Here is a 115,343-nt window from a genome sequence, read left to right on the forward strand (position 1 = left end):
CATGGTTTTAGAAGAATGACCATTTCTGCTATTATCGGTGTTCTTATTGCGGTAATCATACTTAGAATAGCCTAATTCCTCATTGAGTTCTTCATCTAGAACTCCTTCCAGCAATACGGACATCATATCTCTCATAACAGAGTTGACATCCGCCCCATCCTTTACTTTGACATCATTATTTTTCAGATAGTCTTTCATCATTTCCCGCATTGCTTGTTTCTGTGGTGATTCGTTTCTTGTTCTCTTTGGCATAAAAGTACCTCCAAACTGTTGTAATTATCTTACATCAGTTTGGAGGTTTACACAATCTTTGGGATTCTCCCGCAAGTTTTTGTCTTACCGCTTTAATATAGCTTTATTGGTTAGAAATATTCCCGCTCTTATAAAATTCTTCAATGGCGCAAGCAAAAAATTCTGCCGTACCTTCGCCATATTTCTGGTCTATCATCTGCTTTGCCTGGTCATCCCTGTAATTAGATGCAACAGACAGCATAATGCCGGCCTCGTGCTTGACCTGAGATAATTGCTTCATAACAAAGCCATATTCGCCAATCAACTGCTTGATTTCAAATGAATCTAACGGATATTCCCTTTTCTCATTCAACTTTTTTTCGATTGCTTCTATCCGTTTACTAAATGCGGCGCCGACTTCCTTACTTGGAGGATTATTCATAGCTTTTAATGCATTGCCTTTATCCCCGTACCATTCTACCATTTTCTGATAGCCTTTTTGCATATCTTCTTTTGAACAGCGTTCCACATAATGTTTGCGCCATTGCTCAATACTGCCAAATTCTTGAATAATACTCTGCTGCATAAGTTCTGGCATATGGTTAAGCGTTGTCCGGCAGAGTTCTTCAATTTCTGTTTTTGTAAATACTTCAAAGTTCATCTGGTTCTCTCCTTTTAGAATGTCATCTAGGCTGACAATCAAACGTTCCATCCGTTCCTTTTTTGCCACCAGCATCTTTTTCTGCATTTGTAGTATCTGGTTTTTATCAAGACTTGAATTGTCCATAACAGTTTTGATTTCCTTCAAAGAAATATCAAATTCGCGAAAAAACAATATCTGTTGCAATGTCTCCAGCGCTTTATCGTCATAAAGCCGGTATCCCGCTTCACTTTTGGCTGTAGGCTTCAAAAGCCCGATTTCATCATAATAATGAAGCGTGCGTACGCTGATACCTGTTAATCTTGATATTTCTTTTACTGTCCTCATTTTTGTATGACCTCCTTGCTCTTGATGAGATTATTTTAACCTATGACGCTCCGTAAGGGTCAAGAGCTTTTTTGAATGAAGCTGAAAAAGTCACGTTAGAGAGAATTAAACCGTTCACAAATGCGTAAGCAGGGAGTGCAAACAATGGAGAAGTTACTTCTGTATAAAAATATACATGGATGACAATTTATGTATATATTTTGGCAATTCGGTGAAGTGACAATGTTGATAGTAAAAGCTATGATAATTGTACTAGTGTACAAAGTGCATATATATAAAAGGGAAAAACATGACAAATATTAAAAAATGCACAATAAATAAGGAAGGGGAAAAAGATGTGAATAAAAAAAACAATGATTGCTGAAAAATGCAAACAAAAAATGAAACTAGAAACCTACAAAAAAGGAGAAGAATTATGAAAAAGCGATTATTAGGATTTATCTTGGCAGCTATAATGTGTTTGGGAATGAGTGGATGTGATTCTGAAGAGACAACAGAAACTGCGCAAAACAATGATAGTGCGGTTACTGATCCTTCTGACGTGGAAGTAGCCGTTATTTTCAAAAGTCTTTCAGCAGAATATTGGAAAACAATGAAGGCAGGAGCAGAAGCGGCGGCGAGTGATCTTGGTATTAGTGTAACCGTACTGGGACCTTCCGATGAGAGTGAAATTGCACAGCAGGTAACGATGATTGAAGAACAGATTGCAGCTAATGTAAGCGCAATCGTAGTTGCACCATGTGAAGAAAATGCGGTAATCGGTGCGCTGGAACCGTATGTGAATCAATTACCGGTGCTAATGGTAGATACGGATGCAGCATTGGAAGGAAAGAAAGCATTTATCGGAACCGGAAATAAAAATGCGGCCAAGCTGGGCGGTGAATATGCAGCAGAACTCCTGGGAGAAGGCAAGAAGGCTGTTTTGATTGGCGGACAGCAGGGCGAGATGACCAGCACCCAGAGATTAGAAGGCTTCCGGGAAGGGCTGGAAGAAGGGGGTATAGAAATCCTCGAAGAGCAATATGGAAAGAATACAGCAGATCAGGCGGTTGCAGTTATGGAAGATTTGATTACCAAATATCCGGGTGAAATTGATGTAGTGCTTTGCCAGAATGATGATATGGCGATTGGCTGCCAGACAGCAATTGAACAGTCTGGTGAGAATATTAAAATTATCGGTTTTAATGGTGACGAGGCCTGCGTTCAGTTGATTCTGGAAGATAAAATTGAAGCCACAGTAGCACAGCAGCCGTATCTGATGGGATACCAGGCAGTAGAACAGGCATTTAAAGCAGCAACTGGTGAAACAATCGAAGAGCACCAGGAAGTTGCAGCAAATCTGATTAATAAGGATAACGGAGAAGCCTATTTGAAGGGCGAGCAATAGATCATTACTTCGCAGCATGGACGTAACATACGATAATAGCAAGAAAGGAATGATCAGGTTAATGGAACATATAGTGGAATTGAAAAATGTTACGAAATACTTTCCAGGTGTGGTTGCCCTGAATAATATGTCGCTTCAGATAAGGCCGGGTGAAATTCACGGCCTGATTGGCGAAAACGGGGCGGGGAAATCAACTCTGATTAAAGTTTTGACTGGAGTATATACACCCGATGAAGGTGAGATATATGTCAGCGGTGAAAAGCAGGAGTTAAAAAATCCGAATGATGCCCGTAAAGCTGGGGTTGCCTGTGTGTATCAAGAACTAAACATTGTAAAACTGTTATCAGTTACTGATAACATCTTTATGGGCAGAAGTATAAAAAATAAGTTTGGTTTTTTAGATTACAAACAAATGAACCGTGAGGCGCATGATGCAATGCTGAAATTGGGGCATGATATAGACCCGGGTAAAACGTGCGGGGCCTTGGGAATGGGGCTGCAGCAGATGGTGGAGATTGCCAAAGCGATTCAGGTAAACTCAAAACTAATCATCATGGATGAACCGACCTCATCGCTGGGACAAAAGGAAGTTGACCAGTTAATGGAAACGGTGCGGAAATTGAAAGATCAGGGGATTGCCATACTGTTTGTATCCCATAAGTTAGAAGAACTATTCGAACTGTGTGACCGGGTTACGGTAATGCGGGATGGAGAACATGTCTGCACAGAAAATATTACCGATATGACCAACGAATCGCTGATTAATGCGATGGTTGGACGAACGCTTGATAATTTATTTCCGAAGGAAACTGCAGAAAAGGGTGAGGTCATGCTGAAGGTTTCCGGTTTGAGTTCGACAGGCGTATTGGATGATGTATCCTTTGAAGCCTATGGCGGAGAAATCCTTGGCTTTGCCGGACTGGTGGGAGCCGGAAGGACCGAAACAATGCGGGCGATATTCGGAGCTGACCCAAAAGATGATGGAGATATTTTTATCAAGGGTAAGAAAGTGGATATTCGAAGCCCGAAAGATGCCATACGTGAAGGCATTGCATTCTTAACCGAAGACCGGAAAGCACAGGGGTTGATATTAACTCAGACGATAAGGAATAATCTGATTCTGGCCAGTATGAAAAAATTTACGGCAAATGGATTCCTGGATGAAAAGCGTATGATTACGACGGGCGAAGATTTGATTAAATCATTGAAGATAAAAACTCCTTCAGTTGATGAAGTGGCCGGACAACTGTCCGGCGGCAATCAGCAGAAGGTTATCATCGGCAAGTGGTCTAATGTAGATGCAGATATCTATATTTTTGATGAGCCAACCCGGGGTATTGATGTTGGCGCCAAGATAGAGGTATATAAAGTTATGAACAATCTGGTAAAACAGGGCAAATGTGTTATCATGGTGTCCTCGGAGCTGCCAGAAATACTGGGAATGAGCGATCGGATAATTATTATGCGGGAGGGACGGATTATGGGTGAGATAGACCGTGATACGGAACACTTCGGTCAAAATAGCGTCATGAAAGCAGCCTGGGGAGGAGAACTACAATGAAAGAACAAACAACCATGAAAAATTTGGTTTCAAAAATGGGAACCTTATTAGCACTCATTATCTTATGTGTAATCTTAACGTTAGCGTCAGATAAATTCCTGACCTACAGTAACTTTGTAAATATTATCAAACAGGCATCGGTAAATTGCCTGATTGCATCGGGAATGCTGATGGTACTAATCACAGCGGGAATTGACTTGTCGGTTGGGTTTAACTGTACATTGGCAGCTTGTACGATGGGTGTACTGATGCAAAGAGGGCTTACCAATTCATTTCTTTTATTGCTGTCGGCATTACTGGTCAGTTCTGCAATTGGATATATCAACGGTACGCTGCTAACACGGTTGGAGCTGCCGCATCCATTTGTTTCCACTCTGGGAATGAAATTTGTGACTTGGGGCCTGGCCTTGTATATTACTGAAGCGACACCCATTGGGTTTAAGAATCAGGGTGTTGATGGAATCCTTTTCCTGGGATCGAGAACCATCAAAGGGTTTCCCATTAGTTTTATCGCAGTACTGGTCGTTTTTACCATCATACATATCTTTTTGACCAAGACAGCGCTGGGAAGACAGATATACTGTGTGGGCGGCAATCTGGAAGCAACCCGGCTGTCCGGGATTGATTCTAAAAAGGTACTGAGGATTGTATATACCTTATCTGGTTTACTCTGTGGAATCGCTGGTATCATCCTTGCCGGACGGGTTTCTACAGCCAATGGAAATGCCGGTATGACCTTTGATACAGATGCCATTGCAGCATGTATTATCGGCGGGGCGTCCTTTACAGGCGGTAAGGGAACTATATGGGGAACCCTGATTGGTGCTTTGCTGATAGCGGTAATCCGCAATGGGCTAAACCTATTGGGAGCGCAAACCGATATTCAGTATATCATCATTGGCCTGGTAATCATTATCGCAGTCTTAATCGATGTAACCAGAAGCAAGGCGGAAGCAAAAGCCAGAAAAATGGCAATGGCTAATAGATAAAGTAAATTGAGAAGAGGATAATCTTCTAAGTAAAGAATATAGAAACAGGAGCCGATTCAGATAATCAGAATCGGCTCCTGTTTCTATATACGTGTCTTATTGCCAGGGGCTGATTAATTTGGTGAGGGCTTGATTTCAAAAGCGCATATTACGGAACTCGGAAGGTGAGATAGTTTCTTTAGCCCGAAAAGCCCGGGCATAATGAGAGGCACTGTTAAACCCACATTTTTCGGCAATTTCTTCAATGGACATAGAAGTAGTAACGAGCAGCAGCTTTGACTGCCGAAGGCGGTAACCAAGCAAATAGTTGTGTGGCGTGCAATTAAGATATTTCTTGAAATTACGGATTAGCTGTGAGGGGCTGACATTACAGGCTGCCGCTAATTCAGCAAGTTCAATTGATTCTTCATAATGAGCATTGATGTATTGCACAGCCGGATTGATAAAATGGTTAGAGACAAATATATGTTGAGCCGGGGCTGCCAGTTTGGCTAATATCTGTGAAATATTCATGGCAACCCGGTGTTCGTTGACCGGTGAAATCATTGCATATGACAGAACGGCATCGAAGTGTTCCTTTAGCTGGTCAATATGATTACCGGAATAAATCATGTCATTTTGTTTGTTTAAGAACTCGACATATTGAATGCTGTTATTACCCGTGAAATGGAACCATAGGAATTCCACTGAATCATTACAGTAATAATAATGTGGCTGGCGGCAGTCCAACAATAAAATCTGGTTGCTGCCAGCTGCGTAATGCCGGTCATCAACTTCCAGATGAAGAGTTCCCTTGCATACATATAGCAGCAAGAAAAGATCCAGATAATTCCGCTTGATGTGATAATACTGATTACAGTAAAAGTGACCGAATTGCGGGGTGCAATAAAGGTTTTGTCTGGCAAAATCCGAAGGTGTTGTAAAATCCATAAACGATGGATCCAGAACACCGTTGTCAACAATTTTCATTGTATTCCTTCATGCTTGTTTTTGTTGTATTTGGTTTCTATAATTTAATAATATTTCAAAGTTTATTATGACATAAGAGAGGGGTGGAATCAAGGAAATAAAAGGATTTTGAGAAAGTGTACAATAGATGTTCTGAAAAAAGGCGGAGCTATTTTTTGAATGTAAATTTTTGTATAGAAAACATAAATCTGTTGAAATGACACTGACATGGACGAGGGCTATAATATAGAAAAGTCAGCAATATGCTGAATAAAAAACGCAAACCGGAGAAAAAATCATGCACGAGCTCCGGAGCTGATCAAGAAGATGAAGGAGGAAGAAAAAATGAAAGAAATTCGTATTGGCCTGGTAGGAGCTGGGTGGATGGGGAAGGCACATAGCAGCGCCCTGTTGGATGCACAGATGCTTTTTGGCCCGGATTATGGGGTGGCAGTATTTGAAATGGTTGCCGATTCAAATGAGGCAAGTGCAAAAGAAGCACAGCACAAGATCGGCTTTAAGCGAATGACAACTGACTGGAAGGAAGTGGTTAGTGATCCGGATGTAGATCTGGTTGATATTGCCACACCAAATTCTTTTCACTATGAAGTGGCAAAAGAAGCTTTAAATAATGGGAAACATGTATATTGTGAAAAACCATTATCCATATCTGCAGAACAATCGGCAGAGTTGGCAGAGCTGGCCGCGGAAAAGAACGTTGTCAATTATGTTGGCTACAACAACACGATGAATCCGGCAAACGCATATGTTAAGGACCTGGTGGAGACCGGGAAACTCGGAAAGATTATGAAATTTACAGGTACATACGATCAGGATCAGCTTCTCGATGAAAGCCTTCCGATTACATGGAGACACGTTAATAAACTGGCAGGATGCGGTGCTTTAGGTGATTTGGGCTGTCATTTGCTCAGCGTTTCTCAGTTTATTATGGGGGATATTCAGCAGGTCAATGCAATGACTTCCACCATTTTTCCAAAGCGCCCGAAGGCAGCAGGTTCCAGTGAAATGGCTGATGTGGAAAATGAAGACATTGTAACCTTTATGGCTAAATATGCAAACGGTGCTGCGGGTACTATTTCAGCGAGCCGTGTTGCCACTGGACGTAAGAACCGTCTGGCCTATGAGATTCAGGGAACACAGGGGACTGTGTGCTATGATCTTGAACGCATGGGTGAAGTGCAGGTATATTTCCATAATGATAATGAAGCGGACCGTGGATTCCGTACTGTTTTACTCAACCCCCATCATAAAGGCTATTCAGCATTCCAGCCGGCGGGCGGTATCTCAATTGCGTATAATGATATGAAGATTTTGGAGGTTCATGAGCTGTTTGCGGCGATTACCCAAGGCGCGGAATATGCTTGTAACTTTGAATTTGGCTATAAAATCGACCGTACAGTTGATGCGGTTTTGGAATCTGCAAAAACGAATACATGGGTTCATATTGAATAAGAAGAAGGAGGTATGAGATATGTCAATAAAAGTAGGAATTGCCCCAGACTCATGGGGTGTGTGGTTTCCCAATCATGAAAAACAGACACCGTGGAACCGCTGTATGGACGAAATGAAAGAAGCAGGGTATGAAGGCGTGGAATTAGGTCCCTGGGGCTATTTTCCTAACACCAATCCAGAGCTGAAAGATGCGTTGGCGGAGCGTTCCCTTGCACTGGTTGCAGGAACAGTGGGAGGAGATTTTCTGGACGATGCATCAATTGATCAGATGTGTAAGACGATTGATGAGATGGCATCTGTACTGAAAGACTTTCCGGAGGCAAAATATATTGTGTTACTGCCCAGTATGTATACAGATCTTGAGACTGGTGAACAAGTGATGAATCCGGAGCTGACGAAAGAGCAGTGGGCTGCCTATACAAAGAATGTGCAGCGCGCAGCTGACAGGGCAGCACAGCATGGATTAATCGGTACTTTTCATCCCCATGTGGATTGCCATGTTGAAACTGAAGAAGAGATTGAAAGACTTCTGGAGGATACGGATGTGCAGTTGTGCTTTGATACAGGGCATCATGTATATGGCGGCGGGGAACCAATCTCATTTTATGAGAAGCATGCCGATCGGATTCCTTACATCCACTTAAAGGACTGTGATCTTTCGGTTAAGCGCAAAATGGAAGAGAATAAGTGGTCGTTTGCCAAGGCGGTAACGGAGGATATCATGGTTGAGCCAGGGAAAGGAAGCATTGATTTTGCAAAGCTTCATGATGTTATGACGAAAAAACAGTATGACGGATGGGTAGTTGTGGAACAGGATTTGTTTCCAGTGAAATCCTTTGATGTACCGTTGCCGATTGCTAAACGGGGGCGGGAGAATCTTGCCAAGGCAGGGTTTTAGAGACGTTTATTTATTGAAAAGATGAGAGGCTGCTGCACTGCCTGATGAACAATCAGGGAGTGAGCAGCCTTTTTTTGTGTAAGTTATTTACTAAGTTCTTCCAATATCTGCCGTGCAATTTCCATACTTCCCCCTGCGGACTGGGATTTTGCCTGAAATTCTTTTAATGTATTTATGAAGGTATTTTTTTCTAATATCTCTATAGATGTTTTCTGTAATAATGCTGCATTTATAGTTTTGCGTTCCAGGTATTTGCCTAAATGCAAGGCTTCAACTTGCCGGGCAACGGTGGGCTGATCGTTTCCAACCGGTATTACTAACATGGGCACACCATAGAACAAGGCTTCATTTACGCTATTCATTCCTCCGTGAGTAATAAAAAGAGAAGCTTTCTGCAGTACTTTTAACTGTGGGACAAAGGAATGGACAAAAAAGTTATCTGGTATATCACCAAGCTGCTCAATTTTTACAACATTTCCAATGGACATAATGACAGAAACGGGCTGCTCTCGAAATGCATCGATACAGTTTTTGAAAAATTTCGTGGTATTAGAACAAGTATTTAGCAATGTTCCAAGAGAAATATAAATGATGGGGTTTTCCATTTTGGAGAAGTCAAAATCACTTTCATTCCGCCCTTCTAATGCTGGGCCTACATATTTATAATGTCTGTCGTCAAACTCGTTGGAGTGAATTTGAAAATCTTTAATTGTGTAAGTAAAATTCAGTTTTGGAGCGTTTTTAACCATTTCGTCCACTATGCTTCCATACCTCAGGTTAAACTTTCTTTTTAAAACTTTAGATATTATACGGCAGAGGCGGGGAAAGCGAAATATGCATGTCATATACCAGCCTCCGGTAGTTCCAAAATCATTTAGCACTTTTTCATTGAGGGTAAAGGTAGAAAACAGACGAAAAGCAGGAATCCCTAACTGGTCGGCTAATGCTTTTCCTGGTAAAAAAAGCATCTCATATATTAAACAGTCATGCTCTTTGCCAATTCGTTGTACCGTTTGATACGCCGCCCCCCAGCTTTTTCTTTCTTTTTGGGAGCTTGTTAAGGTTGCAGGATAATTGTCATATGGTATAAAGTTTGCCCCTGTTTTTTCTACTTTTTCTTTCCAGTCAGGGGAATGAACATAGGAAACTTCATGACCTAACGATATAAACGTTTTTGCCAATTCTAATGTTGGATTTGTATGCCCTGAAAATGGAAGGTTTACCATAAGTATTTTTACTTGCTTAATCATAATAGCACCGTAACCTTTCCTTAATTTTCTTTCCATTTTTATCACTGAAAACAGGAGTGTCAAATTTTTTCAAAAGGAGAATGATAAAGTCAACTTTATTGCACATTTCTTCGTAGCTGGAATCAACAATGACAGGGTCAAGCCATATATCAATTAAAAGCACCAGTATTTCAGATATTTCCTTTGGATAAGCACAGTTAAACTCCTTCTTAATATTTCCTTGCCGCAGAATTTCTGCAATATACCCTGACAGCACATTTAATGAATTCCTTAGAGTATCTAATAATGCAAACGGAATTTTTTCAGCCCACCCATTTCCGGTCAGTTCAAGCAATGATTCATTTAAACACAAATAATCAATAATATTTTCAAATTTCTGTTTAGCAGTCAAAGCAGGATTTTCCACCAAGCTTTTTAGATAGTTTGTAACCAATTCTTTTTGATAATTTATGTGATAGTCTAAAATCTCCTGCTTGCTCTTGAAATAGTGGTATATAGCCCCTTTCGATAGTCCGCTTAACAGCATAATATCTTGCATAGTAGTTTCCTCATAACCCTTTTCTGAGAATAACTTTGCTGCTGCATTTATTATTTTATTTTTTGTAATTGAAGCTTTTTCTCCTTGTTTCAAATATACTCACCTCGCATCTCTAGAAAATAAACCGACCAACGGTTTGTTTTTATGATAACGAACTTTTATTGATTTGTCAATAAAATATATTTCTTGAACTACTGATGGTCAAGAATGTATAAAAAACATATATTATGTATTGATGACAAGGGGAATAAAAGGAACATATCTCTACGTATGTGACCAGGCGCTGAAGGAATATCTGGAACAATACATTGAGACATATCATAACTGATTATCAAATATCATAGCTGTTGCCCTTTTGAAATCCAAAAAAGGCACTGAAAGCCGGGAAGCCGTATAAAGCAGCGGACTTTCCCGGCTTTGCTATGAAGACTCAGAATAGAAAATGCTTTGAAATTAACGTTTTCAGCTATTTTGTTCTTATGCTTGCGATTATAAACAATAGAGCAGATAAACCTAAAATGGCTCCAATATAAGAAAGTGCCGGAATCAGACTGTTTTGGTATTGGATGATTTCTATACTCCTGGTAATCCATCTTTGTGGAAATAGAGATCCAACATTCTGCATCCATGACGGCATATTCCCATAAGGAAATAGTGCACCAGAAAATAATGCCATGGGAAAAAATATAAAAGTGGATATACTCCATAATGCTGCCTCTTGATTTAGTACAGAGGACAGGAAGGTGAATGCTCCTACTGAAAATATGTTAGTTACAAGAACCATAAGCAGGAAATAGATACTATGCTGCATACCAAAATCAAAGTTGAAGATGAAGCAGAATAAGTAGTATATTAAAGCGGTTGCACCCATAACTCCAAAATGAACAAGGGCCCGGCCGGCAAGATAGGAACTTGATTTAACGCCGCTCATAAAAATCCTTCCTTTCATTCCTTTATTACGGTCCATGATCAGCAAAGCGGCTAAGGAACTGCTTGCTGTAATGAATTTAAACAGCATTAATCCCAAAGAATATGTCATTGTGAGTCCCTTCTTTCTTACATGATTCACTTCCGCTGTAAAAGTTTTTTCTGTTTCTGCTGAAGATGCATTAATCACTGTTTTTACAGCTTCTGCAATCTCTGATCCATTTGATAACTGAATCATTTCAGTCTTGCCGGAGTCACGAAGAATCACACCTAATTCAATGTTTCCTGCTAATATTTTTTGGGGAATTTCATTTTCTTTCACATCTATCACGTCCAGGCCATCTGTTGCTGCAATATTTTTTTGAATAGTCTCTCCAGAACCATCTGTTGATAAATCAAGTACAGTAATTTTATGACTTGTGGAATATGCCAAAGTAAATGTTACAAGCAAGAGCATTATAATAGGCCATACTGTTATAGATGGAATAAAGCCTTTGGTATTTCTTAGTATCAACCATGTATTTCTTGCGATTGCTTTCATATATGCCATCCTTTCTGTAAGATTTTAAGAAATTGATAATTTTGATTTCTTAGTCTGTATTTTATAGATAATCAAAAATAATAAGGTTAATCCCAGGGATACACCAATGCTTGCGTATGTGTTTGAATCGACTATATTAACATATAAATTGGTAAGTGAACGGCCGGTCCAGTATAATGGGCTTATTTTCACTATCTGATTTAGGATAGTTGCATTCTCCAGCAGATATACCGGAGACAGAGCTCCGCCAATATAACCGGATAACATCACAGTCATTAGAATGGTATTATCAGCAATTGCTTTATTTTTGCTTATCATACCGACAACGACACCAAAAATGGAACTCATTATTGTTAAGCAGAAAAGAACACCAAACATAGCCGGCATCTGCTCACCCCAATTTACTTTTAATACAAATTCTGAAAAGACCCAAACTACAGCAATTTGTAATATACCAATAAAAACACCCAATACGATCTTACTTAATAACAGCGCATTCAGGCCAGCTTTTGAAATCTTAATTCTTTCAATGGTTCCATAGATACGTTCATCATTTACGCTGTGACCTGTCATTAAAGCAATAAACATAATAACAAATGCAAGGTATGTAAACGTAGCGTAAGATGTGGAATCCACAGGCGTTGTTTCCAGTTCCACAACATGGACCTGATTTGCCAGAGTAGATAAGTCTTTTTCCATTGCCTGTTTAAACAGGCTGTGAACTATTTTGCCGCCCTCTGTTTCATTGTAAGGAGAGCGGTAATAATCCATGCTGTCAGCTGTAATTCTGATAATTCCAAAAGCTTCGCTGCTGTTTACACCATCTACACCTTTTTCATAATCCGATATCTCATTTAAAGCAACACCTGTAGATTGTTTCAATAATGTTTCAAATTCATTTAATTTTTGAATATTTGCATCCGTTTTTTCTTTATAGTAGTAATACACTTTTCCATCATCGAAAGTATGGAAGTCTGTACTCATATAACCATCAAGAGCTGAACTCATTAAAAGTATGAGTAAAATAGGAAGTGCAAAGACAAAAATCCAATTTCCAACACCGCGGAAATAACTTTTGACTTCCTTTCTTAATATTATTCCAAACATATATGCCCTCCTCGTTAGTCTCTTAGATCTTTGCCAGTAAGTTCAAGGAAGATTTCTTCTAAACTGGGCTCGTTATGTGCTATATTTTTGACAACTAACCCAGACTGTGTTGCTGCAGTTATAATCGAGTTAATTACATCAGGCTCTGAACTTTTTATGAAACAAGATTTTTGGTTGATGGTCTGCTCTCCATCGGTATACTCTTGTACCTCTCGAACATGATCCGAAATTTCCATAGTATGTAAAAAATCTTCCCATTTCCCCTGGGCAGCATCTACACTAACCAGGTATACAATACCTTTACCCATCATTCCCATGATTTCTTCTTTGTTGCCATTGGCAATAACATTTCCCTTATCTATAACTGTAATAGAGTTACAGATTGCTTCGACTTCTTCCATATAATGTGTTGTATAAATAATAGTTACACCTTGTTCATTCAGCAGTTTTACATTTTCTAAAATTCTGTTTCGGGATTGGGGGTCAATGCCAACAGTAGGTTCATCCATGATAATTAATTTTGGAGAATGGGTGATTGCGCATGCAAGATTTAAACGCCGCTTCATACCACCTGAAAACTCAGATGATTTTTTGGTTTTAACATCTGCCAGGCCGGCAAAATCTAACGATTCCTGGACTCTTTTTTCCAGATCCGGCCCCTTCAATCCATAGAGTGACGCAAAGAACTTAATATTGTCATAGGCGCTTAATTCAGGATAAATAGCCAGTTCCTGTGGTACATAACCTATGTTTTTACTCCATTTTTTGATTTTTGATTCGTTTTCATAAGTGATTGATCCACTGTTAGGTTCGTTCAAACCAACAATACAGCTTATAAGTGTACTTTTGCCTGCTCCATTCGGCCCTAAAATGCCATGAACATCTCCTTTCTTGATAGACAGATTTAAAGAATTAACTGCAGTTAAATCTTTATAACATTTTGTGAGATTCGATATTTTAATAATTTCCATTTTCTGTGTGAAGAACTCTTCTTATTGTTCTTCTATCCTCCCTTCAACAAAAACTAATAAACATACTAAAAATTATAATATAGTATGTTTATTTTGTTATAGAATACATCTAAAGATATGCAAAGTCAAGAAGAAGTTAGTTTTTACTAACCTAAAGTTTGAATTTTATTACATGGCTATGCCATTGCAGTGGAAAGACTTGATATTTATATTTAATCATGTTATTTTTAATAAAACAGTATTAAGCGTAAAAATTAGTATGTAATTCTGTATAATAAATATATTGACAAGAATGGAGGGGACAGCAGTTCGAACATATGAACTGCACAATAAAGTATGCCGGCAATTTTTAATGAACAAAACAAGACTATATATGAGGAACGCCTTTTAGAAGCAGGATTAGATTTAATTAAACGGAATGGCTTAAAAGGATTAAAAATTGATGTAATCACCCGTAAAGCAGGATTTGCAAAAAGTACTTTTTATACCTTTTTTTCTTCAAAGGAAGAATTTATAAATAAGATTGCTTTATATGAAAGAAAGAAAACACAAGAAGCATTACAAGAGGCATTCAGAGAAAAAGAAAAGTTAGACAGAGCTGCCGCAAGGCACTTTTTTCGAATACAATTTTTGAGTGAGCAAAATATTTACTCCTATTTAAGCTCTGAAGATTATGAGTATTTAAAAGCCAGATGTCCAGAATTATTCCAGATAAATCCAGTTTCAGATGAAAAAAATACGAAATGGCTTTTAGATAAAATCGAATCCACCAAAGAATGTAATTGGAAATTGTTCTCTAATTATGTAAAAGCAATTGTAACGGTTACCATTAATGCAGAGAATTTATATCAGGATATATATAAAGAAACAATAGAGCTAATGATTGAAGGGTTATTAGATTATTTATTTGACTGATTACTTTTTAACGTGATAATATCAAAGTGCAAAGATAAAAACACAACGTATATTTTATATAGAACTGGTTGGTAGTCCAGTCGTGCTCTAAATAAGAGTATAAGTAACCCTCCTCCTTGGTCGTCCGTTCTTTGTGCATTTTATTTTTAAGGAGGATTTGTCATGGACAAAGCAGCGGAAATACTGACAGTTTATTTTGAGGAACCATTTTGGGTAGGTGTTTTTGAACGGATATGGGAAGGCAGGCTATCAGTTTGTAAAGTCACGTTTGGCGCGGAACCAAAAGATTATGAGGTACATGATTTTGTTCTGAAGAGTTACTATCAGTTACGTTTTAGTCCGGCTGTGGCAGCTGATGTAAAAGAAACAAAGCGTAATCCCAAGCGGATACAGCGGGAAGTGCACAAGCAGGTACAGGATTGTGGGATTGGCACTAAATCTCAGCAGGCTTTGAAATTACAGCAGGAGCAGATGAAAACTGAGCGGAAATCCGCAAGCCGGGAACGGCGGGAAATGGAAAAACAGCGGCAGTTTGAACTGAAACAGCAGAAAAAGAAAGAGAAGCACAGAGGCAGGTAATACCTGCCTCTGTGCTGTTATCTTATATCAATTAAATTCATTTACAATTTTTTTCGCGCCCGAAAGAAGAATTCCGGTTTCTGAATTGCAGCTAAATATGGTCATTCCTTTTTGTCTGCATTCTTTCAGGAATGAAATGTTGCTTGCAATAATTCCGCTTGGTTTGTTTAACTCTTTGGCGGCATTAATGACAGCCGAAATATTATCTCGCATGAGTGGAGTATAGAAATCTCCTGGAGTACCGCAGTCACACGCCATATCGTTGGGACCGATAAGAGCAGCATCTACACCTTCCACGGACAAGATGTCCCGTACATTTCGTATGCCCTCATTGGTTTCAATCTGAGCGAGGATAATTGTACGGCTGTTTGCCAGCTTCATATAGTCGGCAAGGGCCGGGGGATTATATTCTGTATGTGCCCGCTGTGTGGAAATGCCTCTTTGTCCAACAGGAGCATATTTGGCGTATTGCACGACCTTTTCAATGTCTTCTTTCGTGTTAGTCATCGGAACTAAAAGACCGTCCGCACCCATATCCATATATTTTGTAATGACTTCCCGGCGGATTTCAGGAATACGCACAATAACCGGAAGCTGTATTCCATTTGCAATTCCGATAAGCGCCGCCGCCTGGGAATAATCAAAGTAGCCATGCTCGCAATCTAAAATTATATAAGAAAACCCTCCGCCTTTTAGCATCCGTATGACATTTGGCGTTGTGATTTCACTGAGCATAGTACCTAAGATAAATTGCTTGTTATTCAAGCGTTCTTTTAAGAGATGCATCTGGCAATCCTCCTTTATGTTCAATAGCAAGAGAAAGACGGTAAAGTCCGTTGAAAGTTTCATCTGGTATTGGGGAGCGCTTGTAAGGGAGTTCTATACGCTGTGCCGCAGTTTCAATAAGCTGCATATTTTTCCAACTGACTCCGCCGGAAAAAATCAGCCTTTTAATTCTGGAATTCCCCTCCAGCAGGGGAAGATTTTTTGCATATTCTTCTGCTATGTGCTCATAAGCTGCCTGAAATAAATTAGAAATATGAAAATTATTGGGCATGATATGGCTAATCTTTCCTCCCGAAAGATGTTCATTTGTCGGATAGAAATACATTTCTGCCTTCAGGCTCCCGGAGTCAGGCTCAAGGGTTTTGTTTATAATATCCCACATATCACTTTCTTCTAACTGCTTTCCTGTAAATAGCTGGACGGTCTCCTTGAGAAATTGAATAAGTACGGATAAATTGCGTCCTCCCGGCATATTAGAAATGGTATTAATATAAGTCTGTTCAAAGTAGGGACGTATCTCATAGCTGCCTGGAATAAAGATTTGGGTATTGCGTGACAGCTGGCAGGCAGTAGCTATATTGATAACGGCATCATCCGGTGTGGCGCATGCTCCGGCTATGGACACCTGCTGGTCACCATAATCGGGATAAACAGGAATCTTCTGCCCTCCTGCAAAGCAATAGCCTGCAGGATTAAATTCCTCTGAAGCAATATCCGGAAAGGTTATTTTAGAAAAGCCTAAAGCGTCTATGACAGGTTTGTTCCAATTTTTTTCGGGAATGTTGACCAGTCCCAAAGGAGCAGCATTTGTTATATGGCAGATATTGTTTCCGGTCAGGCGCCAGATAAGATAGGAGCCAAGGGTAAATAAAGTCCCATCATCAGATGGTGCATCTTCTTCCTGAAGCAGTGCATATAAGTTGCACATACCAAGGCTTGGTTTTAGCTGAACTCCGGAAACCCACATTTCTTCTTTTGAAATAAAGGCTTTTAGCTTATCTAATACAGATATTCCATTCTTTTGCGGACTTGTACAGCGGGAATCCTGCCAGGAAATATAGTGGTCCGGGCGGGATTTTGTCCGGTAGACAAAACCATGCATCTGGGTGGAAAACAAAATACCGTCCAGGGGAACAGAAGCTGCTGTCGTATGAATAATATTGTGAATTGTGTTGTACAACTCTTCGGCATCCAGCTCATATACCAGCGGATTGGCAGAAGGCAATTTGGGGAGAGCAGGAAAATTTGTCTGCTGAATCAGAGCTTCTCTGCCCGTTGAAATTACCCCCGCCTTTATGTATGAGGAGCCGATATCTATTCCAAGTGTGTTCATAGCGGTTTATCTTCGGCGCAGATGGACAGCGAAGCCGCCGAATTCTTCGGCAAAATAAATGGATACCATCTGTCCTTTCTCGTTCACCGCTCTGGTTGACATATTAAATGCCACATTATTCCGCTGGAAATAAGTGACAGCACGTTCGATATCGTTGGTATTTATTGCAATGTGTCCGTGGGTTCCAAGAAAACTGCCTTTGATGACTTCTATCATATCTCCGGCAAAAAAGGCACCTTCAAATTCCTTTTTTTCCTTTGAGAACATATTGCAGAATACATCGGCAAGCCTGCTGGATTCCTCTGTATCCTTTGTATTAATACCCACATGGGCGATTTCAAAACCAAGATGGTCTGCTAAGGTTTTTTGGCATAAGGCGCTGACTGCATCCCATGATTTTTCCCTCATCAGACTGTCAGGAGCCATAAAGCTTCCTCCTACTGCAGCTACGTTAGGAAGTGAAAGATAATCATTCATATTGTTTGCATTGACGCCTCCGGTAGGCATAAAAGAGATGTCTTTATAGGGGCCGGCCAGGGCTTTTAAGGTCTGGATCCCTCCGTAGGCTTCTGCCGGAAAAAACTTGCAGACAGTCAGACCAAAAGAGAGAGCCTGCTCCAGGTCAGCGGTGGAAACGGTACCGGGAATAATATCCACCTGGTGTTCGAGGCACCATTTTACCACATCGGGATTAAAGCCGGGGGTAACGATAAAAGAGGCTCCTGCCTCTACGGCTGATTGGGCCTGCTCGATATTGTGTACTGTTCCGGCGCCGACAATAATTTCAGGAACCTCTGAGACCATTTGCTGTATGGCTTCCTTTGCAGCGCCGGTGCGATAGGTTACTTCAGCAACAGGGATTCCACCCTTTACCAGGGCATGGGCCAGAGGAACGGCATCCGCGGCATTATCAATTACGATTAAAGGTACAAAGCCTATGTCAAAAATCTGTTTCATATTTTCACTTATCATTTATAAAGTCCCTTCTTCCATAAATCTCATTAAAGTATCCCGGTTGGGAAGCCCGTCGTTATCTCCCCTGCTCATTACCTGGATCGCGCCGATTGCATTACCCCGTAATACCGCATCAGACAGTGTGCAGCCCTCTATCAGAGCGCTGATAACACCTGCAGCAAAGCCGTCTCCGGCCCCTACTGTGTCTACCACCTTCTTCACAGGAAAGCCGGGAATCACAGTTTCGGTATTTTCATCTGAAATATAAGCTCCGCTGCTGCCCAGTTTGGTTACAACAGCTTTTACTCCCAGATTGTGGTAAAATTTACTGATTATTTTGGGATCCTTACTGCCGCAGAGAATTTCTCCTTCATTTTCTCCGGGAAAAACAATATCTGACAGAGCTGCCAGCTTGTTAATCGTTGTTATCATCATATCTCTGCTTTCCCATAGCTGAGGCCGCAGATTAGGGTCAAATGAAATTAATAAACTATGTTTCTTTGCTTTTTCGATTAAATAAAATACAGCCTCCCTTGTGGAAGTACTGAGCGCAGGAGGAATACCGGTCAGATGCAGAAAACCATAGCTTTTAAGATCAATCTGGTCGATATCCTCTTTGGAAAGGGTAGAAGCAGCAGAATTTTTTCTGTAATAGAATATTTCAGGATCCCCGCTGCTTACCATGCTTTTCAGCATGAACCCGGTTGTTCTCTCGTCGGAATATTGAATGAATTCAGTTCCAATCTGATTTTGTTTTATCACGTTAGTCACTAATTTACCAAAGGGGTCATTTCCCAGCTTGGTAAAATAGGTAACTTTATGTTCTAGCCTGGCAAGTCCTACAGCCACGTTGAATTCTGCGCCTGCCACAGCCAGGGAATAACCGGATACATTTTCCAGAGGACCTTCGCTTTGAGCGATAAGAAGCCCCAGAGGCTCGCCGATTAATATTACACTTTTAGACATTATAGTAGATCCTTTCTTGCATAAATTAAGTTAATAACATCAAGTTTGGAGGTCTTGATTTTATGCTGTATAAGGTAAGATTACTTATTTAGTGGAAAAACAGGTTTTCCGCCATGTAATGTACTGGGTCTGATAACTAAGGGGGCTTCGACGCCCTGTGTGACTTTGGGTTCATCCGGCTTCTCAAGGCGCCTGAGCAGCAATTCAGCGATAGAGTCTCCCAGTATATAAGTAGAGCACTCCAGAGTAGTCAGCCCAACGTCGATAAGTCCAGCCCAGCCAAGATTTGTTTCCCATCCCCACTCGTCATATCCGCAAAGGCCCACTTCATGGGGCATCTCAATACCTAAGGAGCGGATGGCCTTCGCCATATGCAGGAGAGTCACACCATTGCTGGCAATAATTGCAGGAGGGCCCTCAGCCTTCAGGCTTGCCTGCATCAGTGTATCTAACTGGCGTTTTAAATCCTCCGTATCCATGGAATCAATTTGATGGACATAGGAAGCAGGGTTTTCAACTCCCAGAGAAGTCAGTTTTTTAACAAAAGCATCCCGTCGCAGAAAACGGGGAGAAATTTGTTCATACGGCTGTACGAAAAAGTGAAGTGTACCATATCCCTGCTCCGCCAGATGCTCCATTGCGTTGTTAATAGGATGCTCGTTCTGAAAATAGACAATATCTAAGGTGTAATTATCAATAAACCTGTCCAGCAGTACAATCGGCATCCCTTTATTGGCTAAATCAATCAGCATGGGGTTGTTCCTGCTTGTAGTATTCACAATCAAACCGTCAATCTGCTGATTTACCAGGGAATTAAGATAGTGAACTTCCCGTTTGTAGCTGTTGTCACAATTAGCAGTAATAATGTTGTAGTCCATATTTAGAAAACAATCACCAATTCTTTTGATAACCGCAGAAGAAAAAGGTGACTCTATATCTGCGATCACCAGACCGATCAAAGTGCTTTTGTGGCTTTTTAAACTCCGCGCAATATTATTAGGCTGGTAGTTAGCAAGCTCAATAATGGAGCGGATGCGCTCCTTTGTCTGGGGTGACATATATTCAAATTTTCCGTTAAGATAGCGGGAAACTGTAGTTTTAGATACCTGGGCAGAGCGGGCAATATCTGCAATGGTAATATTTTTATCTGGCATATTGTTACCTCTTTTTCAATGAATTGTTAATGTTACATGTAGAGTTTTGTTATAATTACGAAACCGATAACTATATTTATACAATAAATTATAACTTTGTCAATTTATTTTTTCAAGCGATTTTAGCAAAATTAGAATTTAAAATAAAATAATTGGTGAAATAGATGAAATAGAAACCGATAAACTATGCAATTTATCTAAAATAGTTTTTGTTTATATTAAATATTGCACAAAAATATAATTCAAAAATTTGATAAAATGAATAAAAAATAAATTTTTTATAAAAAAGTATTGAGATTATTAAATAATGATTATATAATTCTGCTTAACAAGTGCAAGATAAATATTGATTTTGACGGAAATAAAGCGACAATATTTTATTGAAAATCAAATTAGACTTGTTTTTTTTGGAGGTCTTGTTAACCGGTACACATAAAGCGGACCGGATTAGGAGAGGGGGCATTTAAAGAACATATCTCATGAAAAACAAACTGGGAATCTATGGAGTATTTCAGGAAAGGAGGAGTGTGAACCGAACATTACATATTTAGTTATCTATATTACCAAATATCACCAAGATACATTATATCAACTATGATACAAGGAGGAATAAGAAATGAATACAATTATAGGTATCTTATTGCTTATAACATTTTTAATTTTTGCCGTATATGCAGCAAAAGGCGGAAACCTTATGATGGGGTTTTTTGTAATGGCTGTTCTCTGGGCAGGGCTTGGAGCAATTGCAGGGGTGACAGCCTGGAATGCAACCGAGGCTCAGGTAGCAGAAGGTATGATTGATATTAACAATGGTATTTTTGAGCAGGGACCTGAGCTTTGGGGTGCAACAGCGGCCGTGATTATTTTTGGTTCCTGGTTCGGCCGTATTCTTGTGGATACAGGCATTGCGCGTACTATTATCCGGACGGCCGTAGAACTTGGCGGAGATAAAACGTCGATTACCTGTATTTTACTTTCTATTGTAACTGCTTTAATCTTTACTTCCGCATATGGAGCTGGCTCCGTCGTTGCTATCGGTGTTATCGTATTCCCGATTCTTTTATCTCTGGGAATATCCAAGCACTTAGCTACTGCATCCTTCCTTATGAGTGTAGGTGCAGGACTTTACCTGAATAATGGCTGGCTGTCACAGGTAAATGCATTGATTCCTGACTTTGACATTTCCTCTACAACATGGAAAACGTTTGGCTTTATCGGCTTCGGTGTTCAGATGGTAATGCTGTTAATTATGATTCTTGTGAATTCCAAAGCAGATAAAAAACACGCATGGGCAGCAACAAGCGGAGAATTAAACGATGGGAAGAAAATAAACCCGCTGGCTATGATTACACCGCTTATTCCTGTTATTTTGTCTATTTTCTTTGGCTTTAAACCAATTCCGGCAATTTTGGTTGCGGTCCTCTGGGCGCTGGTATTTACAGGAAACATTAAAAAATGGAATGAAACAGGTTCTCTCGTGCAGAAAACCTTCCATGATGGTGTTGCTGACGTAGCTTTAGTATTTGCATTTCTCTTTTTCCTGCAAATGTTCCTGCGTGCGGCGAAAGTTTGTGCACCTTTGATTTCCCCAATTTTGGAACCTGTAATGCCTTCTAACCTGTTACTGTTGTTTATTATATTTGGAGTGTTCTCTGTACTTGCATTATTCCGCGGCCCGCTGACTGTATGGGGAGCCGGAGCGGCAACTTTAGCAATGTTTCAGTCACTGGGCGGAAATTACACATCACAGGTTTTATTCCCGCTGTTTATGGTTCCTACTACAACGGTCAATGGTTCTATCTGTCCGACACAGTCATGGTGTTTGTGGGCGATAGGTTACACAAAAACCGGATTGAAGGAATACTTTAAGTGCTGCCTGGTATGGTGCTTGATTACGGCGTTTATTCTTGAGATAATCGCATACTTTATGTTTGTATAGTCCTGGAAATAAGTTATTCTTGTAATTCAATGCCCTCGTTTGCAGAACGGCAGAGCAAGCAGGGGCTGCCATATAAGTAAATCAGAAGTTTAGCTATAAACGAAAGCAACTGGTGAGGATGCTGCATGCTGCAGCATCCCCGCTAAGATGAAAGAGGGAAGTGGAAACATGGGAAAAGAAATTAGAGTAGGAATTGATGTAGGAGGAACACATACAAAAGCAGTAGCAATCGATAATGCTACTCATGAAATTGTAGGGCAAAGCGTCGTTATGACGAGTCATGATCATCCATTAGGTGTAGCTGCTGGTGTTATTGAGTGTTTTGAGAATTGTTTGACTAAGAATAATATCGCACCGGAGGATGTTGTTTTTATTGCGCATTCCACAACACAGGCTACAAATGCCTTGCTGGAAGGTGACGTTGCAAAGATTGGGATTCTTGGAATCGGTCCTGGGGGATTATCGGGTTTAATGTCCAAGAGACAATCTAATATATCCAATATAGATTTGGGAACCGGCAGAGAAATTGAAACCTGCCACACTTATTTAAAACAGAAAAGATTAGATAAAGCTTTGGTAGGGCAGGGAATCTCTCAGCTCGTGAATGAGGGGGCCCAGGTTATCGTTGCTTCCCAGGCATTTGGGGTAGATTCTAACCGGGAGGAAGAAATGGTCAGGGAAGAAGCAGAGGAAAAGGGAATGATGGTATCGGTTGCCTCTGATATTTCAAAGCTGTACGGACTTACAAGCCGCACCAGAACTGCTGCAATCAATGGTTCCATTCTTCCTAAAATGATGAACACAGCTAATTCCACCGAAAATGCAGTAAACCAGGCCGGAATCAAAGTTCCTCTTATGATTATGAGAGGAGACGGCGGTGTTATGGACATCTCAGAAATGAAGAAGCGTCCGGTACTGACCATGCTTTCCGGCCCTGCGGCTTCGGTTATAGGTGCTTTGATGTATCTGAGGGCGTCAAACGGTATTTACTTTGAGGTGGGAGGTACTTCTACGAATATAGGTGTCATCAAAAACGGGCGTCCTGCTGTTGAGTATTCTGTAGTAGGCGGCCACAGGACTTATGTTAACTCCCTGGATGTTACCGTATTAGGTGTGGCCGGAGGTTCTATGGTTCGGGCTGCGGAACACAAGCTGGTGGATGTGGGACCAAGAAGTGCTCATATCGGAGGTATGGAGTATGCAGTTTACACTCCCCTGGAAGAAATCGAGGATCCTCAGCTTGAGTTTTTCTCACCCAAAAAGGGCGATGTTTCTGATTATGTATGCATACGCCTGAAAAGTGGAAAACGTGTTACGATTACAAACTCCTGTGCCGCAAATATTCTTGGTTATGTAAAAGAAACAGACTACAGCTATGGTAATGTAGAGTCTGCAAAAAAATGTATGAAGCCTCTGGCGGACTATCTTAATGTATCTGTGGAGGAGTGCGCCCGTCAGATACTGCAGAAGGCATTTGAGAAAATTGAGCCTGTGATTACCGGATTTGCGGAGAAATATAAAATCGAGCATGACCAGATTTCTCTGGTTGGCGTAGGCGGAGGTGCATCCTCACTCCTGCCGTTCACAGCCGAAAAGATGGATTTGAATTATTCTATTCCTCAGTATGCGGAAGTCATTTCTTCTATTGGAGTAGCACTGGCTATGGTTCGTGATGTGGTGGAACGTGTGGTTCCTAATCCAACAAGTGAGGATATTTCGGATATCAAAAAGGAAGCAAAAACTTTAGCGATTAAGAATGGAGCTACCCCGGAATCCATAGAGGTCCAGATTGAAGTTGACCCCCAGACAAGTAAGGTTACGGCGATTGCCTTAGGTTCCACAGAGGTTCAGACAACAGACTTATTAAAGGAATGTGATGAAACGGAAGCACGGGAATTAGCAGCCGCATCCATGAATCTGCCCGAGGATGCTCTTGAGTGTACAGTGGAGAATGAAATTTTTTATGTTTTTGAGGCAGATAAGAATGAGAAGCATCAGGTCCGGCTGCTGGATAAGAAAGGTTTCATCCGGGTACAGCGCGGTGATGCACAAGCTGTAAAAGTAAAAGCGGCAGACTGGGAAACAGCTGTTGATGCCATGTGGAAGGATATGTTAGTATATAAGGCAGAAATGGAGCGCACGCCAGACTTATATCTGTGTATTGAAGGCAAGGTTCTGGACTATGCCAATACAGTAAGCCTGGAGCAGTTAAAGATTATTATGGGTACGGAATTCGTAGGGGTGTCTCCCGACGAGGAGGTCATTTTACTTGGCGCCCGCAGTGAAGTTTAAGCGAATCGAGGAAGCAGCGGAGCGGATTGCAAATATCCGATTTGACACGTATTGAATTTGACACGTATTGAATCAGAATGGGGGAAAGTTATGCTGAAGGAGATGGTCACAACCTTGATGGGGCTGCCGGATGGTGTGTGGGATAGTTATGCTTTTGGAAGAGAGCCTTTAAATGGACGTCTGACAGATGAAAGCAGGAGAAGTTTTGCCGGACTGGCCCACCAGACAGGATGTGTTCAGGCCAGAGAAACAAGAGCGGCATACCCCCAATTAACGGTGGAAGAAATCATACAAAAGCTGGATATTGATTTGAATATTAAAAAAAGCCAGGATGACGGTAATTATATTATGTTTGCCTGTTATACAGAACCAAATCATATTTTAGTTTATAAAAAACCAATTCAGCAGACCGCTGAGCTTTTGCGCCAAAAAGGCTGTGGGAACCTGATTTCTGGTAAACAGATGCAGGAGATACTTCTGGCTCACGAGTTATTTCATTGGTATGAATACCAAAAGGCCGATTTACCAACCAATCAAAAGGTCCTTAGTCTGTGGAAAATAGGACCGCTGGAAAATAAAAGCCGCCTGGTGAGCCTGGGAGAAATTGCGGCTATGGCATTTGCAAAGGAAATGCTGGCATTATCCTATTCCCCATATATTCTGGATGTTTTGCTGCTGCTTACGGTGAATCTGGGGCTTGCAAGGGAATTGTATAATACGGTTCTGGGCCTGGCTGGGCTTCCGAAATGTCCGGATGAAGCATGGGAAGAGTTTTGAAAGCTGGAAATGGGGTAGATAAGATGGGATTTATTATTGGAATTTTATATATCATAATTGTGGCAGCAACAGTTGTAATTACATTACGGAAGAAAAATATAAAAATCGAGGGAGAAGAATTCTGCATACGTGAAAGTAGAATAACTGCCTTTTTAGGCATAGCTCTTTGGATTGAGGGCGGAGTAATTGCATATTATTCAATTACGGTTCCTGAAAGATTATTTTTAAATAACAATTCCATGGTTAATGTCTGTATATTTATGGTGGCAAGTGTGCTGTTAGGCTCAGGAATGATGTTGTATACCTTTGTGAAGCGTATTGTGTTTACTCAAAATGAGTTGATTTTAGTAAACCTGTTGGGCGAATTGACTAGAATCGGATGGAATAATATTCGGGGTGTTTCCCGGACAAATGGCAAAAGACTAGCTTTCCAGGATAAAGATAAAACCAGAATTGTAGTTGGCGGAAACCGCAAGATGATGAAAAAAGCTCTCAAAACAATTCATATAAAGGTTCCTAAATATGTGGATAGTACAGAAATACAAAAGCTGGAGACTGCATTAAGATAAAAATAACTGACATTGTTTATGTCTGTTCTGCAAAGACCGGGGAAATTTAAGGAGGATTTGTCAGGGACAAAGCAGCGGCAGTTTGAATTGAAACAGCAAAAGAAGAAAGAGAAACACCGGGGCAGGTAATATCTGCTCCGGTGTTTTGTTACGGGATATCATAACAGTAGTACCATAAATAATAAAAGGAAAAACCTTCTTTCAGGCCACCCGGGTAATCTTCTCAAGTCTCCATGCCGCTGCTGCTGATACAATAATACCGATGGCAAACACAATAAGAAGGGCCAGAGAAGAATTATATTCTGTAGGGAGTCTGTAAGCCAGCCCGTAATAACATATGCGGCGCTATAAACAAGATACCCTTGAGAATAGGAGGCACAAAGGAATTCTTTGACAAAGCTGATGAGTTAAAGTATGATGTAAACAAGAGTTAGAAGATACTAACTGATGTTGCTTTTATCTATACTGTGGAAGCCTAAGGAGTTTTCAGAACAAGTTGTAAGAGATATATTTTCTATGGGTTGTGGGGAATGTGTGGAGGTGTAAGGGTAAATGAGAGTCAGACAGTATGCTGATTTGACCCAGTTTGGGTTTAGATTATCTGATAAAGGTGTGAATTGGAAAGAATATAAATCTAAGGAAGAGGGGGAACCCTTATGTACAAAATCTTATAAAATAATGCCGGGTGTTGAGGTTTACTATAATGACTACTGTACTTTTAAGCGTTTTTCCGGGAAAATGCAGATGTGTGATTTCTTTCAGCTTGCATACAGTCATTCCGGGATCTATGAGAGCCGTATCAATTCCTGCCGGACCCTGAGGCTTTCGGCGGGAGAAGTTATGCTTATAACAAATGTGGTTCAATCCTATGATTCTTGTATGCCGCTTGGATTTTACACAGGTTTTAACGTGATGTTTTATCCGGAGCTTTTTGCCTCAGATACAGAAGACTTTTTTTCACACTTTTCTTTAAATATAATACAGTTGTTTAAACAGTTAATGAGTGGGAAATCCGTCACTGTTTTTTCTTGCTGCCCGCATATGCTCCCGGTAATGGAGTCTCTTTTTCAGGCATGCAGAGAGGGCAATATTCCACATATGAAACTGCGCCTTTTGGAAGTTCTGATGGAGGTGTCAGCATATCAGAGATCCATAGACAACCATTATCAATATATTTCTAATAAAAGCTTTCAGGTAATCCAGTCTGTAAAAGAATATATTGAACAAGATATGACGAAACATATTACAATTAAGGAATTATCTGAGATTTTCGGCATTTCCCAAACCAGTTTAAAGGATAATTTTAAAGCGGTATATGGCTATGCGCCCTATGAGTACTTAAAGAGGTTTCGTATGAATTATGCGGCGAGACTCCTCAAGACTACATCTTTATCTGTGGCGGACATAAGTACGCAGATTGGGTATGAAAATTCCAGTAAATTTTCTTCTGCCTTTAGTAATGTTTATGGCGTGGCCCCTCTTTCCTATAGAAAATCTGGATAAAGAGGATTTGTTTAGACGTTAGAGAAAATCTGGCTAATTGGGAAGATCCGGCTAAATGGAGTTGCGCCAGCCGGATTTTTTTGCTACCATGAGTTAGCTGAAACTAACCAAAAAGAGAGCAGGAAGAGATGCAATGAGGGAAAGTGAAGCCATTATTTATGAAAGGAGGCGCAAGCCTTGTCTGAAGAAAAGAAAAAAACTCAGAAGCCTTCGGGACTGAGGAGGATGCTGCAATTGGCAGGAACAAAAAAAGGATTGATTATTCCGTCTGTGATTTTGTCGGCACTTGCTTCTGTAGCATCTTTTGTACCTTATTTATGTATTTATTTTATTATCGTTGAAATTACAAAAGTTTACCCACATTTTGACGCTGAGCACTCTGCGGCAATTATCCGGTGGGGGTGGATTGCCTTCGGGGGAGTAGCGGCAAATGTTGTACTGTATTTTGCTGCTCTAGTACTTTCCCATCTGGCGGCATTTGGAACCTTATATGAGCTGAAGATTCATTTCACTTCCTACCTTGCACGTCTGCCTCTGGGTTTCCATTTAAATTATGGAAGCGGTAAGCTGCGCAAGATTACAGATGAAAACATTGAAAAAGTGGAAGGATTTATTGCACACCAGCTGCCCGATCTGGTGGCAGCTCTTGTAGCCCCGGTAGTGATGATTATTATATTATTTCTGGTAGACTGGAGATTTGGACTGGTATCTCTGATAGGAATCGTGCTTGCTTTTATTATAGAAATGATAGGATATGGCGGGGCGGAAGCAAAAAATATGATGAGTAACTACCAAAGTGCATTGGAAGATATGAACAATGCTTCTGTAGAGTATGTCCGGGGCATTACTGTGGTAAAAGCATTCCGCCAGACTGTGTATTCTTTTAACAGGCTGCACCAGTCTATTAAGAATTACACCAGTTTTGTGATTCCATATACGTTAAGCTGGGAAAATATAATGTCTTTATATACCACCATTGTTAATAACATTTATCTTTTCCTGATTCCGGCAGCTATATTAATTGGAATGAGGACCCCGCAAGAGACATATGGGGCGTTTGCTTCCACAGTTATTTTCTATCTGTTATTTGTCCCCTCCGTTTCCTCGGTGATGTTAAAGGTAATGTACAGCGCCACCAACTGTATGCAGATTGGCTCCTGTGTGGACCGGATGGATGAGGTTTTTGGTAAGGTTCCCCTTCCGGAACCAAAGCAGCCGAAAGCTGCAAAGGGAGGAGATGTAGTATTTAATCAGGTGTCCTTCTCCTACGATGAAAGCCAGGATGTGAAAGCACTGAAAGAGGTAAGTTTTACCGCGGCAAAAGAAAGTGTAACTGCAGTTGTAGGTCCTTCCGGCGGAGGAAAGTCAACCATTGCCCACCTCATCCCCAGGTTTTATGATGTGGCATCAGGAAGTATTTCCATTGGTGGTGCAGATATACGGGATTTAAAGATTGAAGACTTGATGTCTGTTGTCAGCTTTGTGTTTCAGGATGTATTTTTGTTCAAACAGACGTTGAAAGAAAACATCCGTATCGGCCGCCCTGATGCTACTGACGAGGAAGTGATTGCGGCAGCAAAAGCAGCCCAGTGCCATGAATTTATTTCTGCCCTTCCCAATGGATACGATACCGTATACGGTCGGGACGGTATTTACTTGTCAGGGGGAGAACAGCAGAGAGTCGCCATTGCCAGGGCCATTGTGAAAAATGCTCCTGTTCTTGTACTGGATGAAGCAACTGCATTTTCCGACCCGGAGAATGAACATTTGATTCAAAAAGCACTCCACGCTCTGATGGCAGACAAGACTGTAATTATGATTGCACACCGCCTGTCAACTATCCGCAGTGCAGATAAAATTTTAGTGATGGATGCGGGAGAGCTGATTGAACAGGGAACTCATGAAGAGCTGCTAGCAGAAAATGGAAAATATAGAGCCATGTGGGATACCTATACACAGGCCCTGTCCTGGAAAATGACAAAGGAGGTGGAGGTCCATGCCTAAATTACAGGAAATGCTTCAATTGAGTGAGAAAGGATACATAGATTTGAAAAAGGCGGTCAGGGCATGTACCTTGACGAACCTTTCTATGATGCTGCCTTTTGCTGTAACAATCCAGATATTTATTATACTGCTGAAACCCATTCTTGGAGAGACCATAGAGTGGAATCAGATGTGGATACTTTTTGGGGCAGGAATTGTATGCTTTTTACTTGTATTTCTTGCCAATAAAAATGATTATAAAAAGACATATATTACTTCTTATATGGAAGCAGAAAATACCCGTGTCGGGGTAGCCGAGCGAATCCGCAGGCTTCCCATGAGTTTCTTTAACTCAAAGGATTTATCGGAGCTGACCACGAACCTGATTGGAGACTGCAGCACGCTGGAGCATGTGCTCAGCCATGTGGTGCCTCAGCTGCTTGCCAATGCAATTTCGTCTGTATTGATTTGTATCTGCCTTGCATTCTTTGACTGGAGGATGGCGCTTTCTGTATTTTGTACAATTCCTCTTTCCTTTGCTATCATTTTTTTCAGCCGTAAAATCCAGGAGAGGTTAAGTGCCCGGCAGATAGATGCGAAGCTGAAGGCTTCCGAGCAGGTACAGGAGTATATTGAAGGAATGAAGGTTATCAAATCCTGCAATATGGCTGGAGAAAAGTCAAAGGAATTAAATTCCGCCCTTCTTTATATGAAGAAGATGGCGATTAAAATGGAAATGCTCACCGGCATATTTGTAACAGGAGCGCAGCTAATTCTGCAGGCAGGAGTGGGAATTACAGTTTTTGTAGGGGCTCAGCTGCTGACAGGAGGGGAGATTAAACTAATACCTCTGTTAATGTTCTATTTAATTGTGGTGAGAATCTACGGTCCCATTTTAACGGAGCTGACGCTTTTACCTGAGCTGTTTCACTCCCTTCAGTCTATGAAACGGATGAAGGCCCTGAAAGAGGCCGAAACACAGCAGGGGAGCCAGGATACAAAAATCCCGGACAGCCGGATTGTCTTTGACCATGTAAGTTTTGGATACAATGACAAGGAAGTGCTGCATGATGTCAGCTTTACCATTATGGAAAAGGGAATTACGGCACTTGTAGGCCCTTCCGGCAGCGGAAAAAGTACGGCAGCAAAGCTGGCGGCCCGCTTCTGGGACATAAACAAAGGAACGATTACCCTTGGAGGCGTGGATATCAGCACTCTTGACCCGGAATATCTGATGGGCCATATGTCTTATGTATTTCAGGATGTGGTGCTGTTTAACGATACGGTATACAATAATATTAAAATCGGTAATATGGATGCATCCGACGAGGAAGTTATGGCAGCGGCAAAGGCGGCCTGCTGTGATGAATTTGTAGAGAAGATGCCCCAGGGGTATAATACTATGCTGGGAGAGAACGGAAGTACTATCTCAGGAGGAGAGCGCCAGAGAATTTCAATTGCCAGGGCATTGCTGAAAAATGCGCCGGTTATCTTGCTGGATGAAGCTACGGCATCTCTTGACCCGGAAAATGAAGTGCTGATTCAGCAGGCTATTTCCCGCCTGATTGCAGATAAGACGGTTCTGGTCATTGCTCACAGGCTCCGTACCGTAGCAGGTGCAGATAAAATTATTGTGCTGGATAAGGGAACCGTTGCAGAGGAAGGAAAACATGAAGAACTGATAAACAAAAAAGGGCTGTATGAAAAGCTGTACTCCTTGCAGCAGGCCAGTATGGAGTGGTCTGTCTAAAGGCTCACTACCATTCTACTGTTGAAAAGTACCATTGAGTAGGTTATAATAAACAAATATTTTGAAACCTAAAGATGTCTCAAAAAAACTAAAGGAATGGAGTTTATTTATGAGTAAAAAAGAACATCCTCAATGGAAATCAAGATTTGGTTACATTATGGTAGCGGCGGGGGCTGCAATTGGTCTGGGTAATATCTGGCGGTTCCCGTATCTTGCCTATGCTGGCGGGGGCGGTATATTTATTTTGCTTTACTTGATATTGGCCGTTATTATGGGGCACCCAATGGTGGAAATGGAATCTGCCATAGGAAGATATGGAAGAGGAAATGTAGCGGCATCCTTTGGTGCCGTAAATAAAAAGTACAGCTTTATAGGTATCATTGCAATCGTTTGTACGGTATTGATAGATATCTACTATGTGGTAGTAAGTGGCTGGGTGTTAAAATATACAGTAGCTTATGTGTCAGGAGCCGATTTCGGAGTAGATACGAAAAAATATTTTGATGGTTTTGTATCATCATCTGTGGAACCGATTGTATATACAGCTATTGTTGTTATTATTACGGCTTTCCTGTTGTTTTTTGGAATTACCAATCTGGTAGAAAAGGTAACGAAGTTTATCATGCCAGCCTTGTTTATTCTACTTATTATCTGCGGGATTTGGGCTATATTCTCTACAGAAGGTGCGGTTGAAGGACTAAAATATTATTTACTTCCTGATTTCAGCAAGCTAAGTGTTAAGGTGTTTGCTGATGCCGCTACACAAATCTTATTCTCAGTCGGTATCGGATGGGGAATCTTTATTACCCTCGGTGCGAGTCTTCCGAAAGAAAACAACATAAAAAAAGATGCTATGTGGATTACTCTCTGTGATACTTCAGTGGCCCTGATTGCGGGCTTTGTGATTATCCCTTCTGCTTTTGGTGCCGGAGTAGACGTTGCAAGTGGCCCTTCACTTATTTTTGTTGTGATGACACAGATTTTTGATAATCTTCCGGGCGGCCGGATTATTGGCTTGTGCTTCTTTATAGCGATTGTTTTTGCTGTATTTTCTACTCTATTTACTATTTTTGAAATCCCGGTAAAATGGGTGGAGGAAAGATTTAAGATGAAGCACAAGGTTGCAACGGTAGTTGTTTCAGGTATTATATTTTTAGCAAGCATTTTTGTATCCCTTGGTTTTGGCGTGCTAAAAGACTTTACACTCCCCTGGATTGATGCCAACGGCCTTGCAGCGTATAACCTGTACGACTGGCTGGATACGGCTACAGCATATGTATTACTGCCTCTTGGCTGTATTTTAACCTGCTTTTATGTTGTAAGAGTCTGGGGAATAGATGCTTATGAAAAAGAGTTGTCTGCCGGTGGCATAAAGGTAAAACTGTCTGCTTTCCACAGGATGTTGGCAAGAATTGTAATTCCTGTTTTAATGATTATTGTAATCTTGAATTGTTTTGGCTTCATACGTTAAAATTTTCTTAACTAAAGTAGACATACAAATAAAATGTCTCAAAATCCCGAGGGGGATTTTGGGACATTTTTAATGGCAGAAAAAGGGGGTGGCGGGATAAAGGCTAAAAGGGTATAATAAAGAGCGTAAATATATGACTACATAGAGATAGGGGATAACATAGATGACGAAAGAAGAATTGGCGTTGGAGGTAATCGAACGCTTAAAGAAAGAATATCCCGAGGCCGAGTGCAGTCTGGATTATGACCAGGCATGGAAGCTGCTTGTCAGTGTCCGTTTGGCTGCGCAATGCACCGATGCCCGGGTGAATGTGGTAGTAGAGGACTTATATGCAAAGTATCCGGATGTGGATGCACTGGCAGAAGCGGACGTAGACGATATTGAGCGCATTGTAAGGCCCTGTGGGCTGGGAAAAAGCAAGGCAAGAGATATCAGTGCCTGCATGAAGATATTGAAAGAAGAATACGGCGGGAATGTACCAGGGGATTTTAATGCCCTGCTAAAGCTTCCGGGAGTGGGGAGAAAAAGTGCCAATCTGATTATGGGAGACGTGTTTGGAGAGCCTGCGATTGTGACAGATACCCACTGTATCCGCCTGACAAACAGGATTGGTCTTGTCGATGGGATAAAAGATCCAAAGAAAGTAGAGATGGCATTATGGGAAATTATTCCGCCTGAGGAGGGCAGTGATTTCTGCCACCGTTTGGTATTTCATGGAAGAGATGTATGCACGGCCCGGACAAAACCTTTCTGCCACAAGTGCTGTCTGGAGGATATCTGCGCGAAAAATGGTGTGGAATAGAATGGAACAGGGTGTGAACAAAAGATATGATTGAGAAAAAAGTAGATTATTTTGATATTTCCCAAATCTGCAATTCGGGACAGTGTTTTCGAATGGGAAAAAAGGATGAAAATACATATTTTGTTATAGCCGGGGATAAATATCTGGAAGTCAGTCAGTTTGGAAAAGAGTGCACCTTCCACTGTGCCCCGGAAGAGTTTGAAAGTTTTTGGAGACATTATTTTGATTTGGATACAGAATATGAGGAGTATAGAAAATGCATCAATCCCCAGGATAATTACCTGATGAACGCGGCGGAATTTGGACGCGGCATCCGTATATTAAATCAGGATTTGTGGGAAATGATTGTGTCATTTTTGATATCCCAGCAAAATAATATTGTGCGTATCCGAAGATGTATACAGAATATCAGTGAAAAGTATGGGGAAAGAAAACAGAGCTCAGATGGAAGTGCCTACTATTCATTTCCGGAAGCAAAGGTTCTGGCGGAGCTGGAGGAGGATGCGCTGAAAGAGTGTAACTTAGGGTACAGGAGCAAGTATGTAGTCAGGACGGCAAGAAGCATAGCAGAGGGAGATGTTTCCCTTGAGCAAGTCAGGAAAATGCCTTATAAGAAGGCGAAGGAAGAATTGCTGAAGTTATTTGGGGTGGGAGAGAAAGTGGCGGACTGTATCTGCCTGTTTGCGCTTCACCAGATGTCCGCATTTCCTGTAGACACGCACATCAACCAGGCATTGAAGCAGCATTATCCCAGGGGATTTCCTAAGCGGAGGTATAAGGGCTGTGAGGGGGTAATGCAGCAATATATCTTTTATTATGAATTGCTGGGAAACCGTTGAGGCAGGGAAAACAACATCTTATTGAATCGGAGTAGTTCAAGAAGTATGGGTTATGGAAAATAGAACAGGCGGCGCTTTTACAGTAATATGTAGAAGCGCCGCCTGTTTATTCCAGGAAAGCCTCTATAAATGGGTTATAGAAGTTCTCCATATCTTTTTATATACAGCTTTTTCACAACCGTGGTCAATGCCATATAGCATATAATAATTACCGCGAGCCATAAGAAGTAGACAGCCGGTAACGGAGCAAAGCCGATTTTTGTACCAAAGGGCAAAAACGGAATGGCCGTAAGAACTGCAATTCCTGTAAAAGTAAGCAAAGTAACGGGCAGGGATGCATGGCTCTGTATAAATGGAATTTTTGGGGTGCGGATCATATGGATGACCAGTGTCTGGCTCCACATGGATTCTATAAACCATCCTGCCTGGAACAGGGCAACAAACAGTACCTGTGAGGCTGTTCCAAGGGTGTGATACGGTCCGCCCAATATAGAAGGGCAGATGATAAAGTACATAAGCAAATAAAGTGCTATATCAAACACGGAACTGATCGGGCCAATCCAAAGCATGAATTTACCCACTGATTGGGCATCCCATTTACAAGGTTTCAAAAGAAATTCGCTGTCCACATTATCCCAGGGAATTGCGGTACAGGAGATGTCATAAATAAGGTTCAGCAAAAGCAGGTGGATTGCCTCCATAGGCAGGAAGGGCAGAAAAGCTGAAGCTGCCAGCACTGAAAACATATTTCCAAAATTAGAGGAAGCAGTCAGTTTGATATATTTCATCATGTTTGCGTATGTTTTCCGTCCTTCAAGAATTCCCTGCTCCAGCACCATTAAATCTTTTTCCAATAGAATTACACTGGCGGATTCTTTTGCAATATCTACTGCATTATCCACAGAAATGCCTACATCGCTGGCTTTCATAGCTGCAGCGTCATTGATTCCGTCACCCATGTAGCCTACACTATGGCCATTTTCACGAAGTGCTGTGACTACCCGGGCTTTTTGTGCAGGGGACAGCTTTGCAAATACTGTTGTTCTTTCAACTGCACCGGCCAACTCTTTGTCTGTTAAACCGTCCAGGTCATCACCCAGCAAAATATGCTCTATAGGCAGCCCTACCATTTTGCAGATACATTTTGTTACTTTTTCATTATCACCTGTAAGGATTTTTACAGCAACACCATACTCTTGTAATGCTTTGACTGCATCAGCTGTTGTCTCTTTGGGCAAATCCAGGAATGCCAGGTATCCAATGAGAACCATGTTGGTTTCATCAGCAGATGAAAACGCACCAACAGGAGAAGGATTTGTCTTTTGTGCCACTCCCAGGACACGCATACCATCTGTATTGAGTTCATGGGTTTTCGCAAGAACCATCCTGCGCATGTCTTCTGTCAGTTCAACAACTTGACCATTATACTCCACAAAGGAAGAAATCCGGAGCATTTCTTCAATTGCTCCCTTTGTAATCATTTGTGTTTTTCCGTTGTGGTCTTCCACTACAACACTCATACGGCGGCGCTCAAAATCGAAGGGAATCTCATCCACTTTGATATAATTGCTTTCAAGTGCTGCAAATGCGGAATTCCTTTCAATCAGGGCTTTTGTACGCTCGATAATAGCCTTATCCATCAGGTTTTTGAGTCCCGTCTGATAATAGCTGTTGAGAAAAGCATGGCGCAAAATGCGGTCATCCTCTTTTCCCTCAATGTCCAGATGGTACTCCAGGGCAATTTTGTCCTGGGTTAACGTTCCTGTTTTGTCAGTGCAGAGTACATCAATGGAACCTAGATTCTGAATTGCATTCAAGTCCTTAATGATTACCCTCTTTTTACTCATGGAAACTGCGCCCTTTGCAAGGCAGGTGGTGACAATCATAGGCAGCATTTCCGGTGTCAGGCCAATTGCAATGGATATGGCAAACAGAGCCGCATGCAGCCAGCTGCTTTTTACCAGGCCATTGAGTACAAATACAATTGGAACCATAACAAGCATAAAGCGAATTAATACCCAGGATATAGAGTTTACGCCTTTCTCAAATGAAGTCTCCGGGGGTGCCGCACTGATTTGCTCTGCCATTTCCCCAAGCAGTGTGTCATTGCCAACTGCCGCCGCAATTCCTTTTGCACTGCCGCTTAACACATTGCTGCCCATAAAAGCAAGATTTGTCATATCCGTCAAAGGTGTATCTGTACGAATCGGATCAGATGTTTTCTCTATAGGCTCGCTTTCTCCGGTCAAAGCAGATTGGCTGATAAACAAATCTTTTGACTCCAAAATACGCAGATCAGCGGGAATCATATCACCGGCAGAAAGATAGATAATATCCCCCACAACGATTTCTTCGATTGGAATTTCCTGCTTTTTTGTTTCTATTCTCTCTACACAGACAGTAGTGCGGATCATTTCAGAGAGTTTTGCAGCAGCATTTCCGCTCCGGGTTTCCTGAACAAAACGTAAAATACCTGATACCAGGACCATTACCGTAATGATAATAACTGTGGTAGGGTCCTTATCTCCTGGCTCTGCCAGAATCACTTCTGTAAATGCAGAAACGACGGCAAGTGCAAATAGAATAATTGTAAACGGATTGATAAAAGCATCCCTGAGCTTTTTCAGCAAGGGCTCTTTTTTCCCGTGGGAAACGATGTTGCTGCCATTTTGCTCCCGGGAAAGTTCTACTTGTTCTGAACTCAATCCGGCGGGAGAAGCATAAAGAGATTCACAAACTTCCCCTGCTGGAATTTTTGCAATGCTTTTGAGCTTCTCATTGATATAGTCACGATGCATCTTTTCAGACGTAGCTTTTGATGTAAATCTTTTTCTGATAATATTTTTCATTGGTCTGTACCTCCATTCTTTTATTTGTTGAAGAAACAGACACAAAACCAAATGGGAAGGGTATACGATTGCCAGCTCAGAAGAATTTCTGCCATATGGCGGTTCTTCTCAGGTCCCTTGCCCCCTGTGGTTTTGCGCTGTTACTGCCACTGGCATCCATTCTTCTCACCTCACTTTTGTTTGAAATATCTATTATAAACCCGAAAACTCCGGGATGAATTCCTAAAAAAGGACATAAAAAATCCACCGCTTTGCAAAACAACTTCTGTGCAGGCGGTGGTATATCATATCTTCTTGAACGTTAGTAGTTCAAGAAGTTTGCCCTCTTGAACATTGGCAGCTCAATAAGTATCTTTTTGAATTAGGCATACGGGCATAAAGGCAGATAGTATCTCCTGCCGCAGGCATACTTTCAAAATAAGGCATTCCACCGCTTTTCTGATTTTACAACTTCGACAACAACCACTATCCACGCAATTCACCACCTTTCAAAAATTTAAAGAGTTTGCGGAGCAAACTCCTGCGCCTGGGTTGGTCGCACAGCGACATTTACCACTTACAACGCAGTGCGCATCCCCCGGAGGGTTTTTATATAATAGGAAAAGTAATTTCCTATTATATAAAAAAACCTGTGCTCTCAAACAAAGGCACAGGAATATTACAAATATTTCATGACTATCGTTTGAGCTTCAACTCTGTAAGGCAATGAAACTGCATTATGTTATACCTTGGTTTCGATATAACCTGTTCAACCCTCTCATGATGTCTCCATCACTTCGCGGCAGCAGTCCGTATCCTTACAGTAGCCTCACCTACCGAATTCGTCTTCATTATAGACACTTAATTTCAAATTGTCAATAAGACTTTTAGAATATCTTAGTTTTTCAGCCTCCGGACATGGTGTAATTGAAAGTGATAAAGGATAAAAGAAATTCTTATACTGTGTAATAGCGAACAGGAAAGTTTTGGGATTAGGAAATTGATAATCATATAGAGAGAAGGAGAGAACGAGAGTTCTGTTCTTCTGTACTTTTTTACCTTTTTGTGATAAAATTCATTCAAAGGTTCATGATTTAGTATAATGACAGATAGCAGAATTATAAATAGCATAAAGGATGTGTGATAATATGGCAGAAGGTATGAGAGATACTTATCCTCAAAGCGTTAATTGGAATGAGTATAAAGATACTGTAGAGAAAATGAAAAAAAAGTTTGTCTTCGCAGATGAATCGAAGGCGATTTCTTTTGCTCGCACTTTTTGCTACCGAGTAGTTCGTTATGTATGGAGAAATGTAGATTATAGGAAAAAATGGGATTGTAGACAGCTCAAATTTGACGAAATAGAGTTGGATTTCAGTTCTTTATGTCTTGCGAAAGAGATTGCAGAATATTTTACTTCTTTGAATATTATGGAATATGCATATCTGATGGGCAATTTGTATACGATGCTATTGCCGGATAGTTACCGTTCAGATAATGGTATTTATTATACTCCACCGTCTCTAGCTGAACGCCTTTTGGATATTCTGGCAGCGGAGGGGGCAGATTGGGCAAAGGCAGAAATTCTTGATCCAGCTTGTGGAGGAGGAGCTTTTCTTGTTACGGTTGCAAGCCGAGTATTAGGTGATTACAGAATAAGGGAGATGTCTGCAGAGGAAAAGTTATTTCACCTTGACAATCATTTAGCAGGGGTTGAATTTGATAAATTTGCGGCGTTATTAACGCAGTGTCTTTTAGATATTATTGTTTATCCGGAATCAGTTATTGCTGGGAGAAGATTAAAACCACTAATAAAGATTCGAGATACAGTTCGATATGCATTAAAGGAGAAGAGACAATTTGATGTGATTGTAGGTAACCCACCATATGGTAAAGTTAAACTTGACAACAATATAAGAGAAAAATATGCAAGGTCATTGTATGGTCATGCAAATTTATATGGTTTATTTATCGATGCCTCAGTTCGCTTGATGAAGCCAGATGGATTGTTAGGTTTTGTGACTCCAACTTCTTTTTTAGGAGGGAAATATTTTTCTAATTTGAGGAATTTTCTTTCAGAAACGGTACCTCCATTAGATATTGACTTTCTTTCAATGCGGAATGGTGTATTTGATCAGGTGCTTCAGGAAACTTGTTTAGTAGTTTTTGGAAGCAATCCAACTCAAATGATGACAGCGAGTAAAATCAATGTTGAGACTGATTTATATAATGTAGATCGGATTGGCAGCTTTAAAATCGAAAAGGGAGCCGGACCATGGATTATAGCACGAGAAGCAGCGGAAGCAAAGATTATAAGTGGTGTTAAAGATATAGGAACAACTATAGAAGATTATGGATATAAAGTTTCAACTGGGCAGTTAGTATGGAATCGTTTAAAAGATCAAATTTTCGAAAAGAAAAAAGCAGGTGTTAAGCCAATTATTTGGGCAGAGGCGATTACGACGGCAGGGAAATTTGATTTTAATTATACTTATAGAAAAGAAAAAAAATATGTTAAAATTACAGATAAACAAAAATTTTTGGTCTGTAACAAATCGGCAGTATTGGTACAACGGACTACAGCTAAGGAGCAAAAACGTAGATTACAAACATGCGTATTACCTCAAGGGTTTATCGATAAATGGGGAGGGGTAGTTGTTGAAAACCATGTGAATATAATTCATCCAATGTCAGAAGGGCCTAAAGTTTCATTAGAGGCAATATCACTGCTTTTGAATTCCACATCTGTGGATAGAATATTTAGATGTTTATCTGGTAGTGTAGCAGTATCGGCAAGTGAATTACATGCACTTCCCTTGCCGCCAGTAGAAAATCTAGATGAACTAGAAGAATATGTTTTTCATATTCGGCATAATCAGTTTGATGTGGGAACTTTAGAACAAATTATTTTACGGGCATACGAAATAGAGGAGTAAGCAATATGGATAGTACATGGACATTTGAGGAGTTACCTGATGTTGCAGAGATACAGGAACGATTGAAAATTATTTTTCCCAGATCGGTGGATATAAATGGGTATATTATCCGGGAAATGGGGGCCAAAACTATATTTACTTTATTATATTGCTTTTGTATCTCTGGAGAGGAATGGATTCGCCCGGCGACGATTACGTGTATGTCCGATCAGCAGGCGGCAATTCAAAGTTCCGAGGAGCGAAAAAAGTGGTTGCAAATTATCCAGAGTAAGGATGCACCTAGAGATATACCTGACAGGTGGTATAAGCCGAATACAAGAGAACCTATACGCGATGAGACTTTAAGAGAAATGGTGCGGCTTAACGCAGTAATAGAAAGAGAAGGGTTGGCTACCACATCGCCATTACCCAGATATTCTTTACAGTTACAGTTTGCGACCCTTTTTAATCCTAGGTTGCAGGGTGATAATCTTAAAAGTGCTATACTGGAATGGCAAAATGAATATTTATCAACTGGAGCTTTAGCTAGAGTAGCGTTAGCAAGAAGAATGGTAACGGCTTCTTCACATGGTGTATTGGTGACATTGCCCAATGGTGAGACAAGAAAATTAGCAGCTGGTCCGAGTAATAAACTTGCGAAAGCTGTTGTTGAACAGTTTGCAAAGAACTTCATGAAGGATCCAGCAGTGATTTTAATGAGTGAATCAGCTAAAAAATTAGTATTAAAGGATGATGATTTATGTCAGGCAATTGGATTTGATGTGGATGTGTCGACGGTTCTTCCAGATTTGATTTTAGCAGAATTAGGTGAAGAAAAAGCTATTATCGTATTTGTTGAATGTGTTGCTACAGACGGCCCAATAAATGACCGGAGAAAGCGAGAGCTTATTGAGTTGGCAGGAAAGGCTGGCTACCAACAAAAGGATTGTATATATGTAACTGTTTTCAAAGATAGATCTGATTCGGCAAGTCGAAGACTAGTACCATCAATTGCGTGGGGAACTTTTATTTGGTATGCTAGTGAACCGGAAAATATTATTCTTTTACGAGAGGGTGAGGAAAAGAAAAAATCCTCTATAGGAGAAATTATGAGATGGTAATATGCTTAGACGAAAATCGTTATTGGTGATGACGATTCCAGAGAAACTTAATAACAAAAAGCAAAAATATAAACGCAAAAAATAATGTTCTGGTTTGATTCCACAAGGGTATCAAACCAGAACATTATTTGAAAGAAGAGCTTTCTCCGAATTTGTATTTAGAGGGACGCTCTAGAAGTGTATAGGCAGATTGACAAAGAATGCCAGTTCCGCGTGATGATTTGCTTCAATATCAATATAGCCGTTTAACGAAGTCAGAAGTAATTCTTTGACATATACCCCGTCTTCTTCTGAGGTCAGCCATTTGTACAACTGATTGCAGCAGATATGGATATTTTTATAATAAGCAGAAAACCTGGGACTTAGTTCACGCACAAGGGTGTTCAGCTCCGAATCAAATAAACAAGATTGTGGGCAAATCTGTTTTTGATACTGTGATTTCCAATAATGAATATATTCTTCATCCTGTATGAATATCTTCATGTTTTTCTGCAGGTTTTCCACAAATGCACCTATCGTTTTGTCAGTGAGATTAATAATTTCCTGGATATGGAGATTCCTCTTTGCAAGCTCATTATCGATTTGTTCTGCCGGCAGGGCGTATAGATATTGTCTGATAAGAGTCAGGCTTGAATCCATAGAGGTGGCCGTCTCATCTAATAGCTTTTTCCATAAATACTGTCGGTATTCTGTCATTTCAATCCCTTGTATAAACGGTCCCCAGAGAAAAAGAGAAACCAATTTTACATTGCTTTCCGAGACAGAAAAGTCAGAAGAAGGCAAATCATTCTTTAATTTGGCATCTGCCAGCAATGGAAGCAGAGAATCAGAAGTAACTACCATAGGCAGCGTTTTTTCAAATGCAGAGAGAGACTGGATTTGTTCATTTAAAACAGCCTTTTTCCGCTCTAAATCTTCCAAATGCTTAAAGATACAGACATGAATGGATGCCGGATGATTCAGGATATTATGAATATCTTTGATTGAAAAATCCGCTTTACGAAGCTTTTGCACAATATGAAGAATGAGGATTTCTTTTTCCGTAAAGATATAATATCCATTATCCGGATTGATTTCAGGAGTAATAAATTGCTCTTCAATATAATAATATACAGTTCTTCTACTCATGCAGGTTCGTTTAATAACCTCATTAATTTTCATTTTATAATCCCGCCTTAACAATTTCAAATAGCTGTCCTAAATAATTACATGTTTGAAAACCGTAACGTAGGTGTACGGTTTTTGAATTATTTTTGGGTTATATCACTGATAATAACAATTTTAGTATAGCATTTTTAATATTTTCTTTCAATGTGCATTAAAAATAAAGAAAACAGAGCAAAAAAAATTGAGTTGACTGTACAGAAACGGAACATGATAAAATTATAACAATTGATGAAAAGGAGGAATCCCATATGTATGAAAATCTTTTTAAGCCAATTAAAATCAGAGGGATGGAATTAAAAAACCGCATTATTATGCCGGCTATGGGAACAAAGTTTTCCGGAAAGGCAAGTTATGTTACAGATCAATTGATTTGCTATCATGTAAAAAGGGCAGAAGGTGGCACCGGCCTGAATATCGTAGAGGTAAGCAGTGTACATACGCCTAGTGCACCAAGGGGGTTTTTGTCAATCGCGGAGGATGAGTATATTCCGGGACTTAAAAAACTTACAGATGCAATTCATAATGCCGGCGGAAAAGCGGGAATTCAGCTCTGGCAGGGCAGTATTGCCGTGTCAATGGACAGGACAGCTCAGATTCTGGTGGCAAGTGATATGCCAATCAGCGCTGAGATCACGATTCCGGGAATTACTGTGGAACAGATTGCAGAAATTGTAGAGTGCTATGGAAAAGCGGCAAAACGGGCAGTAGAAGCGGGATTTGACTGTATAGAGGTACATTTGGCTCACAATTACCTTCCTCATTCTTTCCTGTCAGGAGGAATTAACCGAAGAACCGATGAATATGGCGGAAGTTTAGAAAACCGCGCAAGATTCCCGCTGGAGATTATCCGGGCTGTCCGTGAGAATATTTCGGAGGAAATGCCGGTGCTTATCCGTATTGATGCCCATGATGATTATCTGGAAGGCGGACTTACAATTGAAGAGGTCATTGAATTTTGTAAGATGGCGAAAGAAGAGGGTGCAGACGTTTTAGATGTTTCCAGAGGTAATATTATTTCAGCAGGAGCCAAATACGAAGTACCTCCTATTGACCTTCCAAGAGGCTTTAATATTGAAAATGCGGCACGCATCCGAAAAGAAACAGGCATGCTGACAATCGGTGTAGGAAGGCTGAATACCCCGGATATTGCGGAGCGGATATTGGAAGAAGAGAAAGTAGATATGGTCGTAATGGGGCGTGCTCAGCTTGCGGACGCACAGTTTGTCACAAAAGTAAAAGAGGGAAGACTGGATGATATTGATTACTGCGTAGGCTGTAACCAGGGGTGTCTGGATGGATTTGCAGATATGGACTGCCTGCACATTACATGCCTTCGTAATCCGGCCCTTGGACGGGAAGAGGAATGTCAGATTACAAATACAGACAAACCAGAAACCGTATTAATTGCAGGAGGCGGAATTGCGGGCCTGGAAGCGGCTATCATTTTGAAACAGCGGGGACACAATCCAATTCTGTGTGAAGCTTCTGATAAGTTGGGCGGTCAATTTCTGACAGCCGGAGAAGCACCCAGAAAAGAAGAAATGAAGATGGCAGTACAGAGCATGGAAAATAAGGCAAGGGGGCTGGGTGTAGACATTCGTATAAATACACCTGTGACAGCAGAACTTATCAGGCAGATTAAGCCTCATACTGTATTTAATGCAATTGGAGCAGAACCGCTGATTCCGAACATTCCGGGTGTGGACTTACCATTTGTGGTAAATTCCCATGATGTATTGAATGGCGATGCAAAGCCGGCTGGGAATGTAGTAGTCATTGGAGGCGGCATGGTAGGTATGGAAGTTGCAGAGTATCTGGCAGAAAAGGGATGTAAAGTAACAGACCTTGAAATGGCAGAAGACTTCTGCATGGACATGGGCTCCGCCAGGAAGATATGTGTGACTGAGAGTGTGTATGCGTCAGGCATTGTGCCGGTTACAAATGTAACAGTAACTGCTGTGGAGGATGGAAAGGTTCTTGGAGTAAAAGAGGGGAAAGAAGTAGAATATCCCTGTGATTGCGCGGTCATGGCCATAGGCTCAAAATCCCGTTCTGGCAAAGAACTGGAGGAAGCAGCCCTTGCAGTTGGTGCCGGATATATGGTTATGGGAGATGCCGGAATGGCAAGACGTGCCATCAATGCCACAAGAGAAGCGATGGATGCAGCTCTTACCTTTGATGACCCTAAAGTGCACGAAGAGGTATCCAGACCTAAGAAGGTTGTTCTTTTAACCGGGGCAACCGGCACAATGGGAGAAGAAACCATGAAACAGCTCTTGGATAGAAGCAACAGATTTAAAGTGCGCGCCCTTGCAAGACCTTCCGATAAGAATAGGGCACTGATGAAAAAGTATGCCTGTCCGTCACTGGAAATTATATGGGGAGATATGGTTGATTATGATACAGTAAAGCGCGGTGTAGACGGAGCTGACTATGTGCTTCACATTGGTGCAATGGTATCTCCGGCAGCAGATAAATATCCGGAGGAGACATTATACACGAATATTGGCTCGACACTGAACATCATTAAAGCTATCAAAGAACAGCCGGATCCAGATAAGGTACATTTCGTATATATTGGAACGGTTGCCATGACGGGAGGGCGTACAGACCCGATTCATTGGGGCAGAGTAGGAGATCCCATGAATCCGTCTATTTTTGACTATTATGCGTTATCTAAAGTATTTTCGGAGCTGGCAGTCTTTGAATCAGGGCTGAAGCACTGGGTATCCATACGCCAGACAGGGCAGCACCCAAGTTCGGAAGGGGCCGCAGATGAGCCGATTCAATTTCATATTGATCCAAACAATGTTTTGGAGTGGAGCACCTCCATTGAGTCTGGTATTTGTATGGCAAATATTTGTGAAGACTGGGTTCCGGAATCCTTTTGGAAAAAAGGTTATAATTTAAGCAGTGGTGCAGGATACCGGCTGACCAGCTGGGAGTTATGGGATATTAACGTGGGCGCCTTCGGAATGGGATTGAAGGATTTATTTGACGCAAAAATGCTGGCGCCGTATAATTTCCATGGACATTACTACACCGATGCAGATAAACTGGATGATATCATCCACTTCCGCTGTATTCCGGCAAAGCAGTATTGGGATGGAGTGAAAGATGAGATGCGCCGGATGGCAGAGAATCCAATGATTCGTACTGCATTTCCAACCAAAGAACAGATGAGAGAAAAACTGATACAGGTCGGACATAAGAGAATGGGTACCTACTGGATGTTCAAGAATAATGAGGAAGACTGGGTTCGCGCATTCTTTGGCTCAAGGGAAAAACAAAAAGAGATTAAAGGATTTGATGAAGGATTTGAACTGTACCATCCAAGTGAGGAACCGACTTATTTGAATCACGGTTATGATGAGGAGAAGGGCATTGAAAATCTAACGTTAGAGGATTTGAAGAAAGCAGCGCAGTTCAGGGGCGGTGAATGTTTGGCGGAAGAAGTAACAGATATTTATACACCAATCCGCTGGAAGTGTGCAGATGGACATGAATTTGAAATGTCTGTAAACGCGGTCTTGCAGGGCGGGCACTGGTGCCCGGAATGTCTGAGCCGCGAGTGGAAGTACGGGCAGGTTGCTAAGAAAAACCCATTCTATGCACAGGTGTGGTTCCCGCTTCACGGGGACGGCGATGATTATGTCATTCCTATGGAGTACAGTGCATATGACATTGCCAATGAATTAAAAATAAAATTAGGGCTAAACTAATTTAAATGAATCCGGGCTATCATCCTTTTCTGTGCAGAGAAGGTGCTGGCCCGGATTTTTATGATTCTCTAACTTTTATACCAGAGTTCAAGAGAATTGTGGTATTATATATTAATATATAATATTTAGAGTCATCTTAAAAAAGTAAAGAGAATAAGAGAGGATATATCAATGGCAAACTGTTGTATTTGTAGTAGTAGAATTGGTAGATTTGGAGAAGATAAATACGATTTAAAGGATGGTCTGCTTGCTTGTTATCAGTGTGCCCCTTTGTTTAGGAAATTGCAAAAGGCAGAAGGATTAAAACAATTGACAGCCGCAGAAGATGCAATAAGAGCTAGAGAACACAATATGACAGAAGCTGCTAAAGAAGCGGTAAAAAATGAATTTGAACGAATAAGGGTAATTAAGAAATTCACAATCCTTCGAGATCAGCTGGAGGAGGAGATGCAGGAAGAAATTACAAAAAAGGATAGAGATTACAAAGTGACCACAGGTTACAACTTTGAAGGGTACAAAATTGTAAATTACATAGATGTGGTACACGGAGAAGTAGTTTTGGGAACAGGTATATTTAGTGAGTTCAACGCTGCCGAAGCAGATATATTTGGAGGGACATCGTCTAAATTTGAAGGTAAATTATCCAAGGCTAAAATAGCAGCACAGGCGAAAATGGTTGCAAGCGCAATTGTGAATGGGGCAAATGCTGTAATAGGGCTTGATTTTGATATTACGACACTGCAAAATAATACGTTTGTCGTATTGGTAGATGGCACAGCAGTTGTGATTGAGCGGTTGGAAGAATAAAGAGAAGTGACGCTGAACACCTATACATTTAGACTTTAATGACATTTTAATTTAGTACAAGGCTATCCCCTATTGGTGTAGGAGATAGCCTTTTTTTGTAGCCCGAACGCTTTAGCTTACAGAGAAAGCCTCCTCTGTTCAGAAAAATAAAAAAGAAATTTGAATCCATATAAAAAACATACATTACGCGGCTACACTACTCCCATATAAAAGAAAATCCGATTAAAGGGGGAAAATTTGCCGAATGGAATCAGGACAAAAAACAAAGCGGCTGAAAATTGGCGGGATGACCTGCATAAACTGCCAAAATAAGATTGAACGAAAACTGCGCAAAGTTGCAGGCATAAAAAGTGTTAAGGTAAGTTACAGTGCAGGAACGGCTGATATTACCTATGACACCGATCTTATATCCTTAAAGGAGATAACCAGGATTATTGAAAAACTGGATTACGAGGTGCTGACCGGGAACGAAAACCAGGAATCCAACATCAGCCGCGTAATTGGGATTTTGGTGATTGTGGTTTCTTTGTATGTGCTGTTAGAGCAATTCGGTGTCTTGAATTTGCTGGTACCCAGTCAGCTGGCAGACACTAAAATGGGTTATGGCATGCTGTTTGTTATCGGCTTAATCACCTCTATCCACTGTGTTGCCATGTGCGGCGGAATTAATCTCTCTCAATGTATTCCTCACGCTGAGGTGGCCGGTGGAGGAAAAAAGAGCCGTATGGCTACATTTGCTCCGGCTTTTCTGTACAATCTCGGAAGAGTTATTTCTTACACCGTAATCGGTTTTATTTTAGGCTCTGTGGGACTGCTGTTTGGCGGGGGCGGTTCTGACGCAGGTTTGCCTGTCATGGCCCAGGGGGTTCTTAAGCTGATTGCCGGTGTATTCATGGTGATTATGGGAATTAATATGCTTGGCCTGTTTCCGGTACTGCGAAAGTTCCAGCCCCGTATGCCGAAAATCTTTGTACGTAAGGCTGGAAAAGTAAAAAGTAAAAGTTCCCTGATTGTCGGCCTGCTTAATGGCTTAATGCCCTGCGGCCCTCTGCAATCCATGCAGATTGTGGCATTGGCTTCGGGAAATCCTTTGGTTGGTGCGCTGTCTATGTTCCTGTTCAGCCTGGGGACTGTACCGCTTATGTTAGGGCTTGGCTCCATCGTTTCAGCATTAGGCAAAAAGTTTACTCAAAAGGTAATGGCTGTGGGTGCAGTATTGGTTGTGGTTCTTGGTTTGGCAATGCTTTCACAGGGTGTCAGCCTTTCAGGTCTCTTACCGCCTAATCTCTTGTTTCCTATTATTCTTGCTCTTTGCGCGGTGGGTGTAGTATCAGTTATTCCTTTTGGCAAGTCAAGTTACAAAATGGTTTCAACAGCTGCCGTGTTAGGCGTTGTGATTATTGCAGCAGCGGCCTTGGCCTCACGGACTGTGGGCGGAGCGGACAGCGTGGATAATGAGAGTATTCAAATTGTGGACGGGAAGCAGATTGTCAACAGTACCCTTTCCCCGGGCAGTTACCCGAATATCACTGTTCAGGCTGGAACGCCCGTTAAATGGACAATAAATGCACCAAGTGGAAGCATCAATGGGTGCAACAACAGTATAAACATTCAGGAGTACGGCATTTCCAATTATTCGTTTAAAGATGGCGACAATGTGATTGAATTTACGCCCACCACAACGGGGCAGTTTCAATATAGCTGCTGGATGGGCATGATTCGCGGTTCTATTACCGTGGTGGAAGCCGGAACTGAGCCAACGGGGAGTACAGACAGCGCTTCGGCAGAGGGTTACGAAAATCTAGGAGATACAATAGCAGAAATACCTGACCCAGTTCCGGCGGGCGTGAAAATTCCTGTTGACGGTGTGTCTATTGCAACGGAAACAACGGACGAATACGGCGAGGGGATTCAGGAAGTCACGATTGAATTAACCGACGAAGGTTTCTCGCCTGCCATTGTGGTTGTAAAAGCCGGATTGAACGTGAAATGGAATATCAAAAACTCCATTTCCGGTGCCGAAAACGGCACACAGCTTTTGATTCCTAATTATGCTACACAGTTATTGCTTTCCTCGGGAGAAAACCCATTGTTCTTCTTCCCTACCGATGATTTCGATTTTTCTACGGGTGATAATAAATTTTACGGCTATATCAAGATGGTGGATGACTTGAACAACGTGGATGTAGATGGGATTAAAGAAAAAGTCAGTGAGTTTGAGCCCATGATATGGCCTCCAGAAACCTTTCAGGCAGCAGGCGGTGGTTCATGCTGCGGGTAGGAGAATATGACATTTAGGAAGAGGGCAATATTTTACATTTTACCTAATCATCGCTGATAGATTTTAGAAATAGATTCTGGAAAGGAGCAGTAAAAATGAGTACAAACAAAAACAGATCTTTAAAACAGAGATTTCCCACGTTGTTGACAGGGCTGGCTGTTCTGTTGATAACCGCTGGCTTGTTGAGCGGAAGGGCATTGCTTCTCAATGCACAGGGCAAGGATGCCGGGCCTGCACAGAGCAGGCAGACAGCCAATGTAAATTTGGCAGATGTAATAACTGCCGATAATCAAAATACTGGGGCAGAACAGGGAACGGCAGCGACGGTGCAGGACGGCGTTCAGTATATCACTTCCACAGTTAGCAGCAGGCAGTATGAGCCAATCACCGTCCAACAGGGAATTCCTGTTAAATGGACCTTAAATGTGCCAAGCGGGGCACTGAACGGCTGTAATAATTCCATTACGATTCCAAAATACAATTTGGAGGTTGAGTTGAAAACCGGGGAAAATGTGATTGAGTTTACCCCGGACGAATCGGGAACTTTCCCGTTTAGCTGCTGGATGGGTATGATACGTTCCAGTATTACGGTTGTGAGCGATGACGGAACAGTGGCAGATAACCCTGATGACGGCTCCAATGCACTTCCGGCCGGATGCTGCGGCGGTCAACGATAATGGAAAGGAGAACCTGAATATGAATTTTTTAATCAGCCATTGGCATTGTATCCTGCCGGTGATGGGAATAGGTATTGCGTTATTTTTTATGAGGGAGAGACCTAAGAAAGAAAAGAAAGACGAACAAAACAACATTGCGGAGATACCGCAGAAAAATAAAAGGGATTAAATATCTCATTGTATAATGGAGGAAATTTATCATGCAGACAGAAACAAAGAACAAAAAAGGTTTTCGCTTTTCGGTGGCTGCCTTTGCAGCGATTGTGCTGGTATTGGCATTTGCGGTTACAGGCTGTTCATCTAACGACAGCGGTAATAGCAATGGGGACAATAGCACCGGAAGCAGCAGCGACAGTAACAGCGTAGCTGACAATAATACAGCAGCAAGTGATTCTCAGGACATTAAAGAAGGTGAAAGCCTTGTAATTCCAGCAAGTGAAGTTTCCGAGACGGCTAAATTCTATCCCGTTACAGTGGATGGCACAAGAATGGAAGTTGCGGCGGTAAAAGCTTCAGATGGAACAATCCGTACAGCATTCAACACCTGCCAGGTGTGCAACGGCTCTCCTAAAGCGTATTTTGAGCAGAGCGGCAACACACTTCAATGTCAGAATTGCGGCAATAAATTCCCGATGGACAGTGTGGAGGTGGAAGCAAACGGATGTAATCCTGTACCAATTTTTGACGAAGATAAAACCGTAACAGACGAATCCATTACGGTTTCTTACGATACATTACAAGCAAATACTTATCGTTTCTCTCCAAACTGGAAACAATAATCACATATGTGCAGTCATAGAGCAGCTTATCTCCTTGCCATTGTCTTTGAGATAAGTTGCTCCCCAATCATACATGGTTTCCAAAATCGGACGGATGCTGCGGCCTAAATCGGAAAGTGAATACTCTACCTTTGGAGGCACAACGGGATACACAGTACGGATAACAAGATTATCTTTTTCCAGTTCCCGGAGCTGCTGAGTCAGCATTTTAGGAGTAGCCTGCGGGATGAGCTTGCGAAGCTCTCCGAAACGCAGGGTCTCATCAATCAAATGCCAAAGGATAAGAGATTTGTATTTTCCGCCTATCATATCTAGCGTTACGTCTACGGGACAGTTATACTCAGTATGGTTATAGTTCATCTTTTTCACCTCCTTAGCTTCTGTTAGTATATTTTTTAATACTATAGTATATAAGGGTCTGTATATAACAAAAGAAGCATTACTATAATTATAATATCATTAGGATTGAGCGGTGTCAAGAATTAAATAGTATCATTTAGGGTACTATTATACAAAAAAGTGCATACTTGCAAAATTATAAATTATGGTTAAACTAATAGTAGAGGTTGAAAAATCTCGAAGAAATAAAATGGAAAGAAATGAGTGAGGTGATTTATATATGAACAGTCAGGTACTTAGTATTAGAGGTATGACCTGTGCAGCCTGCGCACAGCGAATAGAAAAGACAGTGCGGAAGCTTTCCGGCATTGAGCAGGCAACGGTGAACCTGGCAAGTGAAAAGCTGTTTGTGGAGTATGATGAAAGCATTCTGCCACTTACCAAGATTAAGGAAGCTGTAACGAAAATCGGATATGAGGTGGTAGAAAAAAGCGAAAGCAGCAATGTCACTATCCCCATCGGCGGTATGACTTGTGCAGCCTGTGCACAGCGGGTGGAAAAAGGAATCAAGAAACTTCCCGGAGTGACGAGCGCAACAGTTAATTTTGCTACGGAAAAGGCTGCTGTTTCCTACGATCCACATCAAATACGTTTGTCGGCTATCCGGGAGGCGATTGAGAAAGCCGGATACGAGGCGTTGGAAGTGAATAAAGCGGATGCTGCTGACGAGGACAGAGCGCGGAAGCAAAAGGAAATCAAGGTACTTTGGAGAAAATTTATTGTTTCCGCAGTTTTCGCTCTTCCCCTGCTGTATATTGCGATGGTCCCTATGCTGATTATGTACGGAATACGGCTGCCCTATCCAAAAGGGCTTGACCCAATGAATTATCCGCTGATTTATGCACTGTTACAGGTCGCGCTGGTGATTCCGGTTATCGGTGTGGGCTATAAATTCTACACCATTGGTTTTAAGGCACTGATACAGCGAAGTCCGAATATGGATAGCTTAATTGCCATCGGCACAACTGCAGCTATTCTGTACAGCATTTACAACACATGGCTGATAACCCAGGGAGAATTTAAAGCAGTAGACTCCCTCTACTTTGAAACAGCTGGCGTGATTATAACACTGATTCTTCTGGGCAAATCCCTTGAAGCAGTATCTAAAGGAAGAACCAGCGAAGCGATTAAGAAACTGATGGGGCTTGCACCAAAAACTGCTCTTATTATACAGGATGGTGCTGAAAAGGAAATTCCCATTGATGAAGTTGAAATTGGAGATGTTATCATCGTAAAACCCGGTGCAAAAATTCCGGTGGATGGTACGGTTACAGAGGGGCATACTTCTATTGATGAATCTATGCTGACAGGCGAAAGTATGCCGGTGGATAAGAAGGCAGGTGACCCGGTATATACAGCATCCTTAAATACCACTGGAATGATTCAGTTTAAGGCTGAAAAGGTTGGCTCTGATACCGCACTGGCGCAAATCATCAAGCTGGTGGAGGATGCACAGGGTTCAAAAGCCCCAATTGCAGCAATGGCAGACAAAGTATCCGGTGTGTTCGTTCCGATTGTATGTATCATTGCCGTACTTGCAGGTGTGGCATGGTTAATTGGAAGCGGCGGAGATGTAAAATTTGCCCTGACCATATTCATTTCTGTTCTTGTTATTGCCTGCCCTTGTGCTTTAGGCCTGGCAACACCTACCGCTATTATGGTTGGTACAGGGAAAGGTGCTGAAAACGGTATTTTGATAAAGGGTGGGGAAGCTCTTGAAACGGCTCACAAAATCAACACGATTGTCTTTGACAAGACAGGTACGATTACGGAGGGAAAACCTACTGTTACGGATGTCCTGACGACTCAGGACTCACCCGCTGATTATCTCCTGCAAATGACGGCTTCCGCTGAAAAGAGCTCGGAACATCCATTAGGCCAGGCGATTGTTACCGGAGCCCAGGATAAAGGCTTAGAACTCTTAAAAGTAGACAGTTTTAATTCCATTACCGGACGCGGCATTGAAGCAGTTATCAATGGGCAGACTGTTCTTGCCGGAAACCGCAAGCTTATGGATGAGTGCAGCATCTCCCTCTCCGTATTGGAAACGGATTCTGACAGATTAGCGGGAGAAGGGAAAACACCGATGTACGTGGCTATTGACGGAGAGCTGGCTGGTATTGTGGCTGTGGCCGATGTTGTCAAGGCTTCCAGCAAAGGTGCCATTGAAAGTCTGCACCGCATGGGTATTGAAGTTGCCATGATAACAGGCGATAACCGCATGACTGCGGACGCTATCGCGAAACAAGTTGGTATTGACCGTGTACTTGCAGAAGTACTGCCTCAGGATAAGTCTAATGAGGTTAAAAAGCTGCAAGGCGAAGGGCGCAAAGTGGCAATGGTGGGCGATGGTATCAATGATGCTCCGGCTCTGGCCCAGGCCGATATAGGTATTGCAATCGGTTCCGGTACGGACGTGGCGATGGAAAGTGCAGATATTGTGCTTATGCACTCCGACCTCATGGATGTTCCTACGGCCATTGACCTAAGCAAAAAGACCATCCGCAACATTAAGCAAAATCTCTTTTGGGCATTTGGTTACAACGTAGTGGGTATCCCTATTGCGGCAGGTGCGCTTCATCTGTTCGGCGGCCCCCTGCTGAATCCCATGTTTGCGGCGGCAGCTATGAGTTTAAGCTCAGTTTCAGTATTGACGAACGCTCTGCGTTTAAAAAGATTTAAGGCGGCAAATCAGGAAAGGAAAGGTGCATAACCATGAAAAATAAAATGAAACGTATCGTGGTGGCTGCAGCCGGGTTAATGGCAGCGATGGCACTAACCGCCTGCTCCGGGCTGAAATCGCTGGATGTGGTCGGCCAGGGATCCATTACCTCTTTTGAGGAGGTGCTAAAGACCATGCCCGACCAGGTGCAGGTCGATGAGACAAATGTGGGCTGGGCGCTTTCTGCGCCGGATGATTCAGTACGCTTTATTTGGAGCGAGGATTACAGTAATGCCCCCTTGCATGATGTTATGCTGGAATTTGATGCACAGCCCTTCCTGGATGCAGGGCTCGACCCCGAAAAGCTGCCGGATAACTACGCTTTCTATGAAGGAGATACGATGGGCAGCACAGGAGGCAAAATGTTGATGGTTGGTACAAAGCTGGGCAGTGACAAACTCACATACAATGGCAGCCCCACAGCGGTGACAGCTTATGAGCAGATTGTCAATAACTACCGGGGTTCTATTAACTTCCACACTTCTCTTGACCATTACGGAGTGAAACTGGGCGACGGCAATATGTTTGAGTGGGCAAAGGATATGGAAACGAACGGCTACGACCACAGTGATCAAGATAAAGACATTGTATTCGTTTTGAATCCTCAGCCTTTGATTGAGGCGGGCGTTAATCCTGAAAAGGTTGAGGGATGGGCATACGCCCAAGTTACTGTTGATGAACACGGTAAGGAAGAACAGGTTTGGAAATTACTCAAACCTTTCAATTTAAAATAACGGAGGTATAAAAATGGAAAAATTAATTATCAAAGTGGACGGAATGTCCTGCGAACATTGTGTGAAAGCAGTTACAAATGCGGTAAACGCATTGCCGGGAATCGAAAGCGTGGAGGTTGACCTAAAGGCCGGGACGGTCACAGTGGAGCATGACCCGGCGCAAAGTCCGGCTGACAAAATTAAATTTGAAATTGAGGAACAGGGCTACGATATAGTATCATAGTCCATAGGGGGAATCGCGTAAAGGCGGTTCCCTTTGCAGCGTTTAAAAATAACTTTTGGAGGTCACGGTGATGACCATGAACAAGAACATACTGGCGGTGGACGATGAACCGAAAATCCTTGAGGCTGTAAAGGCCTTTTTAGAGAGTAAAGGCTACACTGTCTGCACCGCCCAAAATGGCATGCAGGCTTTGGAAGTATTTGAAAAGCAAAATATCTCTCTTATTCTGCTGGATCTAATGCTTCCCGACATATCCGGGGAGGAAGTCTGCACACGAATCCGTAAAAAATCCCGTGTCCCTATTATTATGCTGACGGCAAAATCTGAGGAAGCCAATCAGCTAAAGGGATTGGATATAGGTGCGGATGATTATATCACGAAACCGTTTAGTCTGAAGGTGATTGCTGCCCGGATAGAGACCGTCCTGCGCAGGACAACCGACGATTTAGTGCCGCTTACAATCAAAAACTCATGGCGGGATGGAGATTTGACGGTGGACTTTGAAAAAGGTATTGTTTCCAAACATGGCAAAGAAGTGAATTTGACTGCAACAGAGCTAAAAATTCTTTCCGCGCTGATTAAATATCCCGGCAAAATATTCAGCCGGGAGGAACTGCTGACTCTTGTTTTAGGCGACAATACAGACAGCCTTGACCGCGTGATTGACAACCACATTAAAAATCTGCGCCAGAAAATAGAAGATGATACAAAAACCCCTGTGTATGTGCTGACAATACGCGGTTTGGGGTATAAGTTTGGAGGAGAATGATATGCGCCGCAAATTTCGTACCCAGCTAACGCTGACAATTGCCGTGATTGTGCTTGCTGCCGTTGCTCTCATCAGCCTGCTTGCCAACATATTTATCAACAAAGAGTTTGAAAAATATGCAAAGGAACAGCAGCAGGCTAATGCAAAGGATATTGCCGTCAATCTAAGCCGCCAGTTTGACAGTTTGACCGGGAAATGGGATTTGCAGTTTATTCATGGTGTGGGAATGTCCGCTATGTATGACGGGTATATCATCCGGCTTATGGATTTGAATGGCAATGTGGTGTGGGATGCCGAAAATCACGATATGGAAGCCTGTTCACAAATAATGATGGAGATCATAGAACGTATGGACAGGAAGCGTCCAAGTCTAAAGGGCAGTATTGTGTCACAGGAATATGACTTAAAACAGAACGGCCAAAAAGTTGGAAGTCTTGTTATCAGTTATTACGGCCCCTACTTTTTGAGCGAGAGTGATTTTAACTTTTTGGATTCGCTGAACCTTGTACTGGCAGCGATTGGTTCTCTTGCATTACTTTGTTCTTTGGCTGCCGGCGGATTTTGGGCAAAGCGCATCTCCCGTCCTGTCATCAAGACTGCACATATTGCCAAACAGATTGCAGAGGGGGATTATAAAATCCGCTTTGAGAGCAACATCAAAACCCGGGAGCTGGACGAACTTGTTTCTGCTGTCAACCATATGGCGTCCTCCCTTGACAGTCAGGAGGAGCTGCGTAAACGGCTGACAAACGACATCGCTCATGAGCTTCGGACCCCGCTCGCCGCCGTAGCTTCTCATTTGGAAGCTATTATTGAAGGGGTATGGGAACCTTCCACAGAGCGGTTACAAAGCTGCTATGAGGAAATAGGCAGAATTTCCGGGCTGGTCTCGGATTTAGAGCGGCTGGCAAAGGTTGAAAATGAAAATTTACGGCTGGAAAAGACGGATGTAGATTTACTGGAGCTTGCCCATACGGTAGTTGGGAACTTTGAGCCGGAAAGTGTTAAAAAGAGTATCTCTCTTTCTGCGGATGGGGTGGAATCCCATTTAAATGCAGACCCGGACAGGATGACACAGGTTATTGTCAATCTGCTTTCCAATGCAATCAAATATACGCCAGAGGGTGGACAAATCCGCATTATGGTCAAAGATACACCGCAAAACGGTATTATCACTGTGGAGGACAATGGAATTGGAATATCTAAAGACGAGCTGCCTCTGATTTTTGAGCGGTTTTACCGTACGGATAAATCCCGTAACCGTAAGACGGGAGGCGCAGGGATTGGATTGACCATTGTAAAATCCATCGTGACTGCACATGGCGGTACAGTGAAAGCTGAGAGTGATGCAGAACATGGGAGTAAATTTACAGTGGCGATTCCGAAGTATCCCATTCCCTAAACTAGCCGCCTGCAGGGCTAGGCTTTTCTTCAGATTGCTCACGTTTACTGTTGCTTGACAATAAAGAAAGAATAAGTGTATACTATTTTAGTAAATCTTGAGATATAGGGCAGATACGGGAAGATATAAACAGTACTTTTTGGATGTTTGTTCTGATTAGAGAAGGGGGTACAACTTATGAAAAGAATATTAGTAATGGCAATGTGTTCAATTATGGCAATAGGTCTGTTGGCAGGATGCGCATCAAATGACACAAAAGAAGCGGATAAAGAATCAACAACCGCATCTGGTGATACGGATAGTGGAAAAAAATGGATTATAGCTACAGATACAGTGTTCAAGCCTTTTGAGTACACAAATGAAAAAAATGAATTTGTTGGTATCGATGTAGATATCATAGCAGCTATTGCAGAAGATCAGGGATTTGAGTATGAATTGAACAGTCTTGGCTGGGATGCAGCCGTTGCAGCTGTGCAGTCCGGACAGGCTGATGCGATTATTGCAGGTGCGACTATCAAGCAGGAACGTATTGATTCAGGCTGGCTTTTCTCAGATGGGTATTATAATGCAACACAGACATTTGTTGTTGCAAAGGGTAGTGATATCAAGGATTTTGAGGGTCTTCGCGGCAAAAATGTGGCAGTTAAAAATGGTACTGCAGGTGCGGATTTTGCAGAAAGCCTGAAAGATACTTATGGATTTACTGTTACAGTTTTTGAAGATTCGCCAACGATGTATCAGGATGTTATTCTTGGCAATAGTGCAGCGTGTGTGGAGGATACACCCATTATGCAGGTGTCAATTAAAGAAGGCGATTTAGATCTTGAGATACCTGAAGGAATGGAAAGTGAAGGAGCTCCATATGGAATGGCCATTATGGATGAAGAGAATCAGGAATTGCTGGATTTGTTTAATGTGGGATTGGCTAATATCAAAGAAGATGGAACCTATGATGAAATCCTTAACACATATTTAAAATAACAGCATATAACTGCTAAGACAAACGTGGGAGATTAACCTTTGATTTCCTGCGTTTATTTGTATAAAGGAAATCATAGAAACCAGATGTGCTGTTCATGTTGAGACAATAAAGGAGTATATGAATGATTACAATTATTCAGAATTATGGCTTTATGCTGCTTACAGCCCTGGGGCGGACCTTGCAGCTGACGCTTTTATCGTTAGTATTTGCGATTATCATTGGTATGATTTTTGCTTTAATGAATGTGGGAAAGAACCGCATTTTAAATTTTTTTGGAACTGTATATGTGGATGCTGTCAGAGGTGTACCTTTAATTGTACTGGCTTTCTTTATCTATTTTGGTGTGCCGTCTGCTGTCAAGATGATGGGGATTCAAGGTTTTAGCTTCTCTTCACTTCTGGCGGGTACAATCGCGTTATCAATGAATTGTGGGGCCTATATGGCAGAGATTTTCCGTGCCGGTATAGAAAGTATTGACAAGGGACAGATGGAAGCGAGCCGAAGTTTAGGGCTGACTTATGGCAAGAGTATGCGTCTTGTTATATTGCCTCAGGCAGTACGTGTCATGATTCCCTCCATTATAAATCAGTTTATTATTACGCTAAAGGACACCTCGATTTTGTCTGTTATAGCATATCCGGAACTCACAAACATGGGGAAAATTATCAGTGGTAATACTTTTAAAGTGTTTCAGTCGTGGGCAATTATAGCTGTTCTGTATATGGTTATTATAGTCACACTAAGCAAAATCGCAAAGAAGATTGAAAGGAGGGTAAACCGTGACAGATAAGAAAAACATTATTCAGGTTAAAAATCTGAAAAAAAGTTTCAGTAAACTGGAAGTCTTAAAAGACATCAGCATCGATATTCAAAAGGGAGAAGTGGTTGTACTAATCGGTCCTTCCGGAAGCGGCAAATCCACCTTTCTGCGCTGCCTGAACCAATTGGAAGAATCAACAGCCGGTCAGATTATTATAGATGGTGTAGATATTACAGATAAACACACTGATATTAATAAGGTTCGTGAAAATATTGGTATGGTGTTTCAGCATTTTAACCTCTTTCCCCATAAAACGGTTGAAGACAATGTTATGCTTGCTCCTGTTGAGCTTAAGAAAATGACAAAGCAGGAAGCGAAAGATAAAGCAATAAAGCTGCTGAAGCGCGTAGGATTGGAGAGCAAGGCTGAAGTTTTTCCATCCCAGTTATCCGGTGGTCAAAAGCAGCGTGTAGCGATAGCCAGGGCACTGGCTATGAACCCTGATGTCATGCTGTTCGATGAACCTACGTCTGCGTTAGACCCGGAAATGGTGGGGGAGGTTCTGTCGGTTATGCAGGAGCTTGTGTCAGAGGGGATGACAATGATTGTGGTTACGCATGAGATTGGATTTGCTAAAGAAGTGGCGGATCGGGTATTATTTATGGATGATGGATATATAGTAGAACAGGGGACTCCAGAAGAAATATTTACAAATCCAAAAGAACCAAGAACAATTGATTTTTTGAACAAAGTCTTATAGGCATTTGGAGGAAAAGCAATGAAAAAGATCATTACAATTAGCCGTGAGTTTGGTGCAGGAGGAGGCGAAATCGGAAGAGCAGTTGCGCATAAGCTGAATTACGAATATTTTGATAAAGAAATAATCCTTCAGTCAGCCAGAGAATCCAACGTGGACGTAGATAGTCTGCTGAAATGGGATGAAAAAATTCCTATGGACTTTGGTTTTGCTCAAAGTTTGTTTGACTTTTACAACAAACCGCTGAATGAACGTCTGTTTGAGATACAACAACAGGTAATTAGAAGAATTGCAGAAAAAGGAAATTGTGTTATTCTAGGCCGAAATGCAAACACAATCCTAAAGGAATTTGATTACACACATCATGTTTTTGTTCATGCCGATTTTTCATGGAGATTAGAGCGCATGAAACACAAAATGTCAAAGGATACAGATGCAAAAATCTCAGAAAAAATAAGAAGTGTTGATAAAACACGGAGAAAATATTGTGCCCACTATACGGAAACGGAATTTGGCATGGCGAAATACTATGACATGTGCTTAAGTACTTCTTCATTGGGGATACCTGCCTGTGTGGATATAATTTGTACACTGGCAAAAGCCGAAGATATAGCGGAGTAAGACATAGACTATTTGTTCAGATTATAAAGAAAAATACATTATGACGATAGATGATATAAGCATAGATAATTGAAGTAAAATAAGCGCTTCCAGAGATGTGAATCTATGGAGGCGTTTTACTGCCATAAAAGAGCAAGAGATAGAGAATATGAATGCTGTACTTATTGAAGACGGAGTCTCTCAAAATAAAAGATTGATAAAGTTAAATAGCATTGCTATTCACCAAAGGACTGTATTGGAAGATTAAAAAGAGTTAAATTACTATAAAATAGCATAAGATTTTTAATTCCCCTTAATTCGAAGGAATTAGAATTCTTAATGAAAGGACGAAAATATGATTAAAATACTATTTGTCTGCCACGGCAACATCTGCCGTTCCCCTATGGCAGAGTTTGTGTTCCGTGATATGGTACAAAAACGTGGGATGGGAGATCTATTCTCCATAGCGTCCGCAGCAACCAGCCGTGAGGAGATTGGAAATCCGGTCCATCGCGGCACGAGGCAGAAATTAAAGGAAGTTGGTATCAGCACTGCCGGAAAGTGTGCTGTTCAGCTGCAAAAAAGGGATTATTCTGAGTACGACTATATTATAGGAATGGAGTATCAGAATATCCGTAATATCAACCGGATTATCGGAGAGGATAAGGAGCATAAGGTACAAAGGCTGCTGGACTTTTCGGCAAATACCAGGGATATTGCAGACCCCTGGTATACCGGTAATTTTGACCGTACATATGATGATGTTTTGGAAGGCTGTGAAGGCCTTTTGCAGTATATTCTGGAACATAATCAACTTTCATAACGTAATTATAAACCACAAGAAAAGCGTATTATAATTGAATTCCAGGATGACTTTTTATTGTTGACAAAACCGTGTAGGTGTAAGTTTTGATTACATTATAATCTTCTCTAAAGCTTTGAAGCAATGCATCCAGTGATTTGGTAGAGTCCGTAATTATTTTCATGATATACTCGTATTCTCCGGTGACGTAGTGGCATTCTACAATTTCTGGAATTTGCTGAATAAGCTGGCGGAATTTCTTTTGTGAGTCATAAGACTGTTCTTTTAGGACAACCGTGCAGAAACAGGTAAGTGATTTACCTAGTTTATGGTTATCTAATAGTGCAGTGTATCCGTTTATGTATCCGTACTGTTCAAGTTTCCGGAGACGCTCACTTGTGGAAGGCAGTGAGAGGTTTATTTGTTTACTAATATCTTTTAATGAGGTACGGGCATTCTTTTGAAGAGCCCGTATCAGAGTTTCATCAATCTTATCCATAATTCCCCCAAATCTAATATAATATGTTCATTTATAAATCTTAACACCCTAAATAATTTAGGTCAATATGAAATATACTTTATAATTTAAGGTGAAATACACTTAATATTTAAAAGTATATTGAAGTTATTGGACACTATTTACAACAAAATTCAAATAAATTATCATAAATATACATTATTAACAACGGTGTTGAAAGACTAATGGGGAATAGGAAAGGTGGTATTAAAATGAAAGTAGGATGTGTAAAAGAAATCAAAAAGTATGAGTACAGGGTTGGCCTGACTCCTGAAAATGTAAAGGAGTACGTGAGCCATAATCATGAGGTCTACATTCAAAAAAGTGCGGGAGAAGGTGCGTCTTTTACTGATGAGATGTATAGAGAAGCAGGTGCGGTTATCCTGGATACGGCAGAAAAGGTGTGGGCAGAATGTGATATGATTGTAAAGGTAAAGGAACCCCTGAAAGAAGAATATGATTTGATACGTGAAAATCAGATTATATACACATATCTTCATCTTGCAGCGGACAGACCTCTTACGGATGCACTTCTAAAGAATAAAGCTAAGGCTGTAGCCTATGAGACAATTAGAGACAGAAACGGAGGACTTCCTCTCTTAAAGCCTATGAGTGAGGTGGCAGGAAGGTTTAGTATTCAGGCAGGGGCGAGATGCCTGGAAGGTACAATGGGTGGCATGGGCTTATTATTAGGCGGTGTGGCAGGAGTCAGACAGGCAAATGTATTAATTGTAGGTGCAGGGGTTGTTGGAACAAGCGCGTGTAAGATGGCCGTAGGGCTGGGAGCCCGGGTAACGATTGCAGATAATAATTTAGACCGCCTGGCATATTTAGATGATATTTTTGGCTCAAAGATTCAAACAATGTACAGCACGGATGCTGCATTGGAAAAAGCCTGCCATGCAGCAGACCTTGTAATCGGATGTGTTTTGATTCCAGGCGCAAAAGCTCCAAAGTTAATAAAAGAGCGTTACCTTGACGGGATGAAAAAGGGGAGTGTAATTGTAGATGTCGCAGTGGACCAGGGAGGATGCTGTGAGACTACGGTTCCAACATACCATGATAATCCGACCTTTGTATTAAAAGATGTGGTTCATTATTGTGTGGCCAATATACCGGGAGCAGTTGCACAGACTTCTACAATGGCACTTACAAACTCAACACTCCGCCATGGACTGGCAATTGCTGATAATGGTCTGGAAGAAGCAATTCGGAAAGATAAGCTGCTTGCGCTCGGTGTGAACTGTTATGATGGAAAACTGACCTGTAAAGAGGTTGCGGAAGGATATGGAATTGAATTTGAGGATATCTTTGCACTCATCTGATTTTAAAATTAAAACTGGCAGGCTTTATTTCATAATGTGACTAAATCACAGAACTTTCTATGCTTAATGGGTATGATAATGGAAAAGAAAGCAGAGGAGGAGTTCATTATGAAAGTAATATTAGATAAAAAGCTTAAAGATTACATGAATGAAAAGGGAGAGAAGGATATCGTATTATATACCGACATGTGCAATACATGAGGTGGTTCCTACATGGAGATATTAGCAAGGTTTGCTAATAAAGATGAGAAACTAGAGAAAAAAGGATATGATAAGATTGCAAGTGAGTTAGGAGAAGTGTATCTGCCTCAGAATGGAATTGGATACTCTGATACTATAAAGTTTGGAATTTCAAAGTTTCTTTGGATGCCCCGAATTACAATAGAAGGGGTAAACATGGTGTGAAATTGTGGATAGGACGCACTGAAAAATATACTGACCTAAAAGAAGAACGCTGTAATGCGGAATAATATTCCGGATTTGCAGCGTTTTTTATGCTATAGGAAGGCGGAGAATCTTGCAGGCAAGATTCTTTTTATTTAATTTACCCGCACACTTTCATGTTGTAATTCGTTATACATATTGAACATGATATTATATAAAGAACGATTTGTTTTTACTCATTGTTGAAGCAGCAAAGGAGGGGCTTATAGAATTCATGGATATCGAAGAACAATATGATAAATTGTACCGGTACTGCTATATGCATACACATCATAGACAGACGGCGGAGGATATTACACAGGAGGCCTTTCTTCGTTTTTTTGAAAGTCATTCTTATAAAGATAAAGGGAAGAAACTGGCATATCTTTACACCATAGCAAAAAATCTATGCATAGATTTTTACCGGAAGAAAAAGGAACAGCCAGTTCCAGAAAAGGAGTTATTTAACAACGATGTAGAAATACATCAGAATTCCGCTGGGGATAACCAAGAGGAAATTATTGTACAGGCCCATATACTGAAGGAGGCAGTAGAAATTTTAGATGAGGAGAGTCAGGAAATAATATTTCTGAGGTATGTAAATGAATTAACAGTGGTGGATATTGGAAGAATATTGGGAATTTCCAGATTTGCTGTTCACCGTAGAATTAAGCTGTGTTTAAGTCAGTTGAAAGACAAGCTTGGAAAGGAGGAGTTTTTTTGAAGAATAAGATGAAGAAGCAGCTAAAAATTATATATGAAGCACCTGAGCCCTTAGAAAAAGAAGGTTTTCTAAAAGCAATTGGTGAGCCGGAGATTTCTCATTGGAGATTATTAGCATATCAGATCCGATATATCCGAAAATGGAACTGGGCACTGGCGGCAGTGATTTTCTTAACAGCAATAATTGGAGTGCGCACGCTGGAGAAGGAGATTATTTTCATAGTGGCAACGAGTGTTCCATTTTTAGCTTTGTCTATGGTAGTGGAGGGAAGCAGATCCTTAAGATATGGAATGGAAGAACTAGAGATGGCATCAAGGTTTTCAATTAAGACCGTACTTGCAGCAAGGTTAGGGGCCCTGGGGATAAGCAATATGATTTTGCTGTGCGTATTAGTGCCCGTTCTTTATGACAATAAAAGTGAGGGAATCCTGTATACGGGACTTTATATTTTAATACCCTATTTTTTGACAACATTTCTGGATTTGGCGGTAATAAGAAAGGTGCATAGAAATGAAGGGACTTATCTTTGCTTTGGAAGTACCGTTTTAGTAAGTGTGGGATGTCTTTTATGTGGTGGGGGAAATGGATGGCTGTCGAATATAATGCCATCAGGATATAAAGAAGGAGCTGGAATAATTATGTTAATTGTATTGGCGGTTCTTATTGCCAAAGAGATTAAAAAGGTATTTACACAATGGGAGGAATATGTATGGAACTTGTCATAGACCGTTTGACAAAACAATATAAGAATAAAATTGCAGTAGATCGTATTTCTCTGAAACTGGGAACAGGGGTATATGGTTTGCTGGGTGAAAATGGAGCAGGAAAAACAACATTGATGCGTATGCTTTGTGGTATTTTAAAGCCCACGGGTGGAACGGTTACTTTTCAGGGAACGGACGTATCGTCAGAGGAGTATCGGAAAGTATTGGGATATCTTCCACAAGATTTTGGATATTATCCTAATTTTACGGGTATAGACTTTTTGATGTATATGGCTTCATTAAAAGGATTGACAAAGTACCGTGCAAAAAAAAGAAGTGAAGAGCTTTTGGAACTGGTAGGGTTAAAAGAAAACGGAAGGAAAAAGATAAAAACTTATTCTGGAGGAATGAAACAGCGTCTCGGCATTGCACAGGCCCTCTTAAACCATCCAATGATATTAATACTGGATGAACCAACAGCGGGGCTGGACCCAAAGGAGCGGGTGAGGTTCCGTAATCTGATTGCAGAGCTTGGAAAAGACAGTATTGTGATTTTATCCACTCATATTGTGACAGATATCGAGCATATTGCAGACAGAATATTAATGATGCAGGATGGACAGCTCATTTTTAATGGGATGAGAGACGAAATTGGTGGGAATTTAGAAGAATTTTTTTTAGAGCAATTTGAGGAGGAGTAAAATAATGGGTAATTTCTGGACGCTTGCCGGGTTTGAGTATAAAAAGTTACTGCAGAAAAAGGTTGTTTGGGTGACTTTTATAATTATGGCAGTAATTTGTATATTAGCTGTCTGTCTGCCATATTGGATGAATTCTTATTCAATAGATGGGAAAACGGTCAGTGGGTATGAGATGACAAAAAGGTCTATTAAACAAAGCAAAGAGCAGTCAGGAACGAAGATTGATGATTCTTATTTAAAGAAAGCAAAGGAAGAACCAGACAGCATTCCGAACTCTATCTATAGTTTTCTTTTCTTGATTATGGATTCATCAGGAAAAGAAATAGGTGATTTTAATATGGCAGATTTATATAATACGAGAAAAGAGTTGATAGAGCAGCGGTGGGGAGAAGCTCATTTGACTAAAGGTGAGACGGAATATCTTGCAAGCCTGGAAAGGCAGGTGGAGATACCTGTTGTTTATGAGTATTCGGAGGGTTACGACCTAATGAATAGTATGATGAGCTTTGTTTGTATGATGCAGATTTTATTGGCGGCGGTCAGTATTCCGTCTATTTTGGCAGATGAACATAAGGGAAGGACAGACCAGATTATTTTATGTACACATTTTGGAAAGAAAGTTTTATATATGGTAAAAGGGTTTGTGGGAGTTACGTTTTCAGTTGTGAGTACGCTGTTGTTAAGCCTTGCAGTGGCCATACCAATATTCGCAGTGTATGGATTTGATGGATTCACCGCATCCATACAGCAGTCTGCACCAATGTAGTCTTGGATGATGACACTGGGAGAAAAGTTTTTGATTATCATAGCAGTTAACTTGATTTCAGCAGTTTTACATTGTGCAGCAGGCATGATGTTGGCAGAGAAAGCAAGAGGCACTGTTGCACCTATGGCAATCCTTATTGGTTTTATGATGATTTCAATGTTTTTAGATATGCCGGAGCGATATCGTATATTAGCACAAGCTTGGGATTGTGTTCCAGGTAATATTTTGACTTCTGGAGGGCCTTTTGGTGTGCGGTTGTTTAGTATATTTGGATATTATTTCACATCATGGAAAATGGTTCCTATTATTTGGTTATTGATATCTGCGGCGGCACTATTATCAGGATATCGGTTATATAAAAACTATCAGGTAGCAGGAAGGTAAAGGACCGCAGCTGGTAAAAAAATATAATCAGACAGCAGCTGTAGTGATAATATGCAGAAAGACATACCGGCTTAAAAAAGAAGAATGCCGTAATGCGGAACAAAGGTTCCGGGATTACGGTATTTTTTGATTTTTTTATCTTAAGGTATGAATTGAAGTTTAAAGGCATGTATTATATACTTAAATAATATGGGATGTATTTGACAAAAATCAAAAGCAGAATATCCTGGTACAAAAAATGAAAGTGTACGGAGAATGATGTGCTTCAAGGAGATAAGTATAAATTATAAGGCAGGAGAGCTATATGAATTTTTACGAAAGAGCAGCGTTAGTCTGTGAGCAGATTCCAAAAGGAAAGACAGCAACCTACGGACAGATAGCATTGCTTTGTGGAAAACCGAAGAATGCGAGGCAGGTTGGTTATGCTTTGAACCGCGGACTGGCAGGGGATGCCCCTGCTCACCGTGTGGTAAATGCAAAAGGAATCCTAAGCGGTGCGGCCTCTTTTGCAACCCCAAACCTGCAGAAACAGATGCTGGAACAGGAAGGGGTGAAGGTAACCTGGACAGAGGATGGATGGCGGGTGGACCTGAAAAAGGATGGCTGGAAAAATACAATGGAAGACGCTCTCTGGCTCCGCAATGAGTTTGATGCACGGGATATCTGATAAAAATAAATGTGAATTTGAAGGGATGAAAAACATATGGCAGCTTAAAGAAACATAAGGGTACGGAAATTATGAATAAAACGAAAATAATTAACGAAAGTATTGATTACATTATACAACACCTTGATGAAAATATTTCTGTTGAAGATGTGGCAAAGTATTTTCACTACTCAAAATACTATTTTTGCAGAGTATTTAAGGAAATTACCGGCGAAAGTATATATGCGTTTATGAAGCGTTTGAAAATGGATCAAAGTGCTATTGATATTAAACTGGAAAGAAATAAAATGATTACTGACATTGGATTGGATTATGGGTAGAGTTCGTCTAATTATAGTTCAGCCTTTAAAGGCCATCATCATATTTCTCCGGCTGGATTTCGGAAATCTGTAGATTTAGCAAGTGTGTTTAATCCTTTCTTTCCTGAAAAATTGGAAAAATTCAAGACATTCCATGATTATGACAAGCCTATTACAATACAGTATATAAATGATTTTTTCGTTATTTACGAAAGATTTATTGGGAATTATGTTGAGCTAAAAGAAAAATGGTACAGCTTCATGGAGGCTTACAAAACAATTATGAACAAAAGCACCATTTTGATAGAGAAATTTTATAATGACCCAAAGGTTACTGGTTTGAATCAATGTATATGTGATTTGTGTATGACCGTGGATGGAATTCAAGAAACAGATAATACAGCAACGATAAAGGGTGGGAAATTCTCAGTTTATCGCTATAACGGAAAAATACAGGATATTTTTCGCATTCTTCAAGGAATATTTAGTGTCTGGCTGCCTGATAGTGGTTATGAAATGAATCAAAGATATGGATTGAACATATATAGGCAAATTGAGAAAAATAATGAATGTGTGGTAATGGATTTATGCATACCAATTAAATAGGGCAAGAATTCAGAAGTAATTCAAGAGATCTTTTTCTACAATTAGAATTGTCTAAGATAGATAATTCGATTAGAAAGAGATCTCTTTTTATTTGAAAAACAAATAACAAAACTTGTATTAGGTTTAGAAAAAATTGCACACATTGCTTGTGAAAAAGAAAGGAGAAATTAGCATGAAAAAATTTGGAGATACTCCACCTGTTATTTCCTTATGATAATAACTTGGGAAAGGAAATATAGAACAGTGAAAAATATCATCTGGGATATTGAATATAACTCGACACCATCAGTGATTCAGTATTGTAAGAAATGTGGTAAAAGAACTGAATATATAAGTTCTGGACAATTTCGAGTAAATGCACAAAGAAAATATCTGGATATTTGGCTGATTTATAAATGTAGCAATTGTGATACTACATGGAATGCAGCTATTTATTCACGTATCAATCCCCAAAACATAAGCGGACAATTATTGTAATGCTTTCACAACAATGATGAAATGCTTTCAAGAGAATATGCAATGAATACTGAATTTCTTCAACGCAATGGTAATGAAAGGATTAGTACCATTCCAAAGCGGAACTTACGGAAGCTTAGGCTAAACAAAGATGTTAGACTCATATTTAATAAAGCAGACACGTTTTAATTATAGCGAGGGAATATAGATATGCCAAAAACGCTCGTAAAAATAAAGTGAGAAAATAATTTAGTTTCTTTCTTGACAAGTGAACGATTGTTCACTATAATAGTGGTGAGCGACCGTTCACCACTATTATTTGTTGGAGGTTATTATGCCAAAAAACGAGACACGGGATACAAAAGAAGTTATTTTAACGATTGCATTGAAATTGTTTTCTGAACGAGGCTATGAAGGGGTTGGTATCCGGGACATAGCAAAAGAAATCGGAATACGGGAGAGCGCCCTTTACAAGCATTACAGTGGAAAGCAAGACATTTTTGACTCAATTCTCAAAGACATTGAGCGTCGTTATCAAGAGGAAGTCTCCACTTTTATCCCTCCTGAAAGTGTGTCCAGTATGCTCTCGGGAGAAGGTGATATAAGAGCGGAATTATTCTGTATCAGCGTTGCGATGTTCCAATTCTATATCAAAACAGAGTATGGTTCGCAATTGCGCAGAATGTTAACGATAGAGCAGTATAGAACTTCAGAAGCAAGCAAGTTTTTTCGGGAATTGATAATAGACAATGGTTTAGATTATATATCAGGCGTGTTTACTAACTTAATAAAAGATGGAGTTTATATTGATGCTGACCCAATGGTAATGGCCTTGCAGTTTTATTCACCTTTGTATTTGCTGTTATCCAAATACGACAATCAGCTTGAAAAATATGAAGAGGCTATATCATTTTTAGAAAGACATATTTCGCAATTCAATAAAATCTATTTAAGGAGTGATAAACAATGAAAGGAATTGGGATACTGGCAGCGGAGTGGTTTATAACCTGTCTAATTATTTATGCTGGATTATCTGGCAAACAAATATTATTTATTAATGGGCCAAGAACGGCAGTTATTACTTTGGGAATAATCGGATTTGCAATGTGCATGATAATGCCGACCATAGGTAAATTCATCAGTAATGCCCCTGCTCACCCTCTCACAATTATGGGGTACATTTTTGGTGCAATCGCATTACTTACTACAATAGCGCAAATATTTAAATGGGATATTCCTACCATTTATGACCCGAAAATTGCGCTTTTTGTAGTTGCTGGCTGCATTGTTATGAAGTCAATTATTGGCAGGTTTGCACCGCTGATAGTTAAATAAGTAGCCGAAAAGATTGCCCCAATGCTGAAGATGTAAAAAAAGCCGAGCAGTTTGCAAGATCAATCTGACCGATACCACAATGGATGTGAATGATCTTGATAAATGTTTGTACCAGAATAAAAATGGAATGGCTCAGGCCGAAATTAGAATAGAGATGGCTGATAGTGCTATGTCTTGTATCCATTACATCAAAACAGCAATTGGTTACACCTCCCTGTTTTTTGTCAAATGATATTGTTAAATATATTAAGTGTGGCTCCATTCGCAGAACCGGACAGCCCACTCATCTCCCCGTGATTTGTAGTATACCGGTTCCTTACATAGAAAGTATTAAAAAAGACCCCTGAAGCCAACAACGCTTTTTGCGTTTTGTCTTTGAGCGAATGGGAAAGGAATGCATATAACTATGAAACTAAAACACGAGCTTCAAATGCACTACAAAACGAAAATGCAAGCCGGGATTTGTTTTATATTATTCTCATCAATGCCTGTTCACTGCAAAATACGTGTCATTGATTGAAACTGTCGCAAAGGCAAAGGGCGTAGAATTACTTGCCGCTATCAATTGTTCTGACCGCTTTTTATGTAAAGAATAATAGAAATGTTTTTCAAGTATCATTATGCATGCATTGGCAAACCTGCCAGGAGCAATTATGATGGTTATAGGGATAATATAAAGTATATTTTTATATCTCACATTGGAGGTTAACGATTTGATAAAAATAGCAATATGCGATGATGAAGTTAAATTTGTTGCCGAACTGAAAACCCTAATCAGGCAGTATTTGGAAGAATTAGGCATAGCAATTTGTACGGTTACATATTCAGACGGAGCAGAACTGATACAAAACTATCCGATGGATATTGATTTAATTTTCTTGGATATTCAAATGGCTAATGTGAACGGCCTGCAGGCTGCCGATGCCATCCGTAAGATGGACGCAAAGGTCAGCATTATTTTTCTCACATCAATGGCTCAATATGCCTTGGAGGGCTATAAATACAATGCCACGAACTTCATCATCAAGCCCATAAAGTATGTTCGGCTGAAAGCGGAACTGGATAGATGGCTCTCTCATTTTACTCAGGAGGAAAAGGAGTATATTCTGATTTCAAACAACGCAGGAAAGCATAAAGTGTTTCTGAACATGCTGCAATACATTGAAACCTCCAACCGCAACCTCATGGTGCATACAGAGGGTGAAAGCCTTATTGACTACCGCAAGATGAAGGATTTGGAATCGGAGCTGCCAGAGGCCGCCTTTGTGCGCTGCCATTCCGGTTATCTTGTGAATCTGTTTTTTGTGAAGCGTATTGAAAAGCTTGAAATCCAATTGACAACAGGTGAGAAAATCCCTGTCAGCCAACCCAAGAGAAAATATGTTATGGCGCGGCTTGCCAGTTATTGGGGGAGCAAACTATGACTCTATTTTTTAATGGCATATATTACCTCATAGAGATTGGAGGGGCGCTTGCATTCCTTCAAGTATTGAACAGTTTTATTCCGAAACGGGATCATTGGCCAATGAAAATACTGGCAATCTTTTGCTGCTGTTTGATTTCCGCCACCGTTATATATGCTGAAGATTTCATCAACATTATTGGTGTATTTGCAGGCCTTTTTGTGTATATGGCTGTGTTTCACAAAGGAGAACTTATTCCAAAGCTCTCCATTGCGTTCATCATATACCCACTGCTTATATCGCTGAATTACTTGACCCAGGACATCGGAATGCGGGTCTATTTTATGCTTCCTGTTCAAAATCAGCTTACTACGGATATTACACACTCTGTATCCTTACTGATTCGCCCGCTGTTCTGGCTGGCAGTATGGCAGATGAGCAAAAGACGCGCACAGAACCTGTCAGCCTTGCTTGACACAAAAATGTGGTGGCTCTTAAACAGCATTTGTTTGGCGGTGATTGTAGGACTTCTGATGGTTTTGCTTGCTATTCCCGAAAACCTTATGATTACCTACTCTGTCGCCTTGGCCTGCATAATTACGATATTAGGAATTCTTTACCTGATAGGGTACATTGCCAACTCTGTTCTGACAGCCTCGCGGCTTCATGATTTGCAAAAAGAATACCAATACTACGAGGAGAAACTGAAAGACGAGGAACGGGTACGAACGATTTACCATGATATGAAGAACCATCTATTGCTTTTGCAGTCTGATTATGGCCGCGAGGGCAGTACAGAGGTACAGCAGTTGATAGAATCTGTTCAAGAGCAAATATCAGGCTATGAGAATTACTATCACACTGGCAACACCTTTTTAGATGTAATACTGCGGGATAAGGCGGCAAGAGCTAAAAGATATGGTATTGACTTTTCTGCCATGATTCATTTTGACGATGGTGAGTCTATGGCTCCACTGGACATCAGCACCATTTTTGGCAATGCTCTGGACAATGCCATTGAAGCCAATTTGAAGTTGCCCGTAAGTGAAAGGATGATAACGGTGAAAGCAGAACGGGTGCGGGATATGCTGTCTATTCTTGTTGAGAATCAAACAGCGGAAACCGCCGCTGCCCGGTTGGAAACACAAAAGAGCGATAAGCTGCTTCACGGTTTAGGTCTTTCCAGTATCAAATATGCCGTTGATAAATATGATGGCCAATGTGTGGTTACACCGCAAAAATCCTGTTTCACGCTTAAAATCATTATCCCAATTCCTGCATCATAAAAATGCTTTATCAATCCCACAGAATAATTTACCTGTGGGATTTTTTGTGTAATAGGAAATTACGTTCTATTACACAAATACCCTCCGGGGGATGCACACTACGCGCATAAGGAAAATGGTCGCTAAAGCGACCACGCTTCGGCGCGAGAGTCTGGCTTGCCAGACTCTTTATTTCAGTTCCATATTAGATTAAGCAGCGGGAATGTTAGTTTACGCAAAACCAATTGAGCTTAATTTTCCTGTATGTTAAAACAATCTTGCAAGAGAAAATAAACTTGATAAGGAGATTTTAACATGGGTATTGTTACAACAAATAATTTGAAAAAGTATTACGGCACTGAACCAAATATGGTACGTGCCCTTGACGGTGTAAGTATTTCAATTGAGAAGAGTGAGTTTGTAGCCATCATTGGCACTTCCGGCTCCGGCAAATCCACGTTGCTGAATATGCTCGGCGGGCTTGACCATCCTACCTCCGGTACAGTGAAAATAGGCACTCACGAAATAGGAAAGCTGAAGGACGAGGAATTAACCATTTTCCGCAGACAGCAAATCGGATTTATTTTCCAAAACTACAATCTTATCCCCATTTTGAATGTATATGAGAATATCGTGCTGCCAATTGAGCTTGATGGCAAAAAACCTGATAATGCATATGTGGGTTCGATTGTGAGGATGCTGGGGTTAGAGAAAAAGCTGAACAATATGCCGAACAACCTCTCCGGCGGCCAGCAGCAGCGTGTAGCCATTGCAAGGGCGCTGGCAAGTAAGCCGTCCTTGATTTTGGCAGACGAACCCACCGGCAACCTGGATTCCCATACCAGTGACGAGGTAATTGACCTGCTCCGGCTCACAAGCAGAGAGTTTCAGCAGACCATCGTAATGATTACGCATAACCCTGAAATTGCTGCTCTTGCTGACAGGACCATCCGTATTGAAGATGGCAGGATAGCATAATGAGAAGAAAGGGGACGGATAAAATGAAACGAGATCAATCAGCGATTGGGCAGATTTCAAGCCGCAGCTTCCAAAATAGTAAGGGAAGAAATATCGTGGCGGTGTGCGCCATTGTACTTACGGCCCTTATGTTCACTACTTTATTTGTGTTAAGTCAGAGCATAGAACAGAATCTGATACAAATGACGTTTCGGCAAGTTGGGTTTGATACCCATGTGTCTATCAAAAACATTGAAGAAGAACAAGCAAAGAAAATCGCCGCCCATCCTGATGTGCAGCAGATGGGAACCAGCATCGTTCTTGCCCTTGCAGAAAACAGGGAGTTGAGTGGACAGCAGGTCGAGATGCGTTATGCGGGTGAAGCCTATGCCGCCCATTGCTTTGCTCTGCCCACAACAGGGCATATGCCCCAGTCTGATGATGAAATCGCCCTGGACGATATTACCTTAGACCGTTTGGGCATTCCTCATGAAATCGGGCAGCAAGTAACGCTTGAATGGCGCAAGGATATGAACTCGGATAAATATACTACAAGTACATTTACCCTGTGCGGATTTTGGGAGGGCAACACACATGCAAGTGCAAGCATGGCGTGGGTAAGCGAAGGCTTTGCCAATTCGGTGTGTAACACACTGCCCGGCATTCCCACAGGGATTTGCGGGCTTCGCATGGTGCAAATCTCTCTATATAGTGACAAAAATATCGAGGGGGTCATGGACGGTATTCTTGCCGATACGGGTTTGACAGAGCTTCACTATGGCTTAAATCTGGCTTACGATTCCGCACTGAAAGAACAGGCATTTTCCGAAATGCTTCCTATGTATGGCGGTATGCTCCTGGTGTTCCTGGCCGGTTATATGATTATCTATAATATTTTTCAAATTTCGGTCACCGCTGATATTCAGTTTTACGGCAAACTTAAAACCCTGGGCACATCTAAAAAACAACTTAAAAGGCTGATATTCAGACAGGCAAACCGCCTTTGCTTCATAGGCATACCTGTTGGGCTTTTGTTCGGCTATTTACTTGCCGTAGTACTCGTGCCTGTGTTGATTGTCAGGCAAGATACAGCAACAGTGGCGGCAAATCCTTTCGTGTTCCTTGGTTCGGCTCTGTTCGCCTGGCTGACGGTTCTTGTTTCCTGCCTTCGCCCTGCTATGCTTGCTGGAAAAGTATCTCCTATGGAGGCGCTGCGGTATAATGATGCGTCGGGCAGCAGTAAGCGAAAGATAAAAAGAGGCCAAAATGGAGCATCTGTTTTCCGCATGGCGCTGGCAAACCTGGGACGAAACAGAAAGCGCACCGCCCTTGTAATATGCTCCCTGACTCTGGGCCTGGTTTTGCTGTCCTCGTTTTATGCGAAGAATGCGAGCTTTGATATAGACAAATATCTTGAAACCCTTACGCTCTCTGATTTTATGATTTCCGATGGAACCAGTGATGATTATATCAACGGATACGACCCCCAGGGAACAACTCTTAGCCACAAGCTTATGGCACAAGTCGAGGCGTTTGACGGCTTAGAAAGTACTGGAAAGCTCTATTCCCAGGAAACAACCGTATCAATCAGCCCTCAGGCACTGGAAAACATTAAGCGGTTTTATGGCATAGACGGCCGTTTGGATTCCATGAAAAACGATACTGCCTGGACGAACGGATACAATTCGGCGGTGACAACCGGAGAAGCAGCTTCCACGGTTTATGGCACAGACGGATTGATATGGGATGTTTTCAGCGATACAAGATATCTAATGGACGGAACCTTTGACCCGGCACTGTTTGCCACAGGCAAGTACGTTGTGGCTGTGGGGGTTGGTGATGACGATTATTCGGAGCAGATGCCAACTTTTTCTGTCGGTGAGGTTGTTGAGATTGACGGGAAAAAGTTTACTGTTATGAGCATTGTATATCCCCTTGAATCGGTATTTGGCGGTGCGGCTTCCTTTCCGTTCAGCCTTGACCTCGTGATACCTGCTGATGCGTTTAGTGAGCTTTATCCGCAGAACACGCTGCGCAAGCTGTATTTTAATGTCAGCGAAAACCGTATTGATGCAGCTCAGAGCATGCTTACAGAATATCAGCGCACAGTAGATTCTTCTATGCCAATTGTATCCCGTGCGAGCATGGAAAAACAGTACGAGGAACAAACGCGCTCTGCTTCCATTATGGGAAATGCGATTAGCGTTGTGATTGCACTGGTAGGTATTCTGAACTTTATCAACAGCATGATTACGGCTATTGTTTCACGGAAAAAGGAATTTGCCATGCTTCAAAGCGTGGGCATGACGAAGAAACAGCTTCGGAAAATGCTGATTTTCGAGGGGCTTGATTACGCCGTATTGACTTTGCTATGTGCTTATACAGCAAGCACCATTGCCGTTGGTGTGGCAGTAAGGGCAATGGTGGCGGACGGCTTTTCAACATTCCAGTTTACATTGACACCGCTCCTGATATGTACACCGATACTCTTTGCTTTCGCCATTATTATTCCGTATATCTGCTTCAAAAATTTGGAACGGCAGAGTGTGGTACAAAGGCTTCAGGGGATTAATTGCATATAATCAAATCCATTGAATACACTATGAATGAGTCACGGAGTTATGAAAGGTACATACATGCACAAAGCACTAGATGATAATTATGTAGATTTATTAATTGACACTCAACTAGCAGAAAATCTTAGAACTGGATATGAGATAACACCGATTAATGAAAGAAATTCTATTTTACATTCGCCAGTTGATATGTTTAATATGTGCTCCTTAGGAATTTACCCTTACCATATATTCCCCACTATTTATACTTTATGCTCAATGGTTTCGCTTGAGAGTTCGGGAATCTCTGTAGCTCATAGCAATCCAAACTTTGGACTTTTTGGGCAAGGGGTAATCATAGGATTTGTTGATACTGGCATCAATTACCAGCACCAGGCATTTTTAAATTCTGATGGAACATCCAGGATTTTGTATCTCTGGGATCAGAATATTGAGGGTTCCGGTATAAAGCCTGATGCACCCTTTGGTTCAGTGTATGATAAAACATTAATCAATCTTGCTTTACTGAATCAAAAACCATTATCAATCGTACCTAGTTTTGATGAAGATGGACATGGTACTATGCTGGCTGGAATCGCTGCCGGCAGTATCGATGAATCTCAGGGTTTTAGTGGAGTTGCACCCAATGCAGAAATTGTCGTTGTAAAGCTCGCCCGGGCAAAGCATTACAATCGGGCGATATTTAATATACCTGACACTGTTCGGTGTTATGCAGAAACAAATATACTGATTGGTATTGAGTATATCCGGAAAATTGCAGAAAGGCTTAAGCGCCCCTTGATTATTTGTTTTGGAATGGGCTCCAGTCAGAGTGATCATGATGGCCACAGTGCATTATCATTATATTTAAATAACATCTCAACTACTCCCAGAAAAGGTGTCTGCATTTCAGCCGGTAATGAAGGCAATGCACGCAGGCATTATAGTGAAACTATGTCGAACGAACAGTCCGATAATACGTTTGAACTGAGAATAGGCGAACTTGATAAGAATTTTTCAATGGAGATATGGCAAAGGTCGCCTGGTAAAATTGCTGTAGTAGTTGAATCGCCTCATAGTGAAAAAACTTCTGTTATCCAACCGCAATTTGGTCAATGCTTTGAACAAACTTTTGTTTTCAGTAATTCCAAAATATATATAAATAACATAATTGTAGAAAACGAAACCGGAGAACAGCTAATATTAATACGGCTTTCAAATGCAGTGAGTGGTATCTGGAAGATACGTGTTATTAAAATTGATACTATAACGATGCAATTCAATGCCTGGCTGCCTTCTGGAGATATCATAACAGAAGAAACGTATTTTCTCAGATCCAACCCATATACAACGGTTACAGCTCCCGGTAACGCCCGTAATCCAGTTACTGTAACAGCTTATAATCAGAACACGAATAGTATCTTACCTGAATCCAGCCGTGGCTTTACTACCAGCAATGTAGTAACACCTGATTTGGCAGCTCCTGGTTTTAATATAAAATGTCCGACTATTATAAATACTTATGGAAGTGCAACTGGTACAGGTGCCGCTGCTGCCCATAGTGCAGGAATTATGGCTCTAGTATTAGAATGGGCAGTAATAAAAGGAAATTACACTTCTATATCAGGCAGAGATATTAGCAGATTACTAATCCGGGGAGCAGCAAGAGAAAACACTATAGAATATCCTAATAGAATTTGGGGATATGGAAAAATTGATATTATAGGTTTGTTTAGAGGATTAATTTAAATGCTCTGTTGATACCTTAAGTTTTGCAGCAAAAAAAGTAAAAAACACCCGTTAGCCCAGAAAATTGATATGCGGGCTGACGGGTTTGTTTTTTTGTCGTAAAAACGTAGTGTTTTCACTCATCTTTTTTCCGGTTGTTGTAGTCACATGAATTGTGTAGGGAAATATGCGGGATTTAGGCATCATGTCTATTGACCTCATAAAAATAGATCAGACATTTACAAACGACGTGGCGACGGGCGAGTATACGCATTTGTTTATGCGGCTGATCACAATGTTGGGGCTGTTTGATGTCAATTTATGCAAAAGGGATGTGAGTGCATTCATAACACAACTAGTTAATTGTCTCTACTATGAAGTTGACGAAGAAGCCGAAAACGTATTAAAATAAGGATAAAAAGAATCAAATTATGAATATACACTAAGAAGCATTTGCCAATAAAAGATTGAATAAATTGGAAAGCAAGTGCCAGAAAGAGAACAAAAATGACCAAAGAGGAAATACTCAAGAAATATTTTGGATACAGTGAATTTAGGGAAGGACAAGAAGAGCTGATTGACGGCATACTAAAAAAGCGAGATACAGTTGGTATACTACCAACATCTTCTGGAAAGTCCTTGTGCTTTCAAATCCCAGCACTCATGTTTTCGGGAATTACCCTTGTGATTTCACCTTTGATTTCCTTAATGAGAGATCAAGTGATATCCTTAAACGAGGTGGGAATTCATGCGGCATTTCTGAACAGTTCGCTGACACAGGGGCAGTATTATAAAGCACTTGATAATATGAAAAAAGGGCAGTACAAAATTGTATATGTAGCTCCGGAGCGGTTGCTGACAGATTCTTTTATGCAGGCAGTGCTAGAGGTGGAGATATCAATGCTTAGCGTAGATGAAGCACATTGTATTTCACAATGGGGGCAAGATTTTAGACCAAGCTATTTGAAAATCATTGACTTTTTGGATCGGCTTCCTACACGTCCTGTTGTAAGTGCATTTACAGCAACAGCGACAAAGACTGTTAGAGAGGATGTTATATCTCTCTTGCGGCTTTCGGAGCCAAACATTATAATAACTGGATTTGACCGGAAGAACCTTTCCTTTTCCGTAATACATGCAAAAGACCGTTATCAAATTACTTCTGGATATGTGAGAGAGCATATAGAAGAGTGTGGGATTATCTATTGCCTGACAAGAAAAACTGTGGAAGAAGTAACTGAGAAACTACAAAAAGAAGGAATCAGCGTGACAAGATATCATGCAGGTTTAAGCGATGCAGAGCGAAAACAAAATCAGGATGAATTTATTTATGAACAGAAGCGGGTTATGGTGGCGACCAATGCTTTTGGGATGGGGATTGATAAATCCAATGTACGTTATGTAATTCATTACAATATGCCAAAAAATATAGAAAGTTATTATCAGGAGGCCGGTAGGGCCGGACGTGATGGTTTGCCCTCTGAATGCATCTTGCTTTATGGTGGTCAGGATGTAGTAACAAACCAGTTTTTCATTGATAAGCAGCAGACAATGGCAGATGAGATGGACAGCAGTATGCTGGAGGAAGTGAAAGAAAGAGAACGGGAAAGGCTTCGGAAGATGACTTTTTATTGCTTTACGAATGATTGTCTCCGGCAGTATATTTTAAATTACTTTGGGGAGCAGGCACCGGTTTACTGTGGGAACTGCTTAAATTGTTTGACGAAGTTTGAGGATGTGGACATTACAGATATAGCTATAAATTTGATTGGATGTGTAAAGACAAGCCATCAAAGATATGGAATTGTAATGATTATTGATACGGTACATGGCAGCGCCAATACTAAGATTCAAAGATGCCGAATGGATGAGAATCCTTATTATGGGACGCTAAAGGGAATTCAGATTCATAGGCTTCGCCAGATTGTGAATTACCTCATCTTAAAAGATTACCTAACGTTGACGAATGATGAATATCCTATTCTAAAGCTATCCGGTCAGTCAGAGTCTATACTTTTACAAGAGGAACCAATTATCATGAAAGTGGCTAAGGAGAGGGAGCAAGCCCAGATAAAGAAAGAAAAGAAATCAGGGAAGAGTAAAAGTGTTGCAGCAGTTTTGGATGAGTCTGGTGAAGAACTGTTTGAGAAGCTGCGGGCGTTGCGTATGGTAATCTCAAAAAAGGAAAAGGTTCCACCTTATCTTGTATTTTCAGATAAGACGCTTGTACAAATGTCTGCAATTAAACCAAAGACTAAAGAAGAAATGCTCGGAGTTTCAGGTGTGGGAGAGGCAAAATACCAGAAATATGGAGAGCAGTTTTTAAAGGCCATTCAAGATTGATTACTAGAGGAATGTATTATTAGTATTCTTTCCTCATTAGTATCTCACCTTATGTCTGCCCCCCTGACCTTATAAGAAAAGAGATATTGCGCAGTACACAAGCAGCAAAACCATGCCAGCCACAAAATATAAGCTGCACCTAACCAGAATAAAAACAAATGGGTTAGTCCACTGATGCAGGCGTTCATTTATTCACGGTAACTGTAAGTCGTTATTTTTATCTGCCATACCGTGTTGTTTTACATATTCGATAAACTTATCGTTAGTCAGAGGTCTGCTAAAATAGAAACCCTGAAAATACTTGCAGCCAAGTTCACGCAGCACTTGGAGCTGCTCTTTTGTTTCTACGCCTTCGGCAACAGCTCTGACATTTATCTGACTACAGAGAGACAGGATAGATTTTACGATTTGCTGGCGTTGTTTGTCTTTGGTAATCGCATGTACCAGGGCAATATCCAGCTTTACTACATTTGCGTAAAAATCACAAATATAAATCAAAGAACTATGCCCCATTCCAAAATCATCAATGGCTAAATTCACGCCCAGGTCCTTTATTTTTTCAAGCTTGCTGCAGGTGGAGTCGCTACAATCAATTGCGGCGTTCTCCGTAAGTTCCAGCTCCATATACACGGGATTTATACCTAACTGATCAATATGGGACTGTACAGTCTGAACCAGCGATTCGTCTCCCTTTAGCTGCTGCGGGCTTAGATTTACAGAAAGAGATAATTTATTGTATCCTTTCTCGTGCCAGCTTTTTAAATCGCTGAATGCCTGATTCATAATCCATCGCCCCAACTCGTTTGTTAGACCGGCTTCTTCGCAAATGCTTAATATAATCAATGGAGATACATAACCAAAAGTAGGATGATTCCAGCGGAGAAGAGCTTCGGCCCCTGTGACTTCACCTTTACCGTTTATTTTAGGTTGATATTCTAAATATAGGGTTTGGGTATGGTTTCTGAGCCCGTCTTTGATCTCAGTCATTAAAGTGCGGGCAAGAGAACCTGTTTCATCGTGCCTGTTAAGAATTGTTTTCTTCGGCTGCTCCTGAATATATTCAATATTATTGCCTAAATTTTTAAAGACTGAAATCTGGACATGTTGCTGGTGCCTTTGCTGCATTCGGACAAAAGGAATATATATCAGAACAGCAAGTGTCAGATTAACAGCCTGCATCACAATACCGGCAATTGATCCTGTTCCAAGATAGCCTGATAAGAAAATGGGGGTTGTCCATTCTACGGTTTGCGTTACTGGAGGCGCCCATCCCATACATACAGATATCCATGCAGTAAGACACAGTACAACTGGCGAAAATACAAACGGAATAAAGAAATAGGGATTGAATATTATAGGCAGACCAAAAATCATAATTTCGTTTATATTAATCATACCGGGCAGAATAGATACCTTCGCCAACCGGTTTTCACTACTCTTTTTTCCGACCAATAGCAGGGCAATCAACAGCCCCAATGTTGTTCCAGCTCCTCCCAAATAAACATAAGTATCAAAAAATCCTTTTGTGAAGATATGGATTTCTGCCGTTGAAGATGCAACCGGCGTAGCGCCTGACAGCGCGTCCATAATGACATTGCCGCCGTGTATCCCAAAAAACCATAAAATGTGTGTGACAAGAACAATGAGCAATGCGGAAAAGTAGTTCTGCCCTGTCATAAATATATTGTTGATTGACTGTAAAAACAATGACTGACCATTGGTAAGCCCAATGAAATCAAAGAGCATTCTTGCCACAGTGAAAATAGAAATGGTAAGCAGGGAGGGAATAATAGCCCTAAAAGATGACCGGATTATGGAACTCCCATTATAACTAATCAGGTCTGAGGGCCAGATTCGGTCGTGGCATTTGTAAAAAAAGCAGAACAGATTACATGCCAGTCCAGATATGACCAGAGCGTTAAACATACCGGTAGAACCTGCTTCTGCGAAACTTATAATCACATTAGGGTCATGGGTAAAGACGATAAAAGAAGTGAAAGTTGTTATTACGATAATGATTGCGTTTACCTCTCCTGATTTGACAATCTTTTTATCCTGTGAAATAGCATAGCTAACTGTAATCAATGATGTAAGTGCCATGATTTGAAGCGTTCCTTTATGTATGCGCAGCCCAAAATCAAGCCAGCCTTCCCCAAAAACATGCAGCATGAAATCTTGATAAGCCGGAATAGGCAGATTCAGTAATGCCAGCACAATAGAGCCAATCAAAATAAATGGCATTAGGTATAGTAATCCTCTGCGCAGGGAGCGGATTAATTGCTGGTCTGCCAATTGGGAGATAAACGCATCAAATTTATCCATCATTATTCCTTAATTCCTCCCTGTATCTTCTTTTTTGAGCTTTGCATCGATACATCTTTTGATCAGCTTGTTTTAATAGGTCTGCACCATTAAAGGCAGAATTAGAACAATTAGAAAAGGATGTAATTCCATAGCTGAAGGACAAGGGGTAAGGTTTTTGGTTTTTATTCTCAAGTTCTTTTAACTTGTCGTACATTCTTGCAATGATTTTCTCAGCAGTATCCTCTTCACAGTTTTTGAAAATAATCATAAATTCATCACCTCCGTACCTGCAAACCATATCGGAATCCCGAACAGAAGAGAGAAGTACATTGGCAATACTTTTAATTGCATAATCACCTTCACTATGACCATAGTTGTCGTTGATTTGTTTCAGACCATCAATATCGGCAAAGGCAATACAGTGTGTTTTTGAAGGAATAGCCCGGGCTACAATATTCTCCAGTTCTTCCAGCCCGGATTTACGGTTATAGGTTCCGGTCATTTCATCCATCGCTGCAGACATTTTCAGGTGATATTCATTGATTTTCCACTTACTGATATCGTCAATCGTATTGAAAAAAAACGCTTGTCCGTTTGGCAATAAAAACCTGTCGGATGTAATTCGATACCATGTACTGCTGTTTTCTTCATAAATCTCCCTATGAACCGGAAAAGTTTTATCTTCTTTGTTAATTGCAATATTTGCTGCGATAAGCTTAAGTACACTGCTTTCCGTCTGTTCTGAAATGTATTCGATATCTCCGAATATTTCTTTTGCTGAAAGGTTGGCATATACCACACGTCCATTACCATCCACCTCCAAAACTGACACATGAAGCAGATCAAGTGTCTGGAGAATCTGGTGGTAACGCCAGCTATTGAATGATATTGGCAGAATGGAGGCAGCGCTTTCGGCTTCCTGGGTGGAAAATACGGCTACCTGATCAATTAGTTCATTACATGCATCAAATAATTCACCGGTATTCTCAAATTTACTGACGACAGCTCCTGCCCCCAACTGCCGCAGACACCATGACAAAATGGAAAGTTGGGAGTGCAGCCGCTTCAATGGACCGGCCATATAGTTATGGCGGGGAGGAATTGGGGTATCCAGCTTACCTTGAGAAAGGTCTATTGCCAGACGGTTTATTTCATTGAGATTCTGAATCAATTGGTTCATGTCTGTAACGAGTGTCTGCAATTCTGGTATAGAGGTATGTACTTCTTCCATTACGCCACACTGCTTACCGGATAGCAGCTTTCCCAGTACATCTTGTATAGCTGCAAGTGTCTTTTGACTTATATCGTCCACTTTTGTTACCTCTTTTCCTGGTGGTTCTCATATAGCTGCTACAAGCTATTTTTGAGTTGCGGAAAATCGGCAGGTTCTTTCTCCGGCAGCCCAGCAGTCGATTTCTTTTACAGTAAATTGGCGGCCGCTGTATGTTTCGAGAATACCTGCAATAAATCCCTCATCGTAGTCACACACGGTTTCTCCCGTGACAGGCAGGCCGGAACAATCCAGATCTTCTGAAACGGTCAAGGTAAAGGAAAGTGAATCCAGGTCGGCTTTTTCAATTCCAAGAACACCGATTTTCAGTTCCTTAAGTTTGTTGGTCAGGTTGGCAATAAAGAAATCAAAGTCACCGGAAAGATCAAGCACGTTTTTTGCCAATTCCGTACCGGCCAAATGTCCGGCGGCCCAATATAGGCGGCCTGCGGTTGCTTCATCGTATTCCCGGGATAAAATATCCTTCAAGGTATATTGAAACAGACGATAAACAAGCACTGGCATATCAGGCCCAAGGGTCTCTCTGCCCACACCAATATCTCCAAGGCCCTCCCATGTGAATTTGGATGGCTTATTTTCATATTGCATATAGGGTTCCTCCTTTAAGGTTTATTAAATAGAGTACATGACTGCACTCGTAGTATAAGAATAAAATGACTAAGCAAGATTATGGTTTGCTATGGACTGAATTTGCCTTTTTATGTTCCCAACTGGGTTGAAAAGGTATAGTTCCTTTTATATAATGTCCTGATAGGGGGAAGGAACTTTGGGGATACATACCCTTATTTTGAAAATTCTTTTTACCTGATCTGGCTCTATAAATAGCAATCCGCCCAACGCTTCAATTGTCTTCTTCGCGATTCGTAATCCAAAGCCGTGATAATCTTTATCGTCTTTCGTGGTTTCCGGTTCATCATTTTCGATTAACAGTTTACCGTTAAAAGAATTGGCAACCTCTACAATTGCCCATCCCTGAGTTTCCCGGCTTATGATCTCAACAAACCGTTCCTGATCGGATACCTTATCACTGGCTTCTATGGCGTTATCTACTATATTTGAGAAAACATGGACAATATCCAGCTCAGTCATTGAAACACTTTCTGGGAGATGAACATGTACTGAAAAGCGGATATCTTTTTCTTCACAGGCGTTGGCCGCATCCTGCAAAATGGAATCTAACAATATATTGTCGGAATAGGTTTTGTGAACAAGTACATCCCGCTGCATCGTATCATGGATATCGTCCAATATACGGATAGCCTTTTCGTACTTACGATTACGCAGCAGTGTTTTGACGGAAGTCATCAACTTCTCGTAATCATGCCGGAACATTCTATAGCTTTCTGTAAATTTTCGGTATGACTGATAATGCTGCACTTGGCGGGAAAGCTGTTCTTGCAGTTTATGGGTATGCAGCTCGTATTCAAGCAATTCTGATACTCTGGATGTATGGCTGAGGACAAACATCAGCCACACTTTACTTATAACACAGGAACCTAAGTATAAGGAAGAAAGCCAGGTTTGTCTGATATCATTATGGTATCGCCCGTCATTTATGAGCGTAAGAAATATCAACTGGAAAATCAGATAAATGACTACAAATCTAAGTTGTACTCTGTTATTAAACAAATGCTTCACTTTATTATCCGGCAGTATTACCTTACGTATAAGCAGGCTGACTAGCATAGAAAGAAATACAGTCAGTACAAATATTGTATGATAATAAATATCATTATGAAGAATCTCTTTTATGCTGATCTGCAAAATGATGGAATAAACCGACATGATAATTCCCCGGCTGCTGTATAAGGAAAACATATAGATGCTGCCTGCATAAAGGATTTGCATCCCGTTCACTTTAAACAAAAGATGAAACGCAAACATCATAGAACCCATCATGAGATAGACACCGAACCGATGTTCCAAAAACAAATAGGATAGTATGGTAACACCAATATTAAGTGCAATTGCGGCTGCATAAAAAATCCAGTGGCTCCTCTTATGTAAAAGGATTTTTTTGAAATATAAAAGAATATAAACATCGTATAGAATTAGTGAAGCGGGCCCTAACATCTGCATATTTTTTGTCCTCCGCTATTCATTGGTAAGCATGTATACTGGCACAGTTGATATATTCTTGAAACGCCTGTCTGACTTGCTTCATGTATGTAACACCAATCGGAATTTCTACGCCTGTCTTTAAACCAAGGCTGTTCTGTGCAAAATTTGCAATATAGGTCAGGTTCACAATATATGAACGGTGGACACGGACAAAGTTCTTATGCAGTAGTTGCTCCTCTAACTGTGCGAGTGCTGAATAAAAGCTGATAGTTTCATTTCTGTTGTAATGAACCGTTACAATCCGTTTCCGAATTTCAAAAAAAGATACTTCATTGACCGGAATCAATTTTTGGACACGGCCTGATTCACAGACAAACATATCGGTTTCCTTTTTTTGAGCCAAAGCCACGGCCCGGAGAAAGACTTCCTCGAATTTTGCTGTAGAAGTTTTTGCTTTCACCAAATAATTAACCGGCGAAACATCATAAGCATCAAATACATAATCTTCACTTGTGGTCAGATAAATAATTTCCGATTTACACCCCAGTGCTCTCAGCTTTTTTCCGGTATCCATTCCATTTAAGTAACCCATGAGGATATCAAGGTAAATGATATCAGCCTGATTCGGCGAACCAGACAGATGAAACAGCAAGCGTTCACCGCTGCTGAAAGATGAAATCATAACATCTACATTATTTTTCTTAGCTATCTTTTCAAGAAGTCTTGTATACCGGTTAAGGATTTCCAGATTGTCATCACATAGGTATATTGTCAACATAATGATTCGCCTGCCTTTCTATTTTTACCTGGGAGCCTAAAAATATAATGGTAGTATAACATGTTATATACGTTGAATCAATTATAGAGACATTTCAAAATTAGCAAAGCGCTTACTAGAACAACAGGTTATGGTATGGAGGATTCTTTTACTGTAAAAACTCCTTCGGCCTCAAACGTAGTATGCCGCCCTTGGATTAGCTCAAATGCGCCCGAATCAAAGTATTCCTGTGTTTCGCTGTTCAGTACACAGAAGATTTGCAGATCATGGCCCCGCACATGGCAGTCATTTTTTTCATATTCGGAATCTTCTTCCAGGTCATTTAAAAGATAGTTATAAAAGCCGGGGGATAACCTCTAAGTCAAAATAAGCCCCTATGGATTTAAAAGGGCGATAGCCATAATTATCAGTGTTTCCAGCATGTGCTGCCCTATTATAGAAACTTTTTTAATACCAATTGACAGCAGTATGCCGATTTCATACGGCCTGTCGCGTATCGACATTGTCATAATCAGGGATAAAAGCAATATGCTGATAACAATTATAATCAAAACAAGTATGTTTGCATAACCACTCAGCTTCGTTAAAGGCAGTATAGAATCGTTATATACTTTGTTGTTGATTATAATAAGGTAGGATTCCTCACGAATGCCATTCGTTTTCTTTATCATTTCAACAACTGTATCCATATCCTGTGAATCATTTAAAAAGAAAGTGGCGCCGTTCTCATAGATTTTCCGCTTCTCTCCGGAAATATCAATATCAATCTGGCTGAGTGCTCTTTTATCAGTAAATATGAAGTTCTCTGTAATATCGCACTCGGCGGTATTTTCATCAGCCACTTGAGGAAGATTTACGTTATAAACCCCTGCAATTTCAAAAGCATAGGAGTTACCGATTGCATCTGAATAAGAACACGTATGTTAACATATTTTAAATTTCTGGAAAGCACGTAATTACCTGTACCTTACACTTTGCAAATTTTCTGCTATAAATAAAATGAACCCTTCCCCATTAAGGAAAGGTTCTTAATTATTTCAAAGAATAGGTGCGATTCTTGTTTTCTCCATTAGACTTTAAAATGCCTAAAGATACAAACTTATTAAGATATCTTCTTGTTTGAGAAGCTTTACCAATGAGCACTGTTGAATCGTTCTCTTTATCAGATATAGCCAGTGCTTTATAATATGCTTCCTGATTCTCATGAATAATTGTTTCTATCGGTATCCATGCGAAGATTGGATTCCTATTTGTAAGGATAGCTGTTTGCCAAAGTCGTCCCATTCTGCCATTCCCATCTTCAAAAGGATGGATCGTTTCAATTTCATAATGAAACACGCAGCTCTTAATCAATTCTGGTGCATCGTCTGATGCTCCCCAGTTAAACAGGTCGTCCATTAGCCCATTGATAAATTGTGGTCTCCCCCCCATATGAACGACATTCCCTGCCCCGTCAAATTGAATAATAGCCATCATGCATAGTCTCATCCAAATGCGCTCCTGCAAACCCAGAGATGTCTGCCCCACAAGTACTACATCTAGTTATTTCTCTCATTTCATAGACTGGCTCCGAAACAGTTTCATCCCAGGCTGCCTGATCGACTACCCACCTATTTTCATACACAGGCTCATGCCATACCTTTTCTCTTTCCGGCTGGCTGTTGCCACCAGAGTTTCCACTTCCACCAGTAGATACACTTGCTGCTTCGCTGGCTCCTGATGAAGCAACTCCACTATTACTATCAGTATTGGAAATCTTGTCTGTGCAGGCAGCATTATCTGTCTTTACCTTGGAAGCGGAAGATACAGATTTAGTAGCCTTTAAAGTGCGAAATTAATTATACGTTATCACACCCCTTCTATTAGATAGTCTGGATTTCCTGCATGGTATTATACAAATCGAGTTTTCCATATCCCCACTCCCTATTAGGAAAGAGCATGCTGGGAGGGCGTATGGCCCCTAAAATCAGCAGACTTTTAAGCTCATAGGCATCAATGCCAGTATAATCAAGGTAATAAAGGAGCCACTCCATAAGAATTGCAACGGTACCGGAAGTAAGACCTGTTGAAATACTGGATCCTGACCGGACCGCAAAACTTCCGTCTGGAAGGGCGCCCTTTACATTTATGCCCGGTGCTATAATATGGGGATTAATTAATTGGTCCCGGGTATATCCTCTTCCGGAGCTTAGTGCAATATTATTATTGTCACCGTCGTAATAAGAAACTGCAATTATTCCTCTTGCATTGGCAGGGTTTGTCAAAGTATAGTAAAGGTCTGGATTCAGAAAGTGTACGTCACCACTTAGAAATTCTGTCATAGGCAGCCAGATATGATATAACCCAATGACGGTCCGGACCGGTGTGACAATTAGATTCCAGATACCGGGGGTAGGTGCCCTGAAGCGCAGGAAAATTAATTCGGAGGCGGTCCTCTCTACAATGAGACTATAATCTACAGACACCTGGGTTCTTTCAACAGCAAAGTCAAACACAGTGGTTTTATTTGTCTGTACAGGGATTGGAGGTGTACCTTCCCCAAAGGGAGAAACAAGGGAAACAGAAAACACATTGGGAATGTCCGTCCATAGTTCCATAGTAAATCCCTCTACATTCTGTCCGACGCGGATTTCCACCACATCAGGAATGTTATCGTTGCGGATTGCACGGGAATAGTGGTGTTTTTTATCGGCTTCATTTCCTCCGCCGACGACGGGAATCCGATTAACTGCCATGCCGTAATGTTCCAAAACCTTGGAAAGGGGAAGAACGTCAATGTGTCCTCCCATATTTGTACCAATGGCTGTGCATATGACTAATGGTATATTTTGGCTGTCAGCAAGTGAGCTCAAATATTTTAATGCCAGCATAAGGTCGGTTTCCTGGAAACAAACAGCATCATCAGGAATAAAATAGAAATCACGCAGGTATTGTTTGGCTTGTTTCAGCTTGACAACAGCAATTGTGCACTCCGGGGCGGCACCAAGAAAATCTTCGGAAGGATTTCCTGAGCCTGCAGCCAGGCTGGCGACAAAAGTTCCATGCCCAATTTCATCCTCTGTGGGGACAAGACTTTTGGGGTCATCGGAACGCAAAGCATCGTTTATCATTTCACTGGTGTACTCTGACCCATATACAAAGTCTTGAGGAGGCCTTCCGGTCTGAATGGTCTGGTCCCATATTGCAGCAATACGGGTCGTGCCGTCGAGATTTAAGAAAACCGGATTTGTGTAATCAATACCTGTGTCTAAAAAGCCTATCATGATATTATTGCCTTGAAGCTCCGAGGTGGAGTAACTCTGAACTTGGAGGATGCCGGTCTGATTCAGTGCGTCCATACTTAAAGGAGAGTAACATTTTGGAATGGAAGTATAATCAAATTTACTCACACTAATAGGGTCCGTTAGAACACTGGATACATAGACACAGTGATAATCATAGTTGGCATACTGCGCACAAAATTCTTCAGATACAACATCGGGAATTGGAAAGGGGCGGGTCTGGGAAATAATGAAGTCCCGGTAATCCTCAGATAAAACACGTTCTCTGCATATATTTTGATTCATATAAAACGTCCATATTATTTTTATAACATGTATATGACAGACTGTGGGGGATTTATACTCCATGAGTTTGGAATAAAGCCATCCTGCAAATTTAACGCGCAAGTTTTATAAAAATATGATATATAGCGTGGCTGGGATTTTCATTATCTGCCCTTTGGCTCTATACATCATATTCTTATAACAAGTTCCCATACTTATTAATGTACTTCCATTTATCAAATGTTTTGGTCAGATATTTCTTGCTTCTTCCAGAGTGTTATACAGGTTAAGTATTCCATATCCCCACTCCCGGTTTGGAAACAGCATATTGGGCGGGCGTACTGCACCTAGTATCAGCAGGCTCTTTATTTGATAAGCATCAAGCCCGGTAAATCCAAGCTGGCCGTAAGCCCATTCCATAAGCAGGGCAACAGCTCCGGAAGTAATACCGGTTGAAATGCTGGAGCCTGAGCGGGCTGCATAGAGTCCGCCCGGGAGTGCCCCTATCACGTTGATACCCGGTGCTGTGACCTGGGGATTAATTAACTCATCCCGGGTATAGCCTCTTCCTGAGCTAAGAGCAATACTGTTATTACTGCCGTCGTAATAAGAAACTACAATTGCACTTCTTGCGGTAGCGGGGCTTGTCAGGGTGTAATAAGGGTCTGAATTCAAAAAGTATACTTCACCGCTTAAAAATTCTGTCAAAGGCAGCCAGATATGGAATAATCCGCTGATGGTCCGGACTGGTGTTACAATCAGAGTCCAAATGCCAGGGGCAGGGGCATTAAACCGGAAAAAGATTAATTCGGAGGCGGTTCGCTCTATAAGAATGCCATAATCAATTGTTACCTGTGTTCCTTCAAAAACAAAATTGTAGGTAGTACTAATATCTGTCTGTATGGGGACGGAAGAAGTAGATTCTCCTGAGGGTGAAACAAGGGAAATGGAAAAAATATTCGGGATATCTGTCCACAGTTCCATAACGAAGCCTTCCACATTCTCGCCAACGCGGACTTCCACATTATTTGGTGTGGTGCCCAAGTCCGTAGTATAAGAGTAGTGATGCCTTTTGTCAGCTTCATTTCCAACCCCGATAACAGGAATCCGGTTAACTGCCATTCCATAATTTTCTAAAATTTTTGTAAAAGGAAGAAGGCTGACATGACTACCCATGCTGGTGCCGACCGCTATGCAGATAACCAGAGGCATATTTCTGCTTTCTGCAAGTGCGTTTAAATACTTCAGGCCCAGTATAAGGTCAGTTTCCTGAAAACAGGTAGCATCATTAGGAATAAAATAGAAATCGCGCAGGTATTGTTTGGCCTGTTTCAGCTTGACAACAGCAAGTGTACATTCAGGAGCTGCCCCAAGAAAATTTTCAGCGGGATTTCCCGATCCTGCAGCCAGACTGGCAAGAAAAGTTCCGTGTCCAAGCTCATCATTTGTAGGGACAATGCTCATGGGATTATCAGAAGCCAGGGCTTCGTTTATCATTTCGCTTGTGTATTCGGACCCATATACAAAGTCCAGGGGAGGTGTTCCCGTCTGAATCGTCTGATCCCATATTCCGGCAATGCGGGTGGTACCGTCAAGGTTTAAGAAAATCGGATTTGTGTAATCAATACCTGTGTCCAAAAAACCTATCATGATATTGCTGCCCCTCAGTTGCAAGGTAGGATAATTTTGAATTTGGAGGATTCCGGCCTGGTTCAGGGCCTGCATACTTAAGGGCGCATAGCACTTGGGGATAGCATTATAGGTAAATGTACTCACATTAACAGGTCCTGTCAGAAGACTGTTCAGATAGACGCAGCGGTAGTCGTAGTCGGCATACTGTTCACATACTTCACCAGATAAAAGCTCGGGAATCGCAAAGGGTCGTGTTCCGGGAAGAATGAAGTCACGGTATTCTTCAGATAAAATACGTTCTCTGCATACATTTGGATCCATATAAAACGTCCATATTATTTTTTATAATGTATATGACAGAACACAAAGAACTTATGCCCGTGTCTTGGCAGTACATGCCTTTTTGCAAATACCGGTTCATCTGGACTGCTGTTTCGGAACAGCTGTCCAGCAAATCGGTTGAAACTATCCAACTAGTATTAACCAGTTGGATTCCTCATGTTTTTCCCATCCATATCCATACAAATCCCTCATTTTCATGCCTATTATAATTTCACATGGATTGCGCACGCAAATCAAGCGGCGGAAGACTCAAACATGTACGCCAGTGAACTCTTTATGTACCGGTAAAAAAACAGTGAACCTTCATAGGCTCACTGTCTTTACCAGCTATTACAGATCATGATACACTGGCTTCATTTTCTCAAAGGTACAGAATCTCCGATATCCAAATTCTTTTAATATTTGCCTTACTTCTTCAATATGGCTTCCCAGATATGCAGTGTCGTGACTATCTGAGCCTATGGTAATTATCTTTCCGCCCAGTTCATAATAAAGTTTCAGTATTGCTCTGGATGGGGTTAAGTCTTTCAGACCATATTTAAAACAGGAGGTATTTACTTCGATTCCTTTTCCGTCCTTAATTACCTGGGTTAATATTTTTTCCACAATGTGAAGTATCTTATTGTCAGGATAGTCCCCATACTCATCATACCGTTTCATCATATCCAAATGTCCCAGAACGGAATAATTTTTATATTCTTTCACTACTTGATAAAGAGCTTCATAATATCCCTCATGGAATTCTTTTTGGGTTTTCCCTTCTTGAAATTTATAATTCCAAAATTCTTTATCCCCTATCTGATGATTGCTTAAAATCACAAAATCAAAATCATATTTTTCAAAAGCTTTCTCAAAAAGTGGGATTGTGTGGCTCTGAACCCCAAACTCGATTCCTGCTTTGATAGAGATATCCCCGGCGTACTTTTTTATGTACCTATTTATTTCTTTAAAATAGGAATCATAATCGCAGTTTTCGGCAGTTTTTACCCCATAATCCACATGGTCTGTAAAGGCAATTTCATCCAAATGAATGGAAACTGCTTTTTTAATCATTTCCTCCATGGGGCACTCTGAATCGTCACTGTAGTAGGTGTGAACATGATAGTCTGCTTTCAATGTTTTTTCCTCCTTCTAATGAAATCCGTTCTCTACCATTCTTGCATGTGGTATTGTAGCATGAATAATTTTCGATAACAAGATGTTTCCCTGCATTCGATAATAAAGCACTTGAGGCGATAAAGCAGAAATTAACTCATGCAGCATGTTTTAAACTGAGTGTTTCTTTGTGATGAACATAAATGATTAGGGGTTTAATAAGAGGAAATTTGTGGTATTATAATTAAAATACATTTATTTCCTGAAAGGAGTAAGTAGATGAAAAGTCTAAAATTAAGAGAAGGGTTTTACTGGACTGGAATTGTAGATGATGCCCTGCGTGTATTTGATATTATTATGTATACGGAGTTCGGGACTACATACAATTCGTATGTGTTAAAAGCAGGCGATAAGACAATTTTGTTTGAGACTGCAAAAGTGAAGTTCTGGGATGACTATTTGGAAAAGCTGGAGGAGGTTACAACTGTCAGTGAGATTGATTATCTGGTAGTCAGCCATACGGAACCGGACCACGCCGGAAGTATAGAACGGCTGCTGGACTTATGTCCACATCTGAAAATCATTTCTACCGGAGTAGCAAACTCATTTCTGAAAGAAATCGTAAACCGTGATTTTACAGGAATTATAATTAAAGACGGAGAGCGTATGAAGATTGGCAATAAGACGCTGCACTTCATGAATGTGCCGAATCTGCACTGGCCGGATACAATGTTTACTTATATTGAAGAAGAGCAGGCTCTTGTAACCTGTGATTCTTTTGGAGCACACTACGGATTCCACGATGTATTGCTAAGTAAGGTGGAGAACTGGGCTGATTATGAGAAATCAGTCAAGTACTATTTTGACTGTATTATTGGACCATTTAAATCTTACATGCAGAAAGCCCTGGAACGTGTACGCAAATTAGATGTCACAATGATTTGTACAGGACATGGACCAGTTCTGGATACCAAACTGGAACAGATATATCAGTGGTATGAAAAATGGAGTACAGTTGTAAATCCGAATCAGCGGAAAACAGTGGTGGTTCCTTATGTCAGTGCATATGGATACACAGAATCTCTGGCCCAGGATATTGCCAAGGGAATTGGGCAGAGCGGTGATATCGACGTGAGGCTTTACGATATGGTGACATCGGATACAGATAAAGTTGTGGAGGAGCTGGGTTTTGCAGACGGTATTTTGTTTGGTACTCCTACGATGGTGGGAGAAGCTTTGAAACCAATCTGGGATTTAACACTGGCAATGACTCCGGTTACACATAAAGGTAAGCTGGCAGGTGTATTCGGCAGCTATGGCTGGAGCGGTGAGGGCGTTCCTCATATTGAAGAACGTCTGAGACAATTGCGGATGCGGGTAGTAGATGGCTACAGAGTCCGCTTTAAGCCAAATGAGGCAGATAAGCAGGATGCTCTTGATTTTGGATATGATTTCGGGTGCACTCTTTTGGATAAGCCGAATGAGAAGAAAAACTCTGCAAGGACAACACTTGTAAAATGTCTGGTCTGTGGAGAAATATTTGACTCTTCCCTGGAAATCTGCCCGGTTTGCGGTGTAGGGAAAGAGAATTTTGTTCCGGTAGAGGCGGAGGATAATTCTTATCACAATGATACGAAAGACTTCTATCTGATTCTGGGAAATGGAGCGGCAGGATTTTATGCTGCAAAATCAATTCGGGAACGAAACAGGACAGCTTCTATTGTCATGATTTCTGAGGAGCCTTACCGGTCTTACAACAGACCAATGCTGACAAAATCAATTATGGCAGGATTAAATCAGGACCAGATTGCGGTACAGGATGAGAAGTGGTATGAAGAACAGAATATTGTACAAGTTTTAGGGAAAAAGATTACTTCTGTAGACACGAAGGAGAAGGAAGTTACTTTAGAGGGCGGAACCATTCTGAAATATACAAAGCTGATTTATGCTCTTGGTGCGGAATGTTTTGTACCGCCTATCCCGGGAAGTGATAAATGTTCTGTTGTGGCAATCCGCCGTCTGGAAGATACAAAGAAGATTGCAGATCTTCTGCCCGATGTGAAAAATGTAGTGGTCATTGGAGGCGGAGTTCTGGGGCTGGAAGCTGCATGGGAGATGAAAAAGGCAAAGTGTAATGTAACGGTCCTGGAAATTGCACCACTTTTGATGGGACGCCAGTTGGATGTTCCGGCTGCAGAACTTCTGAAGACAATCAGTGAGGGCTGTGGAATTGATATCAGAACAGGAGTGCAGGTGGAAGCCATTCTTGGTGAGGAACATACAACAGCAGTAAAGTTAAAAGACGGTGAGGAAATACCGGCGGAGATGGTTATTGTTTCCAGTGGTGTCAGAGCAAATGTAGGGCTGGCGCAGCAGATGGGGCTGGAAATAGACCGCGGTATTCTGGTGAACGGTAAAATGGAAACCAGCATGGCAGATGTTTATGCATGTGGTGATTGTGCACAGTATAAGGATGTTAATTATGCAATCTGGCCGGAAGCTGTAGAGCAGGGAAAAGTAGCGGGCACGAATGCTGCAGGTGAGGAAAAAGAATACATCCAGGTGCCGGCTGCCCTCACATTCCACGGAATGAATACCGCACTTTATGCAATCGGGGATGCGGGTAAGAACCCAAACCTGGTGTACAAAACTGTGGAATTTAAAGATATGGGAAGAAAGCAGTATAAAAAATATTACTTCCTGAATAACCGTTTGTGCGGAGTAATCCTCATAGGAGATGTATCGGAGATGGGAGAGTTATCTGAAGCAGTAGAGCGGAAAGCTCCATATAAAGATGTCTTAAAGTAAAAAAGGTAAAAAAGAAGGGCTGCTGCTCATAAATGATTAATCATTTATGAGCAGCAGCCTTTAAGAGCCTAATCCGTATCAACGATGATGAGATTTAGTGCCTCGAAAGACAAATCCACTTCCAAACCAGCCTTTGAGGGAGGGGTGAGGAAGCGGATGGCGGGACGCAGCGGAAATCCTGGTGTATTTCCTTTTACAACAGCTGTACTTCCATCACTGAGCTGAACCATCGTACCTACAGGATATGCGGAAGTACACTTGAGGAAGGCGGTAAGCAGCTCCGGATCAAAGTGAGTGTCTGTACAACTGATCATATAATCAAATATCTTCTTTGGAGACCACGCTTTCCGGTAAGTTCTTGTAGAAGTTAAGGCATCGTACACATCTGCAATGGCGATAATACGGCCAAACAAGGGAATATCCTCTCCGGAAAGTCCCTGGGGATAACCGCTGCCATTAAATCGTTCATGATGGGTAAGAACTCCTTGCAAAGTCATTGGGGGAATAAGCGTGTTCTTACTTAAGTTATCGTAGCCGAGGCGGGGATGCTGCTTCATAAACTCAAATTCCTCATCGGTTAATGCTCTAGGCTTATCGAGGATTTCCAGGGGAATTTGTATTTTTCCAATGTCATGAAAAAGGCCACAAATGGCCAGGTTTTCTAAAGTCTGTACCGGAAGTCCGATATGACGGCCTAATATAACGCTCAAAATGCCTACATACAGGCTATGGGAATAAGTATAGTTGTTATAGTCCCTGATATCAATCATTTGAAAGAGGTATTGATCTTTGCTTAAGAGATTCATGACAATGCTCTCTGCCACTTCAGTCATGTTCTTATAAATTTGCCTGCTAGATTGAAAGGTCATTTTTTTCAGACTTTCATGAAAGGCACCCCGAATATTGGTTAGCATCTTTGCTTTCAGTTCCGGTTCCACAAAATCCTCTGGCTCCACATCCATGGAAAACTCTGTGGTAATATAGGCTCCCTGTATTCCAACCCGTTCCATATGGTTAATCATGCGTTCAGTGAGTTTGCAGCCGGCTACGACAAATGGAAGCGTGGGGATTTGTCCCGGAATATTTCGTGCCAGTTCCATGCCGGCAATTAGTTTTTCAACAGGATAATAAATCAAATGTTCACCTTAAAAGACTGCAATGCAGTCTCTTCTTCTTTCTATATGTATATTTGCTTTTATTTTCACGGAGGCGACAAAAAAACAACCCATTGTACAATATCATACAGTGGATTGTTTTTTTTGTCCAGTACCTTTTAACCTCTTTTTTACTGTAGTTGTATACCATATTTATCCAGCCAATAATTGACTTGCAGCATATACGCCAGCATCTGCGGACCTGCCATGAGCTGGCCGTACCAGGGCTTTCCATAATCAGAAGGAGTGTTTAAAAAAGCATGCACTTTTTTCGTGTCAAGCAATGTACGTATCGGAGCATTAGGATCAGCCAGAACCTCTTTCAGCCGGCTGCCCAGCAGCTCTTCATATGCGGGGTCATAAGTTTTGGGATAAGGGCTTTTCTTTCTCCACAGGATTTCTTTTGGAAGCAGTCCTTCTCCTGCATGACGGAGTAATCCTTTGACAATTCCGTCCGGGCATTTCATATGCCAGGGGATATTAAAGACATATTCTACAACCCGGTGATCAGCCAGTGGGACTCTTGCCTCAAGTCCGCTGTACATGCTGGTGCGGTCCATTCTGTCTAACAGAGTTACCATAAACCAGCGCAAATTCAGATAGGAGATTTCACGCCTTCTTTTTTCTTCCGGAGTATCTTCCGAGAGGAGAGGGGTCTCACGTATTGTTCTTTCATATGCCTCACGGGCGTATTCTTCCATATGAAGAGCCTGGATTACGCTGTCGGATAAGAGTACTTGTCTGGGAGCCATACTGTCAGACCAGGGGAAGGCATCTGTCTGGAAGGCTTTTTGACTGTGGAACCAGGGATAGCCGCCAAAAATCTCGTCGGCACATTCACCGGTCAGCGTAACCTTATTATAGGCGGTCACTTTCGAGCAAAAATACAGCATGGAAGATTCCACATCTGCCATGCAAGGCAAATCCCTGGCATCTACGGTTTTGTACAAACAATCCAGCTGGTCCTGATTGCTGCATTCTAAAAACCGATGGTTTGTTCCTGCAAAATCAACCATTTGCTCCACATAGGGCCTATCCTGGCTTGGCTGGAAGGAATTGGACTTGAAATATTTATCATTATTCTGAAAATCAAAAGAAAAGGTATTCAGAACTTTTCCCTGCTTTTTTAATTCCCTGGCACAGATGGCCGTTACAAGGCTGCTGTCCACGCCGCCGGAGAGAAAGGTGCTGATGGGGATATCAGAAAGCATTTGCTTTTTGACAGCATCTTCCACAAGCCATGCAGTTTTTTCAATTGTCTGTTCCATGGAATCCTCGTGGGGATGGCTTTTCAGTTTCCAGTAGAATTTCTCACTGACAGAGGTGCGGCCAAAGGCTATGCATTGCCCGGGCAGAACTTCCCAAACATCTTTAAAAACACCCTTGCCGTAGGTTTTGGCCGGGCCCAGTGCAAACACTTCACAAAGCCCTTCTCTGTCTATTATGGGCCTGATACCGGGATAAGCCAGCAAACCTTTAATTTCCGAGGAAAAGACAAGTGTTTTTTCTGTTATGGCATAGAACAGCGGCTTTACACCCAGCCTGTCGCGGAACAGATAAAGTTCTTCGGCGGCAGAGTCCCACAGTGCAATTGCAAAAATACCATTTAGTTTTTGAATGTAATCTTTTCCGTGGAGCATATAGCCTTCTAAAATTACCTCTGTATCACTGGTAGTCTGAAAGTCTGCCCCTTCCAGTAAAAGTTCTGCCTTTAACTCAGCCATGTTATAAATTTCGCCATTAAAAGAAATGGCACATTCCCGGCCTTGCCTTTTTCGCACCATAGGCTGCTGCCCTGTTACCAAATCAATAATTTCCAGGCGCACATGAGCCAGGCCGCAGAGGGGTGTTAAATAAGTTCCTTCATTATCAGGACCTCTGCGTTTTTGGGCATGGTTCATCCTTTCTAAAATATGTTTCCATTTAGGCTTATCCGTCATGTAGTTTACATCAGGATTAAAAAATCCAGCAATTCCGCACATACATTAATCTCCTTTTTCATATCTGTTGAACATTGGCAGTTCAATTAATATATCTTATTCGAACATGAGTAGTTCAATAAGCATATTTTTACTGAATTACAGGCTGGTACTGCCGGCCTTCCATAGCAGCTTCAAGAGAAGGAATCAGAAGCTCCGTGTGTGCAATCATGGAGTTAGGCTTTTTTTGGGGATTATCCTGGCCAAATGGGACGAAGTACACATTCTTGGCATTCATCAGTAATCCTATGTTTTTCATATTCATGCCCAGGGCATCGTTGGTGGAAATGGAAATAAGCAGCGGCTTATCATTTCTGAGGTGTGCCTTTGCGGCCATAAGAGCCGGGGTGTCGGTGATACCGTTGGCAAGCTTTGCAATTGTATTTCCGGTACATGGAAGGAGTACAAGAATATCCAGCAGATTACCCGGACCAATTGGTTCGGCTTCGGATATAGTCATCATGGGTTTTACCCCTGTCATTTCTTCTGCCTGTTCAATAAATGTCTCTGCTCTTCCAAAACGGCTGTTAATACTGCCTGCTGCGTCTGAGAAAATTGTTTGTACCAGTGCACCTTCCTCTACCAGCTTCTGAATTTCTATGAAAACTTTTTCGTAAGTGCAAAAGGAGCCGGTCAGTGCAACTCCAATGGTTTTTCCTTTTAAAGACAATTCAAATCACTCCTTTATTGTTTTACATTTTTCCTGAGAGAGTATGGTTTCAATGGATTCTTTTAACGCCCTGGCAGAGGAGGCGGGTGCATATTTCCCGGGAAGTCCGGGAACAAGCAGTGCAGTCCTGCCAAGATTTTTGGCAGACTGATAATCCACTCCTCCTGGAGCGGAAGCAATGTCAATGATTGTAACGGAATCCTTCATAACAGCCAGAATATCTGCTGTGATAACAAGGGCCGGGATGGTGTTGAATACAAAGTCAAATTCTCCCGCAGACTTTTTGAAGTCTTTTAAATCTCCGGTACTGTCAGAGATAATGGCAGCCTGGGCCTGCTCCTCAGGATTATTTGAGCAGGCATATGTGTGACAGAACAATCCTTTTAAATATGAAACCAATGTACGTCCGCACTTGCCATATCCCAAAACGGCACAGCGGCTCTTGTTTAAGTTTATAGGGCTTTTTGAAATTGCTTCACAGATGGCTCCTTCGGCAGTGGCGATTGTGTTATATATGGCCAGTGTATTGTTTTGCATAAGATCAAAAGCAAAAACTCCTTTTTCTATTGCTGAATTTCTGAAATCTTCGGGGATACATCCCGCAAAAAAGTATTGTTCGGGCTGTAATGCAACAAGAAGTGACTTTAGGGACAAGTCTTCTGTTAACCCGTTTTGATTGAGATGAGAGCCGCTTTTACTGAGAGGAATGGGGCATATGATACAAGAAGAGTATGCACACGCATTTTCCAGAGAGGAAGCAGCAACAACATGAGAAGCATCCGGATATTTGTTCTTATCCGGCTCTGCTGCCAGGGCATAGTGGCAAATTCGGTTTTGATGACCGGCTAATTCCGCGGTCAGATATACCTGCCGTATATCTCCGCCGACAACAGCATAATCGTATTTTAGATGTTTCATTGTGAAACTCCTGACAAAACACAACTTTAGTTATTATATGCAGAGACAAAAACATGTGACATTTTTATATTACAGTCCGGACTTGCGGCGTATCTGTTCATGGTTCTGGCCAGATACAATATTTTTATCAATTCTGGGATGGCAAATAAGACTTAGTTCCGTTATAATGAAAAGGTGTTAAGGTTGAAAGAAAAACGCTTAGAAAGGTGAGGGAAACAAATGAAACAGGATATGATTGTCATTTTGGACCTGGGAAGTACAAATAATCCGATGCTTGCCCGTCAAATCCGCAGTCTCGGAGTGTATAGTGAAATTCATCCCCATGATATTACAGTGGATGAGCTGAAAGCACTGAATAATGTAAAGGGAATCATTTTAAACGGCGGTGAAAACCGTGTTGTAGATGGTCAGGAGGTAGATGTTAATCCGGCACTGTATGAGTGCGGATATCCGATAATTTCTGTAGATCATCCTACAGCGAAATGTGAGAAGCAGTATGGGGAACTGCCAGATGATGAGACATTAAAAACCTTCATTTTTGACCAGTGCAAGGCAGAAGCAAACTGGAATATGAAGAATTTTATTGAAGACCAGGTTGAGCTGGTAAAACGTCAGGTGGGAGACAGAAAAGTTCTGCTTGCACTTTCCGGCGGCGTGGATTCTTCTGTAGTGGCTGCACTTTTACTGAAAGCAATCGGGCAGCAGTTAGTCTGTGTACATGTGAATCATGGACTCATGCGTAAAAATGAATCAGAAAGTGTGGTTGAAGTATTTAAAAATCAGCTTCATGCAAACTTAATTTATGTAGACGCTGCAGACAGATTTTTGGATAAGCTGGCAGGAGTTGCAGACCCTGAAGAAAAAAGAAAGATTATAGGCGGAGAATTCATCCGGGTATTTGAAGAAGAGGCCCGGAAACTGGATGGAATCGACTTCCTGGGGCAGGGAACAATTTATCCGGATATCATTGAAAGCGGAACTAAAACCGCTAAAATGGTAAAATCCCATCATAATGTAGGAGGTCTTCCGGAAGATTTACAGTTCGAGCTGGTAGAGCCTTTGAAGCAGTTGTTCAAGGATGAAGTTCGTGCATGTGGAATCGAACTGGGGCTGCCTGGAGATATGGTATACCGTCAGCCGTTCCCAGGACCGGGACTGGGCGTGCGCTGCCTGGGAGCAATTACAAGAGACAGACTGGAAGCAGTCAGAGAGTCAGACGCGATTCTTCGGGAAGAGTTTGAGAAAGCAGGGCTGGATAAGAAAGTATGGCAGTATTTTACAGCCGTGCCTGATTTCAAATCTGTAGGGATGAAAAACCATGAGAGAACCTTCGAGTATATGGTAATCGTCCGCGCAATCAATACCGTTGATGCCATGACAGCTACAGTTGAAAAAGTGGACTGGGAAGTGCTGGATAAGATAACAGAACGGATACTGGCAGAAGTGGAGAATGTAAACCGGGTGTGCTATGACATGTCACCCAAGCCGCCGTCTACAATAGAGTTTGAATAGTTGATGGTAGGTTGAATCCCTTATTTTACAAAGGATGGGAGCAAAGGATGAATCCTATATTACCATTAAAATATTATGTTCCGGATGTTGAAGCAAAAGTATTTAGTGATGGAAAATTGTATCTATATGGCTCTTATGATTTGCCGGGGAATGATGAATATTGTAGTAAAGATTATTATGTATTTTCGTCAGCAGATTTTGTTAATTTTGAAAAATCAGAATTAGCTTTTACAAATAGGGAGCCTGGGCTCACATGGGCAAAAGGAGACCTTTATGCGCCGGATTGTGCAGAAAAGGACGGTATGTACTATTTGTATTTCTGTGCTGCTGATGGTAGTGAAGGCGTTGCAAAAAGTAGGAGCCCAATGGGCCCGTTTATGGAGACAGAGCCTGTTAAAGGGGCGCATCCTTCTCAAATTGACCCTACGGTATTTATAGATGATGATGGACAGGCATATTATTACTGGGGACAGTTTCAACTTAAAGGAGCAAAGCTGAATGAAGATATGTGTACGCTTGACATGGAGACCTATAATCCCAGACTGTTAATAGAAGAGAAGGATGGATTTCATGAGGGAGCTTCGATTTGTAAGAGAAATAATCTCTACTATATGGTGTTTGCCGACAGCAGCAGAGGCCGTCCGACTTGCCTCGGATATGCAGTAGCAAAGTCTCCTCTTGGCCCCTTTAAGAAGAAAGGAATAATCATTGATAATACTGGCTGTGATCCTTCGAGCTGGAACAACCATGGTTCAATTTGTGAAGTTGATGGTCAATGGTATGTTTTTTATCATCGCTCAACCCATAATTCGTTTTTTAGCCGAAGAGTATGTGTAGAGCCGATTTTCTTTGAACATGACGGAAGTATAAGAGAAGTAGAGATGACGGTTTGCGGGCAGGAAAAAGAGATAAAGTGCACATGCAGACTTGAAGCAAGCCGGGCAAGTTGCCTAAACGGAAAGGTGTTTATCGAAGCAGGAACAGCAAAAGGTGATTATGAAGAACATCTGACAAATATAAAAAATGGTGATTGGGCAGAGTATAAATATCTAACTTTTGATCATGAAAAGAAGTTTACTGTTGAAGCAGGAAGCTTTACCTATGGCGGTACTATTGAAGTACATATTGAATCTTCGGAGGGTCCACAGATAGGTGAAGTGCGGGTGGATAATACGGGCGGCTGGAATAATTATAGAACCTTTAGCTGTGAGGTAAGTGAAGTCAAAGGACGACAAGCAGTGTACTTAAGATTTACAGGGGACAACAACCGTCTTTTTGATGTAGCAGGATTTTGGTTTGAGTAGAGAAAGCAACGAAAAATGGTGCTCACCTGCACCAAATTTGACCGCAGTTGTCCAAATACCGCTAAAGACCTTGGAGAATTATTTTCTGTAGGAAAGCTGTAAGGTAATAAAAAGAATAGAACCAGGAAAAGGTGGAGTCAGCGGCTGATGGCTCCGCCTTTTTCTGCGCTTGAGATTTTTCAGGCTTTTCATTAGTATAAAATAGTAAAAAGTAACTTATTATTGACAAGAGATATGGAACGTGTTAGTATAAATTCATTAAAACGATTTAATGATTAGCGTAATATTGGATAAATTGCACAAAAAAGATATTATTTCGCTAGGCAAATATTACAAAAAAATTCTGCAAATCTATTGCAGAAAAATTTATTGCCTTTCATTAAAACGTTTTAATTGCTACTATTTTGTTAAAACGTTTTAATGATTAAGATGTCTTAACCTACATAAGTTACAGATTAATTATAGAAGGGAGGGAATGACCGGTTAAGATATTTTAAAATACAACAAAAAAAACTATTTTGGAGGGAAGAATATGAAAAAAATTATTTCGTTTCTACTAGTAACAATTATGATGTTCAGTCTTGCAGCATGTGGCGGCAATGATAGTCAGGGAGAGGGTAATACCTCAGCTGACTCGAATTCGGCGGAAGGTTCGGGAAAAGATTATGAGGTTGTTGTTGTTCCCAAAGATGCTTCAAATCCATGGTTTGTAAGAATGGAAAGTGGCGTAAAAGAGTATGCTGATGAAACTGGCCTTAATGTTTATCAAAAGGGTACTGATGAAATTGATGCAACAAAGCAGGCACAGTTGGTGCAGGATTTAATCGCCCAGGGCGTGGATGCTATTTGTGTTGTACCAGTCGATCCGGAATCAATTGAACCGGTATTAAAGCAGGCGAAAGAAGCTGGAATTGTTGTGATTACGCATGAAGGAGCGGCGCTTGAAAATGTAGATTATGACATTGAAGCATTTTCAAATTCCGGGTACGGCGCATTTATTATGGATAATTTAGCAGAGGCTATGGGAGAAGAGGGCGTGTATACGACTATGGTTGCAAGTGTAACAAACGCTTCTCATAATGAATGGGCTGATGCGGCGGTAGAACATCAAAAGGCAAATTATCCGAATATGACGTTGTTAAAAGAAGAGCCGCGGGTCGAGTCAAATGACAACGGAGATACAGCTTATAACGTAGCAAAAGAGTTATTCAAGAAGTATCCGGACTTAAAAGGTATCATGGGAACCTCATCATTTGATTCACCAGGTATTGCCAGAGCAATTGAAGAGCTTGGACTGGTTGATAAAGCATTTACATCAGGAACCGGAATGCCGGCTGATAACGCGGAGCTTTTGAAAAGCGGGGTGGTGAAATCTTTGACTTTATGGGATCCGGCACAGGCAGGAAAGGCGATGATCAGTCTGGCAGTGAAAGTGCTTGATAGTGAAGAGGTAGCAGCGCCACTTGATTTGGGAATTGAAGGATATGATAAGATGCAGTTCCGTGAAGGAAGTGACACGGTATTAGAGGGTGAAGGATGGATCATCATTGATGCTAAGAATGTAGAATCTTTTGGATTTTAAATAAGAAAGGAAGAGCATTTTGAAAAATGCTCTTCCCTGGAGAGTGTTTGAAATTCATTCTTGTAATCTCCCGCGAAGTGGAATGCACATCTTACAGAATGCAATTTTTAAACACACTCTATGCTAAGAAGGAGGGTCTTTATGGGAGAATATTTATTTCGGGCAGTTGATATTCACAAGTATTTTGCCGGAGTCCGGGCGCTGGATGGTGTCACATTGGAAATAAAACCAGGTGAAATCCACTGCCTGGCTGGTGAAAATGGATGTGGCAAGTCAACACTGATTAAGGTGATATCGGGTGTTTACCAAAGAAACTCCGGTACATTAGAGTTTGATGGTGAAGTTATTGAAAAAATGACACCAATTGATGCCATTATGAAAGGAATCCAGGTTATCTATCAGGATTTTGCAGTTTTCCCTAATCTGTCGGTTATGGAAAATCTGGCGATTAACAGCCAATTGGCGGCTAAGAAGAAATTTGTAAATTGGAAAGAAATGCGGAATATTGCCAAAGAGGCAATTGCTAAAATAGATTTTGAAGTAGACTTGGATGCAAAACTGGAAACCCTTTCGGTAGCAGAAAAGCAGATGGTGGCCATCTGTCGGGCGTTAATGTTTAATGCCCGGTTAATTATAATGGATGAGCCGACTACCGCCCTAACGAAAAAAGAAGTGCAGGCGTTATTTAAGATTATTATGCAGCTAAAAGCAGAAGGCATAGCAATATTGTTTGTCAGTCATAAGTTGGATGAAGTTTTTGAGATTGCGGAACGCTTTACGGTATTCCGCAACGGGAAATTGATTAAAACGGGTTATACATCGGAACTGGATGATAAGAAATTCTCATACTATATGACGGGGAGGGAATTTGAAAATAAAACATTTATACCCGATAAACTTACTGGCCAGCCGGTGCTGGAGGTAAAAGATATATCACTGTCAGGATGCTATGAGGATATCAGTTTCACAGTCAAAGGCGGAGAAATTATGGGCATTACCGGTCTGCTGGATTCTGGCAGAACCGAGCTGGCACTCTCCTTATTTGGTATGAAACCGATAGAGAAAGGAGAAATACAGATTCACGGAAGTGCAGTTGAGATTAACAATCCCCAGGCAGCCATTGAAAATAAAATTGGGTTTGTGCCGGAAGACAGGTTAAGTGAAGGATTGTTTCTGACCCAGAGTATCGGTGATAATATCGTAATTTCAGAGATTGACCACCTGATAAGTAAAGGGATTCTAAATCGGGAAAAATACCAGGAAGAAGTAAAACGGTGGGTAGCAGAACTTTCGATTGCCACGCCCAACCCGGATAATGCCGCATCAACTTTATCCGGCGGTAACCAGCAGAGAATTGTCCTGGCAAAATGGCTGGCGTGCAATCCCGATATTTTGATATTAAATGGTCCCACAGTAGGCGTGGATATTGGCTCGAAACATGATATTCATGGGATTTTGCAAAAACTGGCACGTCAGGGAATGGCGATTATAATTATTTCTGATGATTTGCCGGAGGTAATGGAAAACTGTTCTAAGATTCTGATTTTGAAAGACGGGAAGATATCAGGCCAATTGAGTACTCAGGAAATAGATGAAAAAATGATTCTGGACAGGATGATGTAGGAGGGGACAAATGAAGAAGACAGTGAAAAAACTATTTCGGCAGAATGAAACGTACATATTTCTGATCATTTTAGCCTTATCAATACTTATTCAGGTGCGCTCCAGACAGTTTTATACATCAAATAATCTTGTGGATATTCTGTCAGCTATGGTCGTTCCCGGACTTTTTGCAGTCGGAGCCTCTCTGGTTATTTTATCAGGGGGAATTGATGTTTCCTTTCCCGCACTGGCATCTCTGACGGCTTTTGCAACGACGAAATACTTATTGGGTATAAACTTTGAAGGAAGTGTTCTGGTCCCGATTTTGCTGGCACTGGCAATCGGAGCCATATTGGGGGCAGTAAATGGTGTTTTTGTCAGTTATTTTAATTTACCGGCAATGATTGTAACCCTGGGAACGGCCAGTGTATTTAAAGGATTTATGCAGGGAACTTTAGAATCTAAGCAGCTGGCGGTTATTCCGGCAGGAATGCGGCAATTTGGAACGGCCTCCTTATTTACGGCAACAAATCCCCAAAGTGGGCTTTCTTCCCGGATGCCGGCTGCATTTTTAGTATTCATATTTGTGCTGGCAATTACTTTTTTTGTACTAAAGTATACAATGTTTGGCCGCGGTATTTATGCCATCGGTGGAAATGAAGCAGCTGCTTATAATGCGGGATACAGAGTAAAGAGAACGAAATTTCTGCTATACGTATTTGCTGGAATGATTGCCAGTGTTGCCGGAATCATCCGGGTATGTATGATGCAGCAGTGCCATCCGACGAATATGCTGGGGATGGAGATGAATATTATTGCCGGTGTAGTGCTGGGCGGCGTTGCTATTACCGGCGGAAAAGGAACTTTGACCGGCTGTGTATTGGGAACTTTACTAATTGTAATGGTGGAAAACTCATTAATTCTGATTGGTGTTCCAGTTGTATGGAAGAGTGTGTTTTTAGGGGCATTGATTGTAATCGGAACCGCTATAAGCGCGTATCAGACCGGCAACTCAGGCGGCAGACAGAAACAGGGAAAAGGAGGAACAGTATAATGAATAAAAACAGCGGTAGTTTAGCAGAAAAATTCAGACAGACATACAAGAACAACCAACATGTCTGGCGGCTGCTCATTATTATGGTCTTGTGGTTTGGCTTTATAGCCATTACCAGATTTTCAAAGTTTTATACTGTCGCAAATTTCCAGACAATGTTTGCACAGTTCCCTGAATTTGGTCTGATGTCACTGGGGGTTATGGTATGTATGATTACGGGCGGAATCGACCTTTCGACCGTGGGGATTGCCAATGTCACCAGTATTTCAATGGCCCTCCTTATGCAGAAAGTTGGCGGCGGAAATGCTGAACTTTCAAGCGTATGGGTTGGAATCGTATTTTTGCTGGCAGTGCTGGTCGGAATGGCGGCTGGTGCTTTGAATGGTGTGCTGGTTTCTAGGTTCCGTATTCCACCCATTCTGGCAACGCTGGGAATGGGAGAATTGTTGACCGGTGTTGGCATTGTATTGACGAATGGCAGTGCAATCAGCGATTTTCCCAAAACTTTTGCATATGCAATTAATAGTAAAGTAGCAGGGATACCGGTTCAATTTATCATTTTTGCTGCTGTAGCAGCTATCATGGTATTTTTAATGGTCAAAACTACATATGGAAAGAAGATAATCATGCTTGGTTCCAGTCAAAAAGTGGCGGCCTATAGTGGAATGAAAGTAAATGCTATATTGATAAAAACTTATGTGATATCGGGAATCTGTTCCGCACTTGGAGGAATGATCATGCTTGCCAACTATAATTCGGCAAGAGCGGATTATGGCTCGAATTACACACTGCAGTGCATTCTGATTGTTGTATTGGGCGGAATTAGTCCAAACGGGGGCAAAGGAAAGATCAGTGGGGTATTGCTGGCGATTCTCCTGGTCAGAGCGTTAGAAACAGGAATCAACAGGTTTCCGCAGATCAGCAGTTATTATATCTCGTTAATATGGGGGACGGTACTTCTGCTGGTTATGGTAATGAATTATTTTACGGAAAAGGGAGTGTCCTTTAACCGTAGGAAAAAAGCTTAGACATGGAGGTGGCAAATGACAAAGTGTTGTTTTGGCCAGATTGGCCGTTTAAAGGCGGAAAAAATACAGGAATATAAAGAATTGCATGCAGCGGTATGGCCGGATGTCTTAAAGAAGATTAAAGACTGCTGCCTGGAAAATTATTCAATATTTATAAAAGAGGATTTGGTCTTCGCATATTTCGAGTATACCGGAAATAATTACGAAATGGATATGAGGCGTATGGCTGAGGATGTCATGACTCAGAAATGGTGGAAACTCACAAAGCCATGCTTTACAAAGTTAAATGTAAACAGTAATGAACCGTTTTATGAAAATATGGAATCGATATTTCATCTGGCGTGAGAGGAGAGTAGCTATGAAAATGATTAAGGACAAAGAAATATTAGTAGGGGCAGATTTTGCGGGATTCCCGCTGAAAGAGGCGGTAGTGGGGCATTTGCGGCAAAAAGGATGGAAAGTAACGGATATTGGTGTAAAAGCAGCTGATGAAGAAGCGCCGGAAATGTTTCATCGAATCGGCCTGAAAGTTGGTGCTAAAATTACCGAAAAAGAGTTTGAACGGGCGTTATTGTTTTGTGGGACCGGTATGGGGATTCATATTGCGGCAAGTAAGTGCCCGGGGGTACATGCCGGTGTAGTTGAGAGTGTTCCGGCTGCATTGCGGGCGGTTACAGGCAATGGTGTGAATGTATTGGCCATGGGAGCATTTTATGTAGCTCCGCAGATGGGAAAAGATATTGCAGATGCTTATCTGGGTGCAGAACTGGGAAGTGGATATGAATGGTGGCCTAATTTTTATGAATTCCATAAGCTGGCTATTGATGAACTGGGCCAGTTTGACTATGTAGAATTTAAAAAAAATAACTTCGAAGTAAAACATCTGGGTGACTATCCGTTGAAATTGATGACAAAGCCTGAATAGTAATAAGGACAAAAAAGCCGGTATGTATTGCGAAAGTTAATATATACCAGTTTTTTTGCATTTAAGGTACAGTTCAGCTATCAGCCCGATTCTGCTTTGTTTCATTCTGCTGCGGCAGAACGCCAGGAGTTGTTGTTGACAAAAGCGGAACAGATAACTATTATAAAATAAAACGTTTTAATTAAAAGTATGGAGATTGTAGGTGAAAATAGAATGAAGCGAACAACAATAACTCAGGTTGCTAAGGAAGCAGGTGTAACGATTGGAACCGTTTCCCATGTTATTAATGGAACGGCTCCCATTTCGGCAGAGACGACGGAACGAGTACGGCGTGCGATTAAAGCACTTAATTATATACCGAATGCGACGGCAAAATCACTGCGAAGTAAAAAAAATTATACAATTGGCTTGATGCTGCCCAATTTAAATAATAGTTTCCATTCGAAGGTTGCCAGTGCATTCATAGATAAGGCATATATAGAAGGCTACAGTGTGCAGATACACGGATATGAGTATTCCCTTGAAAGAGAACGCAGGGAACTGGAACGTCTGGAACGCAATAATATTGGAACAGTCATTATATTCAATGGGTACGGTGATGAAAGGGAAATCAAGAATTTCCTGCAAAAAGGCATTCCGGTCATACTTGCTGACCGCAGTTCAACCATTGCACAGGTCCCTCACATCAAGTTTGACAATCACAAGATAATGCTGGATATCGTGTCGGCATTACAGAAAAAAGGATATCAAAGAATTGGTTTCTTTTCAGAGCCAATCCAGCTGACGAATCTTAAGGAGCGCTTTCAGGGGTACCAGGAGGCGCTTAAAAAGTGTGGACTGTCCTTCAATCCGAAGGATGTGTTTGTGCGGGACGATTTATGTCTGGATAATTTAAAGAATGGATACCGGTATATGCGTGATATTTTAAGCATCAATGAAAAGAAGACGCTTCCTGATGCGTGGATTGCATCTTCTGATTTGCTGGCAATTGGGATGATGCGGGCGATGCACGAATGTGGATATCAGATTCCGGCGGATTTTGGTGTAGTAGGTTTTGACAATACTGAGATATCAGGATATGTAAATCCCAGACTGACAACGGTGGAGCAGAACCAGATACTGTTGGGTGAAAAGTTGATGGAGATGGTAAAGCAGATTAATTGTGATAAAAAAAGTGTTGAAAATATTTCGCTGGAACAATCACTGGTGATCAGGGAATCGTGTTAGCTACAGGTAAGGAGGACTATTGAATAGCGTGAAAGAATCCATCTTGTGTAAATTGAAAAGGGATGTTATGATGAAAAAAAGTCCTTATATAAATACTGTAATTCTAAGTAGAAGGCAGAGAGAGAAGAACAATGCAAAAAGATGGAGAAGTTAAAATAAAAAGCCTGAAGAAATCACTGGAAGTTTTAGAATGTTTTACACAAAAGCAGCCTTTGGGCGTGACGGAAATCAGTGAGAAGCTCGGATTGTATAAAAGCAATGTACATAATATCCTTATGACCTTTACGGCTATGGGGTATGTGGAACAAGATCCGGAGTCCGGGAAGTTCCGCCTGGGAGTTTCGGTGATGACTTTAAGCCGGGCTTTTCGGGAAGGATTAAATATTGCTAAAATTGCCCTCCCATTTATGCGGGAAATTGCCAATGAAGTAGGAGAACTGGTCTATTTGTCCATTCCCCGGGGGGATGAAGTGGTATATTTGGAAGCAGTATACCCGGATAATCAACGCATGGTGAGCAAATCTGTAATCGGTGAGTGCTCTAAAATGTACTGTACCAGCGTGGGAAAGGCCATTTTATCTCAACTTCCAGTGGAGGAGATGGAAAGATGTCTTGAAGGAGAGTTGGAAGCCTTCACAGAGTATACCATTACAGATAAAAAGAAACTCCGGGAAGAAATTGAGGTGACCCGTATACGCGGATACGGACTGGATAATATGGAGGTTATGTTTGGAATCAAATGTGTAGGAGTAGCCTTACTGAACTATGAAGGGAAGGTGGAGGCCGGATTAAGTATCAGTGCACCGTCCCTCCGCATGGGAGAGGAAAGAATTCAGGAATTCGTAAAAGTTTTACAGACATATGCCGGAAAAATACAAAAAATGCTTTAGGATAAATATCAAACAGGAGCTTAACCAAAAAACTGTTGACAATATAATGTTAGCAGGGGTATACTACATCATAAATAAACGAAGCGGAAACGACGATGATTCCTTTTATCAGGAATTGACGTCGTTTTTTTGTAATGGGAAACGCAGTTTCCCATTACATAAAAATCCTCCGGGGGATGCGCGCTGCGGCGTAAAAGGTAGATGTCGCTATGCGACCGCCGCAGGCGCAAGAGTTTGCTTTGCAAACTCTTTGCTCTTACATAAAAACCCTCCAGGGAATCGCACTGGGGTGGAGAAATATATCTCTGCTGTTTTGTAGTTTTAAAACTCAATAAAAAAGGAGGTGAACAGGAATGAAGCAAGGAAATACTGGTTGATAAAAAATAAACAAAAAGTATTTGTAAAAATTCGACAGACATATGCCGGGAAGATAGAAAAAACAGCATGGGATATGTACAAACAGTACAAAGATTAAAAAAATATGGGATATATATTGAACAAAAGTACATAAAGTGATAAATTAATCTTATGAATTATAGAACGTATTCTATTGATGAAGATTAAGAACTCGGCTTAGTGCCGAGTAAAAAAATAGTCATATATAAGAACGACGTTCTACAATAGAGAACAAATTAAAAGGAGGATTTCAAAGTGGCAAATAAACCTTATGTAGTAGTGGAGTGGAATGACACGGAAACAGATGCAACAGGATGGCTGTGTGCATACAATTTTGTAGGACATTATTGTGGCGGTGGGACCAGAATGCATCCGACGGTTACAAAAGAAGAAGTAATTCGTCTTGCGACAACCATGGGATATAAATATAAAGCCTGCGAGTCACAGACTACAGGCGGCTGCAAAGCAGGTATTGCTTATGATTATAAAGCACCTGATGCGCCGGATGTATTGAGAAGATTCCTGACAGCTACAGCACCTTACATAAAAGCAGGCGTGTCAATCGGAGGAGATTTGGGTGTGGATTATTCAGAAGTTCTCAAGATTCTGGATGATTTGGGAATTGGTATTCCTCAGACCCAGGCGATGAAAGAAGATCCAGAGATTCATCAGGGTATTGTGAATCACGACAGAGCTGAGAAGGAATTGCTCTATGATGGATTTAAGATGTATGACATGATTACCGGATACGGTGTGGCTGCGGCAGCCGATGAAGCCTGGAAGTTAAAAGATGGAAAAGAGGGGGCTTCCGTAGTAATCCAGGGCTTTGGATGTGTTGGAGCAAGCTGCGCAAACTCTCTGCATAACATGGGCTATAAAGTAGTAGGTATTGCGGATGTAAATGGTTTGGTTTACTGCAAAGATGGTTTGGACATTCCTAAGTTAGTAGAAACAAGACTTCCAAAAGGTGAGTTAAATAAAGATGCCTTTGAAGACAGCTACGAAGTCCGTCCAAATACTGAATGGATTGATGCGGAATGTGATATTTTGATTCCGGCAGCTCTGGAAGATGTAATCAATAAAGATAATGCGGACAGGATAAAGGCTTCCCTTCTGGTAGAAGCAGCAAACATTCCAACGACTCCGGAAGGAGATGAGATACTCCGTAAGAATGGTGTGGACGTGGCAGTTGACTTTATTGCTAATATGGGCGGTATCCGAATTTACGAGGCAGTCATTTTCCGCCTTGTGAAGATTGAGGACATGAACGATGAAGATGCTGCTGCAGCCATTGTGAAAGATACGGTGGATTTGATACGTAAGCAGACAAAACTGATATTTGAAGAAGCTGCGAAAACAGGGGAATTTACCCGTGATGTGGCAAGAAGATTATTTACTCCTGACAAATCTGATACACCAGACATGTAAAATCACTGCACTTTACAATGAAAGTGTGAATACATAAGAAGTTTGAAAAGGTGAACCAAGAAGGGATGTCAGAAAAGGGCGGCATCCCTTTAAATTTGAGAAAGGAATTTGGGTTATGGGAAAAGAAAAAACAGAAAAAGTATATTTCAATCCTGTGCGGTGTAAAGGGTGCGGTTATTGTATCCACGCCTGTCCGAAGGAGGCTATAAGTGTATCGGATCACGTGAATGCCAAGGGATATAACACCATTGTAGTTGATGAGGAAAAATGTATAGTATGCGGCACGTGCTACCGTGTGTGTCCGGATTATGTATTTGAAATAAGGTAAAGGAGGGTTAGATTATGGCTAAGGTACTGTTAAAAGGAAATGAAGCACTGGCCGAAGCTGCATTGGCTGCGGGCTGCCGCTTTTACAGTGGATATCCCATTACTCCTCAGACAGAGATATTGGAATATTTGTCATGGAGAATGGAAGACGTGGGGGGAGAATTTATTCAGGCGGAATCTGAACTTGCAGGTATTAATATGGTTCTTGGAGCTGCGGCAGCAGGTGCCAGGGCACTGACTACCTCATCAGGTCCGGGATTCTCTCTGAAACAGGAGGGGATTTCCTATCTGGTTGCAGCGGATCTTCCAGCAGTAATTGTGGACGTTATGCGAATTGGTACTGGTCTGGGCGATATTTCCCAGGGGCAGGGCGATTATTGGCAGTTAACCAGAGGAGGCGGTCATGGGGATTACCGTACATTGGTTTTAGCTCCTGATTCCGTGCAGGAAAATGCGGATATGATGGCAGAAGCTTTTGATCTGGCAGAAAAATACCGCCATCCGGTGCTGATTGCTTCTGATGCTGCGATTGGGCAAATGATTGAAGCAGTGGAGATTCCGGAATTTATTGAGCATGATATTGATAAATTTGACTGGACAATCAAAGGATGTAAGAAGGGTACTGAGCAGAGAAAGATTCAGAATGTATATTATACCCATCCTGACTATGAGACCTATCTGGCAGACAAGTATGCCGAGATGGAAGAGCAGGAACAGCGTTATGAAAATATTCAGGTGGAAGACGCTGAATTAGTATTAGTTGCTTATGGCATCAGTTCCCGCGTATGCAGAGAAGCAGTAGAAGTAGCAAGAGAAGAAGGGCTCAAGTTAGGATTGATCCGTCCCATCACTTTGTGGCCTTTCCCGGTGAAAGCTTTTGAAGAAGCGAAAGCGGCTAAGGCATTCCTTACTGTAGAGATGAACATTCTGGGACAGATGGTGGATGATGTGAAGCTTGCGACCTGCGGAAAATATCCGGTAGATCATTATGGCTCCATTTTTGAAATCCCAGAGTATGACGGCATTATTGAAAAAGCAAAAGAAATGTTAAAGAAGGGGGAGGTATAAGATGAGATTAGTAGCTCCTGAAACAGTTACATTTACCGAAAGCGGCTTTTGCCCAGGCTGCGGACATGGATTGGCAGTCCGGCTGATTGCAGAAGTAATGGAAGAAATGGGACTGAGTGAAAAATTACTGACAGTTGTGGATGTAGCCTGTGGTTCTTTGAATATTGATTCCTGGAGATTTGATACCATTATGGCGGCTCACGGAAGACCCATTGCCACAGCGGTAGGCGTGAAGAGAGTACGCCCGGAAAATCCGGTTATGGCATACATCGGTGACGGTGCGGCTTATTCCATTGGACTTGCGGAGACGATGCACACGGCACTTCGTAATGACAATGTAGTAACGGTTGTTATTAATAACAGCCTTTACGGAATGACCGGCGGACAGTGTGCACCT

General features: G+C 41.3%; 103 protein-coding genes, 1 pseudogene and 1 riboswitch (1 of these 105 running past the window's edge). Of the genes and pseudogenes, 72 read left to right on the plus strand and 32 right to left on the minus strand.

Annotation, left to right across the window (positions count from 1 at the left end; genetic code table 11):
* Together A8805_RS14300 and A8805_RS14305 are read right to left on the minus strand one after the other, a co-directional pair.
* Positions 1 to 210: transposase (locus A8805_RS14300; protein ID WP_420319474.1), on the minus strand; the 210-nt coding region annotated here is incomplete at its 3' end.
* 145 nt (positions 211 to 355) lie between these two features.
* A complete protein-coding gene (locus tag A8805_RS14305) occupies positions 356 to 1,219 on the minus strand; it encodes a MerR family transcriptional regulator (RefSeq protein ID WP_109712327.1) in 864 nt (287 codons plus the stop codon).
* Between the two features lie 415 nt (positions 1,220 to 1,634).
* Here A8805_RS14305 and A8805_RS14310 point away from each other — a divergent pair, with 415 nt between their 5' ends.
* The 3 genes from A8805_RS14310 (at position 1,635) to A8805_RS14320 (ending at position 5,156) form a co-directional block, all read left to right on the plus strand.
* Positions 1,635 to 2,606, plus strand: coding sequence for a sugar ABC transporter substrate-binding protein (locus tag A8805_RS14310; RefSeq protein ID WP_181392854.1), 972 nt, complete (start codon positions 1,635 to 1,637; stop codon positions 2,604 to 2,606).
* A 61-nt stretch (positions 2,607 to 2,667) separates the two neighbouring features.
* Complete coding sequence (locus A8805_RS14315; RefSeq protein ID WP_242992412.1) at positions 2,668 to 4,167, plus strand: sugar ABC transporter ATP-binding protein; 1,500 nt, start codon at positions 2,668 to 2,670, stop codon at positions 4,165 to 4,167.
* Complete coding sequence (locus tag A8805_RS14320; RefSeq protein ID WP_109712333.1) at positions 4,164 to 5,156, plus strand: ABC transporter permease; 993 nt, start codon at positions 4,164 to 4,166, stop codon at positions 5,154 to 5,156. The genes A8805_RS14315 and A8805_RS14320 overlap by 4 nt, the downstream gene beginning before the upstream one ends.
* Positions 5,157 to 5,291: 135 nt before the next feature.
* Here the strand turns inward: A8805_RS14320 and A8805_RS14325 are convergent, their stop codons facing one another.
* Positions 5,292 to 6,125 carry a helix-turn-helix domain-containing protein gene (locus tag A8805_RS14325; protein WP_109712335.1) on the minus strand — a complete coding sequence of 278 codons (834 nt, stop codon included), beginning with the start codon at positions 6,123 to 6,125 and terminating at the stop codon, positions 5,292 to 5,294.
* Positions 6,126 to 6,449: 324 nt separating this feature from the next.
* Between A8805_RS14325 and A8805_RS14330 the strand changes: the two genes are divergently transcribed.
* Positions 6,450 to 7,577: a Gfo/Idh/MocA family protein gene (locus tag A8805_RS14330; protein ID WP_109712337.1), complete on the plus strand. Its 1,128-nt coding sequence runs from the start codon at positions 6,450 to 6,452 to the stop codon at positions 7,575 to 7,577.
* Positions 7,578 to 7,596: 19 nt separating this feature from the next.
* A complete protein-coding gene (locus tag A8805_RS14335) occupies positions 7,597 to 8,475 on the plus strand; it encodes a sugar phosphate isomerase/epimerase family protein (RefSeq protein WP_109712339.1) in 879 nt (292 codons plus the stop codon).
* An 83-nt stretch (positions 8,476 to 8,558) separates the two neighbouring features.
* On the opposite strand, the gene A8805_RS14340 is transcribed toward A8805_RS14335, so the two are convergent.
* Both A8805_RS14340 and A8805_RS14345 read right to left on the minus strand, forming a co-directional pair.
* The gene (locus A8805_RS14340; protein WP_109712341.1) at positions 8,559 to 9,725 is read right to left on the minus strand and encodes a macrolide family glycosyltransferase; all 1,167 of its coding nucleotides are present in this window, start codon (positions 9,723 to 9,725) and stop codon (positions 8,559 to 8,561) included.
* Positions 9,718 to 10,356 (minus strand): TetR/AcrR family transcriptional regulator, encoded by a 639-nt coding sequence (locus tag A8805_RS14345; protein ID WP_109712343.1) that lies wholly within the window; start codon positions 10,354 to 10,356, stop codon positions 9,718 to 9,720. The genes A8805_RS14340 and A8805_RS14345 overlap by 8 nt, the downstream gene beginning before the upstream one ends.
* Before the next feature lie 115 nt (positions 10,357 to 10,471).
* On the opposite strand from A8805_RS14345, the pseudogene A8805_RS23015 reads away from it, so the two are divergent.
* Positions 10,472 to 10,591: pseudogene (locus A8805_RS23015) on the plus strand (DNA/RNA helicase domain-containing protein); the annotation flags it as partial.
* A 138-nt stretch (positions 10,592 to 10,729) separates the two neighbouring features.
* Here A8805_RS23015 and A8805_RS14355 read toward each other — a convergent pair.
* The 3 genes from A8805_RS14355 to A8805_RS14365 are packed head-to-tail and all read right to left on the minus strand — an operon-like array spanning position 10,730 to position 13,809.
* Entirely contained in the window at positions 10,730 to 11,731 is a 1,002-nt protein-coding gene (locus tag A8805_RS14355) for an ABC transporter permease (protein ID WP_181392855.1), read from the minus strand.
* Positions 11,732 to 11,755: 24 nt separating this feature from the next.
* The gene (locus A8805_RS14360; protein ID WP_109712349.1) at positions 11,756 to 12,838 is read right to left on the minus strand and encodes an ABC transporter permease; all 1,083 of its coding nucleotides are present in this window, start codon (positions 12,836 to 12,838) and stop codon (positions 11,756 to 11,758) included.
* 14 nt (positions 12,839 to 12,852) lie between these two features.
* A complete protein-coding gene (locus A8805_RS14365) occupies positions 12,853 to 13,809 on the minus strand; it encodes an ABC transporter ATP-binding protein (protein ID WP_109712351.1) in 957 nt (318 codons plus the stop codon).
* Positions 13,810 to 14,145: 336 nt separating this feature from the next.
* Between A8805_RS14365 and A8805_RS14370 the strand changes: the two genes are divergently transcribed.
* Complete coding sequence (locus tag A8805_RS14370; RefSeq protein ID WP_109712353.1) at positions 14,146 to 14,724, plus strand: TetR/AcrR family transcriptional regulator; 579 nt, start codon at positions 14,146 to 14,148, stop codon at positions 14,722 to 14,724.
* Positions 14,725 to 14,886: 162 nt separating this feature from the next.
* Positions 14,887 to 15,303: a YjdF family protein gene (locus A8805_RS14375; protein WP_109712355.1), complete on the plus strand. Its 417-nt coding sequence runs from the start codon at positions 14,887 to 14,889 to the stop codon at positions 15,301 to 15,303.
* Positions 15,304 to 15,330: 27 nt separating this feature from the next.
* On the opposite strand, the gene A8805_RS14380 is transcribed toward A8805_RS14375, so the two are convergent.
* From A8805_RS14380 to A8805_RS14400, 5 genes are all read right to left on the minus strand, one after another.
* Positions 15,331 to 16,089: an HpcH/HpaI aldolase family protein gene (locus A8805_RS14380; RefSeq protein WP_181392856.1), complete on the minus strand. Its 759-nt coding sequence runs from the start codon at positions 16,087 to 16,089 to the stop codon at positions 15,331 to 15,333.
* On the minus strand, positions 16,061 to 17,422 hold the full coding sequence (locus A8805_RS14385; RefSeq protein WP_109712359.1) for a sedoheptulokinase: 1,362 nt from the start codon (positions 17,420 to 17,422) through the stop codon (positions 16,061 to 16,063). The genes A8805_RS14380 and A8805_RS14385 overlap by 29 nt, the downstream gene beginning before the upstream one ends.
* A 6-nt stretch (positions 17,423 to 17,428) precedes the next feature.
* Positions 17,429 to 18,379 carry a bifunctional 4-hydroxy-2-oxoglutarate aldolase/2-dehydro-3-deoxy-phosphogluconate aldolase gene (locus A8805_RS14390; protein ID WP_207657706.1) on the minus strand — a complete coding sequence of 317 codons (951 nt, stop codon included), beginning with the start codon at positions 18,377 to 18,379 and terminating at the stop codon, positions 17,429 to 17,431.
* A gap of 15 nt (positions 18,380 to 18,394) precedes the next feature.
* Entirely contained in the window at positions 18,395 to 19,342 is a 948-nt protein-coding gene (locus A8805_RS14395; protein WP_109712364.1) for a sugar kinase, read from the minus strand.
* Positions 19,343 to 19,422: 80 nt separating this feature from the next.
* Positions 19,423 to 20,496, minus strand: a complete 1,074-nt coding sequence (locus A8805_RS14400; protein WP_109712366.1) for a LacI family DNA-binding transcriptional regulator — start codon at positions 20,494 to 20,496, stop codon at positions 19,423 to 19,425.
* A gap of 616 nt (positions 20,497 to 21,112) precedes the next feature.
* Here A8805_RS14400 and A8805_RS14405 point away from each other — a divergent pair.
* From A8805_RS14405 to A8805_RS14450, 10 genes are all read left to right on the plus strand, one after another.
* Positions 21,113 to 22,435 carry a citrate transporter gene (locus A8805_RS14405; RefSeq protein ID WP_109712368.1) on the plus strand — a complete coding sequence of 441 codons (1,323 nt, stop codon included), beginning with the start codon at positions 21,113 to 21,115 and terminating at the stop codon, positions 22,433 to 22,435.
* 168 nt (positions 22,436 to 22,603) lie between these two features.
* Positions 22,604 to 24,727, plus strand: coding sequence for a hydantoinase/oxoprolinase family protein (locus A8805_RS14410; RefSeq protein WP_109712370.1), 2,124 nt, complete (start codon positions 22,604 to 22,606; stop codon positions 24,725 to 24,727).
* A 90-nt stretch (positions 24,728 to 24,817) separates the two neighbouring features.
* The gene (locus A8805_RS14415; protein ID WP_109712373.1) at positions 24,818 to 25,504 is read left to right on the plus strand and encodes a hypothetical protein; all 687 of its coding nucleotides are present in this window, start codon (positions 24,818 to 24,820) and stop codon (positions 25,502 to 25,504) included.
* Positions 25,489 to 26,073 (plus strand): hypothetical protein, encoded by a 585-nt coding sequence (locus tag A8805_RS14420; protein ID WP_109712375.1) that lies wholly within the window; start codon positions 25,489 to 25,491, stop codon positions 26,071 to 26,073. The genes A8805_RS14415 and A8805_RS14420 overlap by 16 nt, the downstream gene beginning before the upstream one ends.
* A gap of 552 nt (positions 26,074 to 26,625) precedes the next feature.
* Entirely contained in the window at positions 26,626 to 27,576 is a 951-nt protein-coding gene (locus tag A8805_RS14425) for an AraC family transcriptional regulator (RefSeq protein ID WP_109712377.1), read from the plus strand.
* 177 nt (positions 27,577 to 27,753) lie between these two features.
* The gene (locus A8805_RS14430; RefSeq protein ID WP_330405956.1) at positions 27,754 to 29,580 is read left to right on the plus strand and encodes an ABC transporter ATP-binding protein; all 1,827 of its coding nucleotides are present in this window, start codon (positions 27,754 to 27,756) and stop codon (positions 29,578 to 29,580) included.
* Positions 29,573 to 31,309: an ABC transporter ATP-binding protein gene (locus A8805_RS14435; protein WP_109712379.1), complete on the plus strand. Its 1,737-nt coding sequence runs from the start codon at positions 29,573 to 29,575 to the stop codon at positions 31,307 to 31,309. Before A8805_RS14430 ends, A8805_RS14435 begins: the two co-directional genes overlap by 8 nt.
* Before the next feature lie 109 nt (positions 31,310 to 31,418).
* The gene (locus A8805_RS14440; RefSeq protein WP_109712381.1) at positions 31,419 to 32,780 is read left to right on the plus strand and encodes a sodium-dependent transporter; all 1,362 of its coding nucleotides are present in this window, start codon (positions 31,419 to 31,421) and stop codon (positions 32,778 to 32,780) included.
* Positions 32,781 to 32,943: 163 nt separating this feature from the next.
* Positions 32,944 to 33,582, plus strand: coding sequence for an endonuclease III domain-containing protein (locus A8805_RS14445; RefSeq protein ID WP_109712383.1), 639 nt, complete (start codon positions 32,944 to 32,946; stop codon positions 33,580 to 33,582).
* A 26-nt stretch (positions 33,583 to 33,608) separates the two neighbouring features.
* Positions 33,609 to 34,421: a DNA-3-methyladenine glycosylase family protein gene (locus A8805_RS14450; RefSeq protein WP_109712385.1), complete on the plus strand. Its 813-nt coding sequence runs from the start codon at positions 33,609 to 33,611 to the stop codon at positions 34,419 to 34,421.
* A gap of 134 nt (positions 34,422 to 34,555) precedes the next feature.
* Here A8805_RS14450 and mgtA read toward each other — a convergent pair whose 3' ends face one another.
* Positions 34,556 to 37,270 (minus strand): magnesium-translocating P-type ATPase, encoded by a 2,715-nt coding sequence (gene mgtA / locus A8805_RS14455; protein ID WP_109712386.1) that lies wholly within the window; start codon positions 37,268 to 37,270, stop codon positions 34,556 to 34,558.
* Between the two features lie 666 nt (positions 37,271 to 37,936).
* Positions 37,937 to 38,097: riboswitch (M-box (ykoK) riboswitch) on the minus strand.
* Between the two features lie 300 nt (positions 38,098 to 38,397).
* Between mgtA and A8805_RS14460 the strand changes: the two genes are divergently transcribed.
* Together A8805_RS14460 and A8805_RS14465 are read left to right on the plus strand one after the other, a co-directional pair.
* Positions 38,398 to 40,185 (plus strand): HsdM family class I SAM-dependent methyltransferase, encoded by a 1,788-nt coding sequence (locus tag A8805_RS14460; RefSeq protein WP_181392857.1) that lies wholly within the window; start codon positions 38,398 to 38,400, stop codon positions 40,183 to 40,185.
* A 5-nt stretch (positions 40,186 to 40,190) separates the two neighbouring features.
* Positions 40,191 to 41,285 (plus strand): BsuBI/PstI family type II restriction endonuclease, encoded by a 1,095-nt coding sequence (locus A8805_RS14465; RefSeq protein ID WP_109712388.1) that lies wholly within the window; start codon positions 40,191 to 40,193, stop codon positions 41,283 to 41,285.
* A 171-nt stretch (positions 41,286 to 41,456) separates the two neighbouring features.
* On the opposite strand, the gene A8805_RS14470 is transcribed toward A8805_RS14465, so the two are convergent.
* A complete protein-coding gene (locus tag A8805_RS14470; protein WP_109712389.1) occupies positions 41,457 to 42,446 on the minus strand; it encodes a MerR family transcriptional regulator in 990 nt (329 codons plus the stop codon).
* 254 nt (positions 42,447 to 42,700) lie between these two features.
* On the opposite strand from A8805_RS14470, the gene A8805_RS14475 reads away from it, so the two are divergent.
* The 6 genes from A8805_RS14475 to A8805_RS14495 all read left to right on the plus strand — a co-directional run bounded on the left by A8805_RS14475 (position 42,701) and on the right by A8805_RS14495 (position 50,718).
* Complete coding sequence (locus A8805_RS14475; protein WP_109712391.1) at positions 42,701 to 46,174, plus strand: FAD-dependent oxidoreductase; 3,474 nt, start codon at positions 42,701 to 42,703, stop codon at positions 46,172 to 46,174.
* A 171-nt stretch (positions 46,175 to 46,345) separates the two neighbouring features.
* Positions 46,346 to 46,981, plus strand: a complete 636-nt coding sequence (locus tag A8805_RS14480; protein WP_109712393.1) for a YbjQ family protein — start codon at positions 46,346 to 46,348, stop codon at positions 46,979 to 46,981.
* Between the two features lie 244 nt (positions 46,982 to 47,225).
* Positions 47,226 to 49,262, plus strand: a complete 2,037-nt coding sequence (locus A8805_RS14485; protein ID WP_109712395.1) for a sulfite exporter TauE/SafE family protein — start codon at positions 47,226 to 47,228, stop codon at positions 49,260 to 49,262.
* 95 nt (positions 49,263 to 49,357) lie between these two features.
* Positions 49,358 to 49,939: a cupredoxin domain-containing protein gene (locus tag A8805_RS22185; RefSeq protein WP_181392858.1), complete on the plus strand. Its 582-nt coding sequence runs from the start codon at positions 49,358 to 49,360 to the stop codon at positions 49,937 to 49,939.
* 19 nt (positions 49,940 to 49,958) lie between these two features.
* The gene (locus A8805_RS22190; protein WP_181392859.1) at positions 49,959 to 50,108 is read left to right on the plus strand and encodes a hypothetical protein; all 150 of its coding nucleotides are present in this window, start codon (positions 49,959 to 49,961) and stop codon (positions 50,106 to 50,108) included.
* Positions 50,109 to 50,139: 31 nt separating this feature from the next.
* Entirely contained in the window at positions 50,140 to 50,718 is a 579-nt protein-coding gene (locus tag A8805_RS14495; protein ID WP_109712397.1) for a DUF2318 domain-containing protein, read from the plus strand.
* Here the strand turns inward: A8805_RS14495 and A8805_RS14500 are convergent, their stop codons facing one another.
* Positions 50,719 to 51,078: a winged helix-turn-helix transcriptional regulator gene (locus A8805_RS14500; RefSeq protein ID WP_109712399.1), complete on the minus strand. Its 360-nt coding sequence runs from the start codon at positions 51,076 to 51,078 to the stop codon at positions 50,719 to 50,721.
* A gap of 259 nt (positions 51,079 to 51,337) precedes the next feature.
* On the opposite strand from A8805_RS14500, the gene A8805_RS14505 reads away from it, so the two are divergent.
* The 10 genes from A8805_RS14505 to A8805_RS14555 all read left to right on the plus strand — a co-directional run bounded on the left by A8805_RS14505 (position 51,338) and on the right by A8805_RS14555 (position 60,889).
* Positions 51,338 to 53,830: a heavy metal translocating P-type ATPase gene (locus A8805_RS14505; RefSeq protein ID WP_109712401.1), complete on the plus strand. Its 2,493-nt coding sequence runs from the start codon at positions 51,338 to 51,340 to the stop codon at positions 53,828 to 53,830.
* A 47-nt stretch (positions 53,831 to 53,877) separates the two neighbouring features.
* Complete coding sequence (locus tag A8805_RS14510) at positions 53,878 to 54,573, plus strand: hypothetical protein (protein WP_207657707.1); 696 nt, start codon at positions 53,878 to 53,880, stop codon at positions 54,571 to 54,573.
* Positions 54,574 to 54,586: 13 nt separating this feature from the next.
* Positions 54,587 to 54,796 (plus strand): copper chaperone CopZ, encoded by a 210-nt coding sequence (copZ, locus tag A8805_RS14515; protein WP_109712403.1) that lies wholly within the window; start codon positions 54,587 to 54,589, stop codon positions 54,794 to 54,796.
* A 70-nt stretch (positions 54,797 to 54,866) separates the two neighbouring features.
* Positions 54,867 to 55,565 carry a response regulator transcription factor gene (locus A8805_RS14520; protein WP_207657708.1) on the plus strand — a complete coding sequence of 233 codons (699 nt, stop codon included), beginning with the start codon at positions 54,867 to 54,869 and terminating at the stop codon, positions 55,563 to 55,565.
* 1 nt (position 55,566) lies between these two features.
* On the plus strand, positions 55,567 to 56,967 hold the full coding sequence (locus tag A8805_RS14525; protein WP_109712405.1) for a sensor histidine kinase: 1,401 nt from the start codon (positions 55,567 to 55,569) through the stop codon (positions 56,965 to 56,967).
* 177 nt (positions 56,968 to 57,144) lie between these two features.
* A complete protein-coding gene (locus A8805_RS14530; RefSeq protein WP_109712407.1) occupies positions 57,145 to 57,948 on the plus strand; it encodes a transporter substrate-binding domain-containing protein in 804 nt (267 codons plus the stop codon).
* Positions 57,949 to 58,070: 122 nt separating this feature from the next.
* Positions 58,071 to 58,739, plus strand: a complete 669-nt coding sequence (locus tag A8805_RS14535) for an amino acid ABC transporter permease (protein ID WP_109712409.1) — start codon at positions 58,071 to 58,073, stop codon at positions 58,737 to 58,739.
* Positions 58,729 to 59,469: an amino acid ABC transporter ATP-binding protein gene (locus A8805_RS14540; protein ID WP_330405957.1), complete on the plus strand. Its 741-nt coding sequence runs from the start codon at positions 58,729 to 58,731 to the stop codon at positions 59,467 to 59,469. The genes A8805_RS14535 and A8805_RS14540 overlap by 11 nt, the downstream gene beginning before the upstream one ends.
* Positions 59,470 to 59,487: 18 nt before the next feature.
* Positions 59,488 to 60,087, plus strand: a complete 600-nt coding sequence (locus A8805_RS14545; RefSeq protein ID WP_109712411.1) for an AAA family ATPase — start codon at positions 59,488 to 59,490, stop codon at positions 60,085 to 60,087.
* A 334-nt stretch (positions 60,088 to 60,421) separates the two neighbouring features.
* On the plus strand, positions 60,422 to 60,889 hold the full coding sequence (locus A8805_RS14555; protein WP_109712414.1) for a low molecular weight protein-tyrosine-phosphatase: 468 nt from the start codon (positions 60,422 to 60,424) through the stop codon (positions 60,887 to 60,889).
* Between the two features lie 28 nt (positions 60,890 to 60,917).
* On the opposite strand, the gene A8805_RS14560 is transcribed toward A8805_RS14555, so the two are convergent.
* Positions 60,918 to 61,367 carry an Lrp/AsnC family transcriptional regulator gene (locus A8805_RS14560; protein ID WP_109712415.1) on the minus strand — a complete coding sequence of 150 codons (450 nt, stop codon included), beginning with the start codon at positions 61,365 to 61,367 and terminating at the stop codon, positions 60,918 to 60,920.
* Between the two features lie 230 nt (positions 61,368 to 61,597).
* Here A8805_RS14560 and ald point away from each other — a divergent pair, with 230 nt between their 5' ends.
* The 19 genes from ald to recQ all read left to right on the plus strand — a co-directional run bounded on the left by ald (position 61,598) and on the right by recQ (position 80,026).
* Positions 61,598 to 62,710, plus strand: coding sequence for an alanine dehydrogenase (gene ald / locus A8805_RS14565; protein ID WP_109712418.1), 1,113 nt, complete (start codon positions 61,598 to 61,600; stop codon positions 62,708 to 62,710).
* A 213-nt stretch (positions 62,711 to 62,923) separates the two neighbouring features.
* Complete coding sequence (locus A8805_RS14570; RefSeq protein WP_109712420.1) at positions 62,924 to 63,115, plus strand: hypothetical protein; 192 nt, start codon at positions 62,924 to 62,926, stop codon at positions 63,113 to 63,115.
* A gap of 253 nt (positions 63,116 to 63,368) precedes the next feature.
* Positions 63,369 to 63,857 carry an RNA polymerase sigma factor gene (locus A8805_RS14575; RefSeq protein ID WP_109712422.1) on the plus strand — a complete coding sequence of 163 codons (489 nt, stop codon included), beginning with the start codon at positions 63,369 to 63,371 and terminating at the stop codon, positions 63,855 to 63,857.
* Positions 63,854 to 64,582 (plus strand): hypothetical protein, encoded by a 729-nt coding sequence (locus A8805_RS14580; RefSeq protein ID WP_109712424.1) that lies wholly within the window; start codon positions 63,854 to 63,856, stop codon positions 64,580 to 64,582. The genes A8805_RS14575 and A8805_RS14580 overlap by 4 nt, the downstream gene beginning before the upstream one ends.
* A complete protein-coding gene (locus A8805_RS14585) occupies positions 64,567 to 65,262 on the plus strand; it encodes an ABC transporter ATP-binding protein (protein WP_109712426.1) in 696 nt (231 codons plus the stop codon). The genes A8805_RS14580 and A8805_RS14585 overlap by 16 nt, the downstream gene beginning before the upstream one ends.
* 4 nt (positions 65,263 to 65,266) lie before the next feature.
* On the plus strand, positions 65,267 to 66,028 hold the full coding sequence (locus tag A8805_RS14590; protein ID WP_109712428.1) for a hypothetical protein: 762 nt from the start codon (positions 65,267 to 65,269) through the stop codon (positions 66,026 to 66,028).
* Between the two features lie 30 nt (positions 66,029 to 66,058).
* A complete protein-coding gene (locus A8805_RS14595) occupies positions 66,059 to 66,412 on the plus strand; it encodes a hypothetical protein (RefSeq protein WP_146199452.1) in 354 nt (117 codons plus the stop codon).
* A gap of 304 nt (positions 66,413 to 66,716) precedes the next feature.
* Positions 66,717 to 67,079, plus strand: a complete 363-nt coding sequence (locus A8805_RS14600; RefSeq protein WP_109712432.1) for an MGMT family protein — start codon at positions 66,717 to 66,719, stop codon at positions 67,077 to 67,079.
* Between the two features lie 71 nt (positions 67,080 to 67,150).
* Positions 67,151 to 67,399 (plus strand): AraC family transcriptional regulator, encoded by a 249-nt coding sequence (locus A8805_RS22890; protein ID WP_330405958.1) that lies wholly within the window; start codon positions 67,151 to 67,153, stop codon positions 67,397 to 67,399.
* A 111-nt stretch (positions 67,400 to 67,510) separates the two neighbouring features.
* Complete coding sequence (locus A8805_RS22895) at positions 67,511 to 67,984, plus strand: AraC family transcriptional regulator (RefSeq protein WP_330405959.1); 474 nt, start codon at positions 67,511 to 67,513, stop codon at positions 67,982 to 67,984.
* A 210-nt stretch (positions 67,985 to 68,194) separates the two neighbouring features.
* Positions 68,195 to 68,461 carry a DUF1062 domain-containing protein gene (locus tag A8805_RS23145; protein ID WP_242992414.1) on the plus strand — a complete coding sequence of 89 codons (267 nt, stop codon included), beginning with the start codon at positions 68,195 to 68,197 and terminating at the stop codon, positions 68,459 to 68,461.
* Positions 68,462 to 68,774: 313 nt separating this feature from the next.
* Positions 68,775 to 69,410 carry a TetR/AcrR family transcriptional regulator gene (locus A8805_RS14615; protein WP_109712434.1) on the plus strand — a complete coding sequence of 212 codons (636 nt, stop codon included), beginning with the start codon at positions 68,775 to 68,777 and terminating at the stop codon, positions 69,408 to 69,410.
* On the plus strand, positions 69,407 to 69,775 hold the full coding sequence (locus A8805_RS14620; protein ID WP_109712436.1) for a hypothetical protein: 369 nt from the start codon (positions 69,407 to 69,409) through the stop codon (positions 69,773 to 69,775). The genes A8805_RS14615 and A8805_RS14620 overlap by 4 nt, the downstream gene beginning before the upstream one ends.
* Before the next feature lie 713 nt (positions 69,776 to 70,488).
* The gene (locus A8805_RS14640; protein WP_109712440.1) at positions 70,489 to 71,199 is read left to right on the plus strand and encodes a LytR/AlgR family response regulator transcription factor; all 711 of its coding nucleotides are present in this window, start codon (positions 70,489 to 70,491) and stop codon (positions 71,197 to 71,199) included.
* Positions 71,196 to 72,464, plus strand: a complete 1,269-nt coding sequence (locus tag A8805_RS14645) for a sensor histidine kinase (RefSeq protein WP_109712442.1) — start codon at positions 71,196 to 71,198, stop codon at positions 72,462 to 72,464. The genes A8805_RS14640 and A8805_RS14645 overlap by 4 nt, the downstream gene beginning before the upstream one ends.
* Before the next feature lie 294 nt (positions 72,465 to 72,758).
* A complete protein-coding gene (locus tag A8805_RS14650; protein ID WP_109712444.1) occupies positions 72,759 to 73,421 on the plus strand; it encodes an ABC transporter ATP-binding protein in 663 nt (220 codons plus the stop codon).
* Between the two features lie 23 nt (positions 73,422 to 73,444).
* Positions 73,445 to 75,982, plus strand: coding sequence for an ABC transporter permease (locus tag A8805_RS14655; protein WP_109712610.1), 2,538 nt, complete (start codon positions 73,445 to 73,447; stop codon positions 75,980 to 75,982).
* Between the two features lie 39 nt (positions 75,983 to 76,021).
* Positions 76,022 to 77,704, plus strand: coding sequence for a S8 family peptidase (locus A8805_RS14660; RefSeq protein ID WP_242992415.1), 1,683 nt, complete (start codon positions 76,022 to 76,024; stop codon positions 77,702 to 77,704).
* 486 nt (positions 77,705 to 78,190) lie between these two features.
* The gene (recQ, locus tag A8805_RS14670) at positions 78,191 to 80,026 is read left to right on the plus strand and encodes a DNA helicase RecQ (RefSeq protein WP_109712448.1); all 1,836 of its coding nucleotides are present in this window, start codon (positions 78,191 to 78,193) and stop codon (positions 80,024 to 80,026) included.
* A 192-nt stretch (positions 80,027 to 80,218) separates the two neighbouring features.
* Here recQ and A8805_RS14675 read toward each other — a convergent pair whose 3' ends face one another.
* The 11 genes from A8805_RS14675 to A8805_RS14720 form a co-directional block, all read right to left on the minus strand.
* A complete protein-coding gene (locus A8805_RS14675) occupies positions 80,219 to 82,351 on the minus strand; it encodes an EAL domain-containing protein (protein ID WP_109712451.1) in 2,133 nt (710 codons plus the stop codon).
* Positions 82,341 to 83,642 carry a sensor domain-containing diguanylate cyclase gene (locus A8805_RS14680; RefSeq protein ID WP_109712453.1) on the minus strand — a complete coding sequence of 434 codons (1,302 nt, stop codon included), beginning with the start codon at positions 83,640 to 83,642 and terminating at the stop codon, positions 82,341 to 82,343. Before A8805_RS14680 ends, A8805_RS14675 begins: the two co-directional genes overlap by 11 nt.
* 45 nt (positions 83,643 to 83,687) lie before the next feature.
* On the minus strand, positions 83,688 to 84,209 hold the full coding sequence (locus tag A8805_RS14685; RefSeq protein WP_109712455.1) for a V4R domain-containing protein: 522 nt from the start codon (positions 84,207 to 84,209) through the stop codon (positions 83,688 to 83,690).
* Between the two features lie 147 nt (positions 84,210 to 84,356).
* Positions 84,357 to 85,700, minus strand: a complete 1,344-nt coding sequence (locus A8805_RS14690; protein WP_109712457.1) for a sensor histidine kinase — start codon at positions 85,698 to 85,700, stop codon at positions 84,357 to 84,359.
* Positions 85,701 to 85,719: 19 nt separating this feature from the next.
* Positions 85,720 to 86,460 carry a LytR/AlgR family response regulator transcription factor gene (locus A8805_RS14695; protein ID WP_109712459.1) on the minus strand — a complete coding sequence of 247 codons (741 nt, stop codon included), beginning with the start codon at positions 86,458 to 86,460 and terminating at the stop codon, positions 85,720 to 85,722.
* Between the two features lie 374 nt (positions 86,461 to 86,834).
* Positions 86,835 to 87,302, minus strand: a complete 468-nt coding sequence (locus A8805_RS14700) for an FtsX-like permease family protein (RefSeq protein ID WP_109712461.1) — start codon at positions 87,300 to 87,302, stop codon at positions 86,835 to 86,837.
* A gap of 190 nt (positions 87,303 to 87,492) precedes the next feature.
* Positions 87,493 to 87,948, minus strand: coding sequence for a Fic family protein (locus A8805_RS14705; RefSeq protein ID WP_109712463.1), 456 nt, complete (start codon positions 87,946 to 87,948; stop codon positions 87,493 to 87,495).
* A gap of 114 nt (positions 87,949 to 88,062) precedes the next feature.
* A complete protein-coding gene (locus A8805_RS22360; RefSeq protein ID WP_207657710.1) occupies positions 88,063 to 88,236 on the minus strand; it encodes a hypothetical protein in 174 nt (57 codons plus the stop codon).
* An 86-nt stretch (positions 88,237 to 88,322) separates the two neighbouring features.
* Positions 88,323 to 90,026, minus strand: coding sequence for a S8 family peptidase (locus A8805_RS14710; RefSeq protein ID WP_109712465.1), 1,704 nt, complete (start codon positions 90,024 to 90,026; stop codon positions 88,323 to 88,325).
* 228 nt (positions 90,027 to 90,254) lie between these two features.
* Positions 90,255 to 91,958, minus strand: a complete 1,704-nt coding sequence (locus A8805_RS14715) for a S8 family peptidase (protein WP_109712467.1) — start codon at positions 91,956 to 91,958, stop codon at positions 90,255 to 90,257.
* 351 nt (positions 91,959 to 92,309) lie between these two features.
* On the minus strand, positions 92,310 to 93,095 hold the full coding sequence (locus A8805_RS14720) for a histidinol-phosphatase HisJ family protein (protein ID WP_109712469.1): 786 nt from the start codon (positions 93,093 to 93,095) through the stop codon (positions 92,310 to 92,312).
* 258 nt (positions 93,096 to 93,353) lie between these two features.
* On the opposite strand from A8805_RS14720, the gene A8805_RS14725 reads away from it, so the two are divergent.
* Positions 93,354 to 95,882 (plus strand): FAD-dependent oxidoreductase, encoded by a 2,529-nt coding sequence (locus tag A8805_RS14725; RefSeq protein ID WP_109712471.1) that lies wholly within the window; start codon positions 93,354 to 93,356, stop codon positions 95,880 to 95,882.
* 68 nt (positions 95,883 to 95,950) lie between these two features.
* Here A8805_RS14725 and A8805_RS14730 read toward each other — a convergent pair whose 3' ends face one another.
* From A8805_RS14730 to A8805_RS14745, 4 genes are all read right to left on the minus strand, one after another.
* Positions 95,951 to 97,018, minus strand: coding sequence for an HD-GYP domain-containing protein (locus tag A8805_RS14730; RefSeq protein ID WP_109712474.1), 1,068 nt, complete (start codon positions 97,016 to 97,018; stop codon positions 95,951 to 95,953).
* Between the two features lie 149 nt (positions 97,019 to 97,167).
* Positions 97,168 to 99,018: an asparagine synthase (glutamine-hydrolyzing) gene (gene asnB, locus A8805_RS14735; RefSeq protein WP_109712476.1), complete on the minus strand. Its 1,851-nt coding sequence runs from the start codon at positions 99,016 to 99,018 to the stop codon at positions 97,168 to 97,170.
* An 88-nt stretch (positions 99,019 to 99,106) separates the two neighbouring features.
* Complete coding sequence (locus A8805_RS14740) at positions 99,107 to 99,685, minus strand: dipicolinate synthase subunit B (RefSeq protein WP_109712478.1); 579 nt, start codon at positions 99,683 to 99,685, stop codon at positions 99,107 to 99,109.
* A gap of 6 nt (positions 99,686 to 99,691) precedes the next feature.
* On the minus strand, positions 99,692 to 100,603 hold the full coding sequence (locus tag A8805_RS14745; RefSeq protein WP_109712479.1) for a dipicolinate synthase subunit DpsA: 912 nt from the start codon (positions 100,601 to 100,603) through the stop codon (positions 99,692 to 99,694).
* A gap of 219 nt (positions 100,604 to 100,822) precedes the next feature.
* On the opposite strand from A8805_RS14745, the gene guaA reads away from it, so the two are divergent.
* The 16 genes from guaA to A8805_RS14820 all read left to right on the plus strand — a co-directional run.
* Positions 100,823 to 102,115 carry a glutamine-hydrolyzing GMP synthase gene (guaA, locus tag A8805_RS14750; protein WP_109712481.1) on the plus strand — a complete coding sequence of 431 codons (1,293 nt, stop codon included), beginning with the start codon at positions 100,823 to 100,825 and terminating at the stop codon, positions 102,113 to 102,115.
* A 47-nt stretch (positions 102,116 to 102,162) separates the two neighbouring features.
* Positions 102,163 to 103,419: a family 43 glycosylhydrolase gene (locus tag A8805_RS14755; protein WP_109712483.1), complete on the plus strand. Its 1,257-nt coding sequence runs from the start codon at positions 102,163 to 102,165 to the stop codon at positions 103,417 to 103,419.
* A gap of 532 nt (positions 103,420 to 103,951) precedes the next feature.
* Positions 103,952 to 105,001, plus strand: coding sequence for an autoinducer 2 ABC transporter substrate-binding protein (locus tag A8805_RS14760; RefSeq protein ID WP_109712485.1), 1,050 nt, complete (start codon positions 103,952 to 103,954; stop codon positions 104,999 to 105,001).
* Between the two features lie 141 nt (positions 105,002 to 105,142).
* Positions 105,143 to 106,624, plus strand: coding sequence for a sugar ABC transporter ATP-binding protein (locus tag A8805_RS14765; RefSeq protein ID WP_109712487.1), 1,482 nt, complete (start codon positions 105,143 to 105,145; stop codon positions 106,622 to 106,624).
* 10 nt (positions 106,625 to 106,634) lie between these two features.
* A complete protein-coding gene (locus tag A8805_RS14770) occupies positions 106,635 to 107,657 on the plus strand; it encodes an ABC transporter permease (protein ID WP_109712489.1) in 1,023 nt (340 codons plus the stop codon).
* The gene (locus A8805_RS14775; RefSeq protein ID WP_109712491.1) at positions 107,657 to 108,685 is read left to right on the plus strand and encodes an ABC transporter permease; all 1,029 of its coding nucleotides are present in this window, start codon (positions 107,657 to 107,659) and stop codon (positions 108,683 to 108,685) included. The genes A8805_RS14770 and A8805_RS14775 overlap by 1 nt, the downstream gene beginning before the upstream one ends.
* 15 nt (positions 108,686 to 108,700) lie before the next feature.
* Entirely contained in the window at positions 108,701 to 109,030 is a 330-nt protein-coding gene (locus A8805_RS14780; RefSeq protein ID WP_109712493.1) for an L-rhamnose mutarotase, read from the plus strand.
* A gap of 13 nt (positions 109,031 to 109,043) precedes the next feature.
* Positions 109,044 to 109,610 carry an RpiB/LacA/LacB family sugar-phosphate isomerase gene (locus A8805_RS14785; RefSeq protein WP_109712495.1) on the plus strand — a complete coding sequence of 189 codons (567 nt, stop codon included), beginning with the start codon at positions 109,044 to 109,046 and terminating at the stop codon, positions 109,608 to 109,610.
* Between the two features lie 27 nt (positions 109,611 to 109,637).
* Positions 109,638 to 109,781, plus strand: coding sequence for a hypothetical protein (locus tag A8805_RS22365; protein ID WP_207657711.1), 144 nt, complete (start codon positions 109,638 to 109,640; stop codon positions 109,779 to 109,781).
* A 42-nt stretch (positions 109,782 to 109,823) separates the two neighbouring features.
* Positions 109,824 to 110,837 (plus strand): LacI family DNA-binding transcriptional regulator, encoded by a 1,014-nt coding sequence (locus tag A8805_RS14790; RefSeq protein WP_181392860.1) that lies wholly within the window; start codon positions 109,824 to 109,826, stop codon positions 110,835 to 110,837.
* 131 nt (positions 110,838 to 110,968) lie between these two features.
* Positions 110,969 to 111,727, plus strand: a complete 759-nt coding sequence (locus A8805_RS14795) for an IclR family transcriptional regulator (protein ID WP_109712499.1) — start codon at positions 110,969 to 110,971, stop codon at positions 111,725 to 111,727.
* Positions 111,699 to 112,046, plus strand: coding sequence for a hypothetical protein (locus A8805_RS22370; RefSeq protein ID WP_109712501.1), 348 nt, complete (start codon positions 111,699 to 111,701; stop codon positions 112,044 to 112,046). The genes A8805_RS14795 and A8805_RS22370 overlap by 29 nt, the downstream gene beginning before the upstream one ends.
* 332 nt (positions 112,047 to 112,378) lie before the next feature.
* The gene (locus tag A8805_RS14805; RefSeq protein ID WP_109712503.1) at positions 112,379 to 113,551 is read left to right on the plus strand and encodes a Glu/Leu/Phe/Val family dehydrogenase; all 1,173 of its coding nucleotides are present in this window, start codon (positions 112,379 to 112,381) and stop codon (positions 113,549 to 113,551) included.
* A gap of 115 nt (positions 113,552 to 113,666) precedes the next feature.
* Positions 113,667 to 113,879 carry a 4Fe-4S binding protein gene (locus A8805_RS14810; RefSeq protein ID WP_109712505.1) on the plus strand — a complete coding sequence of 71 codons (213 nt, stop codon included), beginning with the start codon at positions 113,667 to 113,669 and terminating at the stop codon, positions 113,877 to 113,879.
* Between the two features lie 14 nt (positions 113,880 to 113,893).
* Complete coding sequence (gene vorB, locus A8805_RS14815) at positions 113,894 to 114,946, plus strand: 3-methyl-2-oxobutanoate dehydrogenase subunit VorB (RefSeq protein WP_109712507.1); 1,053 nt, start codon at positions 113,894 to 113,896, stop codon at positions 114,944 to 114,946.
* 1 nt (position 114,947) lies between these two features.
* Positions 114,948 to 115,343, plus strand: partial view of a thiamine pyrophosphate-dependent enzyme gene (locus tag A8805_RS14820; protein ID WP_109712509.1) — the 5' portion only. The gene runs 342 nt beyond the window's last position; 396 of the gene's 738 nt are visible here — the first part of the coding sequence; the start codon lies at positions 114,948 to 114,950; its stop codon lies beyond the right edge, outside the window.

Origin of the sequence: Faecalicatena contorta (assembly GCF_003149105.1) — a bacterium.
Taxonomy (GTDB): domain Bacteria; phylum Bacillota; class Clostridia; order Lachnospirales; family Lachnospiraceae; genus Muricomes; species Muricomes contortus_C.

What these genes read in the sequence shown, in the direction of transcription:
- A8805_RS14335 (WP_109712339.1), top strand. Translation starts at nt 7,597, where the DNA reads ATGTCAATAAAAGTAGGAATTGCCCCAGACTCATGGGGTGTGTGGTTT.
- A8805_RS14810 (WP_109712505.1), top strand. Translation starts at nt 113,667, where the DNA reads ATGGGAAAAGAAAAAACAGAAAAAGTATATTTCAATCCTGTGCGGTGT.
- recQ (WP_109712448.1), top strand. Translation starts at nt 78,191, where the DNA reads ATGACCAAAGAGGAAATACTCAAGAAATATTTTGGATACAGTGAATTT.
- ald (WP_109712418.1), top strand. Translation starts at nt 61,598, where the DNA reads ATGAAAGTAGGATGTGTAAAAGAAATCAAAAAGTATGAGTACAGGGTT.
- A8805_RS14650 (WP_109712444.1), top strand. Translation starts at nt 72,759, where the DNA reads ATGGGTATTGTTACAACAAATAATTTGAAAAAGTATTACGGCACTGAA.
- A8805_RS22190 (WP_181392859.1), top strand. Translation starts at nt 49,959, where the DNA reads ATGAATTTTTTAATCAGCCATTGGCATTGTATCCTGCCGGTGATGGGA.
- A8805_RS14690 (WP_109712457.1), bottom strand. Translation starts at nt 85,700, where the DNA reads ATGCAGATGTTAGGGCCCGCTTCACTAATTCTATACGATGTTTATATT.
- A8805_RS22360 (WP_207657710.1), bottom strand. Translation starts at nt 88,236, where the DNA reads ATGCTGCCTGCACAGACAAGATTTCCAATACTGATAGTAATAGTGGAG.
- A8805_RS14585 (WP_109712426.1), top strand. Translation starts at nt 64,567, where the DNA reads ATGGAACTTGTCATAGACCGTTTGACAAAACAATATAAGAATAAAATT.
- A8805_RS14535 (WP_109712409.1), top strand. Translation starts at nt 58,071, where the DNA reads ATGATTACAATTATTCAGAATTATGGCTTTATGCTGCTTACAGCCCTG.
- A8805_RS14530 (WP_109712407.1), top strand. Translation starts at nt 57,145, where the DNA reads ATGAAAAGAATATTAGTAATGGCAATGTGTTCAATTATGGCAATAGGT.
- A8805_RS14390 (WP_207657706.1), bottom strand. Translation starts at nt 18,379, where the DNA reads ATGAAACAGATTTTTGACATAGGCTTTGTACCTTTAATCGTAATTGAT.
- A8805_RS14520 (WP_207657708.1), top strand. Translation starts at nt 54,867, where the DNA reads ATGACCATGAACAAGAACATACTGGCGGTGGACGATGAACCGAAAATC.
- A8805_RS14760 (WP_109712485.1), top strand. Translation starts at nt 103,952, where the DNA reads ATGAAAAAAATTATTTCGTTTCTACTAGTAACAATTATGATGTTCAGT.
- A8805_RS14380 (WP_181392856.1), bottom strand. Translation starts at nt 16,089, where the DNA reads ATGCATCTCTTAAAAGAACGCTTGAATAACAAGCAATTTATCTTAGGT.
- A8805_RS14420 (WP_109712375.1), top strand. Translation starts at nt 25,489, where the DNA reads ATGGGAAGAGTTTTGAAAGCTGGAAATGGGGTAGATAAGATGGGATTT.
- A8805_RS14375 (WP_109712355.1), top strand. Translation starts at nt 14,887, where the DNA reads ATGGACAAAGCAGCGGAAATACTGACAGTTTATTTTGAGGAACCATTT.
- A8805_RS14525 (WP_109712405.1), top strand. Translation starts at nt 55,567, where the DNA reads ATGCGCCGCAAATTTCGTACCCAGCTAACGCTGACAATTGCCGTGATT.
- A8805_RS14545 (WP_109712411.1), top strand. Translation starts at nt 59,488, where the DNA reads ATGAAAAAGATCATTACAATTAGCCGTGAGTTTGGTGCAGGAGGAGGC.
- A8805_RS14460 (WP_181392857.1), top strand. Translation starts at nt 38,398, where the DNA reads ATGGCAGAAGGTATGAGAGATACTTATCCTCAAAGCGTTAATTGGAAT.
- A8805_RS14655 (WP_109712610.1), top strand. Translation starts at nt 73,445, where the DNA reads ATGAAACGAGATCAATCAGCGATTGGGCAGATTTCAAGCCGCAGCTTC.
- guaA (WP_109712481.1), top strand. Translation starts at nt 100,823, where the DNA reads ATGAAACAGGATATGATTGTCATTTTGGACCTGGGAAGTACAAATAAT.
- A8805_RS14745 (WP_109712479.1), bottom strand. Translation starts at nt 100,603, where the DNA reads ATGAAACATCTAAAATACGATTATGCTGTTGTCGGCGGAGATATACGG.
- A8805_RS14675 (WP_109712451.1), bottom strand. Translation starts at nt 82,351, where the DNA reads ATGATGGATAAATTTGATGCGTTTATCTCCCAATTGGCAGACCAGCAA.
- A8805_RS22890 (WP_330405958.1), top strand. Translation starts at nt 67,151, where the DNA reads ATGAATAAAACGAAAATAATTAACGAAAGTATTGATTACATTATACAA.
- A8805_RS14620 (WP_109712436.1), top strand. Translation starts at nt 69,407, where the DNA reads ATGAAAGGAATTGGGATACTGGCAGCGGAGTGGTTTATAACCTGTCTA.
- A8805_RS14555 (WP_109712414.1), top strand. Translation starts at nt 60,422, where the DNA reads ATGATTAAAATACTATTTGTCTGCCACGGCAACATCTGCCGTTCCCCT.
- A8805_RS14755 (WP_109712483.1), top strand. Translation starts at nt 102,163, where the DNA reads ATGAATCCTATATTACCATTAAAATATTATGTTCCGGATGTTGAAGCA.
- A8805_RS14360 (WP_109712349.1), bottom strand. Translation starts at nt 12,838, where the DNA reads ATGTTTGGAATAATATTAAGAAAGGAAGTCAAAAGTTATTTCCGCGGT.
- A8805_RS14560 (WP_109712415.1), bottom strand. Translation starts at nt 61,367, where the DNA reads ATGGATAAGATTGATGAAACTCTGATACGGGCTCTTCAAAAGAATGCC.
- A8805_RS14480 (WP_109712393.1), top strand. Translation starts at nt 46,346, where the DNA reads ATGGCAAACTGTTGTATTTGTAGTAGTAGAATTGGTAGATTTGGAGAA.
- A8805_RS14725 (WP_109712471.1), top strand. Translation starts at nt 93,354, where the DNA reads ATGAAAAGTCTAAAATTAAGAGAAGGGTTTTACTGGACTGGAATTGTA.
- A8805_RS14305 (WP_109712327.1), bottom strand. Translation starts at nt 1,219, where the DNA reads ATGAGGACAGTAAAAGAAATATCAAGATTAACAGGTATCAGCGTACGC.
- A8805_RS14385 (WP_109712359.1), bottom strand. Translation starts at nt 17,422, where the DNA reads ATGAACACACTTGGAATAGATATCGGCTCCTCATACATAAAGGCGGGG.
- A8805_RS14365 (WP_109712351.1), bottom strand. Translation starts at nt 13,809, where the DNA reads ATGGAAATTATTAAAATATCGAATCTCACAAAATGTTATAAAGATTTA.
- A8805_RS14325 (WP_109712335.1), bottom strand. Translation starts at nt 6,125, where the DNA reads ATGAAAATTGTTGACAACGGTGTTCTGGATCCATCGTTTATGGATTTT.
- A8805_RS14660 (WP_242992415.1), top strand. Translation starts at nt 76,022, where the DNA reads ATGAAAGGTACATACATGCACAAAGCACTAGATGATAATTATGTAGAT.
- A8805_RS14340 (WP_109712341.1), bottom strand. Translation starts at nt 9,725, where the DNA reads ATGATTAAGCAAGTAAAAATACTTATGGTAAACCTTCCATTTTCAGGG.
- A8805_RS14500 (WP_109712399.1), bottom strand. Translation starts at nt 51,078, where the DNA reads ATGAACTATAACCATACTGAGTATAACTGTCCCGTAGACGTAACGCTA.
- A8805_RS14395 (WP_109712364.1), bottom strand. Translation starts at nt 19,342, where the DNA reads ATGTCTAAAAGTGTAATATTAATCGGCGAGCCTCTGGGGCTTCTTATC.
- vorB (WP_109712507.1), top strand. Translation starts at nt 113,894, where the DNA reads ATGGCTAAGGTACTGTTAAAAGGAAATGAAGCACTGGCCGAAGCTGCA.
- A8805_RS14715 (WP_109712467.1), bottom strand. Translation starts at nt 91,958, where the DNA reads ATGGATCCAAATGTATGCAGAGAACGTATTTTATCTGAAGAATACCGT.
- A8805_RS14320 (WP_109712333.1), top strand. Translation starts at nt 4,164, where the DNA reads ATGAAAGAACAAACAACCATGAAAAATTTGGTTTCAAAAATGGGAACC.
- asnB (WP_109712476.1), bottom strand. Translation starts at nt 99,018, where the DNA reads ATGTGCGGAATTGCTGGATTTTTTAATCCTGATGTAAACTACATGACG.
- A8805_RS22185 (WP_181392858.1), top strand. Translation starts at nt 49,358, where the DNA reads ATGAGTACAAACAAAAACAGATCTTTAAAACAGAGATTTCCCACGTTG.
- A8805_RS14470 (WP_109712389.1), bottom strand. Translation starts at nt 42,446, where the DNA reads ATGAAAATTAATGAGGTTATTAAACGAACCTGCATGAGTAGAAGAACT.
- A8805_RS14445 (WP_109712383.1), top strand. Translation starts at nt 32,944, where the DNA reads ATGACGAAAGAAGAATTGGCGTTGGAGGTAATCGAACGCTTAAAGAAA.
- copZ (WP_109712403.1), top strand. Translation starts at nt 54,587, where the DNA reads ATGGAAAAATTAATTATCAAAGTGGACGGAATGTCCTGCGAACATTGT.
- A8805_RS14405 (WP_109712368.1), top strand. Translation starts at nt 21,113, where the DNA reads ATGAATACAATTATAGGTATCTTATTGCTTATAACATTTTTAATTTTT.
- A8805_RS14790 (WP_181392860.1), top strand. Translation starts at nt 109,824, where the DNA reads ATGAAGCGAACAACAATAACTCAGGTTGCTAAGGAAGCAGGTGTAACG.
- A8805_RS14590 (WP_109712428.1), top strand. Translation starts at nt 65,267, where the DNA reads ATGGGTAATTTCTGGACGCTTGCCGGGTTTGAGTATAAAAAGTTACTG.
- A8805_RS14510 (WP_207657707.1), top strand. Translation starts at nt 53,878, where the DNA reads ATGGCAGCGATGGCACTAACCGCCTGCTCCGGGCTGAAATCGCTGGAT.
- A8805_RS14785 (WP_109712495.1), top strand. Translation starts at nt 109,044, where the DNA reads ATGAAAATGATTAAGGACAAAGAAATATTAGTAGGGGCAGATTTTGCG.
- A8805_RS14485 (WP_109712395.1), top strand. Translation starts at nt 47,226, where the DNA reads ATGGAATCAGGACAAAAAACAAAGCGGCTGAAAATTGGCGGGATGACC.
- A8805_RS14410 (WP_109712370.1), top strand. Translation starts at nt 22,604, where the DNA reads ATGGGAAAAGAAATTAGAGTAGGAATTGATGTAGGAGGAACACATACA.
- A8805_RS14600 (WP_109712432.1), top strand. Translation starts at nt 66,717, where the DNA reads ATGAATTTTTACGAAAGAGCAGCGTTAGTCTGTGAGCAGATTCCAAAA.
- A8805_RS14615 (WP_109712434.1), top strand. Translation starts at nt 68,775, where the DNA reads ATGCCAAAAAACGAGACACGGGATACAAAAGAAGTTATTTTAACGATT.
- A8805_RS14370 (WP_109712353.1), top strand. Translation starts at nt 14,146, where the DNA reads ATGCCGGCAATTTTTAATGAACAAAACAAGACTATATATGAGGAACGC.
- A8805_RS14775 (WP_109712491.1), top strand. Translation starts at nt 107,657, where the DNA reads ATGAATAAAAACAGCGGTAGTTTAGCAGAAAAATTCAGACAGACATAC.
- A8805_RS14450 (WP_109712385.1), top strand. Translation starts at nt 33,609, where the DNA reads ATGATTGAGAAAAAAGTAGATTATTTTGATATTTCCCAAATCTGCAAT.
- A8805_RS14505 (WP_109712401.1), top strand. Translation starts at nt 51,338, where the DNA reads ATGAACAGTCAGGTACTTAGTATTAGAGGTATGACCTGTGCAGCCTGC.
- A8805_RS14465 (WP_109712388.1), top strand. Translation starts at nt 40,191, where the DNA reads ATGGATAGTACATGGACATTTGAGGAGTTACCTGATGTTGCAGAGATA.
- mgtA (WP_109712386.1), bottom strand. Translation starts at nt 37,270, where the DNA reads ATGAAAAATATTATCAGAAAAAGATTTACATCAAAAGCTACGTCTGAA.
- A8805_RS14435 (WP_109712379.1), top strand. Translation starts at nt 29,573, where the DNA reads ATGCCTAAATTACAGGAAATGCTTCAATTGAGTGAGAAAGGATACATA.
- A8805_RS14695 (WP_109712459.1), bottom strand. Translation starts at nt 86,460, where the DNA reads ATGTTGACAATATACCTATGTGATGACAATCTGGAAATCCTTAACCGG.
- A8805_RS14310 (WP_181392854.1), top strand. Translation starts at nt 1,635, where the DNA reads ATGAAAAAGCGATTATTAGGATTTATCTTGGCAGCTATAATGTGTTTG.
- A8805_RS14645 (WP_109712442.1), top strand. Translation starts at nt 71,196, where the DNA reads ATGACTCTATTTTTTAATGGCATATATTACCTCATAGAGATTGGAGGG.
- A8805_RS14770 (WP_109712489.1), top strand. Translation starts at nt 106,635, where the DNA reads ATGAAGAAGACAGTGAAAAAACTATTTCGGCAGAATGAAACGTACATA.
- A8805_RS14400 (WP_109712366.1), bottom strand. Translation starts at nt 20,496, where the DNA reads ATGCCAGATAAAAATATTACCATTGCAGATATTGCCCGCTCTGCCCAG.
- A8805_RS14705 (WP_109712463.1), bottom strand. Translation starts at nt 87,948, where the DNA reads ATGAGACTATGCATGATGGCTATTATTCAATTTGACGGGGCAGGGAAT.
- A8805_RS14425 (WP_109712377.1), top strand. Translation starts at nt 26,626, where the DNA reads ATGAGAGTCAGACAGTATGCTGATTTGACCCAGTTTGGGTTTAGATTA.
- A8805_RS14780 (WP_109712493.1), top strand. Translation starts at nt 108,701, where the DNA reads ATGACAAAGTGTTGTTTTGGCCAGATTGGCCGTTTAAAGGCGGAAAAA.
- A8805_RS14575 (WP_109712422.1), top strand. Translation starts at nt 63,369, where the DNA reads ATGGATATCGAAGAACAATATGATAAATTGTACCGGTACTGCTATATG.
- A8805_RS23145 (WP_242992414.1), top strand. Translation starts at nt 68,195, where the DNA reads ATGATAATAACTTGGGAAAGGAAATATAGAACAGTGAAAAATATCATC.
- A8805_RS14495 (WP_109712397.1), top strand. Translation starts at nt 50,140, where the DNA reads ATGCAGACAGAAACAAAGAACAAAAAAGGTTTTCGCTTTTCGGTGGCT.
- A8805_RS14355 (WP_181392855.1), bottom strand. Translation starts at nt 11,731, where the DNA reads ATGAAAGCAATCGCAAGAAATACATGGTTGATACTAAGAAATACCAAA.
- A8805_RS14475 (WP_109712391.1), top strand. Translation starts at nt 42,701, where the DNA reads ATGTATGAAAATCTTTTTAAGCCAATTAAAATCAGAGGGATGGAATTA.
- A8805_RS14315 (WP_242992412.1), top strand. Translation starts at nt 2,668, where the DNA reads ATGGAACATATAGTGGAATTGAAAAATGTTACGAAATACTTTCCAGGT.
- A8805_RS14440 (WP_109712381.1), top strand. Translation starts at nt 31,419, where the DNA reads ATGAGTAAAAAAGAACATCCTCAATGGAAATCAAGATTTGGTTACATT.
- A8805_RS14795 (WP_109712499.1), top strand. Translation starts at nt 110,969, where the DNA reads ATGCAAAAAGATGGAGAAGTTAAAATAAAAAGCCTGAAGAAATCACTG.
- A8805_RS14330 (WP_109712337.1), top strand. Translation starts at nt 6,450, where the DNA reads ATGAAAGAAATTCGTATTGGCCTGGTAGGAGCTGGGTGGATGGGGAAG.
- A8805_RS14570 (WP_109712420.1), top strand. Translation starts at nt 62,924, where the DNA reads ATGGAGATATTAGCAAGGTTTGCTAATAAAGATGAGAAACTAGAGAAA.
- A8805_RS14685 (WP_109712455.1), bottom strand. Translation starts at nt 84,209, where the DNA reads ATGCAATATGAAAATAAGCCATCCAAATTCACATGGGAGGGCCTTGGA.
- A8805_RS14415 (WP_109712373.1), top strand. Translation starts at nt 24,818, where the DNA reads ATGCTGAAGGAGATGGTCACAACCTTGATGGGGCTGCCGGATGGTGTG.
- A8805_RS22370 (WP_109712501.1), top strand. Translation starts at nt 111,699, where the DNA reads ATGCCGGAAAAATACAAAAAATGCTTTAGGATAAATATCAAACAGGAG.
- A8805_RS14710 (WP_109712465.1), bottom strand. Translation starts at nt 90,026, where the DNA reads ATGAATCAAAATATATGCAGAGAACGTGTTTTATCTGAGGATTACCGG.
- A8805_RS14765 (WP_109712487.1), top strand. Translation starts at nt 105,143, where the DNA reads ATGGGAGAATATTTATTTCGGGCAGTTGATATTCACAAGTATTTTGCC.